Annotated in this window: 91 protein-coding genes and 1 pseudogene (2 of these 92 only partly in view); 45 read left to right on the top strand and 47 right to left on the bottom strand. The window is 33.3% G+C overall.

Annotated elements, in window-relative coordinates:
- The 3 genes in view from QMG60_RS11580 to QMG60_RS11570 are tightly spaced (at most 44 nt apart) and all read right to left on the bottom strand, a layout consistent with a single transcriptional unit that may run on beyond the window.
- Nucleotides 1-101, bottom strand: partial view of a hypothetical protein gene (locus QMG60_RS11580; RefSeq protein ID WP_281864982.1) — the start only. 325 nt of this gene lie to the left of the window's left edge; 101 of the gene's 426 nt are visible here — the first part of the coding sequence; its start codon is at nt 99-101; the stop codon falls past the left edge of the window.
- 44 nt (nt 102-145) lie between these two features.
- Complete coding sequence (locus QMG60_RS11575; protein WP_057118752.1) at nt 146-649, bottom strand: hypothetical protein; 504 nt, start codon at nt 647-649, stop codon at nt 146-148.
- A 12-nt stretch (nt 650-661) separates the two neighbouring features.
- Entirely contained in the window at nt 662-1426 is a 765-nt protein-coding gene (locus tag QMG60_RS11570) for an MBL fold metallo-hydrolase (RefSeq protein ID WP_281864981.1), read from the bottom strand.
- 90 nt (nt 1427-1516) lie between these two features.
- Between QMG60_RS11570 and QMG60_RS11565 the strand changes: the two genes are divergently transcribed.
- Nucleotides 1517-2977 carry a hypothetical protein gene (locus tag QMG60_RS11565; RefSeq protein WP_057118757.1) on the top strand — a complete coding sequence of 487 codons (1461 nt, stop codon included), beginning with the start codon at nt 1517-1519 and terminating at the stop codon, nt 2975-2977.
- Nucleotides 2978-4071: 1094 nt separating this feature from the next.
- Here the strand turns inward: QMG60_RS11565 and bcp are convergent.
- On the bottom strand, nt 4072-4524 hold the full coding sequence (gene bcp / locus QMG60_RS11560) for a thioredoxin-dependent thiol peroxidase (protein ID WP_057118759.1): 453 nt from the start codon (nt 4522-4524) through the stop codon (nt 4072-4074).
- A 119-nt stretch (nt 4525-4643) separates the two neighbouring features.
- On the opposite strand from bcp, the gene nth reads away from it, so the two are divergent.
- Nucleotides 4644-5321 carry an endonuclease III gene (gene nth / locus QMG60_RS11555; RefSeq protein WP_281864980.1) on the top strand — a complete coding sequence of 226 codons (678 nt, stop codon included), beginning with the start codon at nt 4644-4646 and terminating at the stop codon, nt 5319-5321.
- Nucleotides 5322-5364: 43 nt separating this feature from the next.
- Here the strand turns inward: nth and QMG60_RS11550 are convergent, their stop codons facing one another.
- From QMG60_RS11550 to QMG60_RS11540, 3 genes are all read right to left on the bottom strand, one after another.
- Nucleotides 5365-6429: a tetratricopeptide repeat protein gene (locus QMG60_RS11550; RefSeq protein ID WP_057118763.1), complete on the bottom strand. Its 1065-nt coding sequence runs from the start codon at nt 6427-6429 to the stop codon at nt 5365-5367.
- Nucleotides 6430-7011: 582 nt separating this feature from the next.
- Nucleotides 7012-7155 (bottom strand): hypothetical protein, encoded by a 144-nt coding sequence (locus QMG60_RS11545; RefSeq protein ID WP_166669294.1) that lies wholly within the window; start codon nt 7153-7155, stop codon nt 7012-7014.
- A gap of 50 nt (nt 7156-7205) precedes the next feature.
- Nucleotides 7206-7790: a sigma-70 family RNA polymerase sigma factor gene (locus QMG60_RS11540; RefSeq protein WP_057118765.1), complete on the bottom strand. Its 585-nt coding sequence runs from the start codon at nt 7788-7790 to the stop codon at nt 7206-7208.
- A 541-nt stretch (nt 7791-8331) separates the two neighbouring features.
- Here QMG60_RS11540 and uvrA point away from each other — a divergent pair.
- Nucleotides 8332-11127: an excinuclease ABC subunit UvrA gene (gene uvrA, locus QMG60_RS11535; protein ID WP_134141144.1), complete on the top strand. Its 2796-nt coding sequence runs from the start codon at nt 8332-8334 to the stop codon at nt 11125-11127.
- A gap of 86 nt (nt 11128-11213) precedes the next feature.
- On the opposite strand, the gene QMG60_RS11530 is transcribed toward uvrA, so the two are convergent.
- The 5 genes from QMG60_RS11530 to QMG60_RS11510 all read right to left on the bottom strand — a co-directional run bounded on the left by QMG60_RS11530 (nt 11214) and on the right by QMG60_RS11510 (nt 17599).
- A complete protein-coding gene (locus QMG60_RS11530; protein WP_057119859.1) occupies nt 11214-11513 on the bottom strand; it encodes a hypothetical protein in 300 nt (99 codons plus the stop codon).
- Between the two features lie 432 nt (nt 11514-11945).
- Nucleotides 11946-13415 (bottom strand): polysaccharide biosynthesis C-terminal domain-containing protein, encoded by a 1470-nt coding sequence (locus tag QMG60_RS11525; RefSeq protein ID WP_057118768.1) that lies wholly within the window; start codon nt 13413-13415, stop codon nt 11946-11948.
- A 46-nt stretch (nt 13416-13461) separates the two neighbouring features.
- Nucleotides 13462-14751, bottom strand: coding sequence for a glycosyltransferase family 4 protein (locus QMG60_RS11520; protein WP_281867915.1), 1290 nt, complete (start codon nt 14749-14751; stop codon nt 13462-13464).
- Between the two features lie 64 nt (nt 14752-14815).
- On the bottom strand, nt 14816-17269 hold the full coding sequence (locus QMG60_RS11515; protein ID WP_281867914.1) for a YfhO family protein: 2454 nt from the start codon (nt 17267-17269) through the stop codon (nt 14816-14818).
- Between the two features lie 48 nt (nt 17270-17317).
- Nucleotides 17318-17599 (bottom strand): DUF4834 family protein, encoded by a 282-nt coding sequence (locus QMG60_RS11510; protein WP_057119860.1) that lies wholly within the window; start codon nt 17597-17599, stop codon nt 17318-17320.
- A gap of 123 nt (nt 17600-17722) precedes the next feature.
- Between QMG60_RS11510 and QMG60_RS11505 the strand changes: the two genes are divergently transcribed.
- Together QMG60_RS11505 and QMG60_RS11500 are read left to right on the top strand one after the other, a co-directional pair.
- Nucleotides 17723-18688 (top strand): transporter, encoded by a 966-nt coding sequence (locus QMG60_RS11505; protein WP_057118777.1) that lies wholly within the window; start codon nt 17723-17725, stop codon nt 18686-18688.
- 44 nt (nt 18689-18732) lie between these two features.
- On the top strand, nt 18733-19851 hold the full coding sequence (locus tag QMG60_RS11500; RefSeq protein ID WP_057118779.1) for a hypothetical protein: 1119 nt from the start codon (nt 18733-18735) through the stop codon (nt 19849-19851).
- A gap of 330 nt (nt 19852-20181) precedes the next feature.
- Here QMG60_RS11500 and QMG60_RS11495 read toward each other — a convergent pair whose 3' ends face one another.
- From QMG60_RS11495 to azu, 3 genes are all read right to left on the bottom strand, one after another.
- Nucleotides 20182-20667, bottom strand: a complete 486-nt coding sequence (locus QMG60_RS11495; RefSeq protein WP_281867913.1) for a hypothetical protein — start codon at nt 20665-20667, stop codon at nt 20182-20184.
- A 119-nt stretch (nt 20668-20786) separates the two neighbouring features.
- A complete protein-coding gene (locus tag QMG60_RS11490) occupies nt 20787-22046 on the bottom strand; it encodes an aminotransferase class I/II-fold pyridoxal phosphate-dependent enzyme (RefSeq protein ID WP_057118783.1) in 1260 nt (419 codons plus the stop codon).
- A gap of 184 nt (nt 22047-22230) precedes the next feature.
- Complete coding sequence (gene azu, locus QMG60_RS11485) at nt 22231-22755, bottom strand: azurin (protein ID WP_281867912.1); 525 nt, start codon at nt 22753-22755, stop codon at nt 22231-22233.
- 326 nt (nt 22756-23081) lie between these two features.
- On the opposite strand from azu, the gene QMG60_RS11480 reads away from it, so the two are divergent.
- Together QMG60_RS11480 and QMG60_RS11475 are read left to right on the top strand one after the other, a co-directional pair.
- A complete protein-coding gene (locus tag QMG60_RS11480) occupies nt 23082-23864 on the top strand; it encodes an NYN domain-containing protein (RefSeq protein WP_281867911.1) in 783 nt (260 codons plus the stop codon).
- 37 nt (nt 23865-23901) lie between these two features.
- Nucleotides 23902-25416 carry an FMN-binding glutamate synthase family protein gene (locus tag QMG60_RS11475; protein ID WP_281867910.1) on the top strand — a complete coding sequence of 505 codons (1515 nt, stop codon included), beginning with the start codon at nt 23902-23904 and terminating at the stop codon, nt 25414-25416.
- Between the two features lie 55 nt (nt 25417-25471).
- Here the strand turns inward: QMG60_RS11475 and QMG60_RS11470 are convergent, their stop codons facing one another.
- The 3 genes from QMG60_RS11470 to QMG60_RS11460 all read right to left on the bottom strand — a co-directional run bounded on the left by QMG60_RS11470 (nt 25472) and on the right by QMG60_RS11460 (nt 27746).
- Nucleotides 25472-25903 (bottom strand): hypothetical protein, encoded by a 432-nt coding sequence (locus tag QMG60_RS11470; RefSeq protein WP_281867909.1) that lies wholly within the window; start codon nt 25901-25903, stop codon nt 25472-25474.
- A gap of 256 nt (nt 25904-26159) precedes the next feature.
- A complete protein-coding gene (locus QMG60_RS11465) occupies nt 26160-26561 on the bottom strand; it encodes a hypothetical protein (RefSeq protein ID WP_281867908.1) in 402 nt (133 codons plus the stop codon).
- Nucleotides 26562-26567: 6 nt separating this feature from the next.
- Complete coding sequence (locus QMG60_RS11460; protein WP_281867907.1) at nt 26568-27746, bottom strand: glycoside hydrolase family 88 protein; 1179 nt, start codon at nt 27744-27746, stop codon at nt 26568-26570.
- A gap of 213 nt (nt 27747-27959) precedes the next feature.
- Here QMG60_RS11460 and QMG60_RS11455 point away from each other — a divergent pair, with 213 nt between their 5' ends.
- Nucleotides 27960-28340, top strand: a complete 381-nt coding sequence (locus QMG60_RS11455; protein WP_281867906.1) for a DUF2809 domain-containing protein — start codon at nt 27960-27962, stop codon at nt 28338-28340.
- Here the strand turns inward: QMG60_RS11455 and QMG60_RS11450 are convergent.
- On the bottom strand, nt 28321-30099 hold the full coding sequence (locus QMG60_RS11450) for an ABC transporter ATP-binding protein (RefSeq protein ID WP_281867905.1): 1779 nt from the start codon (nt 30097-30099) through the stop codon (nt 28321-28323). The genes QMG60_RS11455 and QMG60_RS11450 overlap by 20 nt on opposite strands.
- Nucleotides 30100-30175: 76 nt before the next feature.
- Here QMG60_RS11450 and QMG60_RS11445 point away from each other — a divergent pair, with 76 nt between their 5' ends.
- From QMG60_RS11445 to QMG60_RS11435, 3 genes are all read left to right on the top strand, one after another.
- On the top strand, nt 30176-30754 hold the full coding sequence (locus QMG60_RS11445) for a non-canonical purine NTP diphosphatase (protein WP_281867904.1): 579 nt from the start codon (nt 30176-30178) through the stop codon (nt 30752-30754).
- A 204-nt stretch (nt 30755-30958) separates the two neighbouring features.
- Entirely contained in the window at nt 30959-32878 is a 1920-nt protein-coding gene (locus QMG60_RS11440) for a DEAD/DEAH box helicase (RefSeq protein ID WP_057118804.1), read from the top strand.
- A 207-nt stretch (nt 32879-33085) separates the two neighbouring features.
- Entirely contained in the window at nt 33086-33859 is a 774-nt protein-coding gene (locus QMG60_RS11435; RefSeq protein ID WP_057118806.1) for a carboxypeptidase-like regulatory domain-containing protein, read from the top strand.
- Between the two features lie 311 nt (nt 33860-34170).
- On the opposite strand, the gene QMG60_RS11430 is transcribed toward QMG60_RS11435, so the two are convergent.
- A complete protein-coding gene (locus QMG60_RS11430; protein WP_281867903.1) occupies nt 34171-35631 on the bottom strand; it encodes an aminoacyl-histidine dipeptidase in 1461 nt (486 codons plus the stop codon).
- Nucleotides 35632-35975: 344 nt separating this feature from the next.
- Here QMG60_RS11430 and QMG60_RS11425 point away from each other — a divergent pair, with 344 nt between their 5' ends.
- From QMG60_RS11425 to QMG60_RS11415, 3 genes are read left to right on the top strand one after another with little or no spacing between them, the layout of a single operon-like run.
- Entirely contained in the window at nt 35976-37037 is a 1062-nt protein-coding gene (locus QMG60_RS11425) for a DUF3810 domain-containing protein (protein WP_281867902.1), read from the top strand.
- A gap of 42 nt (nt 37038-37079) precedes the next feature.
- A complete protein-coding gene (locus QMG60_RS11420) occupies nt 37080-37574 on the top strand; it encodes a sigma-70 family RNA polymerase sigma factor (RefSeq protein WP_008462500.1) in 495 nt (164 codons plus the stop codon).
- An 8-nt stretch (nt 37575-37582) separates the two neighbouring features.
- Nucleotides 37583-38215 (top strand): hypothetical protein, encoded by a 633-nt coding sequence (locus tag QMG60_RS11415; RefSeq protein WP_057118811.1) that lies wholly within the window; start codon nt 37583-37585, stop codon nt 38213-38215.
- Between the two features lie 119 nt (nt 38216-38334).
- Here QMG60_RS11415 and QMG60_RS11410 read toward each other — a convergent pair whose 3' ends face one another.
- Together QMG60_RS11410 and QMG60_RS11405 are read right to left on the bottom strand one after the other, a co-directional pair.
- Entirely contained in the window at nt 38335-39144 is an 810-nt protein-coding gene (locus QMG60_RS11410) for a lysophospholipid acyltransferase family protein (RefSeq protein ID WP_057118813.1), read from the bottom strand.
- A 126-nt stretch (nt 39145-39270) separates the two neighbouring features.
- Nucleotides 39271-39921: a CoA pyrophosphatase gene (locus tag QMG60_RS11405; protein WP_281867901.1), complete on the bottom strand. Its 651-nt coding sequence runs from the start codon at nt 39919-39921 to the stop codon at nt 39271-39273.
- Nucleotides 39922-40012: 91 nt separating this feature from the next.
- Between QMG60_RS11405 and QMG60_RS11400 the strand changes: the two genes are divergently transcribed.
- Nucleotides 40013-40453 (top strand): DUF4268 domain-containing protein, encoded by a 441-nt coding sequence (locus QMG60_RS11400; protein ID WP_057118817.1) that lies wholly within the window; start codon nt 40013-40015, stop codon nt 40451-40453.
- An 84-nt stretch (nt 40454-40537) separates the two neighbouring features.
- Here QMG60_RS11400 and QMG60_RS11395 read toward each other — a convergent pair whose 3' ends face one another.
- Genes QMG60_RS11395 through mnmA form a run of 5 tightly spaced genes read right to left on the bottom strand, consistent with a single transcriptional unit; the run spans nt 40538 to nt 46972 of the window.
- Entirely contained in the window at nt 40538-42718 is a 2181-nt protein-coding gene (locus QMG60_RS11395; protein WP_281867900.1) for a T9SS type B sorting domain-containing protein, read from the bottom strand.
- A 33-nt stretch (nt 42719-42751) separates the two neighbouring features.
- Nucleotides 42752-43162, bottom strand: a complete 411-nt coding sequence (locus tag QMG60_RS11390; protein ID WP_281867899.1) for a hypothetical protein — start codon at nt 43160-43162, stop codon at nt 42752-42754.
- Between the two features lie 20 nt (nt 43163-43182).
- On the bottom strand, nt 43183-44127 hold the full coding sequence (locus QMG60_RS11385; RefSeq protein ID WP_281867898.1) for a nitronate monooxygenase: 945 nt from the start codon (nt 44125-44127) through the stop codon (nt 43183-43185).
- Between the two features lie 9 nt (nt 44128-44136).
- The gene (locus QMG60_RS11380) at nt 44137-45744 is read right to left on the bottom strand and encodes a S8 family serine peptidase (RefSeq protein WP_281867897.1); all 1608 of its coding nucleotides are present in this window, start codon (nt 45742-45744) and stop codon (nt 44137-44139) included.
- A 40-nt stretch (nt 45745-45784) separates the two neighbouring features.
- Nucleotides 45785-46972 (bottom strand): tRNA 2-thiouridine(34) synthase MnmA, encoded by a 1188-nt coding sequence (gene mnmA / locus QMG60_RS11375; protein WP_281867896.1) that lies wholly within the window; start codon nt 46970-46972, stop codon nt 45785-45787.
- Between the two features lie 142 nt (nt 46973-47114).
- Between mnmA and QMG60_RS11370 the strand changes: the two genes are divergently transcribed.
- Nucleotides 47115-48992, top strand: a complete 1878-nt coding sequence (locus QMG60_RS11370; protein WP_281867895.1) for a PEP/pyruvate-binding domain-containing protein — start codon at nt 47115-47117, stop codon at nt 48990-48992.
- A gap of 7 nt (nt 48993-48999) precedes the next feature.
- Here the strand turns inward: QMG60_RS11370 and QMG60_RS11365 are convergent, their stop codons facing one another.
- Nucleotides 49000-49545 carry a DUF4956 domain-containing protein gene (locus QMG60_RS11365; RefSeq protein ID WP_281867894.1) on the bottom strand — a complete coding sequence of 182 codons (546 nt, stop codon included), beginning with the start codon at nt 49543-49545 and terminating at the stop codon, nt 49000-49002.
- An 89-nt stretch (nt 49546-49634) separates the two neighbouring features.
- Nucleotides 49635-50345: a hypothetical protein gene (locus QMG60_RS11360; protein ID WP_057118835.1), complete on the bottom strand. Its 711-nt coding sequence runs from the start codon at nt 50343-50345 to the stop codon at nt 49635-49637.
- A 276-nt stretch (nt 50346-50621) separates the two neighbouring features.
- Here QMG60_RS11360 and QMG60_RS11355 point away from each other — a divergent pair, with 276 nt between their 5' ends.
- Nucleotides 50622-51602 carry a fasciclin domain-containing protein gene (locus tag QMG60_RS11355; protein WP_281867893.1) on the top strand — a complete coding sequence of 327 codons (981 nt, stop codon included), beginning with the start codon at nt 50622-50624 and terminating at the stop codon, nt 51600-51602.
- A 70-nt stretch (nt 51603-51672) separates the two neighbouring features.
- Here the strand turns inward: QMG60_RS11355 and yidC are convergent, their stop codons facing one another.
- From yidC to QMG60_RS11320, 7 genes are all read right to left on the bottom strand, one after another.
- Nucleotides 51673-53586 carry a membrane protein insertase YidC gene (yidC, locus tag QMG60_RS11350; protein WP_281867892.1) on the bottom strand — a complete coding sequence of 638 codons (1914 nt, stop codon included), beginning with the start codon at nt 53584-53586 and terminating at the stop codon, nt 51673-51675.
- Nucleotides 53587-53664: 78 nt separating this feature from the next.
- On the bottom strand, nt 53665-55278 hold the full coding sequence (locus tag QMG60_RS11345; RefSeq protein ID WP_057118841.1) for a CTP synthase: 1614 nt from the start codon (nt 55276-55278) through the stop codon (nt 53665-53667).
- A gap of 241 nt (nt 55279-55519) precedes the next feature.
- A complete protein-coding gene (locus QMG60_RS11340) occupies nt 55520-55750 on the bottom strand; it encodes a DUF3820 family protein (protein ID WP_057118843.1) in 231 nt (76 codons plus the stop codon).
- 353 nt (nt 55751-56103) lie between these two features.
- The gene (nagB, locus tag QMG60_RS11335; RefSeq protein WP_057118845.1) at nt 56104-58032 is read right to left on the bottom strand and encodes a glucosamine-6-phosphate deaminase; all 1929 of its coding nucleotides are present in this window, start codon (nt 58030-58032) and stop codon (nt 56104-56106) included.
- A gap of 23 nt (nt 58033-58055) precedes the next feature.
- Complete coding sequence (locus QMG60_RS11330) at nt 58056-59435, bottom strand: sugar MFS transporter (protein ID WP_281867891.1); 1380 nt, start codon at nt 59433-59435, stop codon at nt 58056-58058.
- A 165-nt stretch (nt 59436-59600) separates the two neighbouring features.
- Nucleotides 59601-60482: a sugar phosphate nucleotidyltransferase gene (locus QMG60_RS11325; protein ID WP_281867890.1), complete on the bottom strand. Its 882-nt coding sequence runs from the start codon at nt 60480-60482 to the stop codon at nt 59601-59603.
- 5 nt (nt 60483-60487) lie between these two features.
- A complete protein-coding gene (locus tag QMG60_RS11320) occupies nt 60488-61579 on the bottom strand; it encodes a galactokinase family protein (RefSeq protein ID WP_281867889.1) in 1092 nt (363 codons plus the stop codon).
- A 232-nt stretch (nt 61580-61811) separates the two neighbouring features.
- Between QMG60_RS11320 and QMG60_RS11315 the strand changes: the two genes are divergently transcribed.
- Complete coding sequence (locus QMG60_RS11315; protein WP_134140829.1) at nt 61812-62852, top strand: LacI family DNA-binding transcriptional regulator; 1041 nt, start codon at nt 61812-61814, stop codon at nt 62850-62852.
- 164 nt (nt 62853-63016) lie between these two features.
- On the opposite strand, the gene QMG60_RS11310 is transcribed toward QMG60_RS11315, so the two are convergent.
- Entirely contained in the window at nt 63017-63655 is a 639-nt protein-coding gene (locus QMG60_RS11310) for a carbohydrate-binding family 9-like protein (protein WP_281867888.1), read from the bottom strand.
- Nucleotides 63656-64335: 680 nt separating this feature from the next.
- Between QMG60_RS11310 and QMG60_RS11305 the strand changes: the two genes are divergently transcribed.
- The 8 genes from QMG60_RS11305 (at nt 64336) to QMG60_RS11270 (ending at nt 81646) form a co-directional block, all read left to right on the top strand.
- Entirely contained in the window at nt 64336-67422 is a 3087-nt protein-coding gene (locus QMG60_RS11305; RefSeq protein ID WP_281867887.1) for a TonB-dependent receptor, read from the top strand.
- Nucleotides 67423-67457: 35 nt separating this feature from the next.
- Nucleotides 67458-68969: a RagB/SusD family nutrient uptake outer membrane protein gene (locus tag QMG60_RS11300; RefSeq protein WP_281867886.1), complete on the top strand. Its 1512-nt coding sequence runs from the start codon at nt 67458-67460 to the stop codon at nt 68967-68969.
- Between the two features lie 99 nt (nt 68970-69068).
- Complete coding sequence (locus QMG60_RS11295) at nt 69069-70475, top strand: aryl-sulfate sulfotransferase (protein ID WP_281867885.1); 1407 nt, start codon at nt 69069-69071, stop codon at nt 70473-70475.
- Between the two features lie 96 nt (nt 70476-70571).
- The gene (locus QMG60_RS11290) at nt 70572-71570 is read left to right on the top strand and encodes a c-type cytochrome (RefSeq protein ID WP_281867884.1); all 999 of its coding nucleotides are present in this window, start codon (nt 70572-70574) and stop codon (nt 71568-71570) included.
- 40 nt (nt 71571-71610) lie between these two features.
- Nucleotides 71611-74610, top strand: coding sequence for a glycoside hydrolase domain-containing protein (locus QMG60_RS11285; protein WP_281867883.1), 3000 nt, complete (start codon nt 71611-71613; stop codon nt 74608-74610).
- A 261-nt stretch (nt 74611-74871) separates the two neighbouring features.
- Nucleotides 74872-77967, top strand: coding sequence for a DUF5107 domain-containing protein (locus QMG60_RS11280; protein WP_281867882.1), 3096 nt, complete (start codon nt 74872-74874; stop codon nt 77965-77967).
- Nucleotides 77968-77987: 20 nt separating this feature from the next.
- Nucleotides 77988-80171, top strand: a complete 2184-nt coding sequence (locus tag QMG60_RS11275; protein WP_281867881.1) for a M1 family metallopeptidase — start codon at nt 77988-77990, stop codon at nt 80169-80171.
- Nucleotides 80172-80266: 95 nt separating this feature from the next.
- Nucleotides 80267-81646, top strand: coding sequence for a Gfo/Idh/MocA family oxidoreductase (locus QMG60_RS11270; RefSeq protein ID WP_281867880.1), 1380 nt, complete (start codon nt 80267-80269; stop codon nt 81644-81646).
- A 128-nt stretch (nt 81647-81774) separates the two neighbouring features.
- Here QMG60_RS11270 and QMG60_RS11265 read toward each other — a convergent pair whose 3' ends face one another.
- From QMG60_RS11265 to guaA, 4 genes are all read right to left on the bottom strand, one after another.
- Nucleotides 81775-82176, bottom strand: coding sequence for an OsmC family protein (locus QMG60_RS11265; protein ID WP_113678082.1), 402 nt, complete (start codon nt 82174-82176; stop codon nt 81775-81777).
- Nucleotides 82176-84251, bottom strand: coding sequence for a LysM peptidoglycan-binding domain-containing protein (locus QMG60_RS11260; protein ID WP_281867879.1), 2076 nt, complete (start codon nt 84249-84251; stop codon nt 82176-82178). The genes QMG60_RS11265 and QMG60_RS11260 overlap by 1 nt, the downstream gene beginning before the upstream one ends.
- A 96-nt stretch (nt 84252-84347) precedes the next feature.
- On the bottom strand, nt 84348-86264 hold the full coding sequence (locus tag QMG60_RS11255) for a LysM peptidoglycan-binding domain-containing protein (RefSeq protein WP_281867878.1): 1917 nt from the start codon (nt 86262-86264) through the stop codon (nt 84348-84350).
- A 63-nt stretch (nt 86265-86327) separates the two neighbouring features.
- Nucleotides 86328-87857: a glutamine-hydrolyzing GMP synthase gene (gene guaA / locus QMG60_RS11250; protein ID WP_057118875.1), complete on the bottom strand. Its 1530-nt coding sequence runs from the start codon at nt 87855-87857 to the stop codon at nt 86328-86330.
- A 219-nt stretch (nt 87858-88076) separates the two neighbouring features.
- Here guaA and QMG60_RS11245 point away from each other — a divergent pair, with 219 nt between their 5' ends.
- From QMG60_RS11245 to QMG60_RS11235, 3 genes are all read left to right on the top strand, one after another.
- The gene (locus QMG60_RS11245; protein WP_281867877.1) at nt 88077-88604 is read left to right on the top strand and encodes a hypothetical protein; all 528 of its coding nucleotides are present in this window, start codon (nt 88077-88079) and stop codon (nt 88602-88604) included.
- Between the two features lie 288 nt (nt 88605-88892).
- A complete protein-coding gene (locus QMG60_RS11240; RefSeq protein WP_281867876.1) occupies nt 88893-90629 on the top strand; it encodes a thiamine pyrophosphate-dependent enzyme in 1737 nt (578 codons plus the stop codon).
- 16 nt (nt 90630-90645) lie between these two features.
- The gene (locus tag QMG60_RS11235) at nt 90646-91908 is read left to right on the top strand and encodes an MFS transporter (protein ID WP_281867875.1); all 1263 of its coding nucleotides are present in this window, start codon (nt 90646-90648) and stop codon (nt 91906-91908) included.
- 52 nt (nt 91909-91960) lie between these two features.
- Here the strand turns inward: QMG60_RS11235 and QMG60_RS11230 are convergent, their stop codons facing one another.
- A complete protein-coding gene (locus QMG60_RS11230; protein WP_057118882.1) occupies nt 91961-92674 on the bottom strand; it encodes a hypothetical protein in 714 nt (237 codons plus the stop codon).
- Between the two features lie 307 nt (nt 92675-92981).
- Between QMG60_RS11230 and QMG60_RS11225 the strand changes: the two genes are divergently transcribed.
- The 14 genes from QMG60_RS11225 (at nt 92982) to QMG60_RS11160 (ending at nt 106080) form a co-directional block, all read left to right on the top strand.
- Nucleotides 92982-93908: a J domain-containing protein gene (locus tag QMG60_RS11225; protein WP_281867874.1), complete on the top strand. Its 927-nt coding sequence runs from the start codon at nt 92982-92984 to the stop codon at nt 93906-93908.
- Nucleotides 93898-94203, top strand: coding sequence for a chaperone modulator CbpM (locus tag QMG60_RS11220; protein ID WP_057118887.1), 306 nt, complete (start codon nt 93898-93900; stop codon nt 94201-94203). Before QMG60_RS11225 ends, QMG60_RS11220 begins: the two co-directional genes overlap by 11 nt.
- A 150-nt stretch (nt 94204-94353) precedes the next feature.
- Complete coding sequence (locus QMG60_RS11215; RefSeq protein ID WP_281867873.1) at nt 94354-94737, top strand: RidA family protein; 384 nt, start codon at nt 94354-94356, stop codon at nt 94735-94737.
- Nucleotides 94738-94890: 153 nt separating this feature from the next.
- Nucleotides 94891-96132, top strand: coding sequence for a voltage-gated chloride channel family protein (locus QMG60_RS11210; protein ID WP_281867872.1), 1242 nt, complete (start codon nt 94891-94893; stop codon nt 96130-96132).
- Between the two features lie 326 nt (nt 96133-96458).
- Nucleotides 96459-97463 carry a bifunctional oligoribonuclease/PAP phosphatase NrnA gene (locus tag QMG60_RS11205; RefSeq protein ID WP_134140804.1) on the top strand — a complete coding sequence of 335 codons (1005 nt, stop codon included), beginning with the start codon at nt 96459-96461 and terminating at the stop codon, nt 97461-97463.
- A 5-nt stretch (nt 97464-97468) separates the two neighbouring features.
- A complete protein-coding gene (gene gldI / locus QMG60_RS11200; protein WP_281867871.1) occupies nt 97469-98164 on the top strand; it encodes a gliding motility-associated peptidyl-prolyl isomerase GldI in 696 nt (231 codons plus the stop codon).
- A gap of 16 nt (nt 98165-98180) precedes the next feature.
- Nucleotides 98181-99257 (top strand): peptidylprolyl isomerase, encoded by a 1077-nt coding sequence (locus QMG60_RS11195; protein WP_281867870.1) that lies wholly within the window; start codon nt 98181-98183, stop codon nt 99255-99257.
- A 33-nt stretch (nt 99258-99290) separates the two neighbouring features.
- Complete coding sequence (locus tag QMG60_RS11190; protein WP_281867869.1) at nt 99291-100439, top strand: peptidylprolyl isomerase; 1149 nt, start codon at nt 99291-99293, stop codon at nt 100437-100439.
- 221 nt (nt 100440-100660) lie between these two features.
- The gene (locus QMG60_RS11185) at nt 100661-101557 is read left to right on the top strand and encodes a DMT family transporter (RefSeq protein ID WP_281867935.1); all 897 of its coding nucleotides are present in this window, start codon (nt 100661-100663) and stop codon (nt 101555-101557) included.
- A gap of 87 nt (nt 101558-101644) precedes the next feature.
- On the top strand, nt 101645-102001 hold the full coding sequence (locus tag QMG60_RS11180) for a DoxX family protein (RefSeq protein WP_134140797.1): 357 nt from the start codon (nt 101645-101647) through the stop codon (nt 101999-102001).
- 25 nt (nt 102002-102026) lie between these two features.
- A complete protein-coding gene (gene aqpZ / locus QMG60_RS11175) occupies nt 102027-102749 on the top strand; it encodes an aquaporin Z (RefSeq protein ID WP_281867868.1) in 723 nt (240 codons plus the stop codon).
- 136 nt (nt 102750-102885) lie between these two features.
- On the top strand, nt 102886-103713 hold the full coding sequence (locus QMG60_RS11170) for a sterol desaturase family protein (RefSeq protein ID WP_281867867.1): 828 nt from the start codon (nt 102886-102888) through the stop codon (nt 103711-103713).
- A 121-nt stretch (nt 103714-103834) separates the two neighbouring features.
- Complete coding sequence (locus QMG60_RS11165) at nt 103835-104113, top strand: DUF2805 domain-containing protein (RefSeq protein WP_057118909.1); 279 nt, start codon at nt 103835-103837, stop codon at nt 104111-104113.
- 110 nt (nt 104114-104223) lie between these two features.
- A complete protein-coding gene (locus QMG60_RS11160) occupies nt 104224-106080 on the top strand; it encodes a peptidase M61 (RefSeq protein ID WP_281867866.1) in 1857 nt (618 codons plus the stop codon).
- Between the two features lie 166 nt (nt 106081-106246).
- Here the strand turns inward: QMG60_RS11160 and QMG60_RS11155 are convergent, their stop codons facing one another.
- Together QMG60_RS11155 and QMG60_RS11150 are read right to left on the bottom strand one after the other, a co-directional pair.
- Nucleotides 106247-106690, bottom strand: a complete 444-nt coding sequence (locus QMG60_RS11155) for a hypothetical protein (RefSeq protein WP_281867865.1) — start codon at nt 106688-106690, stop codon at nt 106247-106249.
- 289 nt (nt 106691-106979) lie between these two features.
- A pseudogene (locus tag QMG60_RS11150) lies at nt 106980-109188 on the bottom strand (GH92 family glycosyl hydrolase).
- Between the two features lie 291 nt (nt 109189-109479).
- Between QMG60_RS11150 and QMG60_RS11145 the strand changes: the two are divergent.
- The gene (locus QMG60_RS11145) at nt 109480-110103 is read left to right on the top strand and encodes a hypothetical protein (RefSeq protein ID WP_281867864.1); all 624 of its coding nucleotides are present in this window, start codon (nt 109480-109482) and stop codon (nt 110101-110103) included.
- Nucleotides 110104-110271: 168 nt separating this feature from the next.
- On the opposite strand, the gene QMG60_RS11140 is transcribed toward QMG60_RS11145, so the two are convergent.
- From QMG60_RS11140 to QMG60_RS11130, 3 genes are all read right to left on the bottom strand, one after another.
- On the bottom strand, nt 110272-110628 hold the full coding sequence (locus QMG60_RS11140) for a hypothetical protein (RefSeq protein ID WP_057118922.1): 357 nt from the start codon (nt 110626-110628) through the stop codon (nt 110272-110274).
- Between the two features lie 100 nt (nt 110629-110728).
- The gene (locus tag QMG60_RS11135; protein ID WP_057118923.1) at nt 110729-111907 is read right to left on the bottom strand and encodes an AIR synthase related protein; all 1179 of its coding nucleotides are present in this window, start codon (nt 111905-111907) and stop codon (nt 110729-110731) included.
- A 435-nt stretch (nt 111908-112342) separates the two neighbouring features.
- Entirely contained in the window at nt 112343-114532 is a 2190-nt protein-coding gene (locus QMG60_RS11130; protein ID WP_057118924.1) for a glutamine synthetase III, read from the bottom strand.
- A 429-nt stretch (nt 114533-114961) separates the two neighbouring features.
- Between QMG60_RS11130 and QMG60_RS11125 the strand changes: the two genes are divergently transcribed.
- A protein-coding gene (locus QMG60_RS11125) for a glutamine synthetase beta-grasp domain-containing protein (RefSeq protein ID WP_057118926.1) crosses the window boundary here: on the top strand, nt 114962-115343 show its 5' portion. The gene runs 635 nt beyond the window's last position; the window shows 382 of its 1017 coding nt (coding positions 1-382); its start codon is at nt 114962-114964; the stop codon falls past the right edge of the window.

Below are 115343 nucleotides of genomic sequence, written 5' to 3'. Positions count from 1 at the left end.
TTTACTGGCTCTTGTGGAGTTGTATTTACATTTTCTTGTGCAACTTTTTTGGCGCAGGAAAACGCGCTCGCCATAATCAAAAACAAAAACATCTTTTTCATAATCCTATTGATTTAAAGGTCAAAAAAAATAGGATTATAAAATCCTATTTTTGATATAACCAAGTTTGATTTACTTCAAAAGTAATATTATCATCGTTATCAACAAAATATTTTAACAAGACTTCTCCCCATAATTCACCATTACTATAATCAGCAATAATCCATCTGTGGTTTAAAATTTTTACTTTATTGATGATAAATTTATTCGGACCAATCTGATCTTGACCTGTATACGGATTCCCTTTTGGATTTGCGTTGAAATCTAATAATTTCTCTGTAACAACTGGAATCAGTTTTTCATACAAAATTACTTTTCCGCCAGAAGCACTGTTGTCAAAGTAGTTTTGAGCATTTTCGTTATGTTCTAAAGAAAAATAATCAGCTTCGGCCAATTTTGTTTTTACTAGATTGATGCTGTCTCTTAGTTTCTTAGTTGTTTTATCGTATCTATTTTCCGCAAATTTTACTTCACTATTGTAAAAAGCATAAGTAAAGACATTCATTAAAACAGCTAAAATCAGAAGATAAAGCATTAAGGATTTTTTCATTTTGTGGTATAATTAAATTGTAATTTCTAAATTGTCATAAGCCAGAAAAACATTTTCAGGAAGTTTCTTTTGAACTTCTTCATGAAAACCTAAAACGTGGCTGATATGCGTTAAATAAGCTTTTTCGGGTTTAACGAGATTAATAAAATCTAGCGCTTCCTGCAAGTTAAAATGCGTATCATGAGGTTCAACTCTTAAAGCATTTACAACCAATACTTTCAAGCCTTTCAGTTTATCAATTTCAGCTTGTTCGATTGTTTTTACATCTGTTAAATATGCAAAATCATCTACTCTGTATCCAAAAACCTGCAAATCGCCATGCATAGCATTTATTGGCATCGCCATTTTATCTCCAATTGCAAAAGGCGCATTATTTTGCACTTCGATTGTTTTAACGCTTGGAGCTCCAGGATATTTGTTTACTGTTTCGAAAACATAATCGAAACGACGTCTTAGATTATCTAAAACGCGTTGATGACCGTAAATAGGAATTTCTCCCTGCCTAAAATTAAACGGACGTATATCGTCTAAACCAGCAGTGTGGTCTGCGTGCTCGTGAGTAAATAGAATTGCGTCGAGTTTTCTACAGCCGCAGGAAAGCATTTGCTGTCTAAAATCTGGTCCGCAATCGATGACATAAGAATGCTCGCCCCATGTAATCCAGATGGATACACGAAGCCTTTTATCCTTAGCATCAGTGCTTTTACAAACTGGATGATCGATCCCGATAATCGGAATGCCTTGAGAAGTACCTGTACCTAAAAAATAAACCTTCAATTGAACTTAATTTTTTTACAAAAATAGGATTATTTCTCTTTCATTAGAAGCCTAATTTACTAACTTTGTAACAAATCTATTTAAAACAAAATGGGTACAGAAATAAAACTCAAGGGTGACAAGGTCATCGAACAGATTCCTTCTATAAAAGACAAAGCTTTACGTATTAATTTAAACGAAAATATTTACGGAACATTTGCTGAAATTGGTGCTGGACAAGAGACTGTTAGACATTTTTTCAGATCCGGAGGTTCATCGGGAACAATTGCAAAAGCAATGTCTGCCTATGATAAAGATTTTAGTGATGCGGTTTATGGAGTGGAAAGCGATGGACGATATGTGACTGAAGAGCGTTTAAAAAAAATGCTGACTCATGAAGGACAGATTATTGAAGAGCGTTTAAGCAGAGAAAAACACCCAACAAAACTTTTCTTTAGTTACGCCAATACTGTAGCCACAATAGATTTTGCCAAACAATTTAAAGGTCACGGCTGGGTTGGAATTCGATACCAAATTGAACCAGACGAAGCTTATAACGAAATTATTCTTCACATTCGTTTTAAAGAGACTGACGCTAGACTGCAACAAGAAACACTAGGAATTTTAGGTGTAAACTTAATTTACGGTGCTTTTTACAAATACAACGATCCAAAACGATTACTTCGTTACTTATACGATCACTTAGATAAAGACCAATTAGAAATCGATACTATCAACTTTTCTGGACCTCGTTTCGCCGATGTTGATAATCGTTTGATGAGTTTGCAATTGGTTAAAAACGGAATGACAGATGCCGTAATGTTCAATCCAGACGGAAAGAATGTTTTACCAGCAGCTGTTTTATACAAAAAAAATCTTCTTGCCTTTAGAGGAAGTTTCCGTCCGGTTACAAACGTAAATCTGGACATGTATGAGAAATCATTAAAAATGTTTCTCGAAGAAAGTAAAGTTGAGAAAAATAATACACTTGTTATTTTTGAAATTACACTTTCAAACTTACGTTCAGACGGTGAGATTGATGAAAGGGATTTTATGGACAGAGCCGAATTACTTTGTTCACTTGGCCAAACTGTTATGATTTCTAATTTTCAGGAATATTATAAAGTGGTTGAGTATTTTTCTAATTATACCAAAGCCCGTATGGGATTGGCAATGGGTGTAAACAACCTTGTTGATATTTTTGATGAGAAATACTATCGTCATTTAAGTGGTGGAATTTTGGAAGCTTTCGGAAAATTATTCTATCGTGATATGAAAGTATTCTTATACCCAATGCTCGGCGATAATGGTGAAATTATAACTTCTGATAACCTAAAAGTTCATCCTAGAATGAAAGAACTGTACAAATTCTTTAAATTCAACGGTAAAGTTGTCGACATTAAGGATTATAACCCAAATATATTGAATGTATTCTCTCGTGAAGTACTAAAAATGATCGGACAAGGAAAAACCGGCTGGGAACCAATGCTTCCTTCTGGTGTTGCCGAAATTATAAAGGAGCATCATCTTTTTGGATATCATCCGCAAAAAGAGCTTGAACAAAATGCTTAATAAAAAGTCCCAAAAGGTAATTTCTTTTTGGGACTTTTTTTGTTTTTAACGCGTGCCCTTCGACTTCGCTCAGGGTGAAAAACTTTTTTTAAGTTTCATATTGATCTTGCGGTTTAATTTTTTAACGCAAAGCACGCTAAGTTTTTTGATAAGCTAGGTTTTAGAAAAACATAAAGTTCGCAAAGCTTTGTGTTGATTGAGCTTTGCCAGATGAAAAACTTGAAATAAAAAATTTACCACAGAGCACACTAAGATTCTTTGATAAGCTAGGTTTTAGAAAAACACAAAGTTCGCAAAGCTTTGTGTTGATTGAACTTTGCCAGATGAAAAACTTGAAATAAAAAATTTACCACAGAGCACACTAAGATTTTTTTGATAAGCTAGGTTTTAGAAAAACACAAAGTTCGCAAAGCTTTGTGTTGATTGAACTTTGCCAGATAAAACTTGAAATAAAATTTTACTACAGAGCACACTAAGATTCTTTGATAAGCTAGGTTTTAGAAAAACACAAAGTCCGCAAAGCTTTGTGTTGATTGAGCTTTGCCAGATGAAAAACTTGAAATAAAAAATTTACCACAGAGCACACTAAGATTCTTTGATAAGCTAGGTTTTAGAAAAACACAAAGTTCGTAAAGCTTTGTGCTGATTTAGCTTTGCCAGATGAAAAACTTGAAATAAAAAATTTACCACAGAGCACACTAAGATTTTTTTGATAAGCTAGGTTTTAGAAAAACACAAAGTTCGCAAAGCTTTGTGTTGATTGAACTTTGCCAGATAAAACTTGAAATAAAATTTTACTACAGAGCACACTAAGATTCTTTGATAAGCTAGGTTTTAGAAAAACACAAAGTCCGCAAAGCTTTGTGTTGATTAGGCTTTGCCTTATGAAAAACTTGAAATAAAATTTACCACAGAGCACATTAAGATTTTTTCAATAAGCTGGGTTTTAGAAAAACGCAAAGTCCGCAAAGCTTTGTGTTGAATTAGCTTTGCGGACTTTGTGTTTATAAACGCCACAGATAAAATAAAAAACTTAGCGTGCTTTGCGTTAAAAATTAAAACGCCAAGATTAACATGAAACTTGAAACAAAAAATTACTTCAAAATCTGAGAGGCGTGCTCTTTTGTTTTTACATTTTCTATTACTTCTTCAATAATTCCTTTTTCGTCAATTACGAAAGTTGTTCTGTGGATTCCGTCGTATTCTTTTCCCATGAATTTTTTTGGTCCCCAAACTCCAAATGCATTGATAACCGATTTATCTTCGTCTGCAATTAAAGGGAAAGGAAATTCGTATTTATCTTTAAATTTAGACTGTGCTTTCTGACTATCGGCACTAACACCTAAAAGTTCATAATTATTAGCTTTAAAACGCTCAAAATTATCTCTCAAATCACATGCTTCAGCTGTACATCCTGGCGTACTTGCTTTTGGATAAAAGAAAACCACTAATTTTTTTCCAGCATAATCTGCCAGTTTATGCGCTTTTCCATCTTGATCTACTCCCGAAAAACTTGGCGCTTTATCTCCTGCTTTTAATGTTGTCATATTTCTTATTTTAGATTGTTACTTTTAGAATTTAGATTAAAAATCAAAGATAACTTATAACCCGCAAATCTAACTCATAACTTAGAATTCATTATTTTTACGGGATTAAAATTACGGAAATGAATAAAGAAGCTCGCGTACAATTTGTTATAAATACGTTAAAAGAACTCTACCCTACTATACCTGTCCCGCTAGATCATAAAGATGCTTATACACTTTTAATCGCTGTTTTGCTTTCTGCTCAATGTACCGATGTGCGTGTAAATCAAATTACTCCCATATTATTCGCAAAAGCTGATAATCCGTATGACATGGTTAAAATGTCTGTGGAGGAAATCAAGGAAATTATTCGTCCGTGTGGTTTGTCTCCAATGAAGTCAAAAGGAATTCACGGATTATCAGAAATTTTAATTGAGAAATATAACGGAGAGGTTCCACAAAGTTTTGAAGCACTTGAAGCTTTACCAGCAGTCGGCCACAAAACAGCAAGTGTTGTTATGTCTCAGGCTTTTGGAGTTCCTGCTTTTCCTGTAGACACCCATATTCATCGATTAATGTACAGATGGAACTTATCGAACGGAAAAAATGTGGCTCAAACGGAAAAAGATGCTAAAAGACTATTCCCAAGAGAATTATGGAACGACTTGCATCTGCAGATTATTTGGTACGGACGTGAATATTCGCCTGCTAGAGGATGGAGTTTAGAAAAAGATATCATCACAAAAACAATCGGAAAGAAATCTATCATTGAAGAAATGGAAAATCCAAAACCTTCCAAAAAACAAGACACAAAATAAAACTTTGTGCCTTTGCTTCTTTGTAACTTTATACCTTAAAAAACTACATTCCCGCTTTTAAGGCATTATATTCTGCTGTCATATCAAGAGATCGATAAACACCTAGTAATGTCTTTGTGGCATCTGGATTCTTAGGTTCTAAAGTCAGAACCTTTTTCAGATAAGGGATTGCACTTCTTGTAATATCATCTTTTCTAGCATTTAGCTTATCGTATTTCTGCATTTCTGCAGGAGAAGTTCCTAGGGATGAAATTTCTTCAGCTAAATCTTTTTTCATCTGCAATTTTAAGTAAGCCAAATTTATATACGCATCAACATAATTCGGATTTAACTCTAAAACATAGTTATAAACCGCCTCTGCTTTTGGGTAATCTTTGTTTTCAAGATAAGCATATGCTAAGTTATTATTAACTTCTATTTTTTTAGAAGGAACTGATTCTGTTCTTGGTTTTTCATAAAGTCCTTGCTGAATAGCTGATTCTCTTGCTTTTGGCGAAATAAAAACATCTTCTTCTTTTGTCTTCTTGTTTGTCGCGTAATATAAAACTCCTTTTCCAGAAAAATTAATCTTTTTCAGTAATTCGTAATAAGTGATTGCAGAGTTGTAATCTTTAGCATTTATAGAAGAGGCTGCTGCATTTACTAAATTCAGGGTATCTTTTTTATCAAATAAGTATACCTTATAACTTTTCTCAGCACTTTCTTTAAATTTACCAGCTTTAAAATCTTCCATTGCGCCATTTACAAGACTGGCTTTCATATCTTTTAATGCCATATTAGCTTTAACAGTAGATTTAAATTTACCTGATTCGTTCTCATATAAAAATACATCTTGATAAGCTTGTGCTGCCATTGTAAAATTATTGGCTGCATCAATATTTTTTATAGCTAAATCTTTTAAGACATTTCCTTTTAAGAAGTAAAAATCAGACTTATCTTCATCTGGAGCATTTAAAATAAGATATTCTGTTTTGTTTAAAATAGCTAAAGATTCCTCGCTTTTTCCTTTATCATACAAAGATTGCGCTTCTTTAATTCGTTCTTTTTGGGCAAATACGCCAATGCTTATCATAAGAAGGCATGACAGCACTCTAAATTTCTCTTTCATTTTGCGGTTAAGTTTTGGTTGATTAAATGATTTTCATGTTTATTATTGATAGATAGTTTTAGCAGATAATTAAATTGGTTTAAAAATTATCTGAACTATTCTGGCAAAAAATATTTTCTGGCTCAAATATTCTCTGCTTAAAAATCAAAAGACAATAAACTTAACAAAATAAAGCAGGGTAGTTTTTCTTCATATTTAATCTGGTTTTGGGTTAAGTATTTAATTTTTAATTAATTGATATTTTAAATTATAAATTGAAGCAAATGTTTCAATACGAAAAATACTTCAAAAATTCATTTTTAATGAATATAAAATTAGTTTTTAACTAAAATAAAATTAAAAATTAAATAAACATATAAAATCGGGTCAAAATATTAAATTTTAACAAAACTGTTAAAAAGTGATATAAAATACTTATAAAAAATTTACACTTGTATAATGCAATCTGTAAGCAAACAAATTACTTCATTATTTCACATAAAAAAACTCACTATTTGTATCTACATACGAATAGTGAGCTTTTCAACCAAAACGACCATTTGGTTTTATTTTAATAAACATCCGACAGGAGCAGCGGGGTGTTTAATTAGCTATAATCTCAAAAGTTTTTTCTTCAATCTTAACCACAGTCAAGGCTTGAGAATAATTCAATAAGAAAGAAACGACTTCTTTTTTAGGTTTAAGATTTTTTGAAGCTAATGCTTTTTTTGAGTAAATTTTCGCCATACTGTAAAAATGTTTTATACTAGTATAACGAGCTAATTTCCAAAATAGTATTAGTTGGTTAAAATAATTTGATGTTTATCAATTATTTTTCTCAAATTCATTAGAGCATAACGCATTCTTCCTAATGCAGTATTGATACTTACGCCTGTAATCTCAGAGATTTCTTTAAAGCTCATATCTTGATACATACGCATTACCAACACCTCTTTTTGATCTTCTGGAAGTTCTTCAATAAGTTTTTTTAAATCAATCTCAACTTGGTCCACAATCATTTTGCCTTCAATAGTCAAAGCATCATCTGACATTATCGAAAAAATAGAGAACTCTTCTGTTTCTCTATACATTGGCATTTTTTTGGTTTTGCGAAAATGATCCACAATCAAGTTATGTGAAATACGCATTACCCAAGGAAGGAATTTACCCTCTTCGTTATAAGAATTGCTTTTTAAAGTTTTAATAACTTTAATAAATGTATCTTGAAAAATATCATTTGAAATATCTCTATCAGCGATCTTAGAATATATAAAACCATATATCTTAGATTCATGCCTTTTTATTAATGTTGCCAGTGCAGCTTCACTGCCGTCAACATAATTTTTAACTAATAGAGCGTCTGGAATATGCAGATCAGCCATAATACTACTTTTTTAGTTTCTGTTTTAAAATTTGGAGTAATTTTTTCTAAAAAGTAGTTTTATTATATAGGCGAATCTTTTTTGAGTTGTGTTAATATTTTGGCCAAATTTAACAAATAATTATTTTAAAAAGCAAATTAAATTGCCAATAATTATTAGTAAAACATTTATTAAAGTAAAATAAACTTAAAATTTACATTGAAAAGGCTAAAAATCTACAAAATTAAAAACAAATGAATTGCTTTTGCAAACAGACGTAAATACCTTACAATAAATTAAATAAGATTATATTTTAACTTAAAACCAGATTTAAATTACAATTTTTTTCTTGATTAATTGATCCCAATATATAAATATTTTTTCTATTTAGCGGTTTTAATTCAATTAATTGTTAAAAATAATTCTCAATTTTCTCCAATCACCTTTATTTAAAGGAGTTTTGCAATGCTTTGACATTATGGTAAAATAGTTAAAATTTGGAACTATGTCCTTAACAAAATCCAATTCAAAATTGATTACTTTTGTAAAAATTGACTTTTTTATGCAAATTGATCTTTCTAAAATAGACCCAAAATCAAATATTATAATAAAAGGAGCACAAGTACATAATCTAAAAAATGTAGATGTGGTTATTCCGAGAAACAAACTTGTTGTGATTACAGGTCTTTCTGGATCAGGAAAATCTAGTTTAGCTTTTGATACTTTATATGCCGAAGGACAAAGACGTTATGTCGAAAGTTTATCTTCGTATGCACGACAGTTTTTAGGACGTTTAGACAAACCTAAAGTTGAATATATTAAAGGAATTGCCCCTGCAATTGCTATTGAACAAAAAGTAAATACAACCAACGCACGTTCGACTGTTGGAACATCAACAGAAATTTACGATTATATCAAACTTTTGTTTGCCAGAATTGGACGTACATACTCTCCTATTTCTGGACAAGAAGTCAAAAAAAATACTGTAACTGATGTTATCTCTGATGTAAAAACTCTGCCAATTGACAGTAAATGGCTTTTGCTCTCTCCTATTCATCTAGAAGAAGGAAGACAGCTTGAAGACAAATTAAAAGTATTACTGCAGCAAGGTTTTGCTCGTATTCTTGTTGATAATGAAATGGTTCGTCTGGATGAATTTACTCCTTCCGATCTTCATAAATTTGATAACAAAGATATACTGCTGGTTATTGATCGTATTATTGTAAAAGAAGAAGAGGAATTTTATAATCGACTTTCGGATGCCGTGCAAACGGCTTTTTTTGAAGGTAAAGGCATTTGTTATTTACAAGAACTCAATTCTGATAAAAGATTTTCTTATTCGAATAAATTTGAACTTGACGGAATCAATTTCTTAGAGCCAAATGTTCACTTATTCAGCTTTAACAATCCTTATGGAGCTTGTCCCGTTTGTGAAGGTTACGGAAATATTATTGGTATTGATGCCGATTTGGTTGTTCCAAATACTTCCTTATCAGTTTTTGAAAGCGCCATTTATCCCTGGCGAGGCGATAGCATGAGCTGGTATAAAGACGAATTGGTTAAACATGCATATAAGTTTGACTTCCCTATTCACAAACCTTATTTTCAACTTACCGAAGAACAGAAAGATTTAATCTGGACAGGAAATCAATATTTTCAAGGGCTTAATGATTTCTTCAGAGAATTAGAAGAGAAGAATTATAAAATTCAAAACCGTGTAATGTTATCGCGTTACCGTGGCAAAACAAAATGCCATGTTTGTAAAGGAAAACGCTTGCGCGAAGAAGCATCTTACGTAAAAATTAACGGAAAAACAGTTTCTGATTTAGTTGATTTGCCAATAAAACATTTGGTTACTTTCTTTAAAAACATCGAATTAAATGTTTACGAACAGCAGATTGCAAAACGTTTAATGGTTGAAATTAATAATCGTTTGTCATTCTTAACCGAAGTCGGATTAGATTATCTTACTTTAAACCGAAATTCAGCAACACTTTCTGGTGGTGAATCGCAGCGAATTAATCTTGCAACTTCACTAGGAAGCAGCTTAGTTGGATCTATGTATATTTTAGATGAACCAAGTATTGGTCTTCATCCTAAAGATTCTGAACGTCTTATAAAAGTTTTACTTTCTCTTCGCGATTTAGGAAACACCGTGATTGTAGTGGAGCACGATGAAGACATTATGAAAGCGGCTGATATGATTATTGATATTGGTCCCGAAGCTGGAACTTTTGGAGGAAATCTTGTGGCACAGGGAACTTATGATGAAATTTTAAAATCTGAATCGTTAACCGCTAAATATCTCAACGGAGATTTAGAAATTTCTGTCCCTAAGAAAAGAAGGAAGTTTAAAAATCATATTGACATTGTTGGAGCGCGCGAAAACAATTTAAAAAACATCAATGTTACTTTTCCTTTAGATGTATTAACTGTTGTTACAGGAGTTTCTGGAAGTGGAAAAAGTACTTTGATCAAAAAGATTTTGTTTCCGGCAATGCAGAAAAAACTAGAAAGCGCTTCTGAAAAAGCTGGTCAATTTACTGAGCTTACAGGTTCGTTTTCTCAAATCAAACATATCGAATATGTAGACCAGAATCCGATTGGGAGAAGTTCACGTTCAAATCCTGTAACGTATATTAAAGCTTATGATGATATTCGAGATTTATATGCAAAAGAGAAATTATCTAAAATAAGAGGATATCAGGCCAAACATTTTTCTTTTAATGTTGATGGAGGCCGATGCGAAACTTGTAAAGGAGAAGGCTCTATAAACGTCGAAATGGTGTTTATGGCTGATGTTTCATTACCATGTGAAACTTGTGGCGGAAAACGATTCAAAAAAGAAATCTTAGAAGTTACTTTTGATAATCAAAACATCAATGATATTCTAACCATGACTATTGATGATGCAATTGCTTTTTTCGAAAAAAATAAACAATCTAAAATTACGCAGAAATTACAGCCGCTGCAAGATGTTGGTTTAGGATATGTACAATTAGGGCAATCTTCTTCTACTCTTTCTGGCGGTGAAGCACAACGTATCAAATTAGCTTCTTTTTTAGTAAAAGGAGCAACAAAGGATAAGGCATTATTTGTTTTTGATGAACCAACTACTGGTCTTCATTTTCATGACATTAAAAAACTTTTAGCTTCGTTTGATGCCTTAATTGATAAAGGACATTCTATTATTGTAATCGAGCATAATCTTGACCTAATTAAATGTGCCGATTGGATTTTGGATTTAGGTCCTGAAGGTGGAGAAAATGGCGGTTACCTTCTTGCTTCTGGAACACCAGAAGATATAGTAAAAGTAAAAGAATCAGTTACTGGAGTTTATCTAAAAGATAAATTATAGGAGAAATATTTCCTAAAAATAATGAAGCCATAAATACAGTTGATTAAGTTGTATTTATGGCTTTTATTTTTTGTTTTTTTTCAATGCTAAGCTACTAAACATCTTTCCTCAAAAGGAAATCCGTCTTCATCAATAGCTACTAAAATCTTTTTTTGTTTTGAAGCCTCGATTGTAAGATATAGCCAAGCAAATGACCATAGTCCAAGAGTCAAACAAAAAATCATGAAATTTAAACTGTGGTTAACCACTTTACCTCCTTTAGATAAAACTGCGAAAAGCAATTTATCATTTCTTTCTTCCAGCGTAAATCCATTATGAACTTTATTTGATATCATATTAGAAAATACCTGCATGCTTTGTTCTTGGCTGAGATGATTGTCTTTCATAATTATTAATACTACAATTAATTCTAATACTTTATTTGTAATTTCTTGCAAAATTATTGAATTCTAAAAAAATAAAAAAATACCTACATTTCATCATTTTGTTAGAAAAAAAACTGCAATTGCATGAAAGTAATGCTAAACTTTCATGATAAAGTTAATTTTTATTAAATTAATTACAAAATATTCAAGTGTTAAAATTTAAAAATTAATCACTCGTTTTCAATTAATTAACTTTATGCATCAAAAACAATGAAGTAAGAATTTATTTCATAATCCTTTACATGAGGTCTTACATTCGTGAAATGCCTTTATAGAAGGAAATGATATGAAGCATCTGATTTTTTCTATCCAAAAACAAAAAAGAAAGAATATACTGATATTAATCATTAAGACGACCTCTTATTCTTTGATAAAATCAATATAAAAATGGTATTAGATTTTAATTCCTATCTTTTTAAAAATTGTATCAATTACATTATTGATATCTGGAGAGATTTTAAATTTATAATTCAGATACACATATACAATCGTTACCAAAATAGATTTTAGGGCAATGCTTATTAACTGGAAAAAAGGAAACTCCCAGAAATAAAATACTAAAAACAATGCGAAAGTTAAAAGTATCGAATAAATTGTCTCTTTGGTAAAAGGATAAAGATGAAGTTTTTTAACCACAAAAAGTAGTTTTGCTAAGCTATATAAAGTAATAGACAAAAGGGTTGCAAAAGCAGAACCGAAAATTCCGAAAATAGGAATAAAAATCATATTTAAAACTATGGTCAGAACAACCAACATTAATCCTAAATATAAAACCATTCTGTAATATTTTGTATTGAATATGATGGCATTATTGTTTCCTAAAATCAAATCAAAATATTTTGAAAGACCAATCATAAATACAACTGCAATTCCGCCGCTGTATTCCTTTGGAACTAATTCGTACAATTGATTAATATTAACAAAAATACATAGCATTACAAATCCGCCGACCATTTGCAGATTTATAGATGTCTTTTTATAAAGCTGGTTTAATTCATCGTGTTTGTTTTCGTGCATCAATTTAGCCGTAATTGGATAAACGATTTGGTGCATCGCACGGCTTGGAACCGAAATTACCAAAGCAATGTAAGTTGCCACAGAATAAAATGCAATGTTATCGATAATCATATATTGATTCAATATCATTTTATCTCCGTCTAATAGTAAATTAGCGACACTTCCCGACAAAATAATATAAAATGTATAGACGAGTATATCTTTTGTGTTTTTTGGTCTAGCAATCTGAAAATGCGGTTTTTTTACACTAAAAGCATAAAACATGGTAACTAAAAATGCTAATAAATATAATACTGCAGTTGCATATACAAATCCTTCAACACTGAGTACATTATAGTAAACCGCTATCAATAAGAATAAGGAAAACAATCGTAAACCAATTTCCTTAATAAAATTTCCAAAAACAGAATGCATATGAACACGTGCCCAAGCATAAAAAATTTCGAAATACGCCATAGTCAATCCGATAAACGGGATCAACCATACGTAAGTTTTTACAATTGCATTCTTTTTTGACAAAAAGAACAAAATTTCATCATAGAAACAAAGTCCAATTAATAAGAGCGGAATTATTAATAGAATCGGAAACAAAACCGTAAAAGATAAAAATTGAGATTTTTCTTCCTCGGTTTTGTATTGAGAATAAAACTTTACTAATGTATTTTGCATTCCAATAGCAAACAAAGGCATTATAACATTTGCACTTGAAGTTATATAGTTAGTTAAACCATAAAAGGTTGCCCCAAGGAAAATTGGATATAAATAAAGTGTATTAATGGCTCCGATGCCAAAGCCAATATATGTAATTACAGTATTTTTAAAAGACTGATTTAAGACAATACCCATGTTTGGATTTCTGAATTTAGATTTATAGATTTTAGATTTTTACAATCTATGATTTACTAATCAGCTGTGCTAACTGTTTGGTTAAATTTTTTCTGGAATATTGCTGTAAACCAATTCCGTGTGCTTGCAATTTCCCTTCCAAAAACTGATTAAAAAAGTCCAAAATTACACTTTTTAACTTCGCTTTTTCAGAATAATCAAAAAATACTCCTGTATTGGTCTGCGTCACAATATCTGCAAAGTCAGAACCTTGCGGTCCGATAGCGATAATTGGACGATTTGAAACCATGTATTCGAATAATTTTCCCGGAATAATGCTTTTAGTATCTTCAGAATTAATCTCTATTAAAAGTAAAACCTGAGATTTTCTTTGATGTGCAACTGCTTCCTGATGCGAGACATAACCCAGTAAATTTAAATAATCATTTAATTGACGGTCTTTTATTGCGTCTAGCACTTCCTGGCTTACCGCACCAATAAGTTTGATTTCTAAATGTGATTTAAACTCTGGAACTTCTTTTAACAACTCAACCAAAACCTCCCACAAAAATGGCGGATTTCTGTCTGATAAAAAAGAACCTATATGAGCTAAACTAAATTTACTATCTAAATTCTGTTTTTCGACAGTTTCGACATCATAACCATTTGTAATTACTGTAATTGGCTTGTTGGTAATAGCCTCAAACTCTGTTTTTGTGGTTTTGCTTGTTACAATAATTTCATCAGCAGAATTAAGGACTTTATGCTCTAAACTTTTATGCTTTTTTTCAGCGTAAGAAGATAAACGAAGGGCTTTATGATAACCAATCGTTGTCCAGGGATCACGAAAATCGGCAAACCATTTTACTTTTAATTTCTGCTGTAATTCTAAACCAATTAAATGTAAACTATGTGGCGGACCAGAAGTTACAATGGTATCGATATTATTCTCCTGAATGTATTTTTCAAGATAAGACACTGATGGTTTTACCCAAAAAACGCGGGCATCTGGAATAAAAAGATTTCCTCGAACCCAGAGAAAGGTCTTATCTAAAAATGTCTGTTTTTTCTTTTGCGGAAAGATACCAGAACTAATTTTTTTAGTTTTATTTTTTGAAAAAACAGAAGCCAATTGGTATGGCTCCCATATTTTATTCTTTAGAACAATTACTTTGTCTGATATTTCACTGACCAAACCTTCGTCAACAATTGGATATGTAGGGTTTTCTGGAACATAAACTATTGGCTGCACATCAAATTCTGGTAAATATTTCACAAATTTCAACCAGCGTTGCACACCAGGTCCACCAGCGGGCGGAAAGTAATAGGTAATTATTAAGAGCTTTTTTTGTTCCATTTAGGATTTATTCAGTTCCACAGAGATTCACAAAGTATTCGCTAAGTGTCACAAAGATTTTAAATTATTTTTGAGTATCTCCGCTATTACTTTTTGAATCTTTACGAAATTTTTCAAAATAAATTCCTCCAGCTAAAAGCAGTAACATTCCAATTGAACTAATCAAAGTAATTGTTCCTCCAGTTTTAATAACTTGAGGTTCAAATTTAAACTCTATAGTATGTTTTCCTTGAGGAATTTCCATTGCTCTTAAAACATAATCTACAGGAAAATGATCTGTCAATTTACCATCTACATAAGCATTCCAGCCATTTTTATAGTACATCTCAGAGAATACAGCTAAACCATCTCCTTTATTTTCAGATTTGTATTTGATGTAATTTGGCTTATAGGTAACTACTTTTATTGTTCCTGTTGTATCCCAAGCTTTCTTTAAACGAGCATTTTTAAATTTACCTTCGTGTTCATGAACATTAAAAACTGCTACTTTTTTAGTATTTAAACTATTTAGCGCTTTCATAACATCGTCTGGTTTGTTTACCAATTTTACAGAACCTACAAACCAAGCGTTTCCGTTAGCATCTGGATTTTGAGTCGGAATCTGGTTTCCTTCTTTATCCACTTGAATTACATACTTAACATTTAGCATATTAAGCACTTCTAAATTATTTTTAGCAATTTGGTAATCATACAACTGCTGCATTCTCCTAGGTCTTACGGCACTGTATCCTCCAATTGTTTTATGGAAATATGAAGATCTTCCTTGTAATTGCCCTTGAAGATCAAACACACGGTAAATTGATGTATCTTTTAAAATTTGAGAATCGGCAGGTGTTTCTTGAAAAGGCGCAGCAATTTGAACTGGGCTAACAAAATCTTTAGCCGAAACATATTTTTTGTCCACAAAAAACAAATCGAAAACCATCACAATTCCAACTATTATTAAAGTTGTTGTCTGTGAAAATTTATTTTTAATAAACATCCAAAGAATTACAAAAGTAACTACGATTAAAAATCCAGATCTTAATAAATCTGCGTAATACATTGTCATTCTGTCTTCTTTCAGCGCATCAACAAATTCTGGTCCGTAGCTTTCTAAGAAATATTGGTCGCTTGCTCCAGTAAAATGGAAAAAACCTTTAGCAATTAGCAAAATAACTAGAATTCCTAAACCAAAAACTCCTGTTTGAACTAATGCTTTTTGTTGCAATTTCGGTTCATCTTTAGCTTTAAAAAAGGATTGTAATCCCATAACAGCCAAAACAGGAAAACACAGCTCTAATATGACTTGAATAGAAGAAACAGCTCTAAACTTATCGTACATTGGAACATACTCTATGAAAAAATTTGTCAGTAATGAGAAATTTTTTCCCCAAGAAAGTACGAGTGTAAATAAAGCTCCTGCTAAAAACACGTATTTGATTTTTCGTTCGTCAATAAACAACGCTAAAACTGCCAAAAAGAACACTACTGCTCCAATATAGGCTGGTGCAGAAACTATTGGCTGATCGCCCCAGTAAGTAGGCATTGCTGAAACAAAATCTTGTGCTTGACTGGCTGGTACGCCTTTTTCCAGCATGAATTCATACATGCGGCTGTCTGTACCGACATTTTCATGGCTTGAACCTCCAAAAATACGAGGAGCAATTAAATTCAAACTTTCCGCAATACCATAACTATATTCTGTAATATAATCCGTTGTCATTGACGCAGTGGTTTCGTTTTTAGATCCGTCTGGATTAAAAGTCAACTCACTTTTATCTCTGATACTGTATTTTGCGTATTCGCTAGTTGCTAATAAATTTCCTGCATTGGCTCCAATTGCAATAATCCCCGCAACAATCAAAGTAGCAATTGAAATTAAAAGCGGCTTATATTCTTTATTTTTTATGAAATCAAAAGCAAAATAACCTGAAAGTATCAATAAGAAAATCAATAAATAATAGGTCATTTGGAAGTGGTTGGCATTAATTTCTAATGCCACTGCAAACATGGTGAGCAAACCTCCCCAGACATATTTTTTCTGAAAGACGAGTGTAAAACCAGCAATTACCAAAGGCATATACGCAATAGCGTGAGCTTTAGCATTGTGTCCAACTCCTAAAATAATGATTAAATACGTAGAAAAACCAAACGCAATGGCTCCAATAAAAGCTTTTAAAGGATCGGTTTTTAAAACCAATAACAAACCATAAAAACCAAGAAAATATAAAAATAAATAATCTGCAGGACGTGGCAGAAAACGCAGTACATCATCTATCTTTCCAACAAAATCATTTGGATAATTTGCTCCAAGCTGATAAGTAGGCATACCACCAAAAGCTGAATTTGTCCAATAAGGTTCAGCATTTTCCACAGCTCTAAAGTCATTTTGCTCCTTTGCCATTCCGGTATATTGAGCAATATCAGATTGGAAAATTTGTTTTCCTTGCAGAACTGGATAAAAATAAATTAATGATACAAGGATAAAGCCCAGTACAACAAGGGCGTGCGGATAGAACTTATTTACTATTTTCAATTTTGGCTGGTTTGGGTTAAAATGATCCTAAATTTTCAGGACACAAATCTAATCTATTTCTTCGTAATCAACATACTCTCCCACTTTTTTGGTTTCACGCGGGTTTTTAGCATTTGCAGTATTAATAATTATTTCGTCTTTAGTATTGTTATTATTATTCTGCCAAGTATTGCTTTGATATTGCTGTTGTCTCTGAAAATTTTGACTTGCGTTTTCAACAGCCTTTTTTACCAATACTGGTAAAAAGATTCTAGCTAAGAATTTAAAAATGTAATAAAAGGCAATAATGCCAATAATTAATCTTAAACCTGAAAATGATGCTTCTTGCATAACTGTAAAATTTTTTCCAAAATTAATAAATCCGTTGTTTAAAAATAAAATATGAATCTTAAATAAATAATAAAATATGTACATTTGATATGCGTTATTATATTTTAATCCAAAAAAAATTATATGTTCAAAATTAAAAACTTACTTGCCCCGGTACTTTTTTTTATTCCACAATTGTTTTTTGCACAATATACTGATGTCATCAACTCAAATCGCCCAGGCGAAACTATGTCCGCATACGGTGTTGGAAAATCAGTAATCCAAGCCGAATTAGGAGTTTACGGCATCAAGGAAAAACATGATCTATTAAATTATGATGCCAGCGGTTTTGGAACCGACTTTTCTCTTAGATACGGTGCTTTTTTTGAACAATTAGAATTTGTTCTTGATGTTCAATATCAAATGGAAAATTTTGACACTCCATTTACCAGCTACAAAAAAAATAATTTCAGGCAGACTGTCTTAGGTGCCAAATATCTTATTTACGATCCTTACAAAAATAAAAGAGAAGTAAACATCTACAGCTATAAAGCCAATCATAGTTTTAATTGGCGTGAGTTAATCCCGGCAGTTTCTATATTTGCAGGAGCAAATTTTGTTGGGGCTGATAATCCATATTATTTCTCTCCTGATGGAGCGATTTCCCCAAAAGTTTCTTTGATTACCCAAAACTTATTTGGAGGAGGAAAATGGGTTTTTGTAACCAATATTATTGCTGATTATATTGGAACTGATTATCCAAGTTATGGATATGTATTAACTTTGACACACGGATTTAACGAAAAATGGTCTGGTTTTGTTGAAAATCAAGGCTATAAAAGTGATTTTTACAGCGATGCAATTGTTCGAGGCGGAGCTGCTTATCTTCTTTCTCCAAACATGCAGGTTGATGCCTCTATAAGTACTAACTTTAAGAATACACCGTCTGTTTTATATGGAGGAGTGGGAATATCATGGCGTTATGATGGATGGTACAAAGATAAACAAGCATTAAATAAAGCTCAGGAAAAAGCAAAGAAGAATCCTGAAAATGAAAAAAATGTGGATTACCAAGAAAAAGAAAGAAGACGTAAAGCTAAATACGAATAAAATAATAACACAACTCACTAAAAGAGACTCTCAATACCACTTGAATGATTACAATTAAAGAAGCCAAAAGCAAAAAAGAATTAACCGAATACATTAAATTTCCTTTCTCATTATACAAGGATAATCCGTATTGGGTACCACCAATTATTGCAGACGAATTGGAATCTTTTGATAAAACCAAAAATCCAGCTTTTGACAATGCTGAAGCTTATTTTTATTTGGCTTACAAAGACAATAAAATTGTTGGTCGTATCACTGCTATTATCAATTGGTCTGAAGTTAACAATCAGCATAAGAGAAAAGTACGTTTCGGCTGGTTTGATGTAATTGATGATATTGAAGTAACAAAAGCTTTGCTTGAAAAGGTTTTTGAATTAGGAAGAAGTCATAATTTAGAACATGCAGAAGGCCCAATGGGGTTTTCTAATCTCGACAAGGTTGGCCTTCTGACAGAAGGTTACGATCAAGTAGGAACAATGATTACCTGGTACAATCATCCTTATTATGTAACTCATTTAGAGCAATTAGGTTTTCAAGTTGAGAAACAATATATCGAGAGTATATTTCCTTTTTCGAATGTAAAACCGGAGTTTTTCTTAAAAGCACAGGCTTTAATTAAAAAACGTTACGAACTGCGAGCACTTAATTTTACTAAGACAAAAGACATTATGCCTCACGTAGACAAAATGTTTGATTTGTTTAATGAAACATATGCCAACCTTGCATCGTTTGTAGCAATTTCAGACGTTCAAAAAGAATATTTTAAAAAGAAATATATCAGTTTTATCAATCCGGAATATATCAAATTCGTTGTTGACAAAGATGACAATTTAGTGGCCTTTAGTATTGTAATGCCAAGTTTTACAGAAGCGTTACAAAAAATAAAAGGTAAATTATTTCCGTTTGGTTTTTTACAATTATTGAAAGCCAAAAAGCATAGTAAAGATGTTGTTTTTTACCTAATCGGAGTTCATCCTGATTATCAAAACAAGGGGGTAACGGCAATTATTTTTGATGAATATTATAAAACATTTTCAGAAAAAGGAATTCGTAATTGTATTAGAACTCCAGAGTTATTAGAGAACAATGCGATTCATTTGCTTTGGAAAAACTTTGATCCAGTTATTCACTGTCAGAGAAAGACTTATTTGAAGAATCTTTAATTAGTTTTCAGTCGCAGTTTTAAGTGTTCAGTTTAGCACAATATGGTTTTAGATAAGTATTCAATAAAAATTTGTGAAGAATGTAAAAGTGAATTTTACGAAAAATCATCTCAAATGAAGAATTTATGTCCTGAATGTGCTCATCAATTGTATGGTTATAAAAATTGTAAACACGAATTTAATAATCATCGTTGCTCAAAGTGTTATTGGAACGGAAATTCGAGCGATTATATAGACAAACTTAAGACTAAAGACTAATCCTAATTACAATAAAAAAAATCCATTCGCCCCCAAACGAATGGATTTTTACATTAAAGCACTCTTGTTTACTTACTCTACTTTACAATCTACTTTTGTCAATGTATTTTTTGCGTCAAATTTTAATTTTGATTTATCTTTAAAAGAAACTTTATCGTTTGCTGTTATTACATCGCCGTATCCTTCAATAAAAGCACCATCTTTTTGTAAAAAAGCAACCTCTCTAACAGATGAAACTCCTTCAGAACTAAAGGTATAATCGGCAATTAAAGTATCGCCTTTCATATTACCTATCAATGTTCCTTCATTTTTATCTTTTCCTACTAAGTTGTAGCTTAGTTTCCCGTTTACTTCTTGATGTGAGTTTACATTAAAACTCATTTCAATAATACTTCCATTAGCTCTCCACGCATAGCATTGATCACCAGCTGGTTCTACAATCTCTGCTTCTTTTGGCGGGCTTGGTGCTATTTGTACTGGCTCTGTCGTTGTAGTTTCTTTTTTACAAGATACAAGAACCGTCAAAATAAGGGTTGTTAGTATTAATACTTTTTTCATAATTGTTATTTTTATTTTGTGATTATGATATAAAGTTACCTTAAAATAAAAAAAATCCATTCGCATAACGAATGGATTTTTTACATAATTCCCACCTAAGGAAATTCTATTTCTGGTAATTACGAAACGTCTACAGTCGTACGTTCAGCAATTTCTTTATAAGTTCCGTTTACCAATTTCTCACGAATTGCTTCGAAAGCAGTTAACGTTTCTTCAATATCAGCAAGTGTATGAGAAGCTGTTGGAATCATTCTTAACAAAATAATTCCTTTTGGAATAACTGGATAAACAACAATAGAGAGGAAAATACCGTAGTTTTCTCTTAAATCGTTTACCATTACCATTGCTTCAGGAATACTTCCTTCTAGGTAAACTGGTGTAATACAAGTGTTTGTATCTCCAATATTAAATCCTTTTTCTTTAAGACCGCTTTGTAATGCATTTACATTTTCCCAAAGTTTATCTTTAATTTCAGAAGAATTACGCAATAATTCTAAACGTTTCAAAGAACCAAGTGTCTGGATCATTGGTAACGCTTTTGCAAACATTTGAGAACGTAAATTGTATTTTAAATAATCAATAACTGTTTTATCAGCCGCTACAAAAGCACCGATATTAGCCATAGATTTTGCAAAAGTAGAGAAGTAAACATCAATATCGTCTTGAACTCCCTGCTCCTCACCTGCTCCAGCACCTGTTTTACCAAGTGTACCAAAACCGTGTGCATCATCTACCAATAAACGGAAATTGTATTTTTGCTTTAAGGCAACAATTTCTTTTAGTTTTCCTTGCTGTCCACGCATTCCAAAAACACCTTCGGTAATAAATAAAATACCTCCGCCTGTTTCTTCGGCCATTTTAGTAGCACGCTGCAAGTTTTTCTCCATACTTTCAAGATCATTGTGTTTGTATGTGAAACGCTTACCCATGTGCAAACGAACACCATCAATGATACAAGCATGTGAATCAACGTCATAAACAATGATATCATTTTTAGTAACCAAAGCATCAATGATAGAAACCATTCCTTGGTAACCAAAATTCAATAAATAAGCAGATTCTTTCATTACAAAAGCAGCCAATTCATTTTCTAATTGTTCGTGGTACGTAGTGTGTCCAGACATCATACGAGCTCCCATCGGATAAGCCGCACCAAACTGAGCTGCTGCATCTGTATCTGCCTTACGAACTTCTGGATGATTTGCTAGACCTAAATAATCATTTAAACTCCAGTTTAAAATATTTTTTCCATGAAATGTCATTCTAGGACCCAACTCTCCTTCTAACTTTGGGAAAACATAATAGCCCTCTGCTTGAGAAGCCCATTTTCCTAAAGGTCCCTTATTGTCCTGAATTCTTTCGAATAAATCTTTTACCATAATATAGTGTAGTAATTTTTTTAACTTAATCAGCGAGCAAAAATAATCATTATTATTCTAAAATTCAGAGTGTCATTTATTTTTATTTAAAATTTTCTGCGGTAAGATTTTAACAAGATTTAACCTCAAAATCACTTATACAGATTTCATAAGAACTAATTCCGTAAAAAGATTCAGGAATAGCTTACTCTACAATTAGTACACCTTTCATCATAGCCACATGGCCAGGGAAAGAGCAAATATATTTGTATGTTCCTTTCTTATCAATTGTAAATTCGATTGTGTCTTCTTCTCCGCCTCCTAACAATTTAGTGTGAGCAATAATCGAAGCTTTTTCAGATTCAGGGATATAATCAGTCGCCGCTGCATCATTCGCTTTAAGCGCAAAAGCAGCTTCATCTGTTCCTTCTTTCAATATTACTAAATTATGTCCCATTGCCTCTTTTGGAATTTTTCCAACATGCTTTAAAGTCAATTTAATTGGTTTTCCGGCAACAGCATGTAATTCATTTGTGTTGAACTGCATTTGGTCATTTCCTTCAATAATTAATACATTTTCTTCTGTTGATGTTACTGGTGCCGCTTCTCCTTCTGTTGATGATTCACTTTTTTCAGTCTGGTCAGCTGGAGTTGTTTCTTTTTTTCCACAAGAAGTTATTACTAAAAATCCCATTAGGATCATTATTGAAAATTTTGTTTTTGTATTCATTTTAAGATAATTTATAAATGTTATTGTTTGTATTCAATATATTATTCCGAGCGGAGTTCTTTTAAAGGTTTATTCTTTATAAAATTAAAGTTCTAATTCTCTGCTCACACTCTTTAAAAGCATGAATTTTTCAATTAAAACCAACACAAATATAGATAGACATAAAACAAAAGACAACCGTATCTTTAATTCATTTTTAACTCTACAAACATTATTTATAATGAAAATAATTAGTGTTAATAAAATCACTAATTCATCATTCGATTCTTATAAAAACCAATTTTAATTTTAACTTTGAGAATCCTTAATTTTCTAATATTGAAATAATGCCTTTAAGCAACTCAAAAGATTTAAAACTGGCTGTTCTTATTGATGCGGACAATGTGCCTTACAGCAATGTAAAAGGTATGATGGAAGAAATCGCAAAGCTGGGAACTCCAACCACTAAAAGGATTTATGCCGATTGGACAAAACCAAATGCTAACGGATGGAAAGGTGTTTTATTAGAACATGCCATCACTCCTATTCAGCAATATAGTTATACAGTTGGTAAAAACTCTTCAGATTCAGCATTGATTATTGATGCTATGGATCTTTTATATTCAGGAAAGTTAGACGGTTTCTGCATTGTTTCGAGTGACAGCGATTTTACGCGTCTGGCAATTCGTTTGCGAGAATCCGGAATGAAAGTAATTGGTATTGGCGAAAAGAAAACTCCAAGTTCGTTTATTGTTGCCTGCGACAGATTTATCTACATTGAAGTTTTGGACGGTGCAATTCAGAAGAAAAAACCAAAAACTCATGCTGCTGCCGACACTAAAAAGCCAGTTGAGAAACCAGCTGAAAAAGCACTCCATAAAGTTGACAAACAAACTATAGAACTTATAGAAGCTACAATCGAAGATCTTGAAGATGATGACGGATGGGCATTTTTAGGAGATGTAGGAAACTTGGTTGTGAAGAAAAAACCTGAATTTGACCCTAGAAATTATGGCTACTCTAAGCTTACGCCAATGTTGAAGTCATTAACAGATATTCTGGAGATTGATGAAAGAGAATCTGACAAAAAAGGAATCAAACACGTTTATGTGCGTTTACGATTCAATTAATTACCCGCATTTATTACCTATTTAATTTTTTAAAAACATGAGAAAGAAATTCTTTATTTACGGATTCTTATTGTTTCTAATTGTTGCAGCAATTTACTATTATACCGGCCGAGGCTATTTACTCGTTTTTATTATTCCTATTTTATTGATTATTGGAGCTTATAACGCTTCTCAAAAAAAACATGCTATTTTAAGGAATTTCCCTGTTCTGGGTTATTTCAGATATTTATTTGAAATGATTGCACCAGAGATTCAGCAGTATTTTATTGAAAGATCTACAGATGGAAAACCTTTCTCTAGAAATCAGCGCTCTTTAGTTTATCAAAGAGCTAAAAATATTGATTCTAGCACTCCTTTTGGAACGCAGTTAAACTTAAATACTGAGAACTACGAAGGAATCAAACATTCTATTTTCCCAGCACAAGTAAACGAAGAATTACCTCGAGTATTAGTTGGTGGAAAAGATTGCAAACAGCCTTATTCGGCTTCTTTATTTAATGTTTCTGCTATGAGTTTTGGTTCTTTGAGCGAACATGCAGTTCGTGCCATAAATATTGGTGCTAAAAAAGGAAATTTCTACCAAAATACAGGCGAAGGAGGATTAACAGAATTTCATCTTGCTGGCGGCGGCGATATTACCTGGCAGATTGGCACAGGATACTTTGGATGCCGTGACGCAGAAGGAAATTTTAGTCCTGAGAAATTCTCAGAAAAAGCGAATCTTCCGAATGTAAAAATGATCGAAATTAAACTTTCGCAAGGTGCAAAACCAGGTCACGGAGGTGTTCTTCCTGCTGCTAAAAACACCGAACAAATTGCTAAGATTAGAGGTGTTGTACCGCATACCATGATTCTATCGCCTCCAGGCCATCATGCTTTTTCTAATGCAAAAGGATTAATTCATTTCATCAAACAATTACGTGATTTATCTAATGGAAAACCAATCGGATTTAAATTGTGTATTGGAAACACAGCCGAGTTTGAAGCTATCTGCCAAGAAATGATTGCCGAAGATATTTACCCCGACTTTATCACAGTTGACGGTGCAGAAGGCGGTACTGGCGCCGCACCACTTGAATTTGCAGATGGAGTTGGAATGCCTTTTGAACCAGCATTAATTTTCGTGAACAAAACTCTGGTTCGTTTAGGAATTCGTGATAAAATGCGAATTATTGGTAGCGGAAAAATAATCTCTGGTTATTCTATTCTACATGCCGTAGCACTTGGAGCAGATATGTGTAACAGCGCCAGAGGATTTATGTTTTCTTTGGGCTGTATTCAGGCTTTACGTTGCCATAATAATGAATGCCCAACTGGAGTGGCAACTCAAAACAAAATGCTGATGAAAGGTTTGGTTGTGACGGATAAATCTGAGCGTGTATATCATTTCCATAAAAATACACTGCACTCTGCAAATGAACTTTTAGCAGCGGCAGGAAAGAAAAGTTTCGCCGATGTGGATATTAATATTTTTATGCGCGGTGACGAATTTGCTAGTTTATCCGATATGTATTTCCCGGATAATTTGAAAAACGTTACGCAATTCTCATAAATAACAAAGCCTCTTTAAAATACTAAAGAGGCTTTTTTTAATTCCATTATTTAAATTACAATTTTGCAGTTTCTTTACTTGGTTCTGCGGTTCCTTCTAATACCGCTAATTCTTGTTTGTCTACTACTTGCTGCGCCAAAATAGCATTATTATAAGCTAGGAAGTAAACATCAAAAGATACTCCTTCATTAACTAACTCAGTAGAAATCTGGTCATTTTTAATCATTTCTTTTAATAAATCAGGAAATGATTCTTTGTAGGCAATTCTGTTGGTATCCGTCTCTTCTAAATTCGTTTCAATTCTAATTTCGATTTTGTTGTCATTCAGAAAAGCTTTTGCTGTTGTACTTGTAATTCCGTTTCCTTTTATAGAAGAAGAATTATTATAAGTACTTACATGTTCCTGAATTTTTTGCTTGGTGTTTTTACAGCTAACTAAAAACAATGCAAAAGAGAGCGCGAATGCGATTTGGGTAATTTTTTTCATAAATTATTGGTTTTATAGTTATTTTTTTAACTCAAACATAATTAATTTATGATACAAAAACAATGTTTTATCAACAAAATACATTAGATAATTAATTGAATACAAATTAATTACCCTTTAAAAACAAAAAAAATGTAAGAATTCAAAAAGCTGTTTTTTGCTTTATTTGAAGTCTAATCATAAAAAAGTCTCTTTAATTTGTTATTTAAAGAGACTTTCATATGTAGGAAATTAAACTTTTTAAAGTACTGATTTTTTACTTCAAAAAATATTTAAGAGATTCGCTATTTAAGATTTCTTTTCCCAGAACCGTGTTGTCATTGGCTAAAAAGTAAACATCAAACTGAACTCCTTCTTCAATCAATTGTCTCGGAATCTGATCTTTGGCAATAAGTTTCTTTATTAATTTCACAAAAGCGATTCCTGTAGCTAATTTGTTTGCCTCATTTTGTTCTAAATCGGTTTCAAAACGCAGTTCAATTTTATTATCGTTTAGGTAACCTCGAGCTGTTGTTAATGTTACATGGTCGGCTCTAAAGCTTGGCGCAGTTTTATTATATTCCGTAACATATTCCTGAAGTTTTTGTTTGGTATTTTTACAGCTGGCAAGCATCAATACCATCATTATTGCAAATACAATTGGGCTTATTTTCTTCATGATATTTTATTTTAGTTTTTGAAGTCTTAATAATGCCTCAAGATAGTAATAATCTGCGTAATTTATAGAACAATCTATTTCACTTCCCGCAGGTTTATGACCTGTTGAATGCAATAAAAATGCTGAATTAACATCATGACTTTGATAATGCTCTGAAAGTGAAACAATCATCTTTTTGGCTTTTGCCAAATACTCTGTTTTCAAATTTTTATCTTTTGTATAAGAACTCAACTCTAAAAGCGCCGAAGAAACAATTGCTGCCGCAGAAGCATCTCTAGGTTCGTTAGGAATATTGGGCGCATTGAAATCCCAGTACGGAATTAAATCTTCTGTTGTTAATTTATCCAAATAAACACGAGCTAATTTATATGCGAAATCTAAAAATTTAGGATCTTTAGTTTCTCTATAAGTCATTGTAAATCCATAGATTGCCCAAGCCTGTCCGCGCGCCCACATACTGTCATCGCTGTAACCTTGAGCCGTTCTGCCTTTGATCTTTTTCCCAGTTTCAAAATCATAAATTACAACATGATAAGAAGTATTGTCTGGCCTAAAATGATTGGCCATTGTAGTTTCTGCGTGTTTAACGGCAATATCATAAAGTTTTTTGTTTCCTCCATTTTTTGAAGCCCAAAACAGAAGTTCCAAATTCATCATATTGTCAATAATCGTATTATGACCTCCCATTTTATTATGCGGCCAAGATTGGATTGTTCCTACTTTCGGATTAAAAAGTGTTGCCAGCGTATCTGCTGTTTTCAGTATAATTTGTTTGTACTCTGGATTTTTAGTCAATCGATATCCGTTTCCAAAACTATTAAAAACCTGAAAACCTAAATCATGGTCATTTGCTTTGCTTACAGATAAAGGCGTTAAAAAACGGGTGAATTTGTCGGCTTCTTTTTCCCATTTTTTGTCTTTTGTCGCTTCATACAAAAACCATAATTCGCCAGGCCAAAATCCGCTTGTCCAGTCTTTATAGTCAACAAATTTCCATTCTTTACTTCCGTTAGGAACTGTTCTCGGAGAAGTCCCGTCATTCGGAATCACTTTTAAAGTTTTAGAAGCCTGTGCTGCACAATATTCTAATTGCTTTTGAATATTAAATGATTTGTCTTTTTGAGAATAGCTTAGATTTCCGAAAAGAAATAAAGATAAAATCAGGGGAAAAAATTTTGAATTCATGTGGCTATTTTTGGTAGTAAATTAATTGAACTGATAAATTTATGAAATAAAGTCAATCAATTGAGGATTTGTATTTTTCGTTCCCTAAAAACGTACTTTAAGTCCACTTCTTTTCTCTTTTTCAAAGTTTTTAAACTTTGAAAAGAGAAAATCTTCAATATCTTGAAATAAAAGATTTAGTATAAATTTGCTCCTAACTAAGCATTACTAAACTTGAAATCCAGAGTCTATTACTTCATTATTTTCCTCAGCATTATTTTCCTTGGAATCCTTTCCAGAAAAATCTCTTTTATTCCCTTATGGATTGGCGATTTTTTGTATGCAGTTATGATTTACTTTTTGGTTCGAATTTTTCTTCCACTTAAAAAGGCTTTTTTAATTGCTTTACTTTCTCTCCTAATTTGTTACAGCATTGAGTTTCTACAATTGTATCAAGCAGAATGGATTGTTGAACTTAGAAAGACACTTTTTGGAAGGTATGTTTTAGGCCAGGGATTTTTATGGACTGATATTCTTGCTTATACTTTCGGAATTGCCTATGCTTTTCTTGTCGAAAAAATAGTTTTAAATTATATCAGTCAAAAGTCTGTGTGATTTTTTCAATATTTAAACTATTGGCCATCGCCATAAATATTTGATAATACGTTCCCTTATTATCATATAATTCATCATGAGTTCCTTTTTCGACACATCTACCTTTTTCTAAAACTATAATATTTGAGGCATCAATAATTTGAGAAATACTGTGCGAAATTATAATTACAGTTCTATCTTTTTTTATGGCGTCGAGAGACTTTTTTATTTGTTCTGTTGCAATCGCATCTAAACTCGCGGTTGGTTCATCTAAGAAAATTATGGGCGGATTTTTTAAAAACAATCTCGCAATCGCAATTCGCTGCTGCTGTCCGCCAGAAAGTAAATGCGCATCAGAATCATATCCTTTTGGCAATTGAATTACTTGTTCGTGAATATAGGCTTGTTTGGCAGCTTCGATAATTTCCTCTTTTGATGCTTCTGGCTTTCCGTACAAAATATTCTCTGCGATTGTACCTTTAAAAATATGGTTTTTCTGAAGCACCAAGCCAATATTTTTACGCAGGAAATCTGTATTATAATCTGCTAAATCAACTCCATCTAAAAAAATATGACCAGCCGAAGGCTGGTAAAATTTATCCAGCAAATTAATAACAGTACTTTTTCCCGCGCCGCTCAATCCGACCAAAGCTGTGGTCTCGTTTGGTTTTACCGTAAAATTAATATCACAAAGCGCCTGTGTTCCGTTTGGATACACAAAATCTACATTATTAACCTCTATTAATCCGTTAATTTTATCTGGAATAAAATCTCCGGTTGTTTCTATTTCCTGTTCTGATTCTAAAATATCAAAAAAGCCTTCAGAGTAAATAAGAGCATCGTTTACTTCATCGTAAATTCGGTGTAATTGTCTAATCGGAGACGAAACATTATTAAACAACATAATATGAAACATTATGGCGCCAATTGTCATCTGGTTGTTCAACACAAAATAAGCTGTCAATATAATGATAATCACTACTCCTATCTGCTCGACAAAACTTTTAACGCTTTCAAAAATAAAACTCGTTTTTCTGGTTGCTAATTGATTTTCGGTCATTTCATATTGAATCTTTTCGTGGCGTTCTGCTTCTGTCGATTCTCGAACAAAAGATTTAATGACCGTAATAGATTCAATTAAACTTATAATTCCGTTGTTTTTAGTTTCGCGGTAATTACGCATTCGTCTTCTAAATCCGCTTAATTTAGTTGCCTGCAATTGACTGATGTAAAAATAAATCGGAATAATACACAAACTCACCAAACCAACATAGACATTGGCATAAAACATTATCACCAATGCCACAAAAGCATTTGCAAATAATGGCAGAATATCAATAAAAAAGTTTTGGACCAATCGTGTTAAACTGCTAATACCGAGATCGATTCTGGTTTGAAGTTTCCCGCTTTCATTTTCATCAGAAGTATAAAATTCCATTCTATAACTTAGGATTTTTTCAACAATGGTTTGAGAAATATCACGGGTTATAAAAATACGGAGTTTTTCTCCGTAGAATTTTTGCCCAAACTGTACAACTGAATTAACCAATTCTTTAATTAACAACACAATACTAATAATACCTAATAAATGAAAGCCTTTAGAAAGCGGCTCGTGTGCGACCATTAAATTATTGATGGTATCGACAGTGTATTTTAGAATTAAAGCATTTACCTGAGCCGCAAATGAACCTAAAAACGTAAGCAGTAAAGTAGCAATTACCATTTTTCTGTAAGGCTTTACAAAAGGCATTATTTTTTTATAAAGAACCGATAACTGCATTTATTTTATTTTTTAGGTAACATATCAAATATAAGAATTCTAAATTTGTGTTGAAATCATTTAAACAGATAATTCTATGAAACTCGTTTTCGCTTCAAACAACAAAAATAAAATCGCAGAAATACAAAGTATGGTTCCTGAGAGCATTAAAATATTAAGTCTAGAAGATATTAACTGCCTTGAAGATATTCCTGAAACTGCGGAAACAATTGAAGGAAATGCTATTTTAAAAGCCGATTATGTAACTCAAAAATATGGTTATGATTGTTTTGCTGATGATACTGGCTTAGAAGTAACCGCATTAAATGGCGAACCTGGCGTTTATTCTGCGCGATATGCTGGCGAACAAAAAAATGCAGATGACAATATGAATAAGCTTTTAGAGGCATTAAAAAATGAAGAAAATCGCAGCGCCCAGTTCAAGACCGTTATTACTTTAAACCTTGGAGGAAAACAACATTTATTTACCGGAATTGCCAAAGGAACTATTACCTCAGATAAAATGGGAACAAATGGTTTTGGATATGATCCTATTTTTAAACCTGAAAATTTTGATGAAACCTTCGCTCAACTGCCATTAGAAGTAAAAAATAAAATAGGCCACCGCGGAAAAGCAGTTCAGCAACTAATTGATTTCCTGAGTGCCGCAAAATAATTGTTTCAAATACAACATTTTAAAGACTAAATTTTAGATTCCATGACGTGTTTTTTGTGTGTTTTCTGATTTTTTTATTAAAAATCATTTTAATAAAAATGTAACTTTTTGAAAATCAAATCATAACAAATACATAATTCTTGAATTACCATTAGTTTATCTGAATAATTAACAGTAATTTTGCACCCTATTTTAAATACATATATGAATAAATTTGAACAATTAGGATTGAATGAATCGTTACTGAAGGCGATTTTAGATCTAGGATTTGAAAATCCGTCAGAGGTACAGGAAAAGGCGATTCCCCTATTATTGGAAAAAGACACAGATATGGTTGCGTTGGCTCAGACAGGGACAGGGAAAACGGCAGCTTTCGGTTTTCCGCTAATTCAAAAAATTGATGCTGACAACAGAAACACACAAGCATTAGTTTTATCGCCAACACGAGAACTTTGTTTACAGATTACCAACGAACTTAAAAACTACTCAAAATACGAAAAAGGTATTAATGTGGTAGCAGTTTACGGCGGGGCTAGTATTACAGAGCAAGCTAGAGACATTAAAAGAGGAGCGCAGATTATCGTTGCAACTCCAGGAAGAATGCAAGACATGATTAATAGAGGTTTGGTTAACATTAAAAATATAGATTACTGTATTCTTGATGAGGCTGACGAAATGTTAAACATGGGATTCTATGAGGATATCGTATCTATTTTATCAGATACTCCAGACGAAAAAAGTACATGGTTGTTCTCTGCAACTATGCCGCAAGAGGTTGCTAGAATTGCAAAACAATTCATGAGTGACCCAGTTGAAATTACTGTTGGAGCCAAAAACTCAGGTTCTGCAACAGTTTCTCATGAATTTTACTTAGTAAATGCTCGTGACCGTTATGAAGCTTTGAAACGTTTAGCTGATGCTAATCCAGATATTTTCTCTGTAGTTTTCTGTCGTACAAAAAGAGACACACAAGCTATTGCTGAAAAATTAATCGAAGACGGATACAGTGCTGCTGCTTTACACGGAGATTTATCTCAAGCACAGCGTGATGGTGTAATGAAATCTTTCCGCGGAAGACAAATTCAGATGCTTGTTGCTACTGACGTTGCTGCGCGTGGTATTGACGTTGATAACGTAACACACGTTGTAAACTACCAATTACCTGATGAAATTGAAACTTACAACCACCGTTCTGGTCGTACTGGTAGAGCTGGAAAATTAGGAACTTCTATTGTAATTGTTACAAAAAGTGAGTTGCGTAAAATTTCTTCTATCGAAAGAATCATCAAACAAAAGTTTGAAGAAAAAACTATTCCATCTGGAATTGAAATCTGCGAAATCCAATTATTGCACTTAGCAAATAAAATTAAAGATACTGAGGTTGATCACGAAATTGACAACTATTTACCAGCAATTAACAATGTTCTTGAAGATTTATCTAAAGAAGAATTGATTAAGAAAATGGTTTCTGTAGAATTTAACCGTTTCATTACTTATTACAAAAAGAACAGAGATATTTCTGCTCAATCTGGAGAAAGACGCGAAAGAGGAGATTCTGAACCAAGAGAATTCAATAATAACGGAGCAGTTCGTTATTTTGTAAACATCGGTTCTAGAGACAATTTTGACTGGATGTCATTAAAAGATTACTTAAAAGAAACATTAGATTTAGGTCGTGATGATATCTTTAAAGTTGATGTAAAAGAAGGTTTCTCTTTCTTTAACACTGATCCACAGCATACTGACAAAGTAATGGATGTTTTAAACAACGTACAATTAGAAGGTCGTCGTATCAATGTTGAGATCTCTAAAAATGACGGAGGCGGAAGACGCGACCACAACAATCGTGGCGGCGGAAGAAGTTCTGGACCAAGAAGAGAAGGAAACTTTGCTCCAAGACGTGAAGGTTCTGGAGGCGGATTTAGAAGCGACAGAAATTCTTCAAGAGACGGAGGATCTAGAGAAGGTGGTTTTAGAAGCGACAGAAATTCATCTGCTCCAAGAAGAGAAGGTGGTTTTAGAAGTTCTGCTCCAAGAAACGAAAATGGTTCTTCAGAAAGAGCTCCAAGACGTTCTGAAAACTTTGGCGACAGCCCAAGACCAAGAAGATCTAGAAGAGATTAATACTTTAACATCTCAAAATACAAAATCCCAAATTCCAGACATAATTGGAATTTGGGATTTTTTTATATTAAGAATCTTACTCTCTATGAATGAGTTTTGTAATTACTAAAGCAAGACTGCTTCCTTTGTTAATTTTCTTATAATTAAATTCCAAGACTGCAAAATATTTAATCCCGATTTACTACTTTTAGAGCTTTAAATCAGGATATGAAATATTTCGCAGTTTTCTTTTTTATTCTTCTAGCTAACATTGGTTTTGCGCAAGATACGCAGCCAACTGTTCCTCAAAGAGTTTCAGGTTATATTATTAATGACAACAGTAAACAACCTCTTGCCGGTGTAAACGTTATTAACACTAACAAAGTTCGTGGTGCAAAATCTGACGAAAAAGGATATTTTGAAATTGATGTTCAGGTTAATGACACACTTCACTTTTCTATTCTAGGGTTTCAATCTCTAAGAATTAGAGTTACAAATGACTGGATAAAAAATAAAGTAACCCGTATTCAGCTTACTGAAAAAGCAATTGCTTTAGAGGAGGTTATCATTGCTCCGTTTACTTTAACAGGATATCTTGAAATTGATTCTAAATTAATTCCAACAAAAGAAAACTATCGTTACAGCATTTCTGGACTTACACAAGGTTATGAAGCAGGAGAATATGCTCCAAATGCATTTGGTAAGGTACTAGGATCGATTTTTAACCCCGCGGATATGCTCTATAATTTCTTTGGAAAAAACGGTAAAGAACTCAAGAAGCTAAAGGAAATGAAGAAAGATGATACGGTACGAACACTTCTGGAATCTAAATACGACCGCGAAACAGTTGCCGTGTTATTAGGAGTCAGCAAAGACGAGATTCCTGAAATCATGCACAGATGTAACTATTCTGATTCTTTTATACAAACCGCAAATGATCTTCAGATTATGGATGCCATTAGCGCTTGTTATGAGCAGTATAAAGTATTAAAACGTAATTAAGAATCTCCTTCATAAGGAAAATATTTAAATCCTCAATTCTAAAATTGAGGATTTTTTTTGGCGTTTAAGTTTTTAAAAGCTTTACATTTACTAAAACACCATCAAAATCAATAAATTATGTCAAAGGGTCAAGATGCTAAAAAAACAGCAAAAAAAGAACCGTTAAAAACGGCTAAAGAAAAGAAAGAAGAAAAAAGAGAAAAGAAAAATACTCCTAAGAGAGATTAAGTTTTTTAGTCGCAGTTTACAGTCACAGTTTACAGTTTTCTTAGAAACTGAAATTAACTGTGACTGAATACCGTGACTGAAAACTATTTAACTGGAATATTCGAAAGAATTTCTAGTACAAATTTCCAATATTTTTGAGCTGAAGAAATACTAGCTCTTTCGTCTGGAGAGTGTGCTCCATGAATTGTTGGGCCAAAAGAAATCATATCCATATCTGGATAATTTGTTCCTAAAATTCCGCATTCTAAACCAGCGTGGCAAGCTACAACCTTAGGCTGTTCTCCATTTTGCTTTTCGTAGATTTCTTTTAAAACTTCTAATATTTCAGAATTAACATTTGGAGTCCATCCTGGGTAAGAGCCAGAAAGTTCAACTTCGCATCCTACTAATTCAAAAGCAGAACGTAAAGAATTTGCTAAATCAAATTTTGAAGATTCAACAGAAGAACGCGTTAAACATCCAATCGAAATTTCTCCGTCTTTAATAATTACTCGCGCGATATTATTTGAAGTTTCAACCAAATCTGCCATATCAGCGCTCATTTTGTAAACGCCATTATGTGCGGCGTAAATCGCTCTGATGATTCCTTCCTGAACCCCTAAATCCATTACTTTTTCAGGTAATTCTCCTTTTACAATTTCAATTGATAAGTTTGGCTCAGTTGTTTTGTATTCAGCTTTGATGTCAGAAATAATTTCCTGCATATCATACACATAAGCTTCATCAAACATTTGAGAAATAATTACTTTAGCAACACTTTCTCTCGGAATTGCATTTCTTAAACTTCCACCGTTTACTTCAACAATCTGTAAACCGAAGTTTTCAAATCCATCAAATAATAAACGATTCATTATTTTATTAGCATTCCCTAAACCTTTATGAATATCCATTCCTGAATGTCCTCCGTTTAGTCCTTTTACTGTAATTGTGTAACCAACAGAGCCTTCTGGAACTTCTTCTTCATGATACGTTCTTGTAGCCGTAACGTCAATTCCTCCTGCACATCCGATATCAATTTCATCGTCTTCTTCGGTATCTAAATTCAATAAAATCTGACCTTGAAGAATTCCGCCTTTTAGGTTTAGCGCACCAGTCATTCCTGTTTCTTCATCAATTGTAAACAAAGCTTCAATTGCTGGATGCGGAATATCTTTACTTTCTAAAATTGCCATAATTGTAGCTACTCCCAATCCGTTATCTGCACCTAGAGTTGTGCCGCGAGCGCGAACCCAGTCTCCATCAACATACATATCAATTCCCTGCGTATCGAAATCAAAAACTGTATCTGCATTTTTTTGGTGAACCATATCCAAATGCCCCTGCATTACAATAGCTTTGCGATTTTCCATTCCTGGTGTAGCCGGCTTTCTGATGATTACGTTTCTAATTTCATCTTCGAAAGTCTCTAAACCTAAATTGTTTCCAAAGTTTTTCATAAACTCAATTACGCGCTCTTCTTTTTTTGAAGGACGAGGAACGGCATTTAAATCTGCAAATTTATTCCAAAGTGCTTTTGGCTCCAGATTTCTTACTTCTTGACTCATTATATTTTGTTTGATGTTTAACAATTAAGAGCTTCAAAGTTACAAAGTTTAAATGCTTTTTTCGATACAAATTATAGGATATTAATCCAGAAATCTTTTCCCTTTTTATGCCACATAGTGGCATTTCGTTGGTAATAAAATAAAACAAGGAGCTATCATGCTTTCCTATGGGAACGCTTGGCTTCAATATGCATAAATTCTCTACCAATCAATTGTGCCTGACGGCAGATTTAAATACCAATATTTAAAAGTTTTTATATTATAATTCATTTATAGATTGATAAAATTTCAAAAAAATAAACTCAACTTCTATTTAATTATTATTTTTATAAAAAACCTAAACCGTGAGATCAAAATACATTTTACCTATATTTCTTCTTGTTCAAATTATCTTTTTAAGAATCCTCGCCTTCTTTCCAGACTTTGTTGAAGGTTTTTACAGTAACAATTTATTTGTTAGAATTTCTCATTTTTTAAGGATAGCACTAGGAAAAGTTCCATTTTCTATTGGAGATTGTATTTATGCTTTTCTAATTTTAGGTATAATTGGCTGGTTTTGGAAAATCCGTAAAACATGGAGAACAGATTGGAAAGATCATCTTTTAAAGATATTAAGCAAAATTTCTGTTTTTTACTTTTTCTTTCATCTTCTTTGGGCGTTCAATTATTATAGAGAGCCTCTTTTCGAAAAAATGGAAATCAAGAGAGAGTATACAGATGCTGATCTTTTAGCTTTTACGAAAAGATTAATTACAAAAACGAATGAAATTCAGTTTGCAATTACTAAAAATGACACAGCAAAAATTGTTTTTCCTTACTCTCAAAAAGAATCGTTTAAAATGATTTTAAACGGTTATGACAATTTAGCGAAGGAACATCCTTATTTTAAATATGAAATTTTAAGCGTTAAGAAATCCCTATTCAGTACACCATTGACTTATATGGGTTTTGGCGGTTATTTGAATCCGTTTACCAATGAGGCTCAGATCAATTATTTACTGCCAATGTACACTTTTCCTCAAACTACGGCGCACGAAATGGCGCATCAAATTGGTTTTGCCAGTGAAAGTGAATGTAATTTTATAGGTTTTTTAGCTTCCGCTAAAAATGATAATCTTTATTATCAGTATGCTGGATATAGTTTTACATTGAATTATTGTTTAGGAATCTGGAAGTTTAAAAACGAGAAAGTTTTTAATCAATTAAAGAAATCTGTACATATTGGTATCTTAAAAAATTATAAGGAAAGTCAAGATTTTCACAAAAAGTACGATACTTTTCTTGATGAAGGATTTTATTTTCTTTACGATAATTTCTTAAAATCAAACAACCAAAAAGATGGTATGGACAGTTACAGCAAATTCATTGACTTGGCAATTAATTATTATAAAACCAGAAAACTTTGATTCAACTGTAACAAAAATGATTTCATAACTACTAATACTTTTATGAGCGAAAATCTAGAACAGTCATTTGTTGCGCAATTGCAGGCAAATCAGAATATAATCCACAAGATTTGTAGATTATATACTGCTGGAGAAGATGCTCATAAAGATTTATTTCAGGAAATTACCATTCAGCTCTGGAAGGCTTATCCAAAATTTAGAGGCGACAGTAAATTTTCGACTTGGACTTATCGCGTGGCTTTGAACACCGCGATTACATTATACCGCAAAACCAAAAGAACTATTTCTACCGTAGATTATGAAAACCACCAGCATTTTGTAAAAGATGTTGACTACAATTACGAAGAAGAAGAACAGATAAAATTGATGTACAAAGCAGTTTACCAGCTTAACGACATCGAAAAAGCATTAGTTTTTATGTATTTAGAAGACAAAGATTATCAAGAAATAGCTGAAACCTTAGGAATCAGCGAAGTGAATGCGCGCGTGAAAATGAACAGAATTAAAGGGAAACTTAAAAAAATACTAAATCCTTAAAAATTATTATGAAAGAACTGGATTTACTAAAAAAAGACTGGCAGAAGAACTCAGGTTCTTTTCAACAAATTTCTGAAACTGAAATCTATAAAATGATTCACAAAAAATCATCTTCCATAGTAAAATGGATTTTGATTATCAGTATTTTGGAAATTTCGTTTTGGACTTTTTCAAACTTATTTATTAATACGGATGATGTTTTGAAAAAAATCAATCATCCAGAAATTATCATGGCTTTAGAGTTTCTAACATACTTTAATTATATTGTCGTTCTCATTTTTGTGTATATTTTCTATAAAAACTACAAAACGATTTCGACCACTGTAGCTACCAAATCATTAATGAGTGCCATTTTAAAGACTAGAAAAACAGTTCAGTACTATGTTTGGTATAATTTAGGAATGATTGTAATAACGGCTATTTTAAGCTTCTTTATTGCTTTTGTTTACAATCCAGATATGGAATTTCTGAGAGAAAAATTAGCCTTAAACGGAAGAGCTATGTTTGTTACGATAGGAATATTATTCTTGGTAATTTTAGGCTTCTTCGGTTTATTCTGGTGTTTCTACAGAATAATCTACGGAACTCTTTTAAGAAGATTATATACTAATTATAAGGAGTTGAAGAAAATAGATTTTTAAGTTGCCAAGGTTCTGAGATACGCTAAAGTTCTGAGATACTAAGATAATAAGGTTCTAAGTTTTTTTGACAACTTGAAACCTGAAACAATCTAAAATCTAAAATCAGAAATCTAAAATCACTAATAATCCCACTGTCTGAGTTTATTAAGTTCTTCCTGTGCTTTAATTTCTTCTGCTGGAATTACTTTTAAAAATGAAGGATGCTGTTCGATTGCGTATTCTACTTTTTCAACAATTTGCTCGATTGTATCGTTTTCATAATCAATATCAAGAGGTTCTTTGATGATGAAAGACTGCAGGATCCCTTTTTTCTTCATTCGAAGTCCTTTTTTATCGAATGATCTACGGAAACCATCAATTACAATCGGAATTACAATTGGTTTATGCTGTTTGATAATATGAGCAGTTCCTTTACGAACAGGCTTAAAAGATTTTGTAGTTCCCTGCGGAAAAGTAATAACCCAGCCGTCTTCAAGAGCAATTCGAATGTTTTCGGTATCGTTTGGATTTACATCGCGTTTCTCTGTAACATCAACGCCTTTAGCACGCCAAGTTCTTTCGACTGTAATTGCTCCTACATAAGCCAAAATTCTTGGCAGTAATCCAGCCTGCATGGTTTCTTTTGCAGCAACATAATACAAATTCATTTTAGGCTGCCACAAATAGCCAATGTTCTTAATAGTATCTTGACGTCCGCTTAAACTTGCGTTAAACACATGAAACATTGCAACAACGTCTGCAAAATAAGTTTGGTGATTGGATATAAATAAGACATTAGAATCTGGGAGTGTTTTAATAATTTCAGATCCTTCAATCTGCAAATCGTTAAAACCTCTATATCTTCTATGCGTCATGGCACCCAAAATTCGGATTAACCATTTCTTGATGAATAATATATGCCCAAAAGGATTTCGTTTAAACAATCCCATAACTAATTTATCTTATTTTTTTGTTAGGTCGCAAACATACAAAAATTATTCTTTTAGCAACACTTTAAAACAATTTCTCCAATTTACACCTATTAAAATGAATATCAAATTGTTAAATAAACATTTTTAAATTTCATGCTCAAAAGTCATTTTTAATACATCTCTCAATTCGCTCAAGATCATTGCTGTTGCACCCCAAACCACATGATTTTGAATATTGAAAGCCGGCACTAAAATATTAGCACCATAAGAAGTTGATAATCTGGCCTCGATAATTATTTCGTCATTTAAAAAAACCGATAAAGGCAGTTCAATAATATCTGAAACTTCTCTAATATCAGGATAAAAAGAAAGTTCTTCTTTTGAAATTCCTAAAAATGGATGCACCAAAAAATTACTGGGCGGAATATACATGGGAGAAAAATGTTTGATTATTTCTATTTTATCACTGGCAACTCCAACTTCTTCCTGAGTTTCGCGCAGTGCAGTAGTTTCAAAATTCAAATCTTCTGTTTCATATTTTCCTCCAGGAAACGCAATCTGAGCAGAATGCACTCCATCATAAGCATTTCTTACAATCAAAACTAAATGTGTTTTTTCCTGCTTTGGGTAAAACAGCATCATTACTCCTGCCATTCTAGCATTCAGTGCTTCAATATCAAGATTTTTTAATCCCTCAATGCGTTCTTTTGGAGCCATTTTTAAATGTGATTCGACCGCTGGCAGTTCAACCGGAATAATATTGGGAACATATTTCAAAAAGTCTTGAAAATTCATAATCAAAGCTTATTTTTGTACTTTTAAATAAAACATAAATATACTCTAGAAAACGCAGTACCGCAAGTTTTCTAAAATTAAAGCCTAAAAAATGTACAGCAGAGAAGAATCACAAAAAATTAAAAGAGAATTTTGGGTAGCTTTTGCAGAAAAATATCCTCGCAAATGGGTGCTTTATGATACAAAGATTAAAGACTTCTCTTTTAAATTTTATGTTGATAACAAGAAGGCTCAGGTTTTAATTGATATTGAACATAGAAGTGATGAAAAGCGTACAGCTTACTTCGAAAAAATAGAAGCTTTAAAAAACATTCTAGAAGAAGAATTTATTAAAGATTTGGTTTTTGAAAAAAATTACACTCTTGAAAGCGGTAAAACAATCAGCCGAATCTGGGTCGAAAAAACGGGTGTTGGTTTTAGCAACCGAAATAACTGGGATACAATTTTTGATTTCTTTAATGAAAATATGCATGCTCTAGAAATGTTTTATCTTGAGTATGACGAGTTTATTAAAGATATTGATGTATTGTAAGAAAGGCTCTGAGTTTCTGAGAGACTAAGGTTCTAAGGCGTATATAATAAACCCGATAGATTTTAAAAACCTGTCGGTGTTTTTTTACCTCTTTAATGAAAAATGTCCTTTTTTTATAATTCCATTTTCCAATACCAATTGAAACCAGTAATCAGAAGAAGGTAACGCATTTCCATTATAATTTCCGTCCCAGCTGCCATTTTTTCCTAAAGTCTTTAAAAGCTTACCGTATCTATCAAAAATATGAACACTATAATTTTGATTTTCCAGCCCCTTAATCTCCCATGTATCATTAAATCCATCGGCATTTGGCGTAAAAAACTGGGGAATTATATAGCTATAAGTTTCCTCCTCTTTTTTGCAATCTGAACCAGCATTAGAGACATACAGATTTATTTTCGATTTTGCACTGCAATTAGTACTTATTTCTGTTACATTAACTACAATTTCCTGAAAGTTTTTAGTAGAATTAATATACGATTCGTTAATCAAAGAACTAATATCATTTCCGTTTTTGTCAAAATATGAAAATGTAAAAAGTGACGGATCATTTACAAGAACAGAATTAACTTTTGACAAATCGAATGTTGCAAAACCTGTTCCGTTCAAATCGCAATTATATAGATCAGGAACAATGTTTAATGTAAAAGAAGAGATTGTTTCCAATTCAATTTTAGTATCTTCATAACAGCTTGGATTGTTTTTATTTGCCACTCTAATATTAATATTTTCAGAGAAAGGATTAATATTAGAATAATTATTTGGCAAAGGTGAAGGTAATTTATTACCATTTTTATCTGTGTATGTAAAAACGTAGTTTTCAGGATTTGCAACTAAATCTTTTTCAATAGTTGACATATCAAAACTCGAAGAAAAACCATTTCCTAAATCAGCACATGAAGTTAAAATAGGAATCGTATTTAATACAGGTTTTGAGGAATTTAAATATTCATAAGTATTAAATATGTAAACAGCTCCAGCATAACCAACATAATTTTGTTCATTTGCGTCTAATGCCGCCCAATAGGCTCCAACAAAAAAATCATCGTTATACAAGGAAATTGAGCTTCCAAATGAATCACTATTATTTTTTATAATTGGATGAACAATCTGGTACTCAACCCACTTATTATTACTTTTATCTTTTTGAAACATATATACACGACCATAAACTTTTGATAATGCTCCCAAATTATCATACACCCTTTCACCCCCTACAACTGCCATTTTATCATTAGAGATTTCTATCTTACCACCTAACCCAGCTGTAACAGAAACATCAGAAGCTCTTATCTTCTGAAACCCCGTCCATTGATTACTTGCGTTTTTTCTAAAAACATAAATTGAGCCTGCAAATGTCAATGGTCCTCCTCCATCTCCGCTTTCAGAAGAATCATAATCATCTTCTCCTGGAGCAGAAATCACGATATCATCTTTAGCAACTTTAACCGTTGCGGCAAATCTATCCTGTAACCCTCTAAAATCGTAAGCTGTTAACTTTTGAACTTCCCTCCACGTATTTGAATTGCTGTTTTTTTCAAAAACATATGCAGCTCCTGCCCAATTAACTCCTTCTTCAACTGCACCAACCACAATGGTATTTTCAAAAATAGAAACTGAATTTCCAAAATTGTCTCTTCTTTCTCTATCACTTGCAACAATTTTTTGGACAAAATCCCATGTACCGGTATTGTTTCTATGATATATATATGCAGCCCCTGCATTCTCTAAATAATTAGCAAAATTACCATCTGTACTATTATAAAAAGCACCTACAACCATAAAATCTCCAGACATGGCAAGAGTTGTTCCATAATTGTCATAAATAATATTTTCAGATCTGGTTATTTTTTGCTTTAATTTATATAAATCATCCGAATCCCTTTCGTACATATATACTGCTTTTCCACCAAGTCCCAAAACAGGATCACAACCTACAATTGCAAGTGTTTTTCCTTCCATGACAATCAAAGTTCCGAAACCACAATAATTTATAGCATCTGGAAGAGTAAGTTCTTGATAAATTGACCATCCATCGCAATCTTGTTTAGCGATATATATTTTACCTGCATTTTCTACACCAGCAATATCAACTTCATCTGCTGAATACGCAGCATATCCATCAAAAGTAGAAACAGAAAATCCGAAGCTATTATCTCTAATTCTTATAGGTTCAACAATTTTAAAATTTTGTTTCCATTGTTGAGATGAAGCAGATAATACGATAAAAAATAATAAAAAAGAAGTGATTTTTTTTACACTCATAGCGACATATGCACGTTAAACAAATCTTTTTAGCTAGACTGTAAAAATATTATAAACAATAATATGGTCATCGTAATTAATATAAAGCTGTTTACGATAATCCTGTTTTTTACGTGTTATAATGGAAAGTTTGCATTCTCTACCGTCGTTGTCTTTACACATAAAAGAGTAAACAATATCTGTGTCATTTTCTTCACGCTCAATATAATCTAAAATACTAAAAAGCTGGATTTCCTGTGAATAAACAACGATTCTATGTTTATTTGTATCTAAAACAACGGAAAGATTTACTAAATCCAAATTGGACCAGTCGCCCCATTTCCCTCTTTCATTTTTCTCTAAAACGCTAAATCCTGAGGTTTTAAAATGATAAGACTGACTTTGAGCCTGCTGGAATCCAAATACCAGAAAAAGTATTACTATATAGGTGCGTAAAAAATTCATAGATATTTTCTTGCGGATAATTAAAACTCAAAAGTAGTCTTTTCTTTGCATGCGACTTCAAATTCGGCGATCATTTGTTGAATAATTTCTTCAACTGGTAAAATTTTATGAATCAATCCTGCCACTTGTCCAATCTCAAGTTCGCCTTCATCCAGATCGCCTTCAAACATACCTTTTTTAGCTCTTGCACGACCTAAAAGCTGTGCTAATTCTTCTTTTGAAGGGCAGTGTTTATACAATTCCTGAACGTCTTGGTAAAACTTATTTTTGACTAATCTAACTGGAGCTAATTCTTTCAATGTCAATTGCGTATCTCCTTCTTTAGTATTAACTATAGTTTCTTTAAAATTATTGTGTGCAGAAGATTCTACAGAAGCTGCAAAACGACTTCCAACCTGAACACCATCGGCACCCAAAATCATTGCGGCCAGCATTCCTCTTCCTGTTGCAATTCCACCCGCGGCAATTAAGGGAATCTGAATTTTTTCTTTCACCATCGGAATCAAAGTCATCGTCGTGGTTTCTTCACGTCCATTATGTCCTCCAGCTTCAAAACCTTCCGCCACAACAGCATCTACACCTGCGTCCTGCGCTTTTAGGGCAAAAGCACTACTGCTTACCACATGCACTACTGTAATCCCCTTTTCTTTTAAAAATGAAGTCCAAGTTTTAGGATTTCCTGCAGAAGTAAAAACAATTTTTACGCCTTCTTCAATCACGATATTTATGATTTCTTCAATGTTTGGGTATAACATTGGAATGTTGACACCAAAAGGTTTGTCCGTAGCTTTTTTACATTTTTGGATATGTTCTCTCAAAACTTCTGGATACATAGAACCTGCGCCAATTAACCCCAAACCTCCAGCATTACTAACTGCCGAAGCTAATTTATATCCGCTGTTCCAAATCATTCCACCTTGAATAATTGGATATTTTATATTAAAAAGTTGTGTGATTTTATTCATTCAAATAAATTATTGCTTGATTAGCTTTCCTGTTTTATGCAGATTATCAGCATCAAAACTATAAAAATAGAGTCCACTTTGTAAAGATTGCAAAGAAAGAACTGGATTGGAATTATTAATCTTTTCTTCAATTAATTTTTGGCCTAACACCGAATAAATAGTGACAGAGGCTGTGTTATTTTCGGTTAAAAAAGAAAAAGAAACTTCATTTCTAACAGGATTTGGATATACGGCAAAAGAAGCTTCTGCAACAAAATCATCAACACTTAAAGTCGCACCGAAATTCGGAATTCCGTAACCATAATTATTATCTGGGTTTGTGAATCTGTCAGAAGAAGCCAAAATCATTTGTCGAATTTGTTTATTGGTTTTAGTTGGAAAAGCCTGCCATAAAGAGGCTGCCATTCCAGCCATTATCGGGCAAGAAAAAGATGTTCCATTTGCGGTTCCAATATTTCCGTTTGGATCAGAGACTACTGAAGCCACGCCTTGCGCCATAATATCTGGTTTTATTCTTCCATCATAACTTGGTCCAATCGAACTTGAACTAGCCCTCACTTTAGTAGCACTAACAGAACCTATAGCCAATACCGAAACTGCATCAGCTGGAGAGCCAATATGTTTTTCAACCTGAATTCCTTCATTTCCAGCAGAAGCCAAAACTAAAATCCCTTTACTAAATGCTGTTTCTGCACCACGCGAAATGAAATTGGTAATTCCATTCATATCGCTGTAAGTATGATTGTATCTAGACTCGTCGCGATCACCAAAGTATCCTAACGAAGTAGTAATTATATCAACTCCTAAAGCATCTGCTTTTTCGGCAGCTTCAACCCAAAGCGATTCTTCTACCGGATTTTCTAAAGCACCAATTTCTGTAATAAAAAGATAATAAGAAGCATTTGGAGCTGTTCCAACTAACGAATTTTCTTTGTAACCGCCCATTGTAGAAAGCACCTTTGTCCCGTGATCACTGCCTGTGTAGAAATTGGCATTTCTTGTTGTATAATCATAACCGCCTAAAATTCGGTTATTATTTCTAAGATTCTCAAAAGGCTGTGCTGTGTTTACGCCTGGAAAACCCCCATCAAAAACTGCAATAATTTTTCCTTCTCCAGTAAAATTCTGCTGATGCAAAATTTGTCCGTTCAGCATCTGAATTTGATTTGCAGAATTGCCATACGAATAATCTATTGCCGCCTCTAGCTTATTGAGACCTTTAGCTGTTTTAGTTTCCGAAACTTTTTTGGCTGTAGTGTTTAAAGTTTTATCAGCAAATTCTATTTTCTGGACAAAAGGCAATGTTTTTAATGCATTTATGTTTGCCTGAGTTCCCTGAATATGAAGTGCATTCAACCATTTGGACTGCGCCATAACTGTTATACCGGCACTGGATTTAATTTGGCTTACATAAGAAGTTTCCAAAGGAGCATCTGTAATATCTAAAGCGATATTTTGATTGGTTCTTCGATCTAAAGCTTTCTGAGAAAGTTCTGTCAACGGATTATCAAAAAACAACTGTGCATTCGGTTTTCCGTTAAAATAAACCCACGCATCTTCTTGTGCAAATACCGCAAACGAAAGAAGTAATAAAAGGAAAGTAAAGTTATATTTCATAGCGTACCTTTGAGGAATTTCTTCCAAATAAGGTATAAAGCTAAGAAATTACTCCCGAACCAACTAATTCATTTTCTAAATACCAAGCAACAAATTGTCCTTCTGTAATGGCAGACTGTGCTTCTTCAAATTCAACGTACATTCCGTCTTCAAATTGATGTAAAATTGCTTTCTGCAATGGCTGACGGTAACGAATTCTAGCCCTCACTTCCATTCTCTCACCTGCTTTCAAAGCCAAATCTTCTCTAACCCAGTGTACTTCAGATTTTCCAACAAAAAGTGCTTTTTTAAATAATCCTGGATGCAAACTTGACAAACCTGTATATATAGTGTTTGTTTCAACATCTGTAGCAATTACAAATAATGGATCTGTAGTTCCTCCAACATTCAACCCTTTTCTTTGCCCGACAGTAAAATAATGCGCTCCTTGATGTTTGCCCACTACTTTTCCCATTGTTGGAACGTAGTTTAACTTTTGAGATTCTAATTTTAAATCTTCTTCTAAAGAAATTCCAGCTGGTTTTTCACCAACATAAATAGCATCATTTTTATCAACTTGAACAATTTTACCTTCTTTAGGCTGTAATTTTTGCTGTAAAAATTCTGGAAGGCGAACTTTCCCTATAAAACATAATCCTTGAGAATCTTTCTTTTCTGCGGTAACCAATTCCATTTCGGCAGCGATTTCGCGCACTTCTGGTTTGGTTAAAGCGCCAATTGGAAACAACGCTTTAGACAATTGCTCTTGTGACAACTGACATAAAAAATAAGATTGATCTTTATTTACATCATTCCCAGCAATTAATTGATAAACTGTTTTTCCGTCAACTTCGATTTCACTTTTTTGGCAGTAATGTCCAGTCGCAACATAATCTGCTCCAAGACTTAGAGCGATTTTCATAAACACATCAAATTTGATTTCGCGGTTACAAAGTACATCAGGATTTGGAGTTCTTCCTTTTTCGTATTCGTTAAACATATAGTCAACGATTTTTTCTTTGTATTCTTCGCTTAAATCAACAGTTTGAAACGGTATTCCAAGTTTTTCAGCAACAAGCAATGCATCATTACTGTCTTCAAGCCAAGGACATTCGTTAGAAATAGTAACCGAATCATCGTGCCAGTTTTTCATAAAAAGGCCAATAACTTCGTATCCTTGCTGCTGCAGTAAATATGCTGCAACACTAGAATCTACTCCACCTGAAAGTCCAACAACTACTCGTTTCATTTTGAAAAGTTTAATTTTTTAAGGTTGCAAAGGTACGCCAAATAATAGAAAACTGCACAAAGGTTTTGATTACTTTAAGCAATCCCGCAGTAGATAAAACTTATTACTTTTTTAAGTACATTTAATACTCAATTTCAATAGAATGAAAAAATACATTTACAGCCTATTTTTCTTGTTCGTCTTAACAACTTTAAGTGCGCAGCGATTTGTTTCGTCTCTTCCAAACTACGAAGCTTACAAAGCATTTAGAGGAAAACCTTTGTCTGATAAATTCTCAAATATCGAATCGGTTAAAGTTATGTACGACTTGCGAAAACAGAAAATGTATTATTTCAACAGCAGTCTCATTTTACTTCATTATGATTTTGCAACTGATTATTTAGGATACGGTCAAGATTTAGATGTGTTTAATAATAGAAACTACAGCAACACTGAAAAAGATCGAGACTTTTTACTCGGAAATTTAAATCATATAAAAGGAACTGAAAAATGGATTTTCGAACTCGCTGCTTCTGATCATATGCCAATTCCATTAATTGAACGATTTTTCAATTTAGTCAAGAACTCCACTTTTATCGGGCAGAATTTAAAATTCTATTTGAATAATCCTGAAATGATGGAATGGTCTCGGCAAGATAAATTTTCAATTCCCTGCGTGAAATCAGATTATATTTTTAATGAAATTAAATACCAAGAAGTTGTTGGCGGCAGCAACGTCGGAATTCTAAAAAAATATAAAATCAAAGAATTAGAAACATTGAAACCTAATTCAGATGAAATTATCATTGTGGATGGAACACCTGATATCCTCCCAAATGTACGAGGAATTATTGTAAATGAACTTCAAACTCCATTGAGCCATTTGGTTCTATTAGGAAAAAACAGAAAGATTCCGATAATGGCTTATACGGATATTGAAAAAGATAACAATATCAACAAACTGCTTTCTAAAAAAGTAGAATTAAAAATTGAAGTTGATACTTTTTTCATCAAAGAAACCACCAAAAAAATTCCAACAAAATCTGCTGGAAAAAAGAAAAAGCTAGTTATAGACAATAGCGTTACAGAATTGGTCAATCTATCTGAAATTCCAAAAAAGGGAATTAATTATATCGGTTCGAAGGCGCAAAACATGGCGTATTTAATTGCAATTTCTAAAGAAATTCCGTTTAAAGTTCCAGAAAATACACATGCTATTCCGTTTTATTTTTATACGAAGCATATTCAGAATCCTGCCATTTCTCCATTAATTGCAGAGCTTTTAGCTTCTTCTCAAAAAGATTCCACGGTTTGGGTTAATAAACAGCTAAAGAAAGTTAGAGACGCTATTAAAAAAGAACCTATTGATCCTGAATTAATATCGAAATTGAATATGGCTTTTAAAGACGCCAAATTAAAAAACTTCAGATTTCGATCTTCTACAAATGCAGAAGATCTGGATGATTTTAATGGCGCTGGACTGTACGATTCTAAAACAGGAATTCTTGGTGACAGCATCAAAACATTCGAAAAAGCTATAAAACAAGTTTGGGCAAGTGTTTGGAATGAAGCTTCATACAACGAAAGAGAACTTTTTGGAATCGACCAGCAAAACATTGCTATGGGAGTTTTGGTTCATCGTTCTTTTCCTGATGAATTGGCAAATGGCGTAATTATCACAAAAAATATATTCAGAGAAAACTTTCCTGGGATTACGGTTAATGTTCAAAAAGGAGAAAATTCTGTTGTGAAACCCGAAAAAGGCGAAATCTGCGAACAGTTTGTAGCGTATCATTTCAACGACGGGAAAGACGAAGCTGATTTTGATATTGATTATACTTCAAACTCCAATTTGAATAATAATGAACCTTTATTGAGCAGAAAAGAAATGAGTAATTTATATACTGTCAGTAAAAAAATCGAAACCAAAATGTATCGTTATTGGCGTAAAAACCAATTTCATCCTGTAGATATTGAGTTTAAGATTGTCGGCGAAAAAAGAGATCTGTATATTAAACAGGTTCGCCCTTTTAATGATTAATAGAAAACTAAAGATCTATTTCGTTTGCAGCGGTATTGATTAATACAATTCTAAAATCAAATTCTTCAATTTTTATTTTCTCCTGAATTGATTTTCTAATTACTTCTGAATTTAAAGAAAAACTTTCGTCAAGCGGAATTTTAACATCGACTGAATTTAAATATTTAGAAGCTTTTTTATTGACAATAATCGAAGCGATAACATAAAATCCGATTATTATTATTTGAAAAAATAACAACAGTTCGATCTTTTCAAAAGGATACATAATATCTAAAATCGATAATGTAATGGTCGCAAACAGAAAGATCACAGCATTTACAGTAAAAGACTGCGTTCTGAATCGAAGTATTGAAAAAATTGCAAATAATCCAAACCCAATTCCAACTCCGATTTCTATTTTGGTAAAAAGATAACACAGTGAAAATGTACACAACCCAACAATTACCATTAATGGATTTATGGTTGCATTATCCTTTCTATTGGAGAAAAAATACAAAACCAAAATTGAGAAAAACAACAGCAGAAATCTTCCTAAAAGTTCGCGTAAATCCATTGGTTAGAATAAATTGGTTACCCAAATGTAAACAATTTATTCTTTTTCTTTTTTATTTTGAATGAAGTAATTACAAATGTATTAGATGACTATTTTTTGGGTGCCGGCCCTTTTTCAGAAGCTTTGTTGGTGTTTTTTGGATCACTCATATTTACTTCTTTGACCAATTTTCCTTTTTGATAAAACTGCCAAATTCCTGCTTTTTTACCATTTACGAATTTGCCTTTAGAAGCAACAGATTTATCTGAATCATAAAAAACAGCATCGCCGTTGTATTCGTTATTTTTAAAATTCGACTCTTCCAAAAGTGTTCCGTCCTGTCCCATCTTTTTGTAAGCTCCTTCTTTTAAACCATTTTTATACATCATCTCCTCTGCCACTTTTTCATTAGGATAATAAATGGTTCTCAAACCTTCAAGCTTTCCGTTTTTATAATTTTCAACGGTCATTAAAACTTTCGAAGCTTTATGGTAATATTTCCATTCGCCTTCACGAGATTTTCCAACTTCTTTACCTTCGCTTACCTTGTTTTTATTCTGATCATAAAAAATAGTATACGAACTTCCATCATTGGCACTAAAATCCCTAGTAGCTATAACATCTCCTTTTTTGGTATCATCAAAAAATTTGAAAATCCCCGTTTCTTTTCCGTGACTAAAAGTTCCTTCATAACGAGGTCGCTTAGATTCGGTGTAAATTCCTTTCCAAAGCCCATCTTTTTTACCGCTTGCATCTACCTTGTTAGATTCTTGTGAATAAGCCGCAATACTTATTAAAAACAAAAGCAAAAATTTTTTCATAATCTATTTTTTCTATATAACAACAAATATTGAGTTTTATTATTACAAAAATATAACCATTTTAAGGATAACAAGAGCCTTTTAAGCAAAAAATATGATTTAACATTTTTAAGGCTATTCCCACTAATTAAAAAGTGCTAAACTCATAATTAACTACAAACCAATAGAATAAACAAAAGTTAAATAATTACTAATTTTAATAAATGTTTAATTATTTTCTTTTTCCGTTAAACAAAAATAGATAACTTAGTAGTAACAAACACAAAAAACTATATTATGAAAACAATCAAAATTAAATTAATTGCTTTATTAGCATTAGTCGCTTTCGTCAGTATTTCATGTAACAACGATGATGATGATAATGATTCACAACAACCGCAAACAATTGTGGCGATTGCAAAAACAAATTCTAATCTTAGTTCATTGGTTGCAGCTTTGGAAAAAGCAGATTTGGCAACTACATTGAATTCTTCCGGTACATTTACGGTTTTTGCACCAACGAATACTGCTTTTACCGCTTTTTTACAAGCAAATGGATATGCTAATCTTAACGCAGTTCCTGTTCCTGTTTTAAAAGAAATTCTATTGAACCACGTTTTAAGCACAAAGGTAAAATCCTCTGAAATAGCTACTGGATATGTAAAAACTTTAGCTAAAGGAAGTGCTTCAACTTCGAACACTATCAGTATGTATCTGGAAAAAGGCACAGGAGTCGACATTAACGGCGGGAAAACAAATGGAGGTGCGATGGTAACTACTGCAGATATTGAAGCTTCTAATGGTGTTATTCACATAGTAGATGGCGTTATCGGATTACCAACAATTTTAAACCATGCAGTGGCCAATAAAAACTTTACCACACTGGTTGCTGCTTTGACATACAATGCCTCATCTGGTTTTGCTGCAACTTTATCAGGAACTGCAAATTCTCCATTTACTGTTTTTGCTCCTACAAATGCTGCTTTTACAAGTTTCCTAACCGAAACTGGTTTTTCAGGTCTTCCTGCTATTCCTGCTAATGTTTTAGAAACTACTTTAAAATATCACGTAGTTACTGGTGCAAATGTTCAATCATCTGCTTTAACAAACGGACAAGTGGTAAGTACTTTTGCCGGTCAAAATTTTACTGTTAACTTAACTGGCGGTCCAAAAATTACTGACGCTAGTAATAGAGTCAGTAATATTATAGCAACAGATGTGCAATGCTCAAATGGAATAATTCATGTCATTGACAAGGTTTTATTACCGAAATTTTAGATAAAACTAATTGTAAAAAAACCGTCTCGTTAAAAAACGAGACGGTTTCTTTTTATATACTAAAAAAGTATTATTTCTTTTTATTCTGAGCTTTTGCAGCTTCTTGTTGTTCCATTACTTCTTGAAGACGCTGTTGAAACTTACTTGGCTTTTTAGGCTCTCTTTGTTTGTTCTCTTGAATCTGTGCGTGAATTTTTTCGCTGTCTACGATGTAATTTTTAATTACGAACATAATACCGATAGTAATTAAGTTGGAGATAAAGTTATACAAACTTAAACCTGCACCATAACTATTAAAGAAAATTAACATCATTAATGGCGAAACATAAATCATGATTTTCATCATTTTTGCCATATCCGGCATACCTTCTTGTTGAGGCGCTGCCATTTGCTGATCTCCAGATGTCATTTTCATGTAGAAGAAAATCGCAATTGCCGCCAAAATTGGAAACAAACTGATATGATCGCCATACATTGGAATGGTAAATGGTAATTTCACAACCGAGTCAAAAGATGATAAATCGTCTGCCCAAAGGAAACTTTTTTGTCTTAATTCAAAAGCTGCTGGGAAAAACTGGAACGATGCATACATAAAAGGAAGCTGAATCAATGCCGGGATACATCCTGCCATTGGGTTTACTCCTGCTTTGTTGTACAGTTTCATTGTTTCTTGCTGTTTTTTCATTGGGTCTTTTTTGAATTTTTCTCCCAATTCTGCAATATCAGGTCTTAAAACTTTCATTTTAGCCTGAGACAAGAATGACTTATACGTAATTGGCGACATAGCCAATTTGATAATAATCGTAAAAATAATGATTGCAATTCCTAATGACAATCCCATTGTTGAACTTAAAAACCCAAATAACGGAATAAAGATAAATTTGTTAATCCATCCAAAAATTCCCCATCCTAAAGGAATGATTTTTTCGAAATTTTTATCGTAAGATTTTAATGTTTTGTAATCAGCAGGACCAAAATACAAACTCATTTTGTAATCAATCTCACCATTTGAGAATGCTAAAGGTAAATTTGCTCTAAACTGTTTTGTAAAAACAGTGTCAATTTTTTCATCTTTAACTAAATCATCAGATTGTAATTTTGAAGTTTCAAATGGTTTCTCCGTAGCTAAAATAGTCGTGAAGAAGTGCTGCTTGAAAGCTACAAAACTTACTTTTTCAGGAGTTTCTTCTTTTCCTTGTCCATGAGAACTTACATTGCTATATTTTGATTCGTTGTATTTATAATCAATTTGAGCATAACGATTTTCGTAAGAAATACTTTTTTCATTTCTATACGTTTTTAAATCCCATTGTAAATCAACTGGTTTAGCAGAATTTAAAACTCTGTTTAAACCTTGAGAACGAATATCAAAACCAACTAAATAATCGTTTGGTTTCAGAATGTATTTGTACTCTAAAAATTCATTTGCACCTGCTTTTAAACGCATAGATAAAACTTGATCTGAACCAATTTTTTCTAAAGTTGGTTCAAAATATAAATCCTTAGAACTTAAAGTTCTATTATCTGTAGTAAGAAGCTGTAAATTTAAGCTAGAGTTATTGTTTTTAATTAATTCAACTAATTGACCTGAACCTTTTTTAATTTTTTCAAATTCTTTCAGCGTAGCTTCAACAATATAACCACCTTTATTAGCGATTTTAAGTTTAATTTTTTCGTTTTCGATTGTAGTAAAAGCTTCTTTCGCAGAAGGAAGTGTTGCAGAATAAGCAAATCCGCCTAAAGTTTTTTGCAATTGAGCTAATTGTACTGTATCGCCAGGAGTTACCGCTGCAGCTGGTAGTGATGCTGTTTTAGCTTTATCCGCTTTTGCTTGTGCCTCTTGTTTAGCAACTAATTCTTTCTTGGCTTTTTCAGCAGCAATTTCTTTATCAGAAGGCTGATTTTGGTACATTATCCAAATCAAAATTCCAAATATCAATACAAAACCAATGATTGAATTAAGGTCAAATTTTTTTTCTTCCATTATTTTTAAAAAAAGTTATTCGTTTGAGGTTATTAGTTATTCGTTTGATTAAAAAGTTACACCTCTTAGAATGAATTATTATTTTTTATGCGCATTTACCGCAGCTGCCACAAAGTTTACAAATATAGGATGCGGATTTGCAACTGTACTTTTGTATTCTGGGTGGTATTGTACACCAATAAAGAATGGATGGTTTTCAAGCTCAACGATCTCGACTAAACCTGTATCAGGATTTACTCCAGAAGCTTTTAAACCAGCTTTTTGCAATTCATCAGCATATTTATTATTGTACTCATAACGGTGACGGTGACGCTCCGAAATAGTTTTTTCTCCGTAAATTTTGTGTGCTAAAGTATTTGGTTTAATATCGCATTTCCAAGCACCTAAACGCATTGTTCCTCCTTTATCAGTAATGGTTTTCTGCTCTTCCATTAAATTCACAACAGGATGAGGCGTTTTATCGTTCATCTCTGTAGAGTTCGCATCAGCATAACCTAAAATATTTCTAGAATATTCGATAACAGACATCTGCATTCCTAAACAAATTCCGAAGAAAGGAATATTGTTTTCACGTACATAACGAACTGCTTCAATTTTTCCTTCAATACCTCTTTCCCCAAAACCTGGAGCAACTAAAACACCATCCAAAGAACCTAATTTCTCTTCCACATTATCTGCATTAATATGCTCTGAGTGAATAGAAATTACATTTACTTTAGTTTCGTTTGCAGCTCCTGCATGAATAAACGCCTCTAAAATAGATTTGTAACAATCCTGCATTTCTACATATTTACCAACCAAACCAATATTTACAGTTTGTTTTGGATTTTTTAATCTTTTTAAGAAAGTATTCCAGTTTTTAAGGTCTGGAGATGCTTTTTTAGGTAAATCTAATTTCTTTAAAGCCACAACATCTAATCCTTCTTCAAGCATTAAATTCGGAACTTCATATATTGTAGAAGCATCAATTGACTGAATAACTGCTTCTTTTTTCACATTACAGAACAAAGCTAATTTCTGGCGTAATTCCTGAGATAATTCATGCTCCGTTCTACAAACCAAGATATCTGCTTTTATACCGCTTTCCATTAAAGTTTTAACAGAGTGCTGTGTTGGCTTCGTTTTTAATTCACCTGCTGCAGCCAAATAAGGAACTAACGTTAAATGAATAACAATTCCGTTATTTTCACCTAATTCCCATACTAACTGACGAACAGATTCTATATAAGGTAAAGATTCGATATCACCAACAGTTCCACCAATTTCAGTAATTACAATATCATAATCGCCAGATTTCCCAAGCAATTGCATTCTGTCTTTGATTTCGTTTGTGATATGAGGAACAACCTGAACTGTTTTTCCTAAAAACTCTCCTCTTCTTTCTTTTTCAATAACCGAAAGATAAACTCTTCCTGTAGTAACGTTATTAGCCTGAGAAGTAGGAACGTTTAAGAAACGCTCGTAATGTCCTAAATCTAAGTCTGTTTCAGCTCCATCATCTGTCACATAACATTCTCCGTGCTCATAAGGATTTAGTGTTCCTGGATCAACATTAATGTATGGATCAAATTTTTGAATAGTTGTACGGTATCCTCTTCCTTGTAACAATTTTGCCAAAGATGCCGCGATAATTCCTTTTCCTAATGAAGAGGTCACACCTCCTGTAACAAAAATATATTTTGTTTGATTCATTCTGTTGTTGTTTGTAAGTAGTTGTGTAAAAAACTTGGCAAAAGTACAAATTTAATTAGACAATTTGAACATTAGACTTCTTAGATTTTTAGAATTTTAGATTGCAAGATTTTTGGCTTTTTCAAATCAAAAGAAAACCATTCAATATATTAATCTTTATCTATCTTTTATCATTTTTTCAAAGAATAAAACCAAAATTTTATCCAATTATATAAAAATCCAACAATCTAAATAATATCTATTATGGCTTTGGATATTGCTTCTTTATATTGCGAATTAATTCTTCTAACCCATTCAATTTCAATTCGTAAATCAATTGCAGCTGCTGTCCAAGCTCTCCTTTTGGAAAACCTTTATTATGATACCAAACGACGTAATATTCTGGAAGATCAATTAAAAATCTGCCTTCGTATTTCCCGAAAGGCATTTTGGTGTGTGCTAATTTGATGAGAAGTTTTTTGTCTTGTTCCATTTTTTTTAAAGAAAAAAGAAGCAAGAAGAAAGAATATAGATTTTCTCTCTTCTTGCTTCATAGGTACAAAGCTATTATTATTTTTCTCTTTTGCCACAGATTAAGAAATAGTTTTCAGTCTCGGTCTCTGTTTACAGTTAAAAAAAGAAGCAAGAAAAAAGAATATCGACTCATTCTTTCTTCCTGCTTCTTATCGCGTACAAAGCTATTTATTTTTTACCACAGATTAAAATAATTTTCTAATCTGTATATTTTTTTGCCACGAATTTCAAGAATTCACACAAATTTTTTTATTAGTGTAATTCGTAGCGAAAAAAAAACTTAGAATCTTAGTATCTCAGAACCTCAGCCTCTTAGTAATGCCATCTCACAAAAGCTTCCATCGCTGCATAAGTTGCTAAACCTAATTGGTGATACAAAGCTGCTGTTTCGCGGTTTCTGTCTTCTGCTCTTTGCCAGAACTCCCTTGCATCTGTCCCTTGGAAAACAACTCCGTCTTTTTGAGATTGGTGTTTGAAGATTCCGTGACGTTTTTCTAAAACCTGATCTGGACTCATTGGAACAGCCATTTCAACTTCGTCAATTCCCCATTCCTGCCAAGCTCCACGGTATAGCCATAACCAGCAGTCGTTCATAAATTCTTTTGGTTTTAAAACTTTTACAGCTTCAAAAATGGCATCTAAACAAACTTTATGTGTTCCGTGCGGATCTGCTAAATCTCCAGCAGCATAAATTTGGTGCGGTTTAATTTTTTCGATTAAATCTACAGTCAATTGAATATCTTCTGGTCCAATTGGTTTTTTCTCAATTGTTCCTGTTTCATAGAAAGGTAATTCCATAAAATGAATCTGGCTGTCCGGCAGACCAACAAAATGACTTGTTGCTCTCGCCTCACCTTTTCTAATTAGACCTTTAATGTAGCGAACTTCAGGAATATCAATTTCACTGTTCTTTTTATTCTCTAAGAATGTTTCTGCTTTTTTATAGATATTATCTGCCTCTTCACTTTTGATTCCGAATTTTTCATTGTAATCAATTACGAATCTTGCAAAACGAAGTGCTTCATCATCTGCAACTGCAATATTTCCAGATGTTTGGTACGCTACGTGTACTTCGTGCCCCTGCTCTTGCAGACGCATGAAAGTTCCTCCCATACTGATAATATCGTCATCTGGATGCGGACTAAAAATTAATACACGTTTTTTAGCCGGCTCTGCTCTTTCTGGACGATTTGTGTCGTCAGCATTTGGTTTTCCGCCAGGCCAACCCGTAATTGTATTTTGTAATTTATTGAAAATCTTAATATTGATGTCATAAGCTGGACCAGAATCTGCTAATAAATCGCTCATACCATTTTCGATGTAATCTGCATCTGTAAGCATTAAAATTGGTTTTTTAAGATCTAATGCCAATCCCAAAACAGCTTTACGAGTTAATTTATCTGTCCAAACAATTTTCTCAACTAACCAAGGTTTGTTAATTCTTGTTAGTTTAGAAGAAGCTTCTTTATCTAAAACAAATACTGCGTTGTTATGTTCTTGCAAAAATGACGCTGGTACTCGGTTTGTAACTTCGTCTTCAACAGATTTTTTTACAATGTTTGCTTTTCCTTCTCCCCAAGCCAATAAGATTACTCTTTTGGCTTCCATTATTTTTTTCACTCCAAGTGTAATGGCAGTTCTTGGTGTATTGTTCAAACCGAAGAAATCTTTACTTGCCGCAACTCTTGTAATATGATCTAATGCAACCAAACGAGTTTTAGAGTTTTGAAGCGAGCCAGACTCGTTAAATCCGATGTGTCCGTTACCTCCAATTCCTAGAATCTGTAAATCGATTCCACCTAGAGCTTCGATTTTTGCTTCATATTCGTGGCAGTAATCTGCAATTTGTTCTTTTGTTAAAAGTCCGTCTGGAACATGAGCGTTTTCAGGTAAAATATCGACATGATCAAACAAAAGCTCTTTCATAAAACGAACATAACTATTGATTGAATTTGGCTCCATTGGATAATATTCATCCAAATTAAAACTAATTACGTTTTTAAAACTCAAACCTTCTTCTTTATGCAGACGAACCAATTCTGCATACAACCCTTTTGGAGAAGAACCAGTTGCTAATCCTAAAATACAAGGTTTGCCTTCTTTTTGTTTTGATTGAATTAAAGCTGCAATTTCTTGCGCTACTTCTTTTGAAGCATCTGTTGAGTTTTCAAAAACAACTGTATTAATGTTTTCGAATCTTTTCTCGAAACCTGTTGCTTTGTCGATTTTACTTTTTAACATGATATATTAATTTTTATTTTTGTTCAACTATTCCATTTCCTGTATTTATGCCCTTTTACAGCATAAAACAAAATCATTATATAAGAGGGTAATAATATCAAATAAGCTACCTGATTGCCGCTTCTAGAAACGTTTTGCATATTTTTTGCAAGATTTGCAGCATTCACACTTTCGATAATCATTCCATAAAATAATGGAAAAACTGCTCCACCGATAATTCCCATAATCAAAATGGCGCTTCCAATCTTTGTATAACCGCCCAAATCCTGCAAAGCCATTGGCCAGATTGCCGGCCAGCACAAAGCATTTGCTAATCCTAAAAGTGCTACTAAAAGAATTACCAATGGTATTTGTGGAATTCTAGGAAGAGTAACCAATATTTTTGGCGAAATCAAAACAATTGTCAAAACCAGTATAATTCCTAAAATTCCTGAGACTTTTAAAGCTGTAACCTGCGAAACATATTTAGGAATTAAAACGATCCCAAGTACATATCCAATAACCATTGCTGACATGGTAAAAGAAGTTAATTTTAGATAAAAATCTCCATTATTACCATAGACTCCAAGCTGTTTTCCAAAACCTCCAATGGAATCTCCGGCTAAAACTTCTGCTGATAAATAAAGCATTAAAGTAATTACTCCTAAAACTAGCTGAGGATGTTTAAATGCGTTTTTTATTTGTTTGAAAATGTTTAAATGAGATACATTTCCTTCTTCATCAAGATCAATTTCCGGCAAAGGAGAAAATTTTACCAACAAAGCTAAAACTGTTATAATCAACCCCATATAAAGATACGGTCTTTGCAATTGCAATGCAAGTGAATTTAAAGCATTTGTTTTGGACACCTCATCCATTAAAGCAATTTTGTCTGCCGTAAAGTCCTTCATATTAGACAAAACCAGAACTGTAAGTACAAGTGGCGCTACGAATCCTGCCACTTTATTAGCAATACCCAAAACGCTGATTCTAGCCGCAGCGCTTTCTCTTGGTCCAATTACCACAACGTACGGATTTGAAGCTGTCTGCAAAACCGCTAAACCAGTTCCCATTACAAACAATGCTAATAAAAAGAAGAGAAATGTTCGACTTGCAGCAGCAGGATAAAACATAAATGCTCCAGCAGCGATGATTAATAATCCTAAAGAAATTCCATTCTTATACCCCACTTTTTCAATAATATAAGAAGAAGGAACTGCCATTACAAAATAAGCAATATAAAATGCAAAAGTCACAAAGTAGGCTTGAGAAGAAGTTAGTTCGCAAGCCAATTCAAAAAACGGAATTAATGGTCCGTTCAGCCAGGTTACAAATCCTAGAATAAAGAATAGCAAGGTTAAAATTACCATTGGAACAACGGTATTCTTTTTTTCTAACAGTAATGTACTTTGAATGTTTGTCATAATTTTTGGGTTGATTGGTTATAGATTTAGTTATTTCAAAATCTAAATTAGAATCAACGCTTTAATTACCTTATGCGTAATTTATGCAAATATCTGCATTTTTTTTGCAAAACAAAAGTAGTACATTAATTTTCCTTAATCTCTAATTTAGATATGAATATTTTGTTAATTTTTGGTATTCCAATTTAAATCAGGGTAATATTTTGCCAAATACGCTTTTACATCGGCAATATCTTCTTTGGCTGTTAGGTCTGGAACATGCTCAGAAAACGGAATTCCGACCGTTGTATTCGGATTTTCTTTAACTGAGTTTAAAAGTACTGTTGGTAATTCCTTCTCGTCACGCTCTGGATGAACAGGGCAATTTTTAAGATGTGTATATAAGGTCTTGCCGTTAAACTTAAAAGCATTCATGCTTACTCGTATTTTTCCTTCGCTGTCTTTGTATTGTTCCAAAACATCTTCAGAAGGTTTTTCCAAAATATCCAAAAGCTGATTATTCTCGTCTAATTTTGCAATTGCAAAACGCGAAATACGTTCCTGCGGAAATTCCATTGCATCTCGGTCATAACTAATAAAGGCATTCGGACTTTCGGTTTCTCTTAAAGCACGAAGAGCTGCTGCCGAATATAAGTTATCACTATTACAAACTGAATAAAATTGAGAATTGAGCTCTGGATATTGTTCTACTGCCTGAAACAGTGCATCTGCAGTTCCAAAAGGTTTTACTCTTCCTTCTGGAATATATTGTACAGCAAACGAAATATTTAATCCGTGAAAATCATTATTTTCCATTTGACTTCCGTAAAACTGTTTAAATAATTCTCCTTGTTCACCTATTATAATATAGATATTTTTGTAACCAGCTTTTTTTGCATTCCATAAAAGGTAATCTAAAAGAGGCCTTCCGCTTGCTCCTACTCCAATTAAACCTTTACTTCTTTCGTTAGCCTGCGCTATTTCTTCAGCAGATAAATTATTTAATACAGCTTCTTTTTTCATGCGTGAAGAAGCTCCACCTGCTAAAATCACTAAATTGTCGTGCATCTTATTTAAATTTCAATATTATCAATAATTCGTACTCCAGGATCAACATTTACTGCGTAAGCTTCTTCTGCCCCAGCGTTTAATATTGCTTCTATTACTGCATCTTCTTTTTTAGGATCTGCAATCACTACAATACTTCCGCCGCCGCCAGAACCTACAATTTTTGCACCGTATGCTCCTGCCTTCAAGGCTGCATTAATCATTGCATCAATTCTTGGAACTGTAATTTTTAGCAGATCCCGCAAGATTTCATGATGTCCATTCATTAAAGCACCAATTTTCTGAAGATCTAAAACTGGTTTTTCGAATTCCTTTAATGCTTCTTTAGTATAATGGTAATTTTTAATAGCCGCTTCAAAATAGGGAATCAAACGATCTGGAAGACAATTTCTATACTTATCCAAATCTTCGATTTCTGATGTATTGAGATCAAAATCAGGATAGTTTTGTTTTACGATATCAATTGCCATTAAAGCATTTCCTTTCAACTCGCCAATTAACCCAATTGTTTCTTTGGGAACTCCAGAAACTCCTGTTATTAAACCTTTTAATCCAGTTCCGATCACATCGAAGGAAAAAGGTTTTTTAGTATTAATATAAACGATATTTCCAACGCCAATACTAAAATGATCCATCATTCCGCCAGGTTCTCCATGTTCTAAAACTTCCGATTCGTATCCTAATTTAGAAAGGAATTCGGGCGTAACTTCGTGATCGATTCCAAAAGCTTCAATCAAAAATCGAATCCAAGCCATTAATAAAGCTGATGAACTCGACGTTCCAGAATTAATTGGAATATCTCCTGTAATTGTTATGGTATAACCAGTTGTAGGCATACAGCCGTATCTGCGTAAAACACGCAGCGAGGATGCAAAATAATCTCTGGGTTCTAATTTTTCGAAAGATGCATGAATATCTATTACTCGAATTTCGTTTATATCGATCATATTTAGAACAAACGATTCGGTCTGATTTTCTTTAGCAATTAATTTAATATTTCGATCTATGGCGCAGGCTATAACTGGCAGTCCTAAATAATCTTGATGATCTCCAAAAAGACAGGTTCGGCCGGGAGCTAATGAAGTAATTTTTCTCACTTAAGAACTTTGTATTAAAACATTGTAATCCAATAAATTACAACATTATTAGGTTATGGTTTTATTTTAAATTTTCGGTTTTGATTCTACGAAACTATATATTATATTTTTATAAAACAAGAAAAAACAAAAAAATGTGCTCGAACACACTAAAATAATGTTCTCGAGCACACAACATGAATTCTTCTAAAATTTTTACGTTTATTAAATCAAAGTTTTTATATTTGCTTATATGGATAAAAAGTACACAATTAAGGATATTGCGCAAATGGCTGGAGTTTCTAAAGGAACTGTAGATCGCGTACTGCATAATAGAGGAAAAGTTTCTCCTGCGGCGCTTGAAAAGATTAATGAAGTACTGAATGTCATTGATTATGAGCCCAACTTAATTGCTCGAAATTTAAAAAACACAAAGGTTTACCGCATTTGCGTTTTACTTCCAGATCCTGAAATTGATCCATATTGGCTTCCTTGCGTTAACGGAATTCAAGATGCTGCAGCGGAATTTAAAGCGTACAGTGTCGTAATTCAAACTCATTACTTTAATCCAGAAAGCACCAAATCTTTTTTAAAAACCCACGAGGCAATTATTGCTCAATCACCAGATGCTGTTTTGCTGGCTCCGTTGTTTCATAAAGAAACTATTGAAATCATCAAACAATATGATGAATTGGGAATTATGGTAAATACTTTTAATAACCAGGTAGAATCTTCTTCTATTAAAAGTTTCGTCGGACAGGATTTATACAAAAGCGGCCGTGTTGCTGCGAGTTTAATGAATTTGATTTTGCCTAAAGGCCAGATTGCGATTATTCATATTGATGAAAGTCTGAAGAATGCTGTTCACATGCAGGAAAAAGAAAAAGGTTTCAGAAGTTATTTTGATGAAAAAAAACTTTCTGATTTCTCTTTGCTTACACTGAAACTCAAATATTCTAATATCGAAACTAAGTTTGCTGCTTTTATAGAAGAGCATCCAGATTTAAGCGGTATTTTTATTACTACTTCTAAGGCTTATCAAATTGCCTCTATCCTATCTACTTTAGAAAATAAAAAAATAGCCTTAATTGGTTACGATTTAATTGAGAAAAATGTCAATTTTTTAAATCAGGGTCTTGTTCACTTTTTAATTCACCAGAATCAAAAAAGACAGGCTTATTTAGGAATCAGTACTTTGGCAGAACATTTTATATTTAGAAAAGATATCCCAGAAACAATTTTGCTTCCTATCGATATTATAAATGTCGAAAATGCTTCTTTTTATGTTAGCTAAAAGTTTGCCACAAAGGCCTTAAGACTCTAAGTTTTTTTTAAAATTTTATAAACTCGTAGAGCTGCAAAGTTTAAAATATAATAAACTCCGTTTAGATTTAGCTGGAGACAATTCAGATTGCTTTTTCTTAAAACAATTTTGTGCCTTTGCGTATTTGTGGCTAATTATTTCATTAAAGCAAATTTCCCAAAAGATGAAGCTATATGAAAATTAGGTTCTGGCGTATTTGGATTTACCCATGTAATCCAAGTTGGTTCATAATTTTGATTTTCGTCTTTAGAGAATTTCGCTCTATATACTCCTGTTTCAATACTATTATTATGAATTAAATCTAGTTCTTTTAAAGATGCTATGCTGATTTTTCCAGCAACGGTAAATGATGTTTCATCGTTTGAAGAATATAATTTAATATGTTCTTTAGGCCATTTCCATTCGTAATCAAATTTTTTATTGGGGCGTGCTTCAAAATCTAATAATCTTGTTGAAGGATCAATTTCTAAACAGTAATACGGATCTATAGCATCGTTTTGACGAAAAAACAGCTCAACGCGATCAGAATTGCAGATACTATCAACACTATCGTCTTTTGTATCGATATAAACATCTGTATCAAAAACCCTGAAATGAAAATAGAAATTTTGCTGATCCCAAAGGGCTCGAAATTCAATTTTTGAAAATGTTTCCGTTTTCCAAGGAGACGAAAAATCGGTAAGACAATTTGCTTTTTTCCAGAAAATTGAATCTAAAATTTCGACTTCATTTATTTGATTTTTATCTATTAAAATTACTTGATATTCTTTCACAATTTTGACTCTAAAATTTTGTTAATTCTTAATTCTTAAAAAGTCAAAATGACCATAATTTAAGTTTCAGATTTTGGCTTTTTTCGAGATGACCAAGATAGTTTAAAATTGAAGGCAAAAACACTCTTCTTTTTACAAATAAAAATCAAATTTTCAGTCGATAAAACTCATCAGAAAAGACTGCTTAATTTTTATGTTTTTTGAATCATGATTGCGAAATTCATAAGTTTTTATAAAATCGTCATTTATAATTCAAAAAAGCCTCAATTTACTAGGTATGCTTATTCTTTAAATATTTTAAAAAAATCACATCATTTTAAGTCAAAAAAAACGTTTCGCACAATTTTATGTGCTCGAGAACATAAATTTTGTGTGTTCGAGCACATTTTTTGTGTTTTTTCTTGTTTTATAAAAATATAATCTATAGTTTCGTCAGAGATTAATCTTAAAACTAAGTTAATTATGTAAAAATTTAGGTGATTTTAAGGCATCAAAATCGAAGAAAAACGAACTAAATAAGCAGTATTTAGAGCCGAAAATAAGACACTGTTTTTATGTAAAAATCAATTCAAATGAAAACTCAATTAAACACCAAAATGACTCTCCTGATCAAAAAAGAAATCTAAAACCTACAAACAAGAAAAAAAACAATTAAACATTAACCAAAACCAATTTTAAGTATGAAATTATTAACCCAAAAAAAACCAAGAGATTTTCGGATTAACAATTTATCCCGCAAAGAAATTAAACTAACAATTCTATCGTTACTCGTTTTTACATTTCAAGCTTCGGCAGCTTCTTCAATAAATACTTCAGATAAAAACTATACCGCATTATTTTTCGAAAAAATAGTAAAAGGTAAGGTTACAGACAAAGATGGTTTGCCTCTTCCTGGCGCTAATGTTGTGGTTAAAGGAAGCAATAAAGGTGTTCAAACAGATGTTGATGGAAGCTTTTCGATTACTGTAGCTGATAATGTTACTAAACTTGTGGTGACTTATATTGGTATGGAAGATCAAGAAGTAACTATTGGAAATGCACCGCTAAAAATTGTCATGAAAGAAGCTGGACAAAAATTAGATGAAGTAGTTATTGGATACGGAAAATCTAAGAAAAAAGACCTTACAGGTTCTGTGAGTTCTCTTAGCAAAGACAATTTGAATTTAGGCGGAACTATTGCCAATGTAGGACAGGCGTTACAAGGACGTGCTTCTGGGGTTCAAGTACAGCAAAATAATTATGCACCGGGAACCAATCCGTCTGTAGTAATTAGAGGAGGAAATTCTATAAATACTTCTAATGCGCCTTTGTACGTAGTGGACGGATTTATTACCAGCACTGGAGCTTCAATTAGTCCAAACGATATTGAAAATATTCAGATTTTAAAAGATGCCGCTTCTACAGCAATTTATGGTGCACGCGGTGGAAATGGGGTTATCATTATTACAACTAAAAAAGGAAAATCAGGAAAAATGATGGTGGAAGCCGAAATTTCAGATGGTTTTCAAAATATTATAAAAGAGCCTTCATTGTTAACTGGACAACAATATGCTGATATTCAAAATGCAATTGCGGGTGAAAACGGAAGACCTCCGGTTTTTCCATCAAGTTTTCCAATTGCGAATACCAATTGGTTTGAAGCAGCGACACGTCCAGGAGAAGTATTGAACAGAACGCTTACTTTTAGCGGAAGCGATCAAACTTCTAAATTCTTTCTTTCAGGAAACTATTTGAAACAAACGGGAGCTATTGAAAACACTGATTATGAAAGATACAGCGTTAGAATGGGTGCCGAAAAAAGATTTAATGAAAGATTAAATATGGGTGCTAATTTTTATGGTGCTGCAGCTGAAGGAAATAACAGCGATTTTGGAGATAATATCCTTTCTCCGATGTTCTCTATTCAAACTGCTCCTCCAACGATTCCGATCTACAATGCTGATGGCTCATATTATAAATATCAAGGAAAAGATAATGCATTGGCTCTTTTACTTGAACCAACAGACCACACAATCAATAGATTAGCAAACGGAAGTATGTTTTTAGATTATGAAATAATTAAAGGTCTTACTTACCACTTTGGTTCTGGTGCTGAATGGCAGGAAAACATTCAAGGAAAATATACTCCAAGTACATTAGTAGCTGGAGCTGCGTTAAAAGGTTCTGGATCTGAAGAAAATAAAACATATTTTAGATGGAGTACAGAACAATATTTAACGTACAAGTTTAATATCAAAGAAGTACATGCCATCACTGCAATGATTGGAACTTCGAACCAAAAAGATACTTATGAAAGAGTAAGAGCTGCAGGTACAGGATTTTCTAATGACTTATTAACGTATTACAATCTTCAAGGTGCAGCGGTTTATTTGAAACCTGAAACTGAAAAAACAGAGACAAAACTTACTTCTTATTTTGGAAGGTTAAATTATGCTTTTAATGACAAATATTTAGCAACTTTTACAATTAGAAAAGACGGTTCTTCTCGTTTTGGTCCAAATAACAAATTTGGTATTTTCCCTTCTGGAGCTGTTGCATGGAAGTTGTCTAACGAATCTTTTATGCAGAATGTAAAAGCTATTTCTGAACTTAAATTAAGAGCCAGCTATGGTATTACAGGAAACGACGGAATTGGCGATTACTCTTATATGAACCGATTGACTTCTTGGGGTGTAACTATTGCACCTGATGATTTTGTTGCTGGTACAGAACCTGCGAATTTGGCAAATCCGAACTTGAAATGGGAAGAAACAGCTCAAACCGATTTAGGTTTAGATTTAGGTTTATTTAATGATAAACTTTCGATCACAATTGATTACTACAAAAAAAGAACTTCTGATGCTCTTTTAAATGTTCCTGTTGGAGGATGGTGGGGATTTGGCACTCAAAGAGTTAATTCTGGAGTTATTGATAATAAAGGTATTGAGTTAGGAATTAGTACTGAAAATATCAGAACTACTAATTTTTCTTGGAGAACGTCATTAAATGTTGCTTACAATAAACAAGAAATTGTATCTCTTGCTGATAACGTAAAAATCATTAGTACAAACACTTCTAACCCAAGCGGAACTGTTTCTGGGCAAGAGTTTACAAGACTAGAGCCGGGAAAAGAAATGGGAGTTTTATACGGATACAAATATGCAGGCGTGATCAAAACGGGAGAAACATACGCAGCTCAGCCATTGTCTGTCCCTGGAGATCCGAAATATGTAGATGTTGACGGAGACGGTACTATTACTGCTGCCGACAGAACTTATTTAGGAAATTCTATTCCGCATTATGTTGCTGGTTTTAATAACGATTTTAAATATGGAAATTTTGATATGAATATCTTTTTCCAAGGTGCTTTTGATTATTCTGTATATAATATGACTGCAATGGTTGGTGAATCTTCTACAAGTACAGATGCATTAAATCGCTGGGTTGCGGGAGTAAATGAAAATACAGATATTCCAAGAGACGGCTACTACAAAAGCAAATATGGAAGTTATGTGAATTCGAAATTTGTTGAAGAGGCTTCTTACTTACGTTTAAAAAATGTTTCTATAGGATATTCAATTCCCGAAAGCGTACTAAAACAAGTAAAATTCATTGACAGCATCAGACTATATGCGATTGGACAAAACTTATTGACGATCACAAATTACTCTGGAAATGACCCTGAAGTAAACGGGCATTCAACAAACAATTTAGGCGGAGGAATCGATTTTAACTCGTTCCCAGCATCAAGAACTTTTATACTTGGAATTAAAGTCGCAATTCACTAGTCAAAAGGCTTTTTAGTAACATTAAATTTATTAAAATGAAAAAATATACACTATTATTACTTTTACTTACCGCCGGAGTAGAGATTTCGTGCAACCAAGATCTAGATCCCACGGTATACAGCAGTTTGACTAATACCAATGGGTATCAGACAAAATCAGATGCAGTTGCGGCCATTAATTCAATTTACGGCAGATTAAAAGGGCCTTCTGTTGGAGATAACTTTTCATACTGGGCAACAAGACACTTCGCTTTAACAGATATTGCTACTGATTTAGGACACTGCCAATACGGAGGAGATCCCGGACAATTGTCTTTAGGAACTTGGAGTTCGACAAACGGTCTTCTTTTGGAAGATTGGAATGCGATGTATAAATTAATTGCCAATGCAAACAATGCTATCTTTAACATTCTGCCAATGACTGGAATTACTGCTGCAGAAAAAGCACAGTTTATTGCCGAAGCTAAATTTTTAAGATGTTCTGCTTACATGGATTTGACTGATGCTTGGGGACCAGTAATTTTAATTACCGAAGCCAATTTAGGAAATCCAGGTTACCTAGATCAAACTCCTCCATCGTCTGTAGAAGAAATTGATGCTTTCATTATTAAAGAACTAACAGAAGCTGCAGATGTACTGCCAGTAAATTATAAATCAAATGACATTTATGAAAGTAACGATGTTGGCCGCGCAACAAAAGGTGCAGCACTTACATTACTAGCTAAATTATACATGCGCAGCCATGAGTGGCAAAAAGTTGTTACATTGACACAGCAAGTAATGGATTTGAACGAATACAGTCTTTATCCTTCTTACTTAGGTTTGTTTAAAGAAAGTAACAAATGGTGCAGCGAAAACATCTTCTCTTCTTTGAGTGATGCAAATACAAACGGAACAGAATTATTAAATCACTTTGGACCAATCGATCATCCTGTTGTACAAAACAGATGGCAGTATTATACTGTAAACTGGGATTTCTACAACACTTTTGGTGACGAAGATGAGAGAAAACAATGCTTTTTCCCAGAATTTATGGGAACAGACGGTTTACTTCATAAACAAGCTCCTTCATTGGGTGCGCAGCCACCGGCTGGTGAGTTTTACATGCCAGACGTTTCTACAAGAAAATATGCCGATGACGAAACAACAACTTATTATGACGGTCATAGTGTAAACATTCTTCGTTATGCAGATGTATTATTGAGCAGAGCCGAAGCATTAAACGAACTCAGTGGACCAACAAGTGAAGCGATCGGATTAATTAATCAAGTTAAGGCAAGATCTCATGCAAAACAATTAGTTTTATCTGACTACAATCAAAACACTTTAAGAGACGCTATTTTACAGGAAAGAGGCTGGGAGTTTTTCTACGAAGGAAAACGTCGTCAGGATTTAATTAGAATGAACAAATATGATGTTTTGGTAAATGCATATCATCTTAGAGTTGGTGAAGCTGCTTTAATAAAAATGCCGCAAAACAAATATTATACATATCCACAGAGTCAAGTAAACCTTAATCCGAAATTAAGCAACGCTGATAGACAATAAAGAATACCCAATCAAGAATAGACAGTAAAAAATGTCTGTCTATTCTTGATTTTTAATACAGATGAAGTACTTTTCTGTTTCACAAAAGAAGCTTTTCAGATGATCAAAAAACTATTACTTAAAGGAAGTTTTATTTTAGCCTTACTTGCATTGGCAAGTTGTTCTAAAAATCAGGATATAGTAAATATCAATATTGGGACTCATGGCAACAACGAATTGAAAATTCAAATCGATGTTACTACGAATGACAATGTACAGGTATATGCAGAATATTGGTCTGACCAAAAAGGAACTCAAAGCAAAATAACCACTCCTATTTCAAAATCAGGGCTTAAACATACTTTAGTTCTCTGCAATATTACTCCAGAAACGAATTATAGCTATCAGCTCGTTACAGTTGCAGACGGCGAAAAAAAGCCCAGTAAAGTCTATACTTTTAAATCGAGAAAACTTCCAGAATGGCTTCAAAAACAATTTAAAGCCAATTGCCCGAAACCAGAATTACTGCCACAAAATTTCAAAAAGGGCTTTATGCTTTTGGCAAAAAGAGAAACGCCTGGAACAGTTTATATAGTAGATTACAAAGGAAACTTAAGATGGTATCATACTATTGAAGGAACTGGGTTTAAAGTAGCTCATTTTACAAAGGAACAAACCATCATTTCTATTCTTGGCAAAAATGACGAACCAACAAGTTATGGAAGTGAAATTCTAGAAATCAACTTACAAGGAGATACTTTAACACATATCAAAAAAGGACAAGGCGATTTAAAACAAGTTCTTCACCACGAAATCATAAAAAAATCGGCTAACGAAATTGTCACTTTAACTGTTGATCAAAAAATAATCGATTTAACTTCTATTGGAGGAAAAAAACAAGATACTATCAATGGAGATGGAATTTTAATTTTAGATAAAAAAGGAAAGCAACTTTGGAAATGGAGTGTTTTTGATGATTTAGATCCCTTTAAAGATAAAGATTTACTGAAAACCAAAAAAGATTGGACTCATGCCAACAGTTTAAATTACGATACTGATGGAAATTTCCTGATCTCATTTTACAATAATGGACAAATTTGGAAGATCAATTCTAAAACTGGAAAAGTAATCTGGAAATTAGGAAAAGGAGGAACTATGAAAATGGCTCCAGATACCAATTTCTCTCAGGCGCATGCCGCACACATTAATCAAGAAGGAAGTTTATTGTTTTTTGATAATGGTGTCGACAAAAAACAGTCTTCCGTATTTGCCTTAAAAGTCGACGAAAAAAACAATGCAGTTAAACTAGATTATCAAATAAAATTACCAAAAGACATTTACAATGACAGAATGGGAAGCGCTTATATGATTGATAAAGATGCCATATTATGCTGCTGCTCGAAAAGACATATCACGGTTTTAACGAATAAAAAAGGAGTGCTTTTATGGGCATTAGAATCTGAGATTCCGCCTTATCGTACACAGTTTATTCCCGAAGAAAAATTGAAACCTTTTATTCAAAATTAGAAAATGACATTCCTGCAAGGTTTCTAAATCTTGTAAGCATAAAATAAGTTATAACAAATACAGGTTTTAGAACCTGTTAGGATAAAAATAGTAAACATGAAAAAAATAATTCTAATTGGTCTATTTGCAGCATTGCCAATGGTTGTTTTCAATTCTTGCAATACTTCGACTTCACAGACATTAGCGGCAGCAAAAACAGTTGAAGCTGATGATGAAGGTTATATTACAATTGATACTTCAAAAATTCCAGACGATCAATTCGGAGAATCTGTTCGATACGGAAGAGAATTAATGCTGAAAACAGCCTATTATATTGGACCAAACGGTAAAAACGGACAATATTTGGGCAACAAAATGAATTGCACCAACTGTCACCAAGATGCCGGTACAAAACCACATGCATTCAATTTAATGTCTTCACACGATAATTATCCACAATATCGCGGGCGCGAAAACAAAGTGCTTACACTGGCAGAAAGAGTTAATAACTGCATTATGCGCCCGCATTCTGGAAAACCGCTTCAGTTGGACAGTAAAGAAATGGTAGCCTTTTTATCTTATTTTAAATGGATCAGCAAATTTGTGCCTAAAGATGGTAATTTTAAAGGAGCAAAAAATCTAGAAATCGAATTTCCAGATGTCGCTGCAAGTCCAGAAAGAGGAAAAGCATTATTTACTGAAAATTGTGCGCGCTGCCATGGAAATAATGGCGAAGGCGTATATAATGCTGATAAATCGGGTTACATCTACCCGCCTCTTTGGGGAGAATACGGTTATCAGCCGGGTTCAAGCATGCACAGAGTTATCAAACAAGCACAATGGTTAAAAAATAATATGCCTTACGATAAAGTACTTTTAGGAAAACCTTATCTCACAGACAAAGAAGCACTTGATATCGCTGCTTATGTAAATGATGACAAAATTCACACAAGACCAAATCCTAAAACATTCGATTATCCAAATAAACTCGGCAAACCTATCGATTATGCACACAGTCCTTTTGTAGATAATTTTTCTGAAGAACAGCATAAATACGGACCTTACAAACCGATAATTGCGTACTGGAAAAAGAATGGCTGGAAAGCTGTTTATTAATTTTAAATTTTAGACTATTTAAACCTGAACATACATTACAATGAAACTAAACCTAAAAAACAGACCTCTTTTAAGCAGAATAATGATAATGTGCTTTTTCATTCTCACTATTCCAATGGCGGCACAAATAAAATATTCTGACGGAAATGACAGCTGGAATCCTAATTTACTTGGCAATCACCGCGCTGTAATTGCATTTTCCAGTTCAGGAAATATTGCCAAAACAACTATTGAATGGCGAAGAAGAGATCAAAATCCAGAACTTAAAAAAATTATTGTTCAAGATGCATCAGGAAAAGAAATTCAAAATATAAAAACAGAAAATATCAATAGAGAAAACGGTACTATTTTCTTTGAACCTATTTCGGGAAAAGGAACATATTACGTTTATTATATGCCTTATGTAGACGAAGGAACGGCAAATTATCCGAAAGGAATTTATCAAAAACCTGAAAACAAAGCCGATACACAATGGCTTTCTAATATAAAAGCAAACTTAAAAGACAATACTGCTGTAACAGAGATTCAGAGCGTAAATGCTTTCAATAGTTTTTACCCAATGGAAGTAATTGCTACAGCTACAGAAACCAAAGCTCTTATTGCAAAAAACAGCGGAAATTCATTTTTAGTTTTTCCAGAAGACAGATTGCATTCAATCAAAATGAAAACAGATTTGCCGCAGCGCTGGATTCAGAAAGGTGTTCAAAATACTTTTTCAGATACCGCTTTAAAGGGCGAATATTTAGCATTTCAATTAGGCATTTATGCTCTTGAAGATGTAAAGAATGTAAAAATTACCTTTTCGAATTTAGTAAGTCCTTCTGGAACAATTGATGCAAAAAACATCAGCTGTATAAATACTGACGGAATTCGTTACGATGGATCTATTTTCACGAATACTGTTTCGGTTTCTAAAGGAAAAATTCAAGCAATGTGGTGCGGAATTGAAGTTCCACAAACTGCAACTGCTGGAACTTACAAAGGGAAAGCGACAGTGAATGCTGACGGAAAATCAAAAGAAATTGAACTTCAAATCACAGTAACAAATGAGGTTACTAAAAACGGCGGAATTGACAGTCCAGAAAAAATGACGCGTTTAAATTGGCTAAACTCAACTTTAGCTCAGGAAAATACGGTTATTGCACCTTACACTCCATTAGTTGTAAAAGATGCTGCAATCTCTTTATTAGGAAGAAAATTAATCCTAGCGTCAAACGGATTTCCAGCGCAAATTCAGACTTATTTCACGCCAGAAATGACTTCATTAGGAACAAAACCAAATGATATTTTAAGTGCTCCTATTGATTTTCATTTTGTGGATGCTTCAGGAAAAGAAGCACAATGGAAAAACAGCGGTGTAAAATTTACTAAAAAAGAAGCTGGAATCGTTTCTTGGGAAAATACCTCAACTTCAAAATCGGTTCAAATGGATGTTAACGCTTCTGTTGAATTTGACGGTTTTGTACATTATACAGTAAAAGTTACCGCTCTTGAAGATGTTTCTTTTAATGATATCAATTTCCAAATGCCTATGCAGCCAGCTTCTGCAAAATACATGATGGGATTAGGTCAAAAAGGCGGAGATCGTCCTGCAACTTTTGACTGGAAATGGGATGTTGCGCACAAAAATCAAGATGGTGCTTGGATTGGTGCTGTAAATTCTGGATTGCAATTTTCTCTTAGAGACGAAAAATACAGCCGTCCATTGAACACCAATTTCTATTTGCAAAAACCTTTATTATTGCCAACTTCTTGGGGTAATGACAACAAAGGAGGAATTACCATTACACCAAACCAAAAATCGGTTGTAGTAAATGCTTATAGTGGTGCTAGAACACTGAAAAAAGGCGATGTTTTATATTATAATTTCAACTTGTTGATTACGCCATTCCATACTATAAACACAGATTTTCAATGGGATACAAAGTTTTACCACAAATACAGCCCGATCGATTCTATTGCTAAAACTGGCGCAACCGTAATCAACATTCACCACGCAAACGCAATCAATCCATATATCAATTATCCTTTTATTGAATTTAAAAAGATGAAAACGTATATCGATGAAGCACATGAAAAAGGATTAAAAGTAAAAATCTATAATACCGTTAGAGAGGTTTCAAACAAAGCTTATGAGACTTTCGCTTTAAGAAGTTTAGGCCACGAAATCTATTCTCCAGGAAAAGGCGGCGGATTCTCTTGGCTGCAAGAACACGTTGGAGACGATTATATCGCTGCATGGTTTGTTCCTGAAATTAAAGATGCTGCAATTGTAAATAGCGGTATGAACCGTTGGCATAATTATTATGTTGAAGGAATGAATTGGCTGACTCAAAACGTTGGTATTGACGGAATTTATCTAGACGACGTTGCTTTTGACAGAATCACAATGAAACGTATCAAAAGAGTTTTGACTAAAGATGGTCATCCTGGAATTATCGATTTACACAGTGCGAATCAATATAACAAAAGCGACGGATTTAATAACAGTGCCAATTTATATATGGAACACTTTCCGTACATCAATAAGTTATGGTTTGGAGAATATTTTGATTATGAGAAAAATCAGCCGGACTTTTTCTTAACAGAAGTTAGCGGAATTCCGTTTGGATTAATGGGCGAAATGCTTCAAGATGGTGGAAATCCTTGGCGTGGAATGGTTTTCGGAATGACGAATAGATTACCGTGGAGCGATGGTGCTGACCCAAGACAAATCTGGAAATTATGGGATTCTTTCGGAATTAAAGGTTCTGAAATGATTGGTTACTGGAGCGAAAATTGTCCCGTAAAAACAAACAATGATAAAGTGCTGGCTACAGTTTACAAAAAGAACGGAACAGCATTGATTTCTATTGCAAGCTGGGCAGATGCTGATGTAAATGTAAAATTGAATATTGACTGGAAAAAACTAGGAATAAATCCGTCTAAAGCGACAATTACAGCTCCTGAAGTTCTTAATTTTCAGCCTGCAAAAACGTTTACAGCAAAAGATGAAATAACTGTTCCTAAGGGAAAAGGATGGTTGTTAATTGTTAAGTAATTAAATTCAATAACGATCATCTTGTCCAATTTGTCATTTCGACGAAGGAGAAATCTCCACAAGTAGCTCGATAAAGATTGACGAAATACTATGCGGAGTTTCTTGCGAAGATTTCTCCTTCGTCGAAATGACAAAAAGCTCAAAAAAATAAGCCACAGATTACACAGATTACACAGATTAATTTTTAAACAGATTAAAAAAAATCATTTTAATCTGTGTAATCTGTGGCAAAAAAACAACCACAAAACACTAGCTCTCCATATGAAACTTAAACCTTTCTTATCAATTCTACTTTTTGGAAGCCTCTTTGTCACAGCACAAAACAAACCCACTATAAAAGAATACAAAAAAGTATTTACCACATACCCTTTTTCAGATCCTGACCCGATTCCGAAACCAGACACAAAATTTTATCCTTATTTCCGTTTTGACGGCTTTACAGACAAACCAGTTCAGAAAGAATGGAAAGTAATTGAAATAGAAAACGATTACATCAAACTGATGATTTTGCCTGAAATAGGCGGAAAAGTTTGGTCGGCTGTAGAAAAATCAACTGGAAAAGACTTTGTTTACAATAATCATGTAATCAAATTTAGAGACATTGCCATGCGCGGACCGTGGACAAGCGGCGGCGTTGAAGGCAATTATGGAATTATCGGTCATACCCCAAATTGTGCTACTCCAGTAGATTATAAAATTATAAACCGTGAAGACGGAAGCATCAGCTGTGTTATTGGAGTTTTAGATTTATTAACGAGAACTTCTTGGAAACTAGACATCAATTTACCAAAAGACAAAGCTTATTTTACAACCAATTCATTTTGGTCTAATTCGACAGAATTACAGCAGCCTTATTATACTTGGATGAATACAGGAATTAAAGCCGCTGGAAATCTTCAATTTATTTACCCTGGACAGACGTATATTGGCCATAACGGCGAATACAATTCTTGGCCGATTGATAAAGAAAACGGCAAAGATTTATCTTATTACAAAAACAATGATTTTGGCGGTTACAAATCGTATCACGTATTCGGAAAATACAATGATTTCTTCGGAGGATATTGGCATGACGAAGATTTCGGAATGGCAAGATATGGTAATCACGATGATAAACCCGGCAAAAAAATATGGATTTGGGGATTATCACAGCAAGGAATGATTTGGGAAAAATTATTGACCGATACTGACGGACAATATACAGAAGTACAAAGCGGCAGATTATTTAATCAGGCAAGCGAAGGCAGTAATTTAACCCCTTTTAAACAACGTTCGTTTGCGCCTTATCAAACTGATACTTGGACAGAATACTGGTTTCCTGTAAAACAAACCAAAGGTTTTGTAAAAGCCAATAATTACGGGGCTGTTAATGTGAAAAACGAAAATGGCTGGCTGAAAATCTATTTCTCTCCGCTTCAAAAACTAAATGAAAAAATTGAAGTTTTCGAAGGCGATAAAAAAGTATATTCTAAAGATATTGCTTTGAATACGCTCCAAACATTTAAAGATTCAATTCAGGTTAAAGCTGATTTTAATAAATTGAAATTTATTTTAGGCGGCAATAAACTAGTTTGGAACGGTGCTCCTGAAGATGGAAATATTAATCGCCCAGTAGAAATTCCAAAAAACTTTGATCATAATTCGGTTTACGGATTGTATCTGCAAGGTAAAAATTACATCAGTTTTAAAGATTATGTAAAGGCAGAAGAAAACCTTACAGCTTGTTTACAAAATGATCCAAACTTTGCTCCTGCCCTTTCTGAATTAGCTTCTTTACAAATTAGAAAATTTCAATACAAAGAAGCTGTAGAAACTGCTAAAAAAGCTTTAGCAATCGATACTTACGATGGTGGTGCAAATTACAATTATGCTTTGGCAAATCTTCATTTAGGAAACACAACCGATGCAAAAGATGGTTTTGATATTGCAGCAGCTGGTGTAGAATACAGAAGCGTTGCTTACACTTCACTAAGTAAAATTTATTTAGCTGAAAACGAATTACCTAAAGCTGTTGAATATGCCGAAAAGAGCTTAATAAACAATCAATACAATCTAGAATGTCTGCAAGTATTGGCGGTTTTGTATCGTCTTCAAAATAATTCAGACAAAGCAAATGCAGCTTTAAAAACAATTACTACACTTGATCCGTTAAATCATTTTGTAGATTTTGAAAAATATCTTTGGAACAGTTCAAATGATGCCAAACTTAATTTTACAGCTGCAATTCAAAATGAAATGCCAGAACAGACTTATCTGGAATTAGGAATTTGGTACGAGAATCTGGGCCGAAAAGAAGAAGCTCTAAAAGTTTTTAACATCGCAGTTCCAAGTGCAGAAATTATATATTGGAAAGCTTTTTTAGAAAACAAAACTGTTGATTTATCTAAAATCAAACCTGGAACTAGTTTTCCGTTCCGCGCAGAAACGGCTTCCATTCTCAAAACATTAATTAAAACTAATGATCAATGGCAGTTAAAATACCATTTAGGTCTAATCGAATGGAATCGCAATAGTATTTCTGAGGCAAAAGAATTGTTTACACAATGCGGCTCAAAACCTAATGATCCTGCTTTTTATGGTGCCAAAGCTTCTTTATTTAAAGATGATGCTACAGTTGTATTGGCAAGTCTTCAGCAGGCTTTAAAACTAGATCCACAAGGCTGGAGATATCATAAATTATTGGCAGAACATTATATCGTTCAAAAACAATTTGACAAAGCACTTTCAACAACAGAATCTTTCTACAAAAAACATAAAGAGAATTATTTAATTGGAATGCTGTATGCAAAAACGCTGCTGTTAAATAAAAAATATGCTGCTGCAGATGCATTTCTAACCAAATTACAAATTCTTCCTTTTGAAGGTGCAACTGCTGGAAGACAATTGTACCACGAAGCGAAATTGATGCAGGCTTTGGCAGAAATTAAAAACAAACAATATAAAAAAGCATTACAATTTATTGGCGATGCAAAATTGTTTCCAGAAAATTTAGGAGTAGGAAAACCTTACGATGAAAACATCGATGAAAGGCTTGAAAACTGGCTGGATTATCAATGTTACACCAATCTTGGCAACAAAGAAATAGCTGCTAAATCTTTACAAAAAATCGTTGCTTTTAATCCAAAGGTTGATAATACGGTTATGAACTTTTTACCAGCAAATAATCTTGTTTCAGCTTGGGCAATCGAAAAAACATCTTCTTCTCAAGAAGCAGAAAAATGGTTAAAAAATCAAGCCGATTTATATCCAGAAAACAAAATTATTCAATGGAGTTTACTCGTTTATACGAAAAAACAATCGAATATTTTAAATGAAGATGAAAAAGACGGTGAAGTCAGAATTATCGAAAAATTGTAAAGAACTTTTAAAACAATAAAATGAAAAAGCATTTTTTAAAATATACTTTTTTGGGTCTTATTTTCATTGTAAGCCCAAAAATTGAAGCGCAAAACAAACAGGAAAAACCAGATGAATTAAGTGTTTACAGAGTTACACCTTTAAAAACTAATGATTTAATTCATACCAAACTCGAAGTCTCATTTGATTACGGAAAACGTTATTTGTATGGAAAAGAATGGGTTACTCTAAAACCTCATTTTTATGAAACCGATTCGCTGCATTTAGATGCAAAAGGAATGGATTTTAAAGAAATTGCTATTGTCGATGGAAAAAAAACTATTCCGCTAAAATATACTTACGATAACGAACAGCTTTCAATTCAATTAAACAGAAAGTACAAAAACAACGAAAAGTATACGATTTTCATTAATTACACCGCAAAACCAGCAGAACTTAAAAGTAAAGCTGGCGAATCGATTACCAACTCAAACGGATTGTATTTTGTTAATCCTGACGGAAAAGGAGACAAACCAACACAAATTTGGACTCAAGGAGAAACAGAAGCTTCGTCTTGCTGGTTTCCTACGATTGATAAACCAAATCAAAAAACAACTTCTGAAATTGCAATGACAGTAGAATCAAAATATACTACGCTGTCTAACGGTAAATTAACTTCACAAAAAGCAAATAAAAACGGAACTCGTACTGATATTTGGAAAATGGATCAGCCAAACGCTCCTTATTTATTTATGATGGCGGTTGGGGATTTTAAAATCTATAAAGATTCTTATAATGGAAAAGAGGTCAGCTATTATTTAGAACCTAAATATGCGCCATTTTCGAAACAGATTTTTGGCAAAACGCCTGATATGATGAACTTTTACGGTAAAATGCTTGGTGTAGAATATCCTTGGGCAAAATATTCGCAGATTGTTGTAACAGATTTTTTTGGAGGTGCAATGGAAAATACTTCTGCAACTGTTCACGGCGGATATGTACAAAAAACCGAAAGAGAATTATTAGACAATAACGAAGAAAGTACCGTAGCACACGAACTTTTTCATCAATGGTTTGGAGATTTAGTAACTGCTGAATCTTGGTCAAATTTAACAATGAACGAATCTTTTGCCACATTTGGAGAAGTTCTTTGGCACGGTCACGACGCTGGACAAGATGCAGAAGACAGATCTCGTTATGAAAAACTGCAGAATTATCTTCGTTCACAAAAAAATGGAGACAGTCCAATTTTAGCACGTTTTCATTACAAAAATGCAGACGATATGTTTGATAATATCAGCTATTCTAAAGGTTCGATTATTTTGTACGCCATGAAAAACCAAATGGGTGACGAAGCCTTTTTTAAAGGATTGAATCATTATTTAACCACTAATGCTTACAAATCTGGAGAACCGCATCAGCTGCGTTTGTCTATGGAAGAAGTAACTGGAAAAGACTGGCTGCCTTATTTTGATCAATGGTATTACAATGCTGGAAGTCCAATTCTTGATGTAACTTACAAATACGCTAACGGAAAAATTATCATTACGATTAGTCAATCTCAGGATAGTGCAGTGCAAACGTTTACATTGCCTTTAAAAGTTGATTTTTACGTAAACGGAACTAAGATAAGAAAGGATATTTTAATTACTAAAAGAGAACAAAGTTTCAGTTTTGACCTTCCTTCAAAACCTGAATTTATAGATTTAGACCCAGATAAAATCCTAGTTGGCGAAGTGAATGTAGATAAAAAAACTTCTGCTGATTATCTTTATCAATATAAAAATGCGCCATCGTATTACAACCGAATTGAAGCTATAAAATTTGCTTCAAAAGACAGAAGTCAGGAGTCACAACTTATTTTATTGGAAGGTTTGAAAGATCCTCAAGAAGACTTACGAGTACTGAGTATTAAAGCAATTGATTTAAATGAAAAACAAACCAAAGATCAGATTTTAAAAACACTTCTTGACATTGCTAAAAATGATAAAAAGACCATTGCAAGAGCAAATGCTATTGTAAAATTAGCTTCTACTGGTGATACTTCTTATAAAGCATTGATGGAAGAAAGTATTAAAGAGCAATCGTACAACGTAATTGCGGCAGGAATTACAGGATTAACAAAATATACCCCAGCCGAAGCAGATAAAGCATTGGCTTCATTAGATGACGATACTAAAAAACATGTAACGCCATTAATGAAAAGATTTAGTAGTCAAAAATAATTATTAGAATCCTTTGAATCTGTTTTGTTTTTGAAAACCTCTCTAATTTGGTTCATTAGAGAGGTTGTTTTAAAAATTATCTAACAAAATCACTCATGAAAACTACCTTTTTTAAATCTATTATAGCTCTTTTTCTTTTGTTCGGATGGACAATTGCAACCGCACAAATGATTAAGACCAAAACACCTGCACGAGCAAAAGGACAGCAAGATGTACTGAGAATGGCAGCAGACCCGATTCCGACCGTTCGTGTTGCTTTTATCGGCCTTGGAATGCGCGGTCCCGGAGCTGTAGAACGCATGACACATATTCCCGGTGTAGAAATTGTAGCGTTGTGCGACATGACTAAGGAAAACACGTCGAAAGCAAATGAGATTTTAACCAAAGCTGGTTTCCCAAAAGCGCAAGAATTTTACGGCGATGAAAATACATGGAGAAAAGTAACGGCATTGCCAAACGTAGATTTAGTTTACGTAGCAACAGACTGGCTGCATCACGCTGTTATAGGAGTTCAGGCAATGAAAGACGGAAAACATGTCGCTATTGAAGTTCCTGGCGCTTTAACCATGAAAGAAATTTGGGAACTTATTGACACTTCAGAAAAAACAAGAAAACATTGCATGCAATTGGAAAATTGCGTTTATGATTTCTTTGAACTAACGACTTTAAATATGGCACAGCAAGGTTTGTTTGGAGAAATTCTTCATGCAGAAGGTTCTTATATTCATGGTTTACAACCATTTTGGGGCGAATACTGGAACAACTGGAGAATGGATTACAACATTAAACACAGAGGCGACGTATACGCAACGCACGGAATGGGGCCAGCGTGTCAGGCACTAAACATTCATCGTGGTGACAAAATGAATTTCTTGGTTTCTATGGACACAAAAGCGGTTGGAAATCCTGCTTACATCAAAGAAAAATCAGGTAAAGAAATAAAAGATTTTAGAAACGGAGATCATACCATGACGATGATTCGTACTGAAAATGGAAAAACAATTCAGATTCAGCATGATGTAACTTCTCCGCGTCCGTACAGCAGAATGTATCAATTGAGTGGTACAAAAGGTTTTGCTAATAAATACCCGTTAGAAGGTTATGCTTTGGACGGAAAAGAATTAGGTGACGATGTAAAACCAAATCACGAAAAATTAAGCGCGCACTCTTTTGTTCCTGAAGAAGTGAAAAAAGCTTTAATGGAAAAATACAAACATCCAATTGCAAAAGGAATCGAAGAACAAGCAAAAAAAGTAGGCGGTCACGGCGGAATGGATTTTATTATGGACTATCGTTTAATTCATTGTCTGCAAAAAGGATTGCCGCTGGATATGGATGTATATGATTTAGCAGAATGGTCTTGTTTAGGTCCGTTGACTGAAATTTCATTAGATAATAATTCAGCTCCGGTAGAAATTCCAGATTTCACCCGCGGCGGCTGGAATAAATTGAAAAAATTGGAATTTTCAGAATAAATATTGGTTAGTTAAAGAAGGCAAGAGAGCATCATTGAAAAAGTGCTCTCTTGTTTATTTTAGGTCTATCCATCCCAAAAAAAAGCCACCTGATTTTATTCAGATGGCTCTAGTTATTGCTTTAAAAATTACTTCCAGTTAAAAGTAATATTCTTTTCGATTTCACTGCTTAAACTTAAGAATACAGGACAAGTCATTGCAGCGCGTTCCAAAATAGTTTTATTCTTTTGATCAGCAACGCCTTGCATTTCAAACACAATTTCTATTGCGCCGATTCTTCTTGGTTCTGCATTCATGATTTTTGTTACTTCGGCTGTAGAGCCAACAAAATCAACCTCTAAATCACGGGCTTTTATTCCCATAATCGTCATCATGCAGCTTGCTAAAGCATTTGCAACTGTATCTGTTGGAGAAAAAGCCTCGCCTTTTCCGTTATTATCTAATGGTGCGTCAGAAATGATTTCGCTTCCTGACTGCACATGAATTGATTTTGTTCTTAAATCTCCTAAATAGGTTACTTTTGATGTCATTAATTTGCTACTTTTAAAGTTAAGTCACTGTCATAGTATAAGATGTAAACACCCTTGTTAGCGTGTCCGCCATCTTCTTTTCTATAATATTGAAATTTATTATCTACCTGCTGTGTAGTCATTAAATCTGCCGTTTCCTGAAAAGTTTTTCCTTGTACCAAGCGCATCATCGTATCAAAAGTAACATCAAAACCTCTTGTTGCATAAGTAGTTGGGTTTATTTTGTTTTTCAGACGGTATTGCTTTTCATAAATTAAAACTGCTTGGTCGTCACTTTCACGAGTTACAGAAGGATACATTAATTTTAATTTCACTAAGTTATCAAAACTAATTTCATCAGTATCCAATGTACTGTTTGGTTCTAGAATTACCAGTTGAACCTGACACGTTTTCTGAGAATCAATTAGTGCTTTAATTGTAGTTTTAATCATTGCAGTATTTGCCGTTTCCATCACCACATAATTCATTCGGTTTGGAATTAAAAGGCTTTTTAAATTCGCAACATCCAGACCTCCAGTTTCAGTTAAAGATGCAAATGCAACACCTTTCTGATTTTGTTTAATATAATTAACAACAGATTCCTTTTTCTTATCTACAACAGCCACAATATTTCCGTTTTTAGAACGCATATAATCAAAAACAGCATTTTTAATTACATCATTTGATGGTATAGACTGATACAAATTCTCAATCGGGTTTGCACTGTCTTTTGATAATGGAGAAATAACAGGAACATTATATAAACGAAGTGTATTAGCTGTTGATTCAGCATTATTTTGGTAAAATGGTCCTATAACTGCATCAGCATCTTGAAGTTTACTAATTAAACTAGGCACATTTGAAGTCGTTTTTGTTTCCTGAGAATCATATATAGCCACATCAATTGGCAGTTTCAATGTTTTCGCAGAGTCAATTGCCATCATCGCTCCAGAATAAAAATCTAAAGTCATATTTAAGAACTTATCGTTTTTAATTCTGTTTGCAGTTCCAGAAGTATCGCTTTGTACTTTAGCCAAATTAAAAGGCAGTAACAAAACTACTTTTTTACGTTCATTGGCACCTCTTTTTTTGCTCAGCTCTACAATTTCTGGATTAGCATTTTCAGATGATTTTACCTTGTCAATAATTTTAATTCCTCCGCCAGTGCTTTCAATAGGTTTGTCGATTGCAGAGTCAGCTGTTTTTTCAACTGGAACCTGCGCTGCAATAATTGGAGCCGGTGCCACATATCCTGAAGGAACTTTTAAAACCATTCCTTCTTTTACACCCTCAGAAAGTGAAGGATTTAATGCCACTAATTCATCTTGCGTTAAATGAAAAACTCTTCCTAAACTATAAAAAGTTTCTTTTGGCTTTACCTGATATTCCATGTAAGTCACTGCTTTTTTAGAAGTTTCAGCAGGTTTTTTACTTTCTACAGATTTTGCTGTTTCAACTGAAGCAGTTTCAGTTTTCGGCGCTTTTCCTTTGATTGTCAATCTATAACCAACTGGCAGACTGGCAACAATATCTGGATTGCGTTTTTCTAATTCTTCCACAGTCATATTATACTGTTTTGCAATACCAAATTTAGTTTCTTTTGGCTGTACATCATGATATACATATTTTTCTGAACCTTTTTCTTTTGCAGGTTTTGCTGCTGTTTTTGGAGCAGATCCTTTAGCAGGAATGACTAATTTTTGTCCAATTTGAACACCTGTTTTTTCTAAAAATGGATTCGCTGCTTTTAAAGCTTCGTCCGAAATTCCGTATTTCTTCTCAATGCTGTAAAAAGTTTCTTTTGGCTGCACTTCATGAATCACTTCTTTTCCAGAAGCTGCAGGAGCTTTTGTTTCAGAAACTTCCTTTTTGGCTTCACCTGTTTTCGTCGGAATCAACAATACCGAATTAGGAGTCAAACCTGTTCTTGCATCTGGATTTAATTGATAAATATCAAAAGGCGTTACCTTAAACTTCTGTGCAATCTGATTAATAGTTTCTCCACTGGAAACCTTATACTTAACCACCTTTTCCTGAGAAAAAGCATTTGAAGAGATAAAGAATACAAAAGACAATAATGTTAAATAATATTTCATAATAAGGCTTAAAAACAATTTAATTTCTAATTCTAAAAGCAAGTTACAAATTTTCCTTAAAGCAAAATTCGCGCCGTTTGTTTAATCGTTCAAAAATTACCTCAAATCAATTTCTACTTTGGCAATAATGACTTCTTTATATAACTCATCTTCTTCTTTTTTCTTGCATTGATAAAGCACTTCTTCCATGTTTTCGAATTTATCGCTGTACACATAGTATGAAAGGCTGTTAATATTAAAGAAGAAACTAGCGTTAAAATCGCCAGAATCAATGAGTTTCATAATAAACTTATCGCGCTCAACTGCGTCTGTAAATATACCCAAAACTAAGTAATACCCATTCGAAACTTCTTTAAGATTATCATAAACTTCCACTTTTACTGTTTTATCAGCTCTTAACGGATTGTCTTTCAATTCTTGTTTCATTTCTTCCAATGAAATTGTTTTTGAACTTTCGGCAGTAGAATTTTTATTCTGTTTTTTAACCGCTTCATCCTGATATTTTTTCAATTTAACCAAAGCCAGCTTGTCGTCAAATTTTCTAGCTTCCATACTGTAATAAGCAGCTTTACTGATGTGTCTTTTTACTTCTATTTTTTTCTGAATATCGAGCGAGTCAATTTTTGCAATCAAAAGCTGATTTTGTGCATCACCCTGCTCCTGCTCTATTTTATAACGTTTAATTTCTTCTAACGACAAACGCTGCTGCAAAGAAGCTGCATTATTATTTTTTTCGCTTTCGCGGATTTTCTTCTTATACTCCTGATTTTCCTCAACTGCAATTCGTTCTACTTTATTCATCAAACCGGCATAAGCTTTTCTATTTTCTGCCAGTTCTTTCTTTAATTGAGAAGATAATTCATTGGTTTTATTGATTCCCTCAGAAGATTGTTTTTCCAATCTTTTTGATTCATCAACATTTAAAATATCCATTCTCTTCAATTCTTTCAAATCATTATTCATCGAATTGACTAACGAATCTAATTTTGCCATTAAAATATCCTGAACATTTTTATTGGCTTCTAATACCAAACGCAGTTTTTCTACCGAATTTTCTTTGGAACCATTCATGTCATTCAGATTTACTTTCAGATCATTAATCTTTATAATTTTCTGATTCATCTCTTTCTGAACAATAAGACGATCTTTTAAATCATCTATCTCAACTGTTTTTGCTTTTGTCTTTTCAACCACAACCTGCTTTTCTGCCAAAGCCAGCATCAATTCTTCACTTTCGTTGGCTGGTTTTATTGCTGTTGTATTAATTGCCAATTTGTTGCCAACTACCAATCCGTTTACAATTTCTGGATTTTGAGATTCAAGCTGATCGATAGAGATTCCGTATTTCTTTGCAATAGAAAACTTTGTTTCTTTTGGTTCAACCACATGAAAAACAGTTTCTTGATTAATGACACGAACTCTTCCGTCTAAAGTTTTTCTTTTGTTTGGAATGACAATCGTCTGACCAATCTGCAGTCCGTTTTGAAGTATTTCTTTATTTAAGTTTTCTAAATCCTGAACCGAAACATTGTATTGTCTCGCAATACTAAACAAAGATTCTTTAGCCAAAACCTGATGAGTGGTTTTAGATGAAACAACAGTTTCCTGCTTAGATGAATGTTCTGAATTTTGAGGAATTATTAATTCTTGACCGATTTGAAGTCCGCTGGCAAGAATTTCTTGATTAGCATTTTGAATGGCTTCTACAGAAACATGATATTGTTTAGATAAGCCGAAGAGCGTTTCTTTGGGCGCAACAATATGTGTTTTACTTTGCTCTTTAATTATGGTTTGGGAGTTGTGAACTGGAATCTTTATAATCTGATTATCCTTGATTCCATTTTGCGATTCGGGGTTGAGTTTGTAAATCTCATCTATAGAAACCTTATACTTTTGGGCAATAAAATAAGCAGTTTCTCCTTTTTGAATCTTGTGCTCAATAATTGAATCTTGCGCAGTTATTTTGTTAAAAGACAAAATAAAGACAAGAGAAATTGTTAAAAGTTCTCTCATAAATAGTAGGTTATAAAAAATTAAGGCCTTACAAATGTAAGACCTTAATTTTAAAATACGCTGCTATTCCCACTCAATTGTTGCAGGTGGTTTTGAACTAATATCGTAAACTACACGATTCACACCTTTTACCTTGTTGATAATATCGTTCGATACTTTCATCAAGAAATCATACGGTAAGTGAACCCAGTCAGCAGTCATACCATCTGTTGATTCTACTGCTCTAAGCGCTACTACTTTTTCGTAAGTACGCTCATCGCCCATAACTCCAACACTGTTTACCGGAAGCAAAATCGCTCCAGCCTGCCAAACTTTGTCGTACAATCCCCAAGATTTTAATCCTTCGATAAAAACAGAATCAACATCTTGTAAAATTTGTACTTTCTCTGGAGTAATATCTCCTAAAATTCTAATTGATAATCCTGGTCCTGGAAAAGGGTGTCTTCCTAATAATTCAGGATCTATTCCTAAAGTAGCTCCAACTCTACGAACTTCGTCTTTAAACAACATTCTAAGTGGTTCTACAATTTTTAATTTCATATAATCTGGCAATCCACCAACATTATGGTGCGATTTAATAGTTGCAGATGGTCCTTTTACAGAAACAGACTCGATAACGTCTGGGTAAATTGTTCCTTGTGCTAACCATTTTACGTCTTCAATTAAGTGTGATTCGTCATCAAAAACTTCGATGAAAACACGTCCAATAGTTTTACGTTTGGTTTCAGGATCACTAATTCCTGCTAGTTCAGAAAGAAAACGATCTCCTGCATCTACACCTTTTACATTTAATCCCATTCCCTTATATTGGTTCAATACATTTTGGAACTCGTTTTTACGTAAAAGACCGTTGTTTACGAAAATACAGTAAAGATTTTTACCAATTGCCTGATGCAATAAAACCGCAGCAACAGTAGAATCTACACCGCCTGATAATCCTAAAACAACTTTATCATTTCCTAATTTCTCTTTTAATTCTCCCACCATTTCTTCTACGAAAGCATTTGGTGTAAAGTTTTGAGGAACTTCGGCAATTTTAACTAAAAAGTTTTCCAGCATTTTTGATCCATCTGTTGAATGGTAAACCTCTGGATGGTATTGAATGGCATAAGTAGTTTCGCCTTCAATTTTGTAAGCTGCAAATTCTACATCATGCGTGCTTGCTAATTTTACAGCATTTGTTGGAAGCGCTTTGATACTATCACTGTGGCTCATCCAAACTTGACTGTTTTCTGAAACTCCTTCAAAAAAAGTTTCATTCTCTTTAATATAAGATAAGTTTGCTCTACCATATTCTCTGGTATTTGAAGCTGCTACTTCTCCACCGCTGAAGTGCGCTAAATACTGCGCTCCGTAACAAACGGCAAGCATTGGAAGTTTGCCTCTAATTTGCGATAAGTCAGGATGTGGTGCGTCTTCTCCTCTAACAGAGAAAGGGCTTCCTCCTAAAATTACGGCTTTATAACTTGATAAATCACTTGGAATGTGATTGTAAGGAAAAATTTCGCAGAATATATTTAATTCGCGAACTCTACGCGCAATAAGTTGAGTATATTGCGATCCGAAATCTAAAATAAGTACGTTGTGTTGCATGCGCAAAAATACTTTTTATATTCGAAATTGAAAAATGGAATTTTGATTTTTTTTTTAGAAAGGTTCTAAGGTTCTGAGATACTAAGGTTCTTAGTTTTATTTATAACCTAAAAAAGAAAAAACTTAGCGCCTTAGAACCTTAGCAACTTAGTTTCTGTAAAAAAAATCTAAAAAAGAAAATATTTCGTATATAACGAAGAACCCAATTACAATTTAACTATGAAATCAAAATTTGTTGCCGTTACCCTATTATTATCGTTAGTTTTAACTTCTTGTGATGCTGTTGATGATCTATTAAGTTTCAATATTTCGAATGAGACTTCTATTAAAATTAAGAGCACATCTCCTATCAATTTACCTTCGGAAATAATCACTCCCGATGTTACAACCAATTCTTCAGCTGAATTTGAAAACAATAAAACGAAGGCTAGTTTGGTCAAAGATGTAAAAATCAGATCACTTAAATTATCCATTTCTGATCCTTCCGATAAAACTTTTACGTTTTTAAAGTCGGTTCATCTATATATTTCGACAACCAATTCTGATGAAGTTGAATTAGCTTACCAAGAAAACATTAATGCAAGTGCAAATACAATCGATTTGATTTGCACCGATAAAAAATTAGATCAGTACATAAAAGCAGACAGCTACAAAATTAGAACTCAGGTAACCTTAAAAGAAACCCTTACAAAAGATGTGACCGTAAAAGCAGATATGAAGTTTAGAGTGACTGCGGATCCGTTCTAATCTTAGAGGCTAAGGTTCTGAGATGCTGAGATGCTAAGTTTCTTAGCTGAAAGGTTCAAAGAAAAAAGGTTTAAACTTTTTTCTTTGAACCTTTTTTTTATACTTGAAAAATAAAATCTTAGAATCTTAGCATCTAAGTATCTTAGAACCTCTACTAGAAAAACCAAATCTTTTCCTTAATTTTATAGAACCCCTTCAGATCACTGCAAAATACTTTAAAATATAATTATTAAGAAGTAAACCATAACCAATGTGCACTTTCGAAATATTAATTTTAAAATATAACTCATGAGTAAAATAGTTGCCGAACAATTAGTAGATATGTTGGTAGAAGCTGGAGTGAAACGCGTTTATGCGGTTACTGGCGATAGTTTAAATCATTTTAATGATGCCATTCGCAGAAGCGGAAAAATAAAATGGATTCATGTGCGACATGAAGAAGTTGGCGCGTATGCTGCAGCGGCCGAAGCAGAATTAGACGGTTTTGCTGTTTGCGCTGGAAGCTGTGGTCCCGGTCACGTTCATTTAATTAATGGATTGTATGATGCACATCGTTCGCATGTTCCTCTTTTAGCAATTGCTTCTACGATTAATACCAGCGAAATGGGAATGGATTATTTCCAAGAAACCAATACCATTAAACTTTTTGACGATTGCAGCCACTATAATCAAATGATTATGACAGCGGAGCAAGCACCTAGAATTATCCAAACAGCCATACAACATGCTTTAGGCAAAAAAGGCGTTGCTGTTATTGGTTTACCTGGCGACGTTTCTGAATTAAAAGCTGTTGAAAGCAATATTTCTACTCAATATTTTCATTGTAATCCTGTTATCCGACCTTCTGATACTGAATTACAGCATTTAGCAAAAGCTATTAATGAAAGCTCAAAAATAACTTTGTTCTGCGGTATCGGAGCTGAAAAAGCACACGATCAAGTAGTGCAGTTGTCTCAGCATATTAAAGCTCCTGTTGGATATTCTTTTAGAGGAAAAATGAGCATTCAGCCGAATAATCCTAACGAAATAGGAATGACAGGTTTACTCGGTCAGCCTTCTGCTTATCACAGTATGCACGAATCACATTTGGTTTTATTATTAGGAACTGATTTTCCTTATGATAAATTCATGCCTTCAGACAATAAAATCATTCAAATTGACACAAGCACAGAACGTTTAGGAAGAAGAGCCAATCTCTATATGGGTCTATGCGGTGATGTTGCCGATACGATAGAAGCTTTACTGCCGCTTTTGGAAGCAAAAACAGATGATAGTTTTTTACAAGCGCAGTTAAAATTATACAGCAGTGTAAAAGAAAGCATGAATACTTATATTAATGATAATGGCGGAGAAGACACCATTCAGCCCGAATATGTAGCACATATCATTGATAAACTGGCAGATCAAGATGCAGTTTTTACCGTAGATACTGGTATGAGCTGTGTTTGGGGAGCTCGTTTCATTAAAGGAACGGGACAGCGAAAAATGTTAGGTTCTTTTAACCACGGTTCTATGGCCAATGCGATGCCAATGGCTATTGGGGCTGCTTTGGCGCATCCTGAAAGACAAGTTATTGCCATGTGTGGCGACGGCGGTCTTTCTATGCTTTTAGGAGACTTGGCAACCATTCATCAATATAATATTCCAATCAAAATTATTGTTTTCAACAACCGTGCTTTGGGAATGGTAAAACTTGAAATGGAAGTTAGCGGTTTACCCGACAACGAAACAGATATGGTAAATCCTGATTTTGGTCTAATTGCTCAAGCAATGGGATTTCAGGGCGTAAATGTTCATAAACCTGAAGAAGTTCAGGGAGCAATTGAAAATGCTTTTCGCCATAATGGTCCTGTTTTATTAAATATTTTCACTAATCCAAATGCGCTGGCAATGCCTCCAAAAGTAGAATGGGAACAAGTAATTGGAATGGCAAAATCGATGACAAGATTAATGCTGGGCGGTAAAATGGAAGAAGTTTTAGACACCATTAAATCCAACTATAAACATTTAAAAGAAGGCATTTAAGCTTAATTAAAGAATCATGGATATAAATACCAATAAATCATACACCAAATACTATGTTATTGCATGGGTATTTGGTTTGATTTTCTATTTTTTAGATTATGTAATACGTTCTGCTCCAGCAGTAATGTTTCCAGAACTTTCGCAGAGTTTTTCTGTGAATGAAATTAGACTAGTAGAAATTGTCGGCACTTATTATTACACCTATTCCACCTGTAGTTTAATTGCTGGAATTGCTCTGGACCGATTTGGAGCTAAATATTCACTTTTTGCAGGAGCACTTATTTTAGGAATCGGCTGTTTATTATTTATGATTTCCAGTCAGTTTAGCGGCGTTGTCGGCCGATTGTTTCAAGGTGCGGGATGCGCTTTTGCTTTTCCAGGCTGTGTCTATTTGGCCAGTAAAGGATTTTCTGCAAAATCACTCGCAACAGCCATTGGATTTACACAATGCCTCGGAATGCTTGGTGGTTCTGCAGGACAATTTGTTGTTGGGCCGTTGATTGAAGAAGGAATGAATATCAATACGTTTTGGCTCTCGATTGGAATTTTCACAATCATTGTAGCTTTCGGACTTTGGTTTATAACTCCTTCCAACATCGCAGATAAAAATATAGAAAGTACAGAAAAGAAACAAAGTCTGCTAAATCCTTATAAAATCGTTTTTAGCAATCCGCAATCTTGGTTTTGCGGTATAATTTCGGGATTGCTATTTGCGCCGACAACTATATTTGCAATGACTTGGGCTGTGGATTTTTTTCAAAAAGACCGTGCTTTCGACTTTCATACGGCAACAATCTCGAGCGCTATGGTAGCTTTTGGCTGGGTTTTCGGATGTCCGTTGTTAGGATATATTACAGACAAGATAAATAAACGAAAACCAGTTTTGGTATTTGGTGCTGTCTTTATGATTGCAGCTTTAATTCAATTGCTGTATTTTCCAGATCTACTTCCAGCAAAATACAGTATGTTTTTATTAGGCGTTGCTTCTGGAGCTGCTATGATTCCATATTCTATCATTAAAGAAGCTAATCCAGATAATGTAAAAGGAAGTGCTACAGGAGCCATCAATTTTATAACTTTTGGTGTAACAACGCTCTTAAGTCCATTATTCAGTCGCTTATTCGGCAGAACCCTTGATGAAACTGTTGATAAAACAAGTCATTTTCAGCAGGCAGGACTATTTTGGATTATCGGAATTACAATAGCCATTTTAGTGAGTTTTCTATTAAAAGAAACTGGCAGCGGAAAAAAACCAGATGCTGAAAAAGTTATTATATAAGAAGAAACAAACATCAATAAGATAAAGATAGGATCAAGAAAATGATCTTATCTTATTCTTTTGTAACTACAATTGAAGCTTTAAAGCCGGCAGCTAGATTATCCCAGTAATCACTGGTAACCATTGTGCCTTTATCGTCATATACTTGGATCTCGGCAGTATTTCCCCCAAGCGTTCCAATATTTAAAGCTTCGAAATCTAATTTATTAAAACCTGGATTAAGATTAATTTTTACTTGTTGAAAATTAGAATCTAATAAAAGTCGATCTCGCACTACAAGTTCATTTGAAGAAACTTTCACTAAATCCCCATCAATAGCTCCAAAATCACGGAACTTCACAATAAAATATTCTGATTTGGTTTTAAAATCACCCAGCGAAATGTTTTTCTTCACCAAAACACCTCTGCCTTCTCGCAATCCGGCATCTTTTAAAGATTTATCAAGATCTTTTTCCATTTTTGCCACATAGCGATCGCCTGGATTGGCAAAATCGGTTTCTGTAGACATGGTAAATTTGCTTTTTTCTTCTCCAATCTGAAATTTAGATTTTTGAGTTATCGTTGTATTTTCAAAAACGTTTGGGGTTTTAATACTTGGAATATCATTTAATTCTGCCTGTGGATCTTTTGTCTCAGGAGCTGGAATTTTTTTTGGTTTTGCACTAAACTTTGGTGCGGGAATAGCTTTGAATTTAGAATTAAATTCGGCTTGGGCTGATACTGACAACGCAGTAAAAAACAATATGAAAAATAAAATGTGCTTCATTGAAAAAGTATTATCGAATCGGCTTTTATAATTAGTCTTAAATAATAGTCCAGCATCACAAAAATAGCATAATTTAATTAGGCATTGCAACTTTAGGACTTTTATAACAATAAATTAAGCTAATTTTTGGAATCAAAAAACCTGCCAAAATTTTTCTCTTTGATTAAAATAAATTTCTAACTCTAAAATTTCAAATTCCAATATCTCTGTCTTTAATATAGAGTTTCTTTAAATTTACTATTTTGATAATTAACAACTTATTCTTAACTTCAAGACTTTATTTTACCATTTACAAAAACTCAATAAAATGGATTATATCGATTATTACAAAGTATTAGATGTTACAAAATCTGCGACCGAAGCAGAGATCAAAAAAGCATATAGAAAACTGGCCAGAAAATACCATCCCGATTTAAATCCGAATGATAAAGAAGCCGAAAAAAAGTTCAAAGAAATTAATGAAGCTAATGAAGTTTTAAGTAATCCTGAAAACCGAAAAAAATACGACAAATACGGTAAAGACTGGAAACATGCTGATGAATTTGAAAAAGCGGGTTACGATCCTAATCAGCAGCAAAGCAGACGACAAACCAGTTCTCAATATTCTGATAGTGATTTCTCAGGTTTTGGAGGCGGCGATTTCTCTGGAAGTGATTTTTCAGATTTTTTCAATTCGATGTATGGCGGAGGCAGAAGCAGATCGCAGTCTAAATATAGAGGACAGGATTTTAATGCCGAACTAGAATTAGATCTCAAATCGGCTTACACCACACATAAGCAGAGCTTAACGGTAAACGGAAAAAATATCAGAATTACTATTCCAGCCGGAGTTGAAAATGGCCAGATTATAAAAATTCCAAATCATGGCGGACCTGGTGTAAACGGCGGTCCAAATGGTGATTTATTTATCACTTTTTCTATTGCCAACAATTCAGAATTTAAAAGAGAGGGCAACAATTTGTATACCGATGCACCGCTTGATTTGTATACTGCGGTTTTAGGAGGTGAAACGTACATCAACACTTTTGACGGAAAAGTAAAAATCAAAGTTCCTGCAGAAACACAGCCGGGAACGAAAGTAAAACTGAAAGGAAAAGGTTTTCCTGTTTACAAAAAAGAAAATCAATTTGGTGATTTGTATATTACTTATACGATAAAAGTTCCAACAAAATTGTCGGATAAAGAGAAAGAATTATTTGAAGAATTAGCAAAACTAAGAAGTCATGAAAAATAAAAATTTAATCCAGATAAAGCAGTTTTGTTTGTATCACGAAATTGAAAATACTTTTATAACTGAACTTAACAACTATGGTTTAATCCAAATTATTAGCGAAGAAGACGATGAATATTTGGAGCCTGAGCAGCTGCCAACGGTCGAAAAAATGATTCGCATGCATTACGACCTCAAAATTAATCTGGAAGGAATCGATGCCATAGCCCACTTATTAAACAAGATAGAAAACTTACAGCAGAGTCTAAATACGGCACACAACAAACTTCGTCTTTACGAAGAAAGACATATCGACTAACAATTTAATATCACAAAAAAGCTTGATTTCCGATTTGATTTCAAGTTTTTTTTTATGGATGCCAAAAGCAGAATTCTTAAATTGCGACATCTTAATTAACCTGAATTTGCTCTTTTAAAACCATACGGACAAATTCGCAAAATATAAAAAATGAAAAGAGAAAACATCTTAACTGGATCTCCGTGGGAAGACAAAATGGGATATTGCCGCGCAGTAAGAATTGGTAATATTATTGAAGTTTCTGGAACTGTAGCAATTGTTGATGGTGATAAAGTAAAAGAAGATGATGCTTATGCTCAAACTTATAATATATTAGAGCGAGTTGAAAAAGTTTTAGAGGATCTAAATGTCAGCATGAAAGATGTTATTAGAACAAGAATTTTCACAACCGACGTTTCAACTTTTGAAGAAGTAGCCAGAGCACATTCTGCTTTTTTTAGAGATGTAAAACCAACAACCGGATTTTACGGAATCAATCAATTAGTTGCACCGGAGTATTTGGTGGAAATAGAATTCACTGCTGTTGTGCAGTAATTTTTTTGCCGCGAATTCCACTAATTTAAACTAATATATTGCTACAGATTAAAGGATTTTAAAGATTCATTCATAATTCTTTCAATTAAAAATATATTAATTCGTGAAAATTCGTGAAATTCGTGGCTGAAAAACTTTCATTAAAAAACATCCATGACTTTAAACCTAAAAGAAACATTATTATCTATTCCAAAATGGATTATAATTTGTGCTTTAATAGGTATATTTTCAGGATCTGCATCGGCCTTATTTTTGGTTTCTTTAGAATGGGTAACACAATTTAGAATGCAGCATGATTGGATTATCTGGCTGTTGCCTTTCGGCGGATTTCTAGTTGGATTGAGTTACTATTATTGGGGAGAATCTGTAGTTAAAGGAAATAATTTACTTCTTGAAGAGTACGAAAATCCTAAAAAAGTTATTCCGTTTAGAATGGCACCTTTAGTTCTATTTGGAACATTAATTACCCATTTATTTGGAGGTTCTGCCGGCAGAGAAGGAACGGCAGTACAAATGGGAGGCGCAATTGCCGATCAATTCACCAAAATTTTTAAATTAGATAATTCCGAACGCAAAATTCTTATCATTCTTGGAATCAGTGCTGGTTTTGCTTCTGTTTTCGGAACGCCTTTGGCAGGTGCCATTTTTGCTTTAGAAGTCTTATATTTTAGCAAAATTAATCTTAAAAGCACTGTACTTTCTTTTTTAGTCGCCTACGCTGCTTATTTCACAGTAGAATTCTGGAAAATTAAACATACACATTACAGCATTCCTATTATTCCAGAACTTAGTTTCAACAACATTATTTTCACCATAATTGTTGGAATTCTTTCTGGATTTGCCGCACTATTATTCGCAAGAAGTACTCATTTTTGGGGTTCGCTTTTTTCCAAAAACATTAAATATCCGCCGCTTCGTCCCGTTATTGGCGGCGTAATTTTAGCGATAGCTTTTGCAGGTTTTGGACTTACCAAATTTTCAGGATTGGGAGTTCCTGTAATTGTAGATTCGTTTTCGAATACAAGTGAATGGTATGATTTTCTGTTTAAAATTCTTTTCACAGGATTTACTTTAGGAGCTGGATTTAAAGGCGGAGAAGTAACTCCTCTATTCTTTGTTGGTGCAACTTTAGGAAGCGCATTATCAATAGTAATTCCAATGCCAATTGCTCTTTTAGCCGGAATCGGATTTGTTGCTGTTTTCTCTGGAGCAACCCACACTCCTATTGCCTGCACTATTATGGGCATGGAATTATTCGGAATTGCTCCTGGAATATTTATTGCAATTGCCTGCACAATTGCCTATTTTTCTTCGGGTTCTATCGGAATTTATAAATCGCAGATTGTTAAGGGAGCTAAATATAAATTATATCAAAGGTTAAATTCCAATTTTTAAAATTCCAAATTCCAATCTCCTAGTTATAGTTCCTACGGAACATAAAGATAAAACCTTAAATCTCTCCTACGGATCAAAATCCGCTGCTACAAATGTAATGTACCTACGAAACTTAAAAAGTTTCTGAAAAAAATAAAAAAAATAAAAATCCGTTGAAATCTGCGTTTTCGCGATAGCGAATCTGTTTCATCCGCGTTCAAAATTCATACGCAAAATTTAAATTCCAAAATAAAAACCCAATATCTATTGAAATAGACTGAATACTAAAGAAACTGTGACTAAAAATATTTTCAGCATTACATTAAAAAAATGTAAATTCGCACACTATGAAAATACAAGACATTCAAGCGATTCAGTTATTACTCGCCACTCCAAAAAAAATCGTCATCATTCCGCATAGAGGACCAGATGGTGATGCAATGGGTTCAACATTAGCTTTATACCATTTTTTAATTAAAAATAATCATCAGGCAACAGTAATTGCTCCAAATGATTTTCCTAATTTTTTAGCTTGGCTTCCAGGATCAGAAACTGTAAAAATATTCGAAAAAGACACCGAAAACTGCACTAAGATTTTAGAAGAAGCAGAAATCGTTTTTACGCTTGATTTTAATGCTTTTCATCGTACAGGCGAAATGGAGCATACTTTAGCAAAGCTAAATGCTATTTTCATAATGATCGATCATCATCAAAAACCTGATGATTATGCCACTTATACCTATTCTGACCCTTCATATGGTTCTACCTGCGAAATGGTTTACAACTTTATCACTTTCTTAAACAAAAAAGAAGATATTGACAAAACCATCGCGACTTGTATTTACACAGGAATTTTAACCGATTCAGGCTCATTCCGTTTCCCTGGAACAACAGGAAACACTCATAGAATTATCGCTGAATTAATTGATCTGGGTGTAGAAAACACACAGATTCCAGTTTTATTATTTGACAATAGTTCCTTCAGCAGATTACAACTGTTAGGCCGAGCTTTACAGAATATGAAAATATTCGAAGAGCATAAAACTTCTTATATGACGTTAACACAAGAAGAACTAGATTCTTTTAATTATGTTAAAGGTGATACAGAAGGAATTGTTAATTATGGCTTGAGTATAAAAGATATTGTTTTTACTGCTATTTTTATCGAAAATAAAGACGAAGGAATAATTAAAATTTCATTCCGCTCGCAGGGAGGTTTTGATGTAAACCAATTTGCAAGAGATCATTTTAACGGCGGCGGACACAGCAATGCAGCCGGCGGAAGATCTGAAGTTTCGATGGAAGAAACTGTAAAGAAATTTGAAGATTTAGTAAAAAAACTAACACTATAGCCCACATGAATTACCTAAAACTTAGCATTTATAGTTTGCTTTTTGCTGTTTTGTTAATCAGCTGTAAGCATCATGAAGAAGCCAGAAGACCTATTTCCAACGCTTCAGGAACATTCATGAAAAAATCTGCAGATCGAAATAAGAAATTAGTGGCTAATGAAGAAGATGTCATTAAGAAAATAATAAAAAGCAATCCGAAAGTAAAATACTATGCCACTCCAAAAGGGTATTGGTTTTATTATGATGAAAAAAATGCTGCAGAAACTGCATCACCAAGAAAAGGCGATATTGCTTATTATAATTTAGAAGTTAAAGATATAAAAGGCAATATAATTTATTCTGATTCTGACCTTGGTCCGCAGACTTATTATGTAGACAAACAAGACATTATGATGGGACTTCGCGACGGAATTAAGAGAATGCATAAAAATGAAACTGTGACATTTTTATTTCCATCGCATATGGCTTATGGTTATCATGGAGACAACAAAAAAATTGGTACAAATGAATCTTTGATGGTTACCGTTACATTGAGAAATTTTGTTCCAGATCCAGCTCAAACTAATGCTCCTGCGCAGACTAATGCTTCTGCTCAAACTACTGCTGTAGCTCCAGCAGGACAAGCTCCTAAAACAACAACACCGAAACCTGCAGCTCCAAAACCTGCAGCTCCAATAAAAAAAGATACATTAACTCCATAAAAAACAATCTCTTAAAATGAAAAAGATTATTTTATTATTACTAATAGCCGTTAGCTCATTTTATTCTTGTAAAGACGATCACAGTAATCTGCCAGATGGTTTGTATGCCGATATCGAAACAAACAAAGGCCATATTATTGTTGAACTTGATTACAAAAAAGCACCAATTACTGTTGCTAACTTTGTGACTTTGGCTGAAGGTAAAAACGAATTTGTAACGCATGAAAATTTAAAAAAGAAACCTTTTTTTGATGGTTTAAAATTCCATAGAGTTATAGAAAGCTTCATGATTCAAACCGGAGATCCTTTAGGAACTGGTTCTGGAGATACTGGATATAAGTTCAAAGACGAATTCTCAGATTTAAAATTTGACAAAGCTGGTGTATTAGCAATGGCAAATAACGGACCTGGAACAAACAGCAGCCAGTTTTTCATCACACACGTAGAAACTCCTTGGTTAGATAACAAACACACTATTTTTGGTCATGTTGTGGGTGCAAAAGATCAAGAAGTTGTAAACAAAGTAGTTCAAGGTGATAATATCGTTTCTGTAACTATTATTAGAAATGGTGAAGCGGCTAAAAAGTTCGATGCTGTAAAAGTATTTCATGACTATTTTGCAGAAATCGCAAAAGAACAAAGCAAATATGCAGGAGTTCAGAAAGAAAAAGTAGCTTACTATGCTTCTATTAAACCAAAAGTTACTAAAACAACAAGCGGTTTAGAATATTTTATTACTGAAAAAGGGACGGGCAAAAAACCTGCAGCAGGAACTCAAGTATATATTGCTTACGCTGGTTTTCTTGAAGACGGAACTTTATTTGACACAAGCATAGAAGATGTTGCCAAACAATTTGGAAAATTTGATCCTGCAAGAGCTGAAGCAAAAGCATATCAGCCAATTCAATTTAAAGCCGGAAGTAAGAATGGTTTAATACCTGGTTTTATCGAAGGACTTGAGCAGCTTTCTTTTGGCGATAAAGCAATTCTTTTTATTCCATCTCATTTAGCATACGGAGAAACTGGCGCAGGAGGTGTAATTCCGCCAAATGCAAATATTATTTTCGAAGTTCAATTATTAGAGAAACAATAAAACAATTCATCATAGACTTAAATCTGAAAAGTAATGAAGTTTAAATTTTTATTTTTATTTTGCTTAGCAATAGTTAATATTCAGGCTCAAACTAAAAAGCCCGCAGCGAAACCTGCAGCCAAAGCAAAAACAACAACTGCAGCAAAACCTGCTGCTAAGCCAAATACAAATCCTAACGAAGGGATTTTTGCTACAATTTCAACTTCAAAAGGAGATATTGTTGTTTCGTTAGAATACACAAAAGCACCTGTAACAGTTGCCAACTTTATCACTTTGGCAGAAGGTAAAAATCCTTATGTAAAAGTGGAAAAATTAAAAGGAAAGCCATTTTATGATGGTTTAAAATTCCATAGAGTAATTAACGATTTTATGATTCAAGGTGGTGATCCGCAGGGAACTGGGGCTGGAGATCCAGGATATTCATTTAAAGATGAATTTGTTGCAGAATTGAAATTTGAAAAAGGCGGTGTCTTGGCAATGGCAAATTCTGGACCTGCTACAAACGGAAGCCAATTTTTCATTACACATAAAGACACGCCATGGTTAAACGGTAAACATACTATTTTTGGTCATGTAGTTTCTGGAATGGACAATGTCAATAAAATTGTTCAAGATGATATCATGAACAAGATTACCATTACACGCAAAGGCGCAGCAGCAAAAAAGTTTGATGCTGTAAAAGTTTTTAGTGACGAAATGAAAAAAGGTGAAGCTAAAAAAGAAGAGGCTAAAAAAGTAGTTGCTGCCAAAGCTGCTTATTTTACTGCAACAAAAGCAAAAGCTACAGCAACTGCATCTGGTTTAAAATATGTTATTACCAAAAAAGGAACTGGTGTAAAAGGCGCTGAAGGTTCAAATATCTACTTTCATTATGCTGGATACTTCGAAGATGGTACTTTATTCGACAGCAGTATTGCTGAAGTTGCAAAAGCTTACGGTAAGTATGATGCAAACAGAGATGCACAAGGTGGATACAAAGCTTTTCCTTTTACAGTTGGTAAAAAAGACGGAATGATTCCTGGTTTTATTGAAGCTCTTGATATGATGACAGACGGAGAAAAAGCTATTTTCTTTCTTCCTTCTAACTTAGCGTATGGCGAAAAAGGAGCTGGCGGCGTAATTCCTCCAAATGCAACTTTAGTTTTTGAAATTGAAACTTATCAAAATCAGCCAACTAAATAATAACTAGAATTCAATTTCTATTAAGTACAAAAAACATCAAAAGATACTTTTGATGTTTTTTTGTTTTAAGACTATTTAAAAATTTAAAGAATTATTATTTTGAACGTTGAAAATAAACTGTTTTCATTATTAAGTTCACGATTTTGCCTTTATTTCTATTAAATCCTAAACAAAATAGCTTACCTTTGCCGGCTTTAATTTTTTAAAACAAGTAAATTATGATGTCGCAAAATAATGTATTAAAAGGTGTTTTTCTAGTAGCTTTAGGCGCAACAACATATGGAATGCTGGCTACTTTTGTAAAAATGGCTTATTCTGAAGGATATACAACCGCAGAAGTTACGACCTCACAATTTATTTATGGAATTACAGGAATTTTATTAATCAATCTTTTTCAAAGGATAAAAAATAAAAATCAAGCTGTAAAAGCAACTCCAAAAAATATTTTCAGTTTAATGCTTGCAGGAACTTCATTAGGAATGACAAGTTTATTTTACTATTTGGCTGTAAAATTTATTCCAGTTTCTATCGGGATCGTTTTACTAATGCAGACTGTTTGGATGGGCGTTTTATTAGAAATGATTTTAGAAAAAAAACTCCCTTCTAAACAAAAAGTCATTGCAGTTTTGATTGTGCTTTTTGGAACTGTTTTAGCGACAAATATCATTAACAATGACATACAACTAGACTGGAGAGGTTTGGTTTGGGGAATCTTGGCCGCTGCGTCTTTTACCACAACTATGTTTACTGCAAATCGTGTTGCTACAGAAATTTCATCTGCTCAAAGAAGTCTTTATATGCTTTTAGGCGGTTCTATTATTGTTTTTTCATTTGCCTTTGCAACTCAGGTTACCGCATTTAATTTCGAAATTTTCTTAAAATGGGGAATTGTGCTGGCTTTATTTGGCACCATAATTCCGCCTATGTTAATGAATATTGGTTTTCCTCTTACTGGTATAGGACTTGGAAGTATTGTTTCTGCCTTAGAATTACCCGTTTCTGTGATGATGGCGTACGTTTTATTGAATGAAAAAGTTATCTTCTCTCAATGGGTTGGAATCGTTTTAATTATACTTGCAATAATCATTATGAACGTAAATTTCAAGTCAAAAAAATAGCCGAATTTGAGCATTATTAAAAAAAGATCTTCTGTAATGTAATAATTGTTAATTTTTTTATAAATTCGTGATAAACAATCAATTATTATGAGTTTACCCTGGCATTTATATTTAATGGCTTTATTGTATATACTTGCTGGAATTAATCATTTTAGAAAACCTGGAATGTACATAAGAATCATTCCACCCGCATTTAAAAACCCAAAATTAATAAATAATTTAAGCGGAGCTGCCGAGATCATTTTAGGCATTCTCCTGATTTTACCTGCCACAAAAACTTTCGCCGCCTGGGGAATTATAGCTTTACTGATCGCTGTTTTTCCTGCAAATATCTACATGTTTCTAAATAAAAAAGCAGGTTTTGGTTTACCATTATGGATTTTATTTGTACGTTTGCCCTTACAAATTGTTTTAATTTATTGGGCTTACCAGTATACATTATAACATTAACCATTAAATTTAATTTATTATGAAAAAATTATTTGCAGAGTTCTTTGGGACTTATTGGCTTGTTTTTGGAGGCTGTGGAAGTGCCATATTTGCTGCCGGTTATCCAGAATTAGGAATCGGTTTTGCCGGTGTTGCACTTGCTTTTGGTCTAACAGTAGTGGCAATGGCTTATGCAGTTGGACACATTTCTGGAGGACATTTTAATCCTGCAGTTTCTTTTGGATTATGGGCAGGAGGAAAACTTCCAATTAAAGATCTTATCCCATATATAATAGCTCAATGTATTGGAGCTATAGCTGCAGCTGGTACATTGTATACAATCGCTTCTGGAAAAGCTGGTTTCGTAATTGACAACACTAAAGCTGGAGCATTTGCATCAAATGGTTTTGGAGCGTTTTCTCCTGACGGCTATTCTTTACAAGCTGCTTTTATTGCCGAATTTGTTCTTACCTTGTTCTTTATTTTAATTATTCTTGGTGCAACAGACAAATTTGCTAATAGTAATTTTTGCGGTATTGCGATTGGTTTAACACTAACTGTAATCCATTTAGTTAGTATTCCAATTACAAATACTTCCGTAAATCCTGCGAGATCACTTTCTCAAGCAATATTTACAGGAGGCGAACCATTATCTCAAGTCTGGCTTTTTTGGGCAGCTCCAATTTTGGGTGCAATAGCAGCAGGATTTATCTACAAGAATTTATTACAGCAAGAGGGCGAACCCGAAAAAATAGTTTTATAATTAGTTAATAATAATTATAAATTAGCCTATAATTAATTTCAAAAGAGAAAATCAGATATATTTATGTTTGATTTTCTCTTTTTGTTTGGGATAAAATCGATAAGAAAACAGTATTTCAACTCAAATATTTATATTTATGAACGAAATTATTTCTTACTTCAGTACGATTCCATCTTCTCATAGAAGTTTGATTCTAGTTGGCGGTATAACCATTTTCTGGTTGATTGAAAACTCTTTTCCGCTGTTCCGAATGCAATACAAAAAATGGTCACATGCGGGAATAAATTTCTTTTTTACCTTCACAACTATTGTTGTCAATTTTATTTTAGCATTTATTCTAATTAGAACCGCCGCATGGACAATTGAACATAATTTTGGTCTTTTGCAATGGCTTCCTAAAATGCCAATCTGGCTTTATACCATAATTGGTTTATTGCTTCTCGATTTAATTGGTGCTTATTTAGCACATTTAGTAGAACATAAAGTAAAATTTCTTTGGCAGTTTCACTTGGTGCATCATACCGATACTTGGATCGATACCACGACTGCGAACAGACATCATCCTGGCGAAAGCGTTGTTCGTTTTATATTTACCACTTTAGGAGTTTTAATAATCGGAACACCAATGTGGATGGTATTTCTTTATCAATCTTTATCAGTTATCGCTTCCCAATTTAACCACGCCAATATTTCCCTTCCAGAAAAATTAGATGTTTTCTTGAGTTATTTTATTGTTTCTCCCAATATGCATAAAGTACATCATCATTACGTGCTGCCGTACACGGACAGTAATTATGGAAATATTTTTTCTGTTTGGGACAGAATTTTCGGAACTTTTACTTATCTGCCCAAAGAACAACTTATTTATGGCGTAGATACACATATGCAGCCTGAGGAAAACAATCAATTGAAGAATCTGCTAAAAATTCCATTTCAAAAATCAAGATCTTTCAAAAACAGTTAAAATCACTAAAAAAAGTGTACTTTACTGAAACAACTTATTAATTTTTTTTTTAATATTGATACAGAAATTGAAAATCAATCTATTAATCATTAACACCCTATTTTGAATTAATTTTCACGAGATGAAAAAGAGTAACCGTAAAGAATTGACTTGGGAGCAAACTGAAAAACTTGTTTCGTTAGCTTTAGAAGAAAGAAATCCATTCGAAATTATAAAAAAAGAATTTGGATTAGCAGAAAAAGAAGTCTTGGAGATCATGAAGAAGAAAATGCCTCTTGAAAAATTTGAAATGTGGAAAAAGAAGGCAGTAGCAAACAAACCAAAACCAAAACCAGTAAAAATAGATGATTTTGATGAAGATTTGGACGGAAAATATTATATAAAAAATAAACTAGACTAAACTAGAGCTCCTGTTTTTCAGGAGTTTTTTTTTATTTCTAAATTAATGTAATTTTTTTAGTAACTTTTCTATGTTTTTTGTGACAAATACAAATAACTAAACATATACATATGAAAAAAATACTTTACACCTTAGCTCTAGCGGTAACATTTTGGAGCTGTAAAACAGGTAGCACTGGAGCCGCAAAAAGCAATACCGTAGAGGTTAACATCAATTTGACTGACGTTAAAGACGATAAAGTTTTGGTGACTGTTACTCCGCCAGCCATTAAAACAGATGAAATTGTTTATAGCATTCCTAAAACAGTTCCAGGTACTTATTCTACAGATAATTATGGAAAATATTCTGAAGACTTTAAAGCATTTGATGCTAAAGGAGCCGCTCTTACTGTAAAAAGAATAGATGATAATTCTTGGTCGATTTCTAATGCAAAAGCATTAAAAAAGGTAACGTATTTAGTAAACGATACTTTTGATACTGAAAAAGGAACTGGATTTGGTAATGATGATGTTTTCTCTCCTGCAGGGACTAACATTGACGCAGGGAAAAATTTCATGGTAAATACTCATGGTTTTGTGGGGTATTTTCAAAACAAATTAGATGTTCCTTACAAAGTTACAATTACACATCCTGAAACACTTTGGGGCGCTACTTCTATGACAGATGAAGATGCAAGCAACACATCTGATGTTTTTAAAACTGCTCGTTATGCAATTTTAGTGGAGAATCCAATTATGTATTCTAAACCTGATTACACTACATTTAATGTAAACGGAATGGATATTTTGATTGCTGTATACTCTCCTACTGGAAAATTTACTGCAGAAAGTATCACACCAGAAATGAAAACGATGATGACGGCACAGAAAAACTTTTTAGGAAAAGTAAACTCTACTAAAAAGTATAGTGTATTAGTCTATCTATCAAGCATGGCAAAAGACGATGCACATGGTTTTGGAGCATTAGAGCATCCTACAGCTACAACAGTAGTTCTTCCAGAATCAATGCCAAAAGAAAAATTGGTTGAGACTATGAAAGATGTTGTTTCGCACGAATTCTTCCATATTGTTACGCCATTGACAATTCACTCAAAAGAAATTCAGTATTTTGATTATAACGCACCTAAAATGTCTGAGCATTTATGGATGTATGAAGGTGTAACAGAATACTTTGCAAATCTTTTCCAAATCAACCAAGGTTTAATTGATGAAGCAGAGTTTTACACTCGTATTGCTGATAAAATTCAACAATCTAAACAGCTAAACGATACTATGTCATTTACTTTGATGAGTAAAAATGTATTAGAGCAGCCGTATAAAGATCAATACCTAAACGTATATCAAAAAGGAGCTTTAATCGGAATGTGTATTGATATTATCATTAGAGAGAAAAGCAACGGAGAAAGAGGTATACTTGATTTAATGCATAAATTATCTACTGAATATGGTATTGAAAAACCATTTAATGATGATGAGCTTTTTGCAAAAATCACTTCATTAACATACCCAGAAGTGGGCGAATTCTTGAACAAATATGTAGCAGGAACTACTCCAATTCCTTACGATTTCTATTTGGCTAAAGTTGGTGTTACCAAAGCGACTGAGAAAAAACCTGGAAGTGTTTTCATAAAAGGACAAAATCCATATATCACTATTGATAAAGCTACTAAAGAAATCGCTGTTCGTTCTGATATCGAAACCAATGAATTCTTTAAAAACTTAAACTTAAAAGGCGGGGATAAAATTCTAGCTGTTAATAACAAACCATATTCTCTAGACAATATCTACGATTTGATTACGGAAAGTGAAAACTGGAAAGAAAATGATCCTATTACTTTGAAAGTAAAACGCGGTACTAAAGAAGAAACAATTAAAGGAACTGTAAAATTACCATACGAAGAGTCTGAAACTTTTAAAGCAACTGATGCTTCAAAAGATAAACTTAAAAATGCATGGTTAAAAGGATAATTTCTTTTTCAAACATAAAAAAACCGACAAGTGATTGTCGGTTTTTTTTGTTTTTGTCATTGCGAGGAACGAAGCAATCTCATCATGAATATCTGTTTTTAATTAGAACTTATATTAATGCGGTTGCTTCGTTCCTGGCAATGACTATGCTTATGTTTTTAAAGCTTTATTTCTTCACTGGAAACTTCCAGTCAAATTCGTCTTTGTTATTGATAATCGCTCCGATTTCGAATTTTACAACCTCATCAAATTCTGTTTGGAGAATAAACCAATTGTCTTCGTTGAAATAATTCTCGAAAGTATCAAAAGTTTCCTGATTGTATTTCGTAATACCTTTAGTGGCTAAATCTTTCTTTACATCAGCAATTTTTCTTCCGATTAATTTGAATCCGAAAACTTCTAAATCAGTACTTGAAGCGACAATGTATCCTAATTTTAAATCTTCTTCTTCATAAAAAGTCAATCTGATTTTGTGTGCATTGTATACAAAAATTATATTGTCATCTTCGTCTTTATAGTTTTTATCAGGTTTTCCTAAAACAGCTGTTACATCATTCTGCTTCATTCCGAAAAGCAGTTTATCAATTCCTGATTTTAAATTTATTTTCATATTTAATTGTCTTTATTTGAAATGCAAATTTCGTGAAGTTTTTTAATTATTTGCCACGAATTCACGAATTATACTAATTAATTTGAATTATCAGGCTTTGTAAACTCATTTGTCAGCTGAGCGAAGTCGAAGCCTCTTATTAACTGCAAAAGCCCTTCGACTTCGCTCAGGGTGACAGTGATATTAAAAACCTAACAGGTTTTAAAAAAAACTGTTAGGTTGTATTTTCATTATGAGTAAACCCTTAGACTTAGCACCTTAGTATCTTAGAATCTCAGCACCTTAATAACTAATACTTCTTCTTATTTGGTTTTGAACTCATATAAAACGTGATCTTGCCACCTGTTATAACATCACTATGTTTCAAAAATGGTTTGTCTAATTGTTTCCCATTCAGCAGCACTTTGCTCACAAATACATTTTTATCCGATTGATTAACGGTTTCGACTTCAAAGTTTTTTCCATTTTCTAAATTAAAAATAGCTTTTTTAACCAGCGGGCTTCCTAAAGCATATTCATCAGAGCCAGGCGCAACTGGATAAAATCCTAAACTGCTGAAAATATACCAGGCACTCATTTGTCCGAAATCGTCATTTCCTCCTAAACCGTCTGCACCATTTCTGTACATTTTTTTCAAGATCATTCTGATTTTGTCCTGCGATTTCCATGGAGAATCTGTCCAGTTGTACAAATATACTACATGGTGTGAAGGCTCATTTCCATGAACGTAATTACCAATAATTCCGTCTCTTGTAATATCTTCAGTGTTCTCAAAATATTTGTCTGGCAAATGCATATTAAACAATGAATCTAAACGAACTTTAAATTTCTCATTTCCACCCATCATTTTAATCATGTCGGCTGGATCTTGCGGTACATACAAACTGTAATTCCATGAATTTCCTTCAATAAAACCTTGTCCGTGAGTATCTAACGGATCAAACTCTTTTTTGAAAGTTCCGTCGTTTAATTTTGGACGCATAAAACCTGTTTTTTCGTCGTAAACATTTTTATAGTTTTTAGATCTTTCTATAAACTCATTATAGATTTCCGTTTTTCCTAATTTCTTCGCTGCCTGAGCAATTGCCCAGTCATCATAAGCATATTCTAAAGTTTTAGAAACCGATGAACCGTTTCTATCTTCTGGAACGTAGCCCTTTTTTATGTAATATTCCAATCCATCATAATACGTTACTTTTGCCGTATTTACACAAGCCTGCAGAGCTTTTTCAGCATCAAAATTAATATTTCCTTTTACAATGGCATCGGCAATTACAGATACAGAATGATAGCCAATCATACACCAGTTTTCATTGGCATAATGCGACCAGATTGGAAGCATTTTATGAACGCTTTGATCTGAATGTGCCAGCATGGAACTTACCATATCTGCATTTCGTTTGGGCTGTACGATATTAAATAAAGGATGCAAAGCTCGGTAAGTATCCCCAAAGTGAATAACTGGTGTAATTTGTGAAGTTTTCTGCTTTATGAACATTCATATCCAAACCTTTATAATTGCGGTCTAAATCCATGTATTCTGTTGGTCCGAGAAACGCATGGTACATCGCAGTATAAAAATTAACCAAATCCTCTTTTTGAATAGTTTCTATCTGAATTTTATTCAGTTCTGTATTCCAAACTTCCTGGCTTTGTTTTTTCACTTTTTCGAAATCCCAATTTGGAGTTTCTTTTTTCATATTTTCTAATGCGCCAGCGGAACTAACTGGAGACAAAGCCATTTTGATCTTAATTTTTTCTCCTTCATTGGTATCAAAATCAAAAAACAATTTTAAGTTTTGACCTGCCATTTCTGGGAAATTTTTGGTTTGGTCAAATCTTCCCCAAAAGCCTCTGTAAACACTTTTTTCCTGTGCAGCCTGTCCGTAGCTTTTAATAGGTTTACTAAACGACATGGCAAAATAAACCGTTCTGGTTCTTGCCCAGCCGTTTGTCTGGCGGTAACCTGTTATTAAAGTATCATTTTCTACTCGTACAAAGGTCCAGACATTCTTTTTGTCGTAATTGTAAATACCTGAAGTTAAATCCAAAATAATATGCGCATCATCTGACTTTGGAAAAGTATACTGATGCATTCCAACACGAGTTGTCGCTGTAAGTTCTGCTTTTATTTTATGATCTTCTAGAAAAACGCTGTAATAGGCTGGTTCTGCTTTTTCTGTAGAATGAGAAAATGCCGATCTGTAACCCGACAGAGGTTTTGAAGCCACTCCAGGATTTAATTGTAATTTGCCCGTTGTCGGCATGATTAAAAAATCTCCTAAATCAGAATGTCCTGTTCCGCTGAAATGCGTATGGCTGAAACCTACAATTGTTTTGTCTTCGTATTGATATCCTGCGCAATATTTATAAACGTCTCCATTATATTTTCCGTTTAAACTGTAGACAATTGTATCGGTTTCCGGGCTAAGCTGTACACTTCCAAAAGGTACTGTTGCTCCAGGATAGGTATGTCCCATCTTTGCGGTTCCTATCATCGGGTCAACATATTGAATAAGATTTCGTTTTTCACTTACCTTATTTTGACCGTTTAAAAAATTAGTAAAACCAAGTATTGAAATTGATATTCCTAAAAGAAAATTTCGGCAGTTTGTTGTAGTCATTTTATAAGTTTCAATTTTTTGGTTCTAATTGATGAATTTTAATAAAAATATTTGTTGTAGTTTTAATTTAGAAAAATACAACAAAAACTGTTTTTAAAAAACATAAAGTTAGCAGAACTCGAAAGCTTTTAAATATCTTTGATGTATTAAAAGTATAGCGCCAACATGAAAAAGTATATTTTAGTTCTTCTTTCTTTTTATTCTACATTTATTTTTTCTCAAAAAACGGACAGCCGTCGATTAACCAAACAAGAAATTTCAGAAAGAGAACTTGATAACGTTAATGATTTCCCTATTTACAAAGCATTTGAATACCAAGATAAAGGAGGTGTATATGAATTGGTTTTGGGTGAAAATCATAAAACAATTTCTAAAAAAGATACCTTAAACACCAAAATACAAGCTGTCTGTGTAATGAATGACCACGGCGGATTCTTGGAAAAATGGAAAATTAATGATTTGCTTGAAGATTATATTCCGAAAGAAACAAACATTTGGTTCTGGACAAAATATTGCAGTACAAAAGATATTGATGGTGACGGTTATATTGAACCTATTATTGTTTATGGAACTCGCAATGAAGATGGTTATATAAGACGCGTAAAAATTATTACGATTTACAAAAATAAAAAATACGTAATTCGTGCAGTTGAATGTGACTTAGATGATTGTAGAAGTTTTAAGAAAGATCAAAACTGGAATTCTCTTCCTCAAAAAATAAAAACCTATGTTGACCAATTAGTTGTAAAACTTAAAAAAGAACAGAATTTGTTGTTGAAAGATGGGTAGAATTTTTAATTGTGAATGGTGAATGGTGAATTGTTGATGGTTAATGGTTAATGGTTAATGGTTGATCGTTGATATTGAATTGTTAACTGTGAATCATAAATCGTTAATGGTGAGGGTTAATTGCACAACTAACAACTAACAACTAACAACTAACAACTAACAACTAACTTACTCATTCATTTCATCATAACGTTCTGGAACTTGCGGATCGTAAAGCGGACATTTGAATTCTTCCATGACATCTACTAATTTATTCATGGTTTTTCCTTCTGTTCCGTAGCAGTCAATTTTTACGCTTTGTGGTGTGGTAATTACTTGAAATGCACCTTTTCCTTTTGGATTTTTCCAGCTGTTTTCATCGACTCTTTCCCAATCTGAAAAAACGGAGTTGATTCGATTTACAATTACTTCTATCTGAAGAACAGCCAGACCATCTACTTCTTGTTTTTCTACAAGAGCTTCATAAACTTCTTGATTATTCAAGTAGATTTCATCTAGATATTTCCAAAAAAGTAATTCGTACATAATGAAGTATTTTTTAAAACCATATAAGTGATATAAGTTCATATTAAAAGTACTAAAAAATACTAAAATGAACTTATATCACTTATATGGTTATTTTTTTTTAATAATTGAATGTTCCGTATTCGCTTGTAATAGTAAGTTTCTTCTCTTCTGAAGCTTCTACTCTACCAACGATTTGTGCATCTACATTGAATGATTTTGAAATTTCAATAATATCTTGTGCAATATTTTCTGGAACGTAAATTTCCATTCTGTGACCGCAGTTGAAAACTTGATACATTTCTTTCCAATCTGTTTTTGATTGTTCTTGAATTAATTTGAACAAAGGCGGTACTGGAAACAAATTGTCTTTTATAACATGTAAATCTTTTACAAAATGTAAAATCTTAGTTTGCGCTCCTCCACTGCAGTGTACCATTCCGTGAATATCATTTGGAGTATATTTATCTAAAATTTTCTTGATAATTGGCGCGTAAGTTCTTGTTGGAGAAAGTACTAATTGTCCAGCGTTGATTGGACTATTTTCTACTTCATCAGTCAAATTAACTTGTCCTGAATAGATTAATTCTTCTGGAACTGCTGCATCATAACTTTCTGGGTATTTTTTAGCCAAATATTTCCCGAAAACATCATGACGTGCTGATGTTAGTCCGTTGCTTCCCATTCCGCCGTTATAGCCTTTTTCATAAGAAGCCTGACCGAAAGATGCTAAACCTACAATAACGTCTCCCGCTTTTATATTTGCATTATCTACAACATCGCTGCGTTTCATACGTGCTGTTACCGTAGAGTCTACAATAATAGTACGCACAACATCTCCAACATCTGCAGTTTCTCCGCCAGTTGAATGAATAGTTACACCAAACGATTTTAATTCGTTGATTAACTCTTCTGTTCCGTTGATGATTGCCGAAATAACTTCAGCTGGAATTAGGTTTTTATTTCTTCCAATTGTTGAAGAAAGTAAAATATTATCTGTTGCGCCAACACATAATAAATCATCAATATTCATGATTAATGCATCCTGAGCAATGCCTTTCCAAACTGAAAGATCTCCAGTTTCTTTCCAATACATATAAGCCAAAGAGGATTTTGTTCCTGCTCCGTCTGCGTGCATAATAAGGCAGTGTTCTGAATCTTGTGTTAAGTAATCTGGAACAATTTTACAAAAAGCCTGCGGAAATAAACCTTTATCAATATTTTTTATGGCGTTGTGTACGTCTTCTTTTGATGCCGAAACACCTCTCTGTGCGTACCTTTTGCTAGAATCTGAACTCATGAAAATTAGTTTGTGTTGATGTGGTGCAAAGATAATCCCTTTTTTTAATTCTTTGGTTTATTTGATATTTGATTAATAAAAAAAATCGGCAGATTAAATTTTCTGCCGATTTTCCTAAATAAAATTGGTTATGAAGCTTTTGGCTTTCTATTTTTAACTTTTTGGTATTCTATTATACTAAGTTGAGTTGAGACTTGAATTTTATTTTGTCTGTTTAAGCAGTAAAATTAGAAAACTTATTCCAAAACCATCAAATATAAATACCTATTTTCTAACAAGTTAGAGTTTTATCGATGAAATGTAAGACTATCTCGACGAAGGCCGTAACTGGATTAAAATATAAACAGGAAATTACTTTCTTATTTTGGTTGTATAAATTATAGAATTAAAAAAGCCTGTCTTTTTGAGACAGGCTTTTTATTTGCTTTCTGAGTTTTACTTCGTAAAAAGTAATTCTCTGTATTTGGTTAAAGTCCAGCTTTCGTCATCAACTAATAATTCTAATTTATCACAGTGATTACGAATATCTTCAAAATATGGTTTTACTTTATTGCAATATGCTTCTGCCATTTTTTGGGCATCAGTCAATTGGTTTGCTTTCTTTCTTTCGTTTGTCATTGCCAATACTTTAGAATTTATACCTTCTATATGACCCGAAATTTCTTTGATTAAAACAATTTGTTCGCTTGCAATAGTTTCAAATTCTTTTCCGAAGATTTCTTTTAATCCTTTTACATTTTCAATTAATGTATTTTGGTAACGAATTGCAGTTGGAATTACGTGGTTTCTAGAAATATCTCCTAAAACTCTTCCTTCGATCTGGATTTTTTTAGTGTATTCTTCTAATTCAATTTCGTAACGGGCTTCAGCCTCAACGTGATTGAAAATTCCTAATTCATCAAATAATTCTAATGCTTGTTTAGAAACTTTAGCTTTTATCGCTTCTGGAGTTGTTTTAAAGTTACTCAAACCTCTTTTTGCCGCTTCTTTTTCCCATGCCTCGCTGTAACCGTCTCCTTCAAAAAGAATCTTTTTAGATTGTTTAATGTATTCTCTCAAAACATTAAAAATAGCATCATCTTTTTTCATGTCTTTCGACTCGATAAGATTTTCTACTTCATTTTTAAAGTCTTTCAATTGTTTGGCCACAATCGCATTCAAAGTTGTCATTGCATTCGAACAGTTTGAATTGGATCCAACAGCTCTAAATTCAAATTTATTTCCTGTGAAAGCAAAAGGCGAAGTTCTGTTACGATCTGTATTGTCTAATAATACGTCTGGAATTTTACCAACAACATTTAGTTTTAAATCTGTTTTTTCTTCTGGCGATAATTTACCTGTTGTAACACTTTCTAATTCAGATAAAACTTTTGTCAGCTGTGCTCCAATAAAAACAGACATAATTGCTGGCGGTGCCTCATTAGCCCCTAACCTGTGATCGTTACTTGCTGTCGCAATAGAGGCTCTCAATAAAGTTTCGTAATCATTTACCGCTTTTATTGTATTAATGAAGAATGTCAAAAACTGTAAATTACTCATTGGCGTTTTACTTGGACTTAACAAATTAACCCCTGTATCTGTTGCCAATGACCAGTTATTATGTTTTCCAGAACCGTTTACACCTTTAAATGGTTTTTCGTGAAATAAAACTTTAAAATCATGACGCTCGGCAACTCTCTGCATCACATCCATTAATAAAGAGTTATGGTCGACTGCTAAATTCGTTTCCTCAAAAATTGGTGCCAATTCAAACTGATTTGGTGCCACTTCGTTATGACGTGTTTTTACCGGAATTCCTAATAACATACATTCCTGCTCTAAATCTCTCATATAAGTAAGAGCGCGAGTTGGAATAGATCCGAAATAATGGTCGTCTAACTGCTGTCCTTTTGCAGACGTATGTCCTAATAAAGTCCTTCCAGTCATCATCAAATCTGGACGAGAATTTGCTAAAGCTTTATCAATTAAGAAATACTCCTGCTCCCAGCCCAAAGTTGCTGTTACTTTTTTTACGTTTTTGTCAAAATATTTACAAACTTCTGTTGCCGCTTCATCAATTGCAGACAATGCTCTTAATAAAGGAATTTTGTTATCTAAAGCCTCACCTGTATAGGCAATAAAAACTGTCGGAATACACAATGTCGTACCATAAATAAATGCAGGAGAAGTTGGATCCCAGGCAGTATATCCGCGGGCTTCAAATGTATTTCTGATTCCGCCATTCGGGAAACTTGACGCATCTGGCTCTTGTTGTACCAATTGTGCGCCGCCAAATTTTTCTACAGGATCACTTCCGTCATAAGAAGTTTCAAAAAATGCATCATGCTTTTCTGCCGTTGTTCCTGTTAAAGGCTGAAACCAGTGTGTATAATGTGTAACTCCTTTTGCCAGCGCCCATTCTTTCATACCCATAGCAATATAATCTGCCAGCTTTCTGTCAATCTTCGTTCCATGTTGAATGGCATCTCTCACTCCTTTTAAAGCATCCGAAGTTAAATATTGCTTCATTGCTTTTTCATTAAACACATTTGAACCAAAAAGATTTGATTTTTTATCAATCTCTTCAAAATGTACCGGCTTTCTTGTAGAAGCTTCTTTTAAAGCTTGAAAACGTAATGTTGACATGTATGTAAATTTTAAAATTCGTAATAATTTTCACTGAAAAAATGAGGAACAAATATAAACAATAAAAAAGCCTATTTTAAATATAAATTGGAGAATTTTAGCCATCGATTTTTCAATATAAGATGCTTTTTTCAAAGAATAATGAATTCAATTTATAGAAATATAACAAAACTGTGCGGTAATATTGATTAAATAAACATTTTTTCATAATTTCTTAACTCAGAAATTCAAAAATGTGCCGTAATTATTACGAATTTATTTTTTTAAGGTAATTAAAATTGCTTTTTTAAAAATATACCCCTCTCAAAATTGCGCTTATCCAAAAAATTATACTTCGTTAAACAAAATAGCCCCCTAATTTTTAGGACTAAAAAAATAAATCTATATTTGACCCAACGAAAAAAAACAAAAAAATTAATTTATATTATTATGGCTAAAATTAAGTTAGAGTACATTTGGTTAGATGGATATGAACCAACTCAAAATCTTAGAAGTAAAACTAAAGTTGAAGAGCATGACAACTTCAAAGGAACATTAGAGGAACTTGGAAACTGGTCATTTGATGGATCATCTACAAGACAAGCTGAAGGAGGTTCTTCTGACTGTTTGTTAGTTCCAGTTGCAATTTATCCTGACCCAACTCGTATCAATGGATGGTTGGTAATGTGTGAAGTTATGTATGCTGATGGAACTCCACACCCTTCTAACGGTAGAGCTACAATTGATGATGATAATGATGATTTTTGGTTTGGATTCGAACAAGAGTATTTCATCATGGATACTAAAACTTTATTGCCATTAGGTTTCCCTG

The organism is Flavobacterium sp. GSB-24 (assembly GCF_027924665.1).
In the GTDB taxonomy this organism is placed as follows: Bacteria; Bacteroidota; Bacteroidia; order Flavobacteriales; family Flavobacteriaceae; genus Flavobacterium.
Note: the sequence above shows the minus strand (reverse complement) of the source record. Positions and strands in the feature narration are given on the sequence as shown.

Excerpts from the sequence above, each read along its gene's own strand:
- QMG60_RS11470 (WP_281867909.1), bottom strand. The coding sequence starts at position 25,903 with ATGAAAAAAATTACCCAAATCGCATTCGCGCTCTCTTTTGCATTGTTT.
- QMG60_RS11185 (WP_281867935.1), top strand. The coding sequence starts at position 100,661 with ATGTCGCAAAATAATGTATTAAAAGGTGTTTTTCTAGTAGCTTTAGGC.
- guaA (WP_057118875.1), bottom strand. The coding sequence starts at position 87,857 with ATGCAACACAACGTACTTATTTTAGATTTCGGATCGCAATATACTCAA.
- QMG60_RS11565 (WP_057118757.1), top strand. The coding sequence starts at position 1,517 with ATGGGTACAGAAATAAAACTCAAGGGTGACAAGGTCATCGAACAGATT.
- QMG60_RS11155 (WP_281867865.1), bottom strand. The coding sequence starts at position 106,690 with ATGAAAATAAATTTAAAATCAGGAATTGATAAACTGCTTTTCGGAATG.
- QMG60_RS11165 (WP_057118909.1), top strand. The coding sequence starts at position 103,835 with ATGAAAAAGAGTAACCGTAAAGAATTGACTTGGGAGCAAACTGAAAAA.
- QMG60_RS11145 (WP_281867864.1), top strand. The coding sequence starts at position 109,480 with ATGAAAAAGTATATTTTAGTTCTTCTTTCTTTTTATTCTACATTTATT.
- QMG60_RS11370 (WP_281867895.1), top strand. The coding sequence starts at position 47,115 with ATGAAAAAATACATTTACAGCCTATTTTTCTTGTTCGTCTTAACAACT.
- QMG60_RS11420 (WP_008462500.1), top strand. The coding sequence starts at position 37,080 with ATGAGCGAAAATCTAGAACAGTCATTTGTTGCGCAATTGCAGGCAAAT.
- mnmA (WP_281867896.1), bottom strand. The coding sequence starts at position 46,972 with ATGAAACGAGTAGTTGTTGGACTTTCAGGTGGAGTAGATTCTAGTGTT.
- QMG60_RS11195 (WP_281867870.1), top strand. The coding sequence starts at position 98,181 with ATGAAAAAGATTATTTTATTATTACTAATAGCCGTTAGCTCATTTTAT.
- QMG60_RS11215 (WP_281867873.1), top strand. The coding sequence starts at position 94,354 with ATGAAAAGAGAAAACATCTTAACTGGATCTCCGTGGGAAGACAAAATG.
- QMG60_RS11460 (WP_281867907.1), bottom strand. The coding sequence starts at position 27,746 with ATGAATTCAAAATTTTTTCCCCTGATTTTATCTTTATTTCTTTTCGGA.
- QMG60_RS11260 (WP_281867879.1), bottom strand. The coding sequence starts at position 84,251 with ATGAAATATTATTTAACATTATTGTCTTTTGTATTCTTTATCTCTTCA.
- QMG60_RS11235 (WP_281867875.1), top strand. The coding sequence starts at position 90,646 with ATGGATATAAATACCAATAAATCATACACCAAATACTATGTTATTGCA.
- uvrA (WP_134141144.1), top strand. The coding sequence starts at position 8,332 with ATGCAAATTGATCTTTCTAAAATAGACCCAAAATCAAATATTATAATA.
- QMG60_RS11225 (WP_281867874.1), top strand. The coding sequence starts at position 92,982 with ATGGATTATATCGATTATTACAAAGTATTAGATGTTACAAAATCTGCG.
- QMG60_RS11390 (WP_281867899.1), bottom strand. The coding sequence starts at position 43,162 with ATGAATTTTTTACGCACCTATATAGTAATACTTTTTCTGGTATTTGGA.
- QMG60_RS11415 (WP_057118811.1), top strand. The coding sequence starts at position 37,583 with ATGAAAGAACTGGATTTACTAAAAAAAGACTGGCAGAAGAACTCAGGT.
- QMG60_RS11440 (WP_057118804.1), top strand. The coding sequence starts at position 30,959 with ATGAATAAATTTGAACAATTAGGATTGAATGAATCGTTACTGAAGGCG.
- QMG60_RS11365 (WP_281867894.1), bottom strand. The coding sequence starts at position 49,545 with ATGGATTTACGCGAACTTTTAGGAAGATTTCTGCTGTTGTTTTTCTCA.
- QMG60_RS11505 (WP_057118777.1), top strand. The coding sequence starts at position 17,723 with ATGTTCAAAATTAAAAACTTACTTGCCCCGGTACTTTTTTTTATTCCA.
- QMG60_RS11275 (WP_281867881.1), top strand. The coding sequence starts at position 77,988 with ATGAAAAAGCATTTTTTAAAATATACTTTTTTGGGTCTTATTTTCATT.
- QMG60_RS11270 (WP_281867880.1), top strand. The coding sequence starts at position 80,267 with ATGAAAACTACCTTTTTTAAATCTATTATAGCTCTTTTTCTTTTGTTC.
- nagB (WP_057118845.1), bottom strand. The coding sequence starts at position 58,032 with ATGTTAAAAAGTAAAATCGACAAAGCAACAGGTTTCGAGAAAAGATTC.
- QMG60_RS11450 (WP_281867905.1), bottom strand. The coding sequence starts at position 30,099 with ATGCAGTTATCGGTTCTTTATAAAAAAATAATGCCTTTTGTAAAGCCT.
- QMG60_RS11280 (WP_281867882.1), top strand. The coding sequence starts at position 74,872 with ATGAAACTTAAACCTTTCTTATCAATTCTACTTTTTGGAAGCCTCTTT.
- QMG60_RS11170 (WP_281867867.1), top strand. The coding sequence starts at position 102,886 with ATGAACGAAATTATTTCTTACTTCAGTACGATTCCATCTTCTCATAGA.
- yidC (WP_281867892.1), bottom strand. The coding sequence starts at position 53,586 with ATGGAAGAAAAAAAATTTGACCTTAATTCAATCATTGGTTTTGTATTG.
- QMG60_RS11345 (WP_057118841.1), bottom strand. The coding sequence starts at position 55,278 with ATGAATCAAACAAAATATATTTTTGTTACAGGAGGTGTGACCTCTTCA.
- QMG60_RS11240 (WP_281867876.1), top strand. The coding sequence starts at position 88,893 with ATGAGTAAAATAGTTGCCGAACAATTAGTAGATATGTTGGTAGAAGCT.
- QMG60_RS11130 (WP_057118924.1), bottom strand. The coding sequence starts at position 114,532 with ATGTCAACATTACGTTTTCAAGCTTTAAAAGAAGCTTCTACAAGAAAG.
- QMG60_RS11395 (WP_281867900.1), bottom strand. The coding sequence starts at position 42,718 with ATGAGTGTAAAAAAAATCACTTCTTTTTTATTATTTTTTATCGTATTA.
- QMG60_RS11340 (WP_057118843.1), bottom strand. The coding sequence starts at position 55,750 with ATGGAACAAGACAAAAAACTTCTCATCAAATTAGCACACACCAAAATG.
- QMG60_RS11410 (WP_057118813.1), bottom strand. The coding sequence starts at position 39,144 with ATGGGATTGTTTAAACGAAATCCTTTTGGGCATATATTATTCATCAAG.
- QMG60_RS11315 (WP_134140829.1), top strand. The coding sequence starts at position 61,812 with ATGGATAAAAAGTACACAATTAAGGATATTGCGCAAATGGCTGGAGTT.
- QMG60_RS11190 (WP_281867869.1), top strand. The coding sequence starts at position 99,291 with ATGAAGTTTAAATTTTTATTTTTATTTTGCTTAGCAATAGTTAATATT.
- QMG60_RS11295 (WP_281867885.1), top strand. The coding sequence starts at position 69,069 with ATGATCAAAAAACTATTACTTAAAGGAAGTTTTATTTTAGCCTTACTT.
- QMG60_RS11265 (WP_113678082.1), bottom strand. The coding sequence starts at position 82,176 with ATGACATCAAAAGTAACCTATTTAGGAGATTTAAGAACAAAATCAATT.
- QMG60_RS11325 (WP_281867890.1), bottom strand. The coding sequence starts at position 60,482 with ATGCACGACAATTTAGTGATTTTAGCAGGTGGAGCTTCTTCACGCATG.
- QMG60_RS11160 (WP_281867866.1), top strand. The coding sequence starts at position 104,224 with ATGAAAAAAATACTTTACACCTTAGCTCTAGCGGTAACATTTTGGAGC.
- QMG60_RS11525 (WP_057118768.1), bottom strand. The coding sequence starts at position 13,415 with ATGGGTATTGTCTTAAATCAGTCTTTTAAAAATACTGTAATTACATAT.
- QMG60_RS11480 (WP_281867911.1), top strand. The coding sequence starts at position 23,082 with ATGCCTTTAAGCAACTCAAAAGATTTAAAACTGGCTGTTCTTATTGAT.
- QMG60_RS11400 (WP_057118817.1), top strand. The coding sequence starts at position 40,013 with ATGTACAGCAGAGAAGAATCACAAAAAATTAAAAGAGAATTTTGGGTA.
- QMG60_RS11545 (WP_166669294.1), bottom strand. The coding sequence starts at position 7,155 with ATGGCGAAAATTTACTCAAAAAAAGCATTAGCTTCAAAAAATCTTAAA.
- QMG60_RS11575 (WP_057118752.1), bottom strand. The coding sequence starts at position 649 with ATGAAAAAATCCTTAATGCTTTATCTTCTGATTTTAGCTGTTTTAATG.
- QMG60_RS11290 (WP_281867884.1), top strand. The coding sequence starts at position 70,572 with ATGAAAAAAATAATTCTAATTGGTCTATTTGCAGCATTGCCAATGGTT.
- QMG60_RS11205 (WP_134140804.1), top strand. The coding sequence starts at position 96,459 with ATGAAAATACAAGACATTCAAGCGATTCAGTTATTACTCGCCACTCCA.
- QMG60_RS11435 (WP_057118806.1), top strand. The coding sequence starts at position 33,086 with ATGAAATATTTCGCAGTTTTCTTTTTTATTCTTCTAGCTAACATTGGT.
- QMG60_RS11385 (WP_281867898.1), bottom strand. The coding sequence starts at position 44,127 with ATGAATAAAATCACACAACTTTTTAATATAAAATATCCAATTATTCAA.
- QMG60_RS11465 (WP_281867908.1), bottom strand. The coding sequence starts at position 26,561 with ATGAAGAAAATAAGCCCAATTGTATTTGCAATAATGATGGTATTGATG.
- QMG60_RS11360 (WP_057118835.1), bottom strand. The coding sequence starts at position 50,345 with ATGAAAAAATTTTTGCTTTTGTTTTTAATAAGTATTGCGGCTTATTCA.
- QMG60_RS11285 (WP_281867883.1), top strand. The coding sequence starts at position 71,611 with ATGAAACTAAACCTAAAAAACAGACCTCTTTTAAGCAGAATAATGATA.
- aqpZ (WP_281867868.1), top strand. The coding sequence starts at position 102,027 with ATGAAAAAATTATTTGCAGAGTTCTTTGGGACTTATTGGCTTGTTTTT.
- gldI (WP_281867871.1), top strand. The coding sequence starts at position 97,469 with ATGAATTACCTAAAACTTAGCATTTATAGTTTGCTTTTTGCTGTTTTG.
- QMG60_RS11305 (WP_281867887.1), top strand. The coding sequence starts at position 64,336 with ATGAAATTATTAACCCAAAAAAAACCAAGAGATTTTCGGATTAACAAT.
- QMG60_RS11430 (WP_281867903.1), bottom strand. The coding sequence starts at position 35,631 with ATGAGTCAAGAAGTAAGAAATCTGGAGCCAAAAGCACTTTGGAATAAA.
- bcp (WP_057118759.1), bottom strand. The coding sequence starts at position 4,524 with ATGACAACATTAAAAGCAGGAGATAAAGCGCCAAGTTTTTCGGGAGTA.
- QMG60_RS11530 (WP_057119859.1), bottom strand. The coding sequence starts at position 11,513 with ATGAAAGACAATCATCTCAGCCAAGAACAAAGCATGCAGGTATTTTCT.
- QMG60_RS11495 (WP_281867913.1), bottom strand. The coding sequence starts at position 20,667 with ATGAAAAAAGTATTAATACTAACAACCCTTATTTTGACGGTTCTTGTA.
- QMG60_RS11300 (WP_281867886.1), top strand. The coding sequence starts at position 67,458 with ATGAAAAAATATACACTATTATTACTTTTACTTACCGCCGGAGTAGAG.
- QMG60_RS11550 (WP_057118763.1), bottom strand. The coding sequence starts at position 6,429 with ATGAAAGAGAAATTTAGAGTGCTGTCATGCCTTCTTATGATAAGCATT.
- QMG60_RS11540 (WP_057118765.1), bottom strand. The coding sequence starts at position 7,790 with ATGGCTGATCTGCATATTCCAGACGCTCTATTAGTTAAAAATTATGTT.
- QMG60_RS11445 (WP_281867904.1), top strand. The coding sequence starts at position 30,176 with ATGAAACTCGTTTTCGCTTCAAACAACAAAAATAAAATCGCAGAAATA.
- QMG60_RS11380 (WP_281867897.1), bottom strand. The coding sequence starts at position 45,744 with ATGAAATATAACTTTACTTTCCTTTTATTACTTCTTTCGTTTGCGGTA.
- QMG60_RS11355 (WP_281867893.1), top strand. The coding sequence starts at position 50,622 with ATGAAAACAATCAAAATTAAATTAATTGCTTTATTAGCATTAGTCGCT.
- QMG60_RS11210 (WP_281867872.1), top strand. The coding sequence starts at position 94,891 with ATGACTTTAAACCTAAAAGAAACATTATTATCTATTCCAAAATGGATT.
- QMG60_RS11230 (WP_057118882.1), bottom strand. The coding sequence starts at position 92,674 with ATGAAGCACATTTTATTTTTCATATTGTTTTTTACTGCGTTGTCAGTA.
- QMG60_RS11475 (WP_281867910.1), top strand. The coding sequence starts at position 23,902 with ATGAGAAAGAAATTCTTTATTTACGGATTCTTATTGTTTCTAATTGTT.
- QMG60_RS11140 (WP_057118922.1), bottom strand. The coding sequence starts at position 110,628 with ATGTACGAATTACTTTTTTGGAAATATCTAGATGAAATCTACTTGAAT.
- QMG60_RS11510 (WP_057119860.1), bottom strand. The coding sequence starts at position 17,599 with ATGCAAGAAGCATCATTTTCAGGTTTAAGATTAATTATTGGCATTATT.
- QMG60_RS11255 (WP_281867878.1), bottom strand. The coding sequence starts at position 86,264 with ATGAGAGAACTTTTAACAATTTCTCTTGTCTTTATTTTGTCTTTTAAC.
- QMG60_RS11500 (WP_057118779.1), top strand. The coding sequence starts at position 18,733 with ATGATTACAATTAAAGAAGCCAAAAGCAAAAAAGAATTAACCGAATAC.
- QMG60_RS11135 (WP_057118923.1), bottom strand. The coding sequence starts at position 111,907 with ATGAGTTCAGATTCTAGCAAAAGGTACGCACAGAGAGGTGTTTCGGCA.
- nth (WP_281864980.1), top strand. The coding sequence starts at position 4,644 with ATGAATAAAGAAGCTCGCGTACAATTTGTTATAAATACGTTAAAAGAA.
- QMG60_RS11520 (WP_281867915.1), bottom strand. The coding sequence starts at position 14,751 with ATGGAACAAAAAAAGCTCTTAATAATTACCTATTACTTTCCGCCCGCT.
- QMG60_RS11180 (WP_134140797.1), top strand. The coding sequence starts at position 101,645 with ATGAGTTTACCCTGGCATTTATATTTAATGGCTTTATTGTATATACTT.
- QMG60_RS11220 (WP_057118887.1), top strand. The coding sequence starts at position 93,898 with ATGAAAAATAAAAATTTAATCCAGATAAAGCAGTTTTGTTTGTATCAC.
- QMG60_RS11490 (WP_057118783.1), bottom strand. The coding sequence starts at position 22,046 with ATGGTAAAAGATTTATTCGAAAGAATTCAGGACAATAAGGGACCTTTA.
- azu (WP_281867912.1), bottom strand. The coding sequence starts at position 22,755 with ATGAATACAAAAACAAAATTTTCAATAATGATCCTAATGGGATTTTTA.
- QMG60_RS11245 (WP_281867877.1), top strand. The coding sequence starts at position 88,077 with ATGAAATCAAAATTTGTTGCCGTTACCCTATTATTATCGTTAGTTTTA.
- QMG60_RS11405 (WP_281867901.1), bottom strand. The coding sequence starts at position 39,921 with ATGAATTTTCAAGACTTTTTGAAATATGTTCCCAATATTATTCCGGTT.
- QMG60_RS11330 (WP_281867891.1), bottom strand. The coding sequence starts at position 59,435 with ATGACAAACATTCAAAGTACATTACTGTTAGAAAAAAAGAATACCGTT.